Here is a 111729-nt window from a genome sequence, read left to right as displayed (position 1 = left end):
AGGCCGATAGACCCCGCCAAGCGCTCCAACGAGCATGCCAGCCACATTCTCGAAGCGCTGGAGACGAACCGCGTTTATCGCGGCCACTTCAACGTCAAGAACAACGGCATCGTCACCAACCTGCCGCAAGACGCCATCATCGAGTCGCCCGGCTTCGTCGATCGCTTCGGCATCAACATGGCTGCAGGCATCACGCTGCCGGAAGCCTGCGCCGCCACTTGCACTTCCTCGATCAACGTCCAGCGCATGTCGGTTCATGCGGCGATCTCCGGCGATATCGACCTGCTGAAGCTCGCCGTCCTGCACGATCCGCTGGTCGGCGCGGTTTCGACGCCGGAAGAGGTTTGGCAAATGGTGGACGAAATGGTCGTCGCCCAGGCCCGCTGGCTGCCTCAATATGCCGATGCGGTGCCGGCCGCGAAGGAGCGGCTTTCGAAATCCAGGATCAAGACCCGTGAATGGGCCGGGGCGGCACGGCGCGACGTCCGTTCGATCGATGAATTGCGTGCGGAAAAAACGGCTCTCAAGCAGGCCGTCTGAATTTCGCCAGGACGGATCGCGGCGAGCTTTCGGGAGGAATTTTCGGCACCGCACCCGTCTGTACATTCGTTCGAGGAGAAATGGAGCGGCGTCAACGCGCTCCTGAACAACAGGGAGGAGACGATGAGGAATTTCCGAAACATTGGCATTCTCGCCGGGCTGGCGCTTAGCGTCTCGGCCTCGGCGCTGAACGCGTATGCATCCGAGCCGACCGTGCCGCCGGTGCCCGCGCAATTTCCGGCCGAGGGAAAGATCAAGTACGTCGCGCGCGACTCCATCCTGGAGTTCAAGGCACTTCCGGAATACCACGAACCCGATTGGGTCACCGACAAATACGTCAAGGCAGGCAAGCTGCCGCCGGTCAAGGACCGGTTACCGAAGGAGCCGCTGGTCTTCAAGACCGGCAATATGCCGGACGGCGTCGGTGTCTACGGTGATACGATGCGTCATGTCATCGGCGGCCGGCCGGAGGGCTGGAACTATGGCGCCGGCCAGACGCAGGGCTGGGGCGGCATCGACATCGGCCTTTCCGAATGCCTGACGCGCACCGCGCCGCTGTTCCAGGTCGAGGCCAAGGACACGGAGCCGCTGCCGAACCTCGCCAGGAGCTGGGACTGGTCCAAGGACGGCCACACGCTGACGATGCATCTGGTCGAGGGCGCGAAATGGTCGGACGGCGTTCCGTTCAACGCCGACGATGTGATGTTCTACTGGGACGACGAGGTGATCGATCCTAATGTGTCGCCGCTGAACGGTGCCACGCAGGAGACCTTCGGCGTCGGCACGACGTTGAAGAAAATCGACGACTACACCGTCGAGTGGACCTTCAAGGACGCCTTTCCGAAACAATACCTTTACGCCATGGCTTACGGCACCTTCTGTCCGGGCCCGTCGCATATCCTCAAGCCGCAGCATCCGAAATATTCGAAGAACACCTACGAGCAGTTCAAGAACGCCTTCCCGCCGGAATATATGAACATGCCGGTGATGGGTGCCTGGGTGCCGGTGGCATACCGCCCCGACGACATCATCGTCATGCGTCGCAATCCGTACTATTGGAAGGTCGACGAGAAGGGCAACCAGCTGCCGTATCTCAATGAACTGCACTACAAATTGTCGACCTGGGCCGACCGCGACGTTCAGGCGGTATCGGGGGCGGGAGACTTCTCCAATCTGGAGCAGCCGGAGAACTTCGTCGCCTCGCTGAAGCGCGCAGCGCAAAAGGACGCGCCGGCACGGCTTGCCTTCGGTCCGCGGTTGATCGGCTATAATCTGCGCATGAATTTCTCAGCCAATGGCTGGGGCAACCCCGACGAGCGCGGACAGGCGATACGCGATCTGAACCGCAACGAGGATTTCCGCAAGGGCGTCACCATGGCGCTCGACCGCAAGGCGCTCGGCGACTCGCTGGTCAAGGGTCCGTTCACTGCCATCTATCCCGGCGGCTTCTCCTCGGGCACGAGCTTCTACGACCGGAAGTCGACGGTCTACTACCCCTTCGATCTCGAAGGCGCCAAGGCGGAACTCGCCAAGGCAGGCCTAAAGGACACGGACGGCGACGGCTTCGTCAATTTTCCTGCCGGCACCGCCGGCGGCAAGAATGTCGAGATCGTGATGCTCGTCAACAACGATTACACCACCGACAAGAGCCTCGCGGAGGGCGTCGTCGGTCAGATGGAGAAGTTAGGTATTCGCGTTGTCCTGAACGGGTTGAACGGTACCCAGCGCGATCAGGCCAATTACTCCGGTCGCTTCGACTGGCTGATAAGGCGCAACGAAACGGAACTCACCTCGGTCGTGCAGAACACCGAGCAACTGGCGCCGGTCGGCCCACGCACCAGCTGGAACCACCGCGCTCCGGAAAACGGCCAGGTAGATCTGATGCCGTTCGAGAAGGACCTTGTCGATATCGTCAACAAGTTCGTCTCGGCGCAGGACAATGACCAGCGCGCCAGCCTGATGAAGCAGTTCCAGAAGATCTCGACGGAACATGTCTATACCGTCGGGCTCACCGAATATCCCGGCGCGCTGATCATCAACAAACGTTTCTCCAATATCCCGCAGGGAACGCCAATCTTCATGTTCAACTGGGCCGAGGACTCGATCGTCCGCGAGCGAGTCTGGGTGGCCGCCGACAAGCAGCAGAAATATGAGCTGTTTCCCGAACAGCTTCCCGGAAAGCCCGGGGACAAGGGTCCGACGAACTGAGTTTCCTCCCCTGACTTGAAAATTCCCGGCCGCGCTGCTGGCGCGGCCGGGACAAAGCCAGCGGTGAGGGATAACTGAGAATCTGAGCGAGGAGCAAACGGTCGATGCTGCGATTTCTGCTTATGCGCATAGCATCCGCAATACCGGTTCTCGCCATTTTGAGCGTGGTTACCTTCGCGATCATCCAGGCACCGCCGGGTAACTATGCCGACTATATCCGCTTGCAGCTCATCAACCAGGGTGGAGCCTCCTTTGCCGAGGCCGATGCTCAGGCGAAGGCTTACAGCGTGGAGCACGGCCTCGATAAGCCGGTTCCGCTCCAATACCTGAACTGGATCGGCGGCATCATCACCCGCGGCGATTTCGGCCACAGCCTGTATTACAACAAGCCCGTCGCCGACGTGGTTGGCGAGCGGCTGCCGCGCACGCTGCTGCTTGCGCTTGTCTGCCACCTCTTGGCTTCGGTGCTGGGCATCGGCTTTGGTATCTGGGCGGCGACTAGGCAGTACAGCTGGATCGACAGTACGCTGTCAGCGATTTCCTTCCTCGGAATGACGGTACCGCGCTTCCTGATGGCGCTGATCATCGTCTATCTGCTGGTCTTCCAGTTTAACGTCTCCGAGATCGGCAGCTTCTTTTCGCCGCAATTTGGCGGGGCGCCGTGGTCCTGGGCGAAGTTCGTCGATCTCGTCCGGCATGTCTGGCCGGTTGTCGCCATCGCGACCTTCGGCGGGCTCGCCTACAACATGCGGGTGATGCGCGGCAATCTGCTCGACACGCTGAACGCGCAATATGTCGAGACCGCTCGCGCCAAGGGCCTCAGCGGCGGTGCGGTCGTCATGCGCCATGCGGTGCCCAATGCGCTGCATCCGCTGGTTATGTATCAGGGCGTGGTGCTGCCCTATATGCTGACCGGCGAGATCGAGACGGCGATCATCTTTGCCCTGCCGACCGTTGGCCCGGCGATCGTCGGCTCGATGGCGGTCGGCGACGTCTATGTCACGGCGACCTTCATGATGGTGCTGTCGGCGACGCTGATCGTTGGCAACATCATCGCCGACATGCTGCTCGTTATGCTCGACCCGCGTGTGCGCCAATATGCAGGGTCCTGAGATGCTTGCCTTCGAGCCCTCGCTGCCGCCGCTTGCCGAGGAATCGGCCAAGATCAAGCCGCGCGGCAATGAGAGCTACATCGCGCTCGTCTGGCGCCGCCTGAAACGGTCCTGGACCGGCATGGCCGGGCTCATCCTGGTCGCGTTTCTGGTGCTGCTGGCGGTGTTCGCCGACTTCTTCGCACCGATGGATCCCAAGGTGACCGATGTCGGCTTTGCCCCGCCGCAGATGATGAGCTTCCATGACAAGGATGGCAACTTCGTCTTCCAGCCACGCGTCTATGCCCTGGCGGATTCGGAAGACCTCGACCCGGTTACCTTCCAACCCGTCGTCGGGCCGGACTACGACCATCCGCGGCTGCTCGGCTTCTTCGTCAAGGGCGCGGAGTACAAACTGCTCGGCCTGCTTCCCGCGAACCGGCACTTCTTCGGCTCGACCGACGGCCAGCCGGTGCATTTCCTTGGCACCGACAAATTCGGCCGCGATGTGCTGGCTCGTGCAATCTATGGTTCGCGCATCTCGTTGATGATCGCATTGACCGTGGTCTTCATCGTCACCGTGATCGGCACGACGGTCGGCATGGTGTCGGGCTATTTCGGCGGCACATTCGATGTCTGGGTCCAGCGCTTCGTCGAACTGGTGCTCGCATTTCCGCAATTGCCGCTTTATCTGGCGCTGACGTCGCTTGTTCCGGTGACGGCGCCGACGAATGTCTTCCTGGCCTTCGTGATCGTCGTCATGTCGGCGCTCGGCTGGGCGCAGATGTCGCGCGAGGTGCGCGGCAAGACCCTGGCACTGGCGCGGATCGACTACGTCCGTGCGGCGATGGCGGTCGGCGCCACCGACGGCCGCATCATCATGCAGCACATTTTTCCAAACGTGATGAGCCACGTCATCGTTGCGGTCACGTTGGCAATCCCCAGCGTCGTCCTGCTCGAATCCTTCCTCGGTTTTCTCGGCTTCGCGGTGAAGCCGCCGCTGATCTCCTGGGGCCTGATGCTGCAGGACACCGCGACCTATTCGGTCATCGGCACCTATCCCTGGATCCTCTCGCCGGTCGGCTTCGTGCTTGTCACCGTCTTCGCGTTCAACGCGCTTGGCGATGGATTGCGCGATGCGGTCGATCCGTATTGAGCGTGACATGATGCAACACGCGCTCGTCAAATCCTTCGCCCCGCCTGTCCGGCTCGACCATGACGGCCGTTCGGAAAAACCGGTCATCGATGCCCGCAACATCGCCGTCGATTTCAAGGTCGAGCACGGCATGATCGAAGCCGTTAAGGACATCTCCTTCCAGCTCTATCGCGGCGAGACGATCGCCATTGTCGGCGAGTCGGGATCGGGCAAGTCGGTGACGGCGCGCACCGTCATGGGACTGTTGTCGAAACGCGCGGTCGTGTCGCCCAAATCGACCGTCGAATACAATGGGGCGAACATCCTGAAATATTCCGAGCGTGCGCGGCGCAAACTGCGGGGTGACCGCATCTCGATGATCTTTCAGGAGCCGATGAGTTCGCTCAACCCGATCTACACGATAGGCAGCCAGATCGTCGAGGCGATACGGGTGCATCGCAAGATGAGCCGCAGGCAGGCCGAAGCAAGAGCGCTCGAACTGCTGCAGCAGGTGCAGATTCCTGAGCCCCAGGCGCGGCTGAAACAATACCCGCACCAGCTTTCCGGCGGCCAGCGCCAGCGTGTGATGATTGCCATGGCGCTGGCCAACGATCCCGATGTGCTGATCGCCGATGAGCCGACGACGGCGCTCGACGTCACGGTTCAGGCGCAGATCCTCAATCTCATCCGAAACCTGCAGAAGAAACTGCGCATGGCGGTGATCCTGATCACGCACGACCTGACCGTGGTGCGGCAGTTCTCCGACTATGTCTACGTCATGCAGCATGGGGAGATGCGCGAGCACAATGTGACGGAGAGGCTGTTCGCCAATCCGCAGCATCCCTACACCTGTCACCTGCTTGCCTCCGAGCCGCGCGGCCAGGCAAATCCGTTGCCGGAAGGCGCCGACGTCATTCTTGAAGCCAAGGATGTGCGCGTCTCGTTCATGCTGCGGCATGGCACGTTCATGAGGCCGGACCTGCGCGAACTCGTCGCCGTCGACAGCCTCAGCCTGACCCTTCGGCGGCACGAGACGCTGGGTCTCGTGGGCGAATCCGGATCGGGCAAGACCACCTTCGGCGAGGCGTTGCTCAGGCTCAACACCACGGACAGCGGCGAGATCTATTTCGATGGCCAGCCGATCCATGGCTGTTCACGTTCGCAGATGCGGCCGTTGCGGTCGCGCATGCAGGTCGTCTTCCAGGATCCGTTCTCGTCGCTCAACCCACGCATGACGATCGGCCAGATCATCGAGGAAGGGCTGGTCGTCAACCGAATCGGCGCCACCAGGAACGATCGGATCGAGCGGGTGCGCGAGGCGCTGATCAGCGCCGGCATGCCCGGCGATATCCTGTCGCGCTTCCCTCACGAGTTTTCCGGCGGCCAGCGCCAGCGTATTGCGATTGCCCGTGCCGTCGCGCTCGAACCGGAATTCATCGTACTCGACGAGCCGACATCGGCGCTGGATCTCTCCGTCCAGGCGCAGATCATCGAATTGCTGCGCAAGCTGCAGCGCGAACGGGGCCTGAGCTACATCTTCATCTCGCACGACCTCAAGGTCGTTCGGGCGCTGTGCCACCGCGTCATCGTCATGCAGCACGGCAAGATCGTCGAAGAGGGGCCGGTCGACGAAGTCCTGTCCCATCCCAAAACCGCTTACACCGAACGGCTGGTCAAGGCCGCTTTCGAGGTAGCCTGATTGCTTATGCCGGAGGTTGTTGTGGCAAGAAATCCCAAGGTCGCTTTCATCGGAGCTGGCTCGACGGTGTTCATGAGGAACATCGTCGGCGACATATTGCAGCGTCCGGCTCTATCCGGCGCGACGATCGCACTGATGGACATCAATCCGCAACGGCTCGAGGAAAGCGCAATCGTGGTCGGCAAGCTGATCTCGACGCTCGGCGTGAGGGCCAAAGCCGAAACCTATTCGGACCAGCGCAAGGCGCTGGCGGGCGCCGATTTCGTCGTCGTCGCCTTCCAGATCGGCGGCTACGAGCCCTGCACCGTTACCGATTTCGAAGTTCCGAAGAAATACGGTCTGCGCCAGACCATCGCCGATACGCTCGGTGTCGGCGGCATCATGCGCGGCTTGAGAACCGTGCCGCATCTCTGGAAGATCTGCGAGGACATGCTCGCAATCTGCCCGCAGGCGATCATGCTGCAGTATGTCAACCCGATGGCGATCAACACCTGGGCGATCGCGGAGAAATATCCCGACATCAAGCAGGTCGGCCTCTGCCATTCGGTACAAGGCACGGCGATGGAACTGGCGCACGATCTCGACATTCCCTACGAGGAGATTCGCTACCGCTCGGCCGGCATCAATCACATGGCCTTCTACCTGAAATTCGAGCATCGCCAGCCGGACGGCTCCTACCGCAACCTCTATCCGGATCTGCTGCGCGCCTACAGCGAAGGGCGGGCGCCGAAGCCGGGATGGAACCCGCGCTGCCCGAACAGAGTGCGCTATGAGATGCTGAAACGCCTCGGCTACTTCGTCACCGAGAGCTCCGAACATTTCGCGGAATACACGCCCTATTTCATCAAGGACGGGCGCGACGACCTGATCGAGAAATTCGGTATCCCGCTCGACGAATACCCGAAGCGCTGCATCGAGCAGATCGAACGCTGGAAGGGACAAGCGGAAGCCTATCGCTCGGCTGACAAGATCGAAGTGGAGCAGTCGAAGGAATATGCGTCCTCGATCATGAACTCGGTCTGGACCGGCGAGCCGTCGGTGATCTACGGCAACGTCCGCAACAATGGCTGCATCACGTCATTGCCATATAATTGCGCGGCCGAGGTGCCATGCCTCGTCGACGCCTCCGGCATTCAACCCACGTTCATTGGTGACCTGCCGGTGCAGCTCACCGCGCTGATCCGCACCAATATCAACGTCCAGGAGCTGACGGTCCAGGCGCTGATGACCGAGAATCGCGAGCACATCTATCACGCGGCGATGATGGACCCGCATACGGCGGCCGAGCTCGACCTCGACCAGATATGGTCGCTGGTCGATGATTTGCTGGTTGCGCATGGCGATTGGCTGCCGGCCTGGGCGCGTGGAGCGCGCAGCGTTCGGGCGGCCTGAGTATCGGATACAGCTCGCGAGCAACCGTCGGCTGATAGGAAGTCATCGACGGCGCGCGGTTCTGGTGACGCGAGGCTAGTAGTCAGCGATACGCGTTCAGTTCATGCGAACTTCCGGTTCGGCAAGCAGTGGAATCTCCAGGCCACGCCGCAAGCCGGTCGCCACGACCGACACCCTAAATTTTCCGGCGAGTGCCTTGTCGAAGATGGCGCCGACGATGATGTCGGCATCGTTGTCGACCTCCTCGCGGATGCGGGTTGCGGCCTCGTCGACTTCGAACAGCGTCATGTCCATGCCGCCCGATATCGAGACAAGGACGCCTTTGGCGCCCATCATCGAAGCTTCGTCGAGCAGCGGGTTGGCGATTGCCGCTTCCGCCGCCTTCTTGGCGCGGCCTTCTCCGGCGGCCTCGCCGGTCCCCATCATGGCGCGGCCCATGTCGCGCATCACCGACTTTACATCGGCGAAGTCGAGATTGATCAGGCCTTCCTTGACGATCAGATCGGTAATACAGCCGACACCCGCATAAAGAACCCGGTCGGCCATGGCGAAGGCGTCGGCGAACGTGGTTCTGGCGTCGGCGATCCTGAACAGGTTCTGGTTGGGGATGACGATGACGGTATCGGCGCTTTCGCGCAGGCGCTCGATGCCCTCGTCGGCAGCGTACATGCGGCGCCTGCCTTCGAAGACAAATGGCTTGGTAACGACGGCGACGGTCAGTATTCCGGCTGCCCGTGCTGCCTGCGCTATGACAGGCGCGGCACCGGTGCCGGTTCCGCCTCCCATGCCGGCGGTCACGAAGCACATATGCGTTCCAGCAAGGTGATCCATGATCTCGTCGATGGATTCCACGGCCGCGGCACGGCCGACCTCGGGCAGGGAACCGGCGCCGAGACCTTCGGTGATATGAGCGCCCAACTGGATCAGCCTCGTTGCCTTCGACATCGCAAGGGCCTGGGCATCGGTGTTGGCGACGATGAATTCCGCGCCCTGCAGGCCTTCGGCGATCATGTTGTTGACGGCGTTGCCGCCGCCGCCGCCGACCCCGACGACGGTGATCTTGGGCCTCATCTCCGAGATTACCGGCCTCGTCGCGGTGTTCATTGCCGTTCTCCCTGGATACGCCGAGTGGTCGCTGGAAGCTTGTCCCGGGCGCACTGCGAAAACTTTGAACCGGGCAGTGCGAATCAGGACAGCCCAGAGTGCAGGGAATCAGAGCGCGGAGCGGGCTGCAAGTGCGCGATGTGCCTCATAGGCGACTTGCGCCTGAAAGTTCACGCAATGCGCCTTGATACAGTGCAGATCGTTGCGCGGGCGCCGCACGCTACAAGTTCGGCGCGAGGCGCTGCGCGACATGGTCGGCAATCGCCAGGCAGGAGGTCAGGCCGGGGCTTTCGATGCCGAACAGGTTGACCAGGCCATCCAGCCCGTGCACCGCCACGTCCTGAATGACGAAGTCGGCATTGGCCTCACCGGGACCGGACAGTTTTGGCCGGATGCCGCTGTAAGCGGGCTGCAGGCTGTCATCGGCCAGCTCCGGCCAGTATTTGCGGATCTCGCTGTAGAAGCGCTCGCCACGAGCTGGGTCGACGCGATAGTCGAGTTGATCGGTCCATTCGACGTCCGGCCCGAAGCGGGTGACGCCGTCGAGATCGAGCGTCAGATGAACACCGAGCCCGCCGGGTTCGGGTACCGGATAGACCAATCTTGAGAACGGCGCCCGGCCGATCACCGAAAAATAATTGCCCTTGGCATAATGGAGCTTTGGCACGAATTGCTGATTGAGCCCTTCTAGCGAACCTGCAAGTGCTGCCGCGCCAAGCCCGGCGGCATTGACGAAACGCGGAGTGGCGATTTCGAAGCGCTCGCCGCCGGCAGCGTCCACCGTCTCGAGCACGACGCGGCCCGCTTCGATGCGGCCGGCGGCGATGCGCGTGTTGAGACTAAGTGCCGCCCCGTGCGCTTCGGCATCAGCCAACAAGGCGAGCATCAGGGCATGGCTGTCGATGATCCCGGTGGCCGGCGACAGCAACGCTGCCGTACACCTAAGGCTGGGCTCCAGCACATGCGCCTCGGCTTCGCGCAACGGCACCAGGTCGCCGGCGCCGCAAGCGCGTGCATTGGCCCGGATTGAGGCGAGCACCGGCTCCTGTTCGGCATTTGTGGCAACGATGAGCTTGCCGCAGCGCGCGTGCGGGATCGCCCGCTCCTCGCAATAGCGATAGAGTCTTTCCCGGCCGGCCACGCAGAACCGGGCCTTCAGCGATCCAACCGGATAGTGGAGGCCGGCATGGATGACCTCGGAATTGCGCGAGCTTGTCCCGGTGCCGATGGCGTTCTCGGCTTCCAGGACCAGCGTATCGATGCCGCGCTGCGCCATCTCTCGCGCGATCGCCAGGCCTACAACACCGGCGCCGGCGACAATGCAGTCGACATGGTCCACGGTTAGGTCAAGCCGAAGTTCTGCATGCGTCCACCCATCCGCTGGCCCTGTCGAAAGCGCTTGACACTATATCGTTCGAGAAAGATGCATCAAAGGCATAACGCACGGGGAGCTTCTGAGCCGGACCGGCGGCAGGACTGTTTCGCGTGCAGCACAGGAGCCATCATGGACGCACGACCGAATTCACCCGAAGCCCGCGACATAAGCTTTCACATGCATGGCTATACGAATGCGCGCAAGCATCAGGAGTCAGGGCCGCTCGTCATCGAGAAGGGCGACGGCATCTATGTCGAGGACCTTGCCGGCAACCGCTATATCGAGGCGATGGCGGGGCTCTGGAGCGTCGCGGTCGGTTTTTCGGAGAAGCGGCTGGTCGATGCGGCAGTACGGCAAATGTCGAAGCTGCCTTACTATCACGATTTCGGCTCCAAATCGCATTCGCCGCTGATCGATCTCGCCGAGAGACTGGTGCAGATGGCGCCGGTGCCGATGAGCAAGGCGTATTTCACCAATTCCGGTTCCGAGGCCAACGATACGGCCATGAAGATGATCTGGTACCGGTCGAATGCGCTCGGCCAGCCGGCGCGCAAGAAGATCATCAGCCGCAAGAAGGGCTATCACGGCGTCACCATCGCCTCGGCAAGCCTGACCGGACTGCCCAACAACCACATTTCGTTCGATCTGCCGATCGCCAATGTGCTGCACACCTCGACGCCGCACCATTGGCGCGAGGCGCTGCCGGGTGAAAGCGAAGAGCTGTTTTCGACGCGGCTTGCCGACGAGCTGGAAACGCTGATCCTGGCCGAAGGACCGGAAACCATCGCCGCCTTTTTCGGCGAACCGATCATGGGCGCCGGCGGCGTCATCGTTCCGCCTTCCGGCTACTGGGAGAAGATACAGGCGGTGCTGTCGAGATACGACATCCTGCTGGTCGCCGACGAGGTGATCTGCGGCTTCGGCAGAACAGGTGAGATGTTCGGCTCGCAGACCTTCGGCATCAGGCCCGACATCATGGTGCTGTCGAAGCAGATCTCTTCGTCCTATCTGCCGATCTCAGCCCTGCTGATCAACGACAAGGTGTTCCAGCCGATTGCCGACGAAAGCAATCGTATCGGCACCTTCGGCCACGGCTTCACCGGCGGCGGCCATCCTGTTGCGGCAGCGGTCGCGCTCGAGAACCTGAAGCTGATCGAGGAGCGCGACCTTGTCGGCAATGCGCGTGCGGTCGGCGCGCATATGCAGAAGCGGCTGCGCACGCTCGCTTCGCACCCGCTTGTCGGCGAGGTGCGTGGCATCGGCCTGATCGCGGCGGTCGAACTGGTCGGCGACAAGGCGAACAAGGCGCCGTGGGGGAAGACCGGTGAACTGGGCGGGCTCGTCAACGGCTTCATGCAGCAGAACGGCGTCATCTCGCGCAATATGGGCGATGCGCTGGCTTTCTGCCCGCCGCTGATCATCACCGAGCCGCAGGTCGATCAGGTGATCGACGCGTTTGAACGGTCGCTCGAGGCCGCCGCCAAGCAGGTGCGACCACAAAGCTGATCAGGCTATTCAGCGGCCGATGGCATCCGGTACGACCACCAGCTTGCCGACGAAATCCTTGGCGATGAAATCGGCCTGGGCGCGATGGAAATCGGAGAGCTTGTAGACGCCGCCGACCAGCGGCCGGATCTTCTTCTCCTCGATGTAGCGCACGATGCGGCGGAAATCCGCCCGTGTGCCCTGGCTCGAGCCATGCAGTTGGAGCTGTTTCAGATACATGGTGCGCAGATCGAGCTGCACGACCGGGCCGGCAATCGCGCCCGCCGTCGTGTAGCGGCCTTCGGGCCTGAGGATGCGCAGCAGGTCGTTGAAGATCGCGCCGCCGACGAGGTCGGCCACCACGTCGATCGGCCGGCCGCCGGTCGCCTCGTTGACGGCGGCCGGCAGATCGGCAACGCCGCGGGTGATCACCGCCTCGGCCCCGATGTCACGCACGGCCTGTTCCTTGCCCTTGCCGGCAACGGCATAGGGAATGGCGCCGCGCGCCCGCGCCAGCTGCACGATGCCCGAGCCGACGCCGCCTGAGGCGCCGGTGACCAGCACCCGCTCGCCGGCTTTCAATGCGGCGCGTTCCAGCATCTGCTCGCCGGTGAGATAGGCGCAGCAGAAGGTGGCGAGTTCGACATCGCTCAGATCGGTGCTGACGACATGGGCGTTCTCGGCCGGCACTGTCTGGTATTCGGCATAGCCGCCGTCGCGGCCGTGGCCCATATAGTCGATGTCGGCGAGTGAATCGTCGTCGCGATTGTAGATGGAGAAATCGACCATCACCCGCTCGCCGATGCGGGCCGGCGACACGCCCTCGCCGACGGCAACGATGTTGCCGACCGTGTCGGTGCCCTGGATGCGTGGGAAGGTCAGCGTGTTGCCCTGCCGACGCCAGGTCGACACCGCGGCTGCATCCTCCTCAGTGCCATAGGCGCCCTGGCGCACCCAGACATCGGTGTTGTTCATGCCGCAAGCGGTGACCTTGACCAGCACCTCGCCCGGAGCGGGCAAGGGCACTTTGACGTCGGTGCGGTAGACGAGCTTTTCCGGTCCGCCGTGCCCGATCAGCTGCACGGCGGCCATGGTGGCGGGGAGGTTTTTGGTCATGGCATTCATGTAGCTTCTTCAGATGCTGGCAAACACGCTCTTCACCGCGTCGGCCGTCTTGGAGACGACGATGTCGGCCTCTTGCCGTGTCAGGCAGAGCGGCGGCGCGAAACCGAGAATGTCGCCCTGCGGCATGGCGCGGCCGATGACGCCGCTTGCCGCAAGGGTGGTCGCGACCTGCGGTCCGATCTTTTGCGAGGCGTCGAAGAACACGCGGTCGTCCCGGTCGGCGACGAATTCGATTGCCGCCAGCATGCCGTCGCCGCGCACCTCGCCGACGTTTTTGTGGCCACCGACGGCTTTCGTCAGCTCGGCGCGGAAATAGGCGCCGGTCTCGCCGGCGTTCCGCACTAGGTCCATCTCGTCGATCAGTTCCAGGTTGGCGACGCCGGCGGCAACGCAGATCGGATGCGCCGAGTAGGTCCAGCCATGGCCGAGCGAGCCGAGCTTGTCGGAGCCTTGGACGAGCACCTGCCACACCTTGTCGGAGACGATGACGCCGGAGAGCGGCGCATAGGCCGAGGTCAGGCCCTTGGCGATGGTGATCAGGTCGGGCTTGATGCCGTAATGGTCGGAGCCGAACATGGTGCCAAGCCGGCCGAAGCCGGTGACTACCTCATCGGCGATCAAAAGCACGTCGTATTTCTTCAGCACCGCCTGGATCTTTTCCCAATAGCCGGCTGGCGGCGGCACGATGCCGCCGGTGCCGAGGATCGGCTCGCCGATGAAGGCGGCGACCGTTTCCGGCCCTTCGGCGAGGATCATCTCCTCGAGCTTGTCGGCGCAGTATTGCGAAAACTGCTCCTCGCTCAGCGAGCGGTCGGCGCGGCGGAAATAGTAGGGCGCCTCGGTGTGCAGGACCGGCGCACGCGGCAGGTCGAAGGCGTTGTGGAACAGGTCGAGGCCGGTCAGCGATCCGGTCATGATGCCGGAGCCGTGATAACCGCGCCAGCGCGAGATGATCTTCTTCTTCTCGGACCGGCCGAGCACGTTGTTGTAGTACCAGATCAGCTTGATGTTGGTTTCATTGGCGTCTGAACCGGAGAGCCCGAAATAGACCCTCGACATGCCTTGCGGCGCGCGGTCGATGATCATCTTGGACAGCGTGATCGACGCTTCGGTGCCGTGCCCGACATAGGCATGGTAATAAGCGAGATTCTTGGCCTGCGCGGCGATGGCGTCGGCGATCTTCTGGCGGCCATAACCGACATTGACGCAGTAGAGCCCGGCGAAGGCATCGATGCTCTTGCGCCCGTTGTTGTCCCAGATGGTGACGCCTTCGCCGCCGGCGATCACACGGGTTGGGCTCTCGCCACGCGCGTGGGTGCCCATATGGGTCGAGGGATGGAAGAAGTGATCGCGGTCCCAGGCGGCGAGTTCGTTTGACCGGTCGAGCATTTTTCTACTCCTGAAGGAAATTGTCGGGGCGGCTCACGCCACGTCGAGGCAGAGATATTTGAGATCGGTAAAGGCTTCGAGCCCATGACGCGAGCCCTCGCGGCCGATGCCGGACTGCTTGACGCCGCCGAAAGGGATCGGCGCGCCGGTGATCTTGACGCGGTTGATGGCGACCATGCCATAGTCGAGCGCGCGGCCAATGCGCAATTGCCTACCGCCGTTTTCGGTGACGACATAGGCGACGAGGCCGTACTCGGTGGCATTGGCGCGGGCGACGACTTCCTCTTCGCTGTCGAAGGGCGACACGGCAGCAACCGGACCGAAGGTTTCCTCGCGCATGATCAGGGCGTCGTCTCTCACGTCGGCAAGCAGGGTCGGTTGGTAGAACAGCGGCCCGGCGGAATGGCGCTTGCCGCCGGTCAGGCAGCGCGCGCCTTTGGCGAGCGCATCGGCCACCTGCTCCTCGACTTTCTTGACGGCGCGTTCGTGCATCAAGGGTCCGATTTCGGTGTCGTCAGCCAGGCCATTGCCGGTCCGCAATGCCTCGACGCGTTTGGCGAAAGCAGCGCAGAACCGATCGTAGAGCGGACGCTGGACATAGATGCGGTTGGCGGCGAGGCAGTCCTGGCCGGAGGTCGCGAATTTGGCGTCGACCGCAATGGCGACAGCCTTGTCGAGATCGGCGTCGGCGAAGACGATCAGCGGCGCATGACCGCCGAGTTCCATCACCAGACGCTTCATCGTCGGCGCACTCTGTGCGGCGATCAGCCTGCCGATCTCGGTCGAGCCGGTGAAGCTCATGGCGCGAACGCGCCGGTCTTCGCACATCCGTCCAACGATAGTCGAAGCCCTGCCGGTGAGGACGTTGAACACGCCGGCCGGCAGGCCGGCGCGTTCGCCAAGCTCGGCCAGCGCCAGTGCCGACAGCGGCGTTTCCGAGGAGGGATGCGCGACGATGGTGCAACCGGCGGCAAGGGCGGCAGCCGCCTTGCGGGTCAGCATGGCCGCTGGAAAATTCCACGGCGTGACGACGCCGACGACGCCGAGTGGCTCGCGCCGCACCATCATCTCGGTATCAGGCAGATGGCTGGTGACGCTTTCGGCGTTGAGACGTTTGGCCTCCTCGGCATACCATTCGACAAAAGAGGCGGCATAGTCGATCTCGCCGAGCGATTCCTTCAGCGGCTTGCCTTGTTCGAGCGTCATCAGCACAGCCAGGTCATTCTTGGCGGCGACGATCAGATCGAACCATTTTCGCAAGATTTTCGACCTTTCCTGCGGCAGCAATGCGCGCCAAGCAGGAAAGGCGCGCGATGCCGCATCGATCGCCAATGTCGTCTGCCGGGCATCGAGCGCGGCAACAAAAGCGACGGTCGATCCGGTGGCCGGATCGGTCACCTCGAAACTCTCCGCGGTCTCGCTCGCCGTCCAGTGGCCAGCGACATAGGCGAGTTCGCGCAGCAGCCGTCGGTCGGCGAGGCGATCGAGTGCTTCATTGCGGTGCGAGCGGGCAAAATGTGCAGACATCATCGGGCTCCCGGTTCGGGTAATGCCGCAAGACTATCTCTGCTGCGCAAACAGAGAGGCTGTTTGCGTGCCTGCACGTAGAGAGATTGTCTCTATTGCCCTGCCCCGCCAGACGATCTCTCCGGCATCAGGAAGATGCCGGCAACAGATCCGCCACTGGCAGCACACTCTCCTCCTTCACCGTCTTGGTGACGATGTAGGTGAAATAGCGGTCGATGCCGATCTCGCGTTCGAGCAGGGCGTCGACCAGCCGCTGATAGGCGTCGATGTCGCGCGCCATCACCTTCAGCAGGTAATCGACGCCGCCGCCGACAGACCAGCAGGCGACGATCTCGGGGATGTCGCGGATGACGCGCTCGAAACGGTCGAAATCGGCCTGGCGGTGGCTTGCCAGCGTCACCTCCATCAGCACGGTAGCGACCGGCGAGATGGCGCGCATGGCGATCCTGGCATGGTAGCCCGAGACGATGCCGGCCTTTTCCAGCTTGCGCAGCCGCATCCAGCACGGCGTCGGCGACAGGCCGACTTTCTCGGCCAGCGCCAGCTTGGTGATGCGCCCGTCGCGCTGGATGGCGTCGAGGATTTTGAGATCGATCGGATCGAGTTTCGCTGCAGCCATGATCACCCACTTCCAGTGCCCGACACCATGACGGCGCATTATTTCGATTGTCAATTGCACTGATTTCGATCTCTAATAAGTCATGACATTTTGGCGACCAGATCCCGCTCTTATCCGGCGGCCGGCGTATCAATCGCTCGCCGACCAGTTCGCGCGGGCCATCCATGACGGGCGTCTGGCCACTGGCGCGCGCCTACCGACGCACCGGCAACTGGCCGACGATCTGAAACTTTCCGTGCAGACGGTCAGCCGCGCCTACGAGGAATTGATCCGCCGCGGGCTGGTTTCCGGCGAGGTCGGCCGCGGCAGCTTCGTGCAGACGCAGCGCCGCGAGCCGGAGCCGCCCTATCTGCCGGAGCGGCTGGGCGAGGTCATCGACCTCTCCATCCTGAAGCCGGTCTGCGAACCGATGCATCTGGAGCGGCTGAGGCAGGCACTGGGCTGGCTCGCCGAAAACCTGCCGTCGAGCTCGGCGCTGTCGTTCAGGCCGAACATGGTGTTCCCGCGCCACCGCGCGGTGGGTGTCGAGTGGCTGCGGCTCTGCGGCCTCGACGCGTCGCCGCAGAACATCAGCCTGACCAACGGCGCCACCGCCGGTATGACGGTAGCGCTGATGAGCGTGGCGCCGCCCGGTTCGACCGTCGCCACGGAAGCGATCGGCCATCACACGCTGATCCCGCTGGCGCGCTATCTCGGCTTCAATCTCGAGGGTCTGCCGATCGACGGCAATGGGCTGATCCCGGAAGCGCTCGACGAGGCCTGCCGGCTGTCCGACATCCGCGCCGTGTTCGTGCAGCCCTCGGTGATCAACCCGACGGCAACGCTGATGGATGCCGCCCGGCGCGAGCGGATCGCGGCGGTGGCGCGCAGGCACGACATCGCCATCATCGAGAACGATGTGCTCGGCCCGCTGGTCGAGGACCGGCCGCCGCCGGTCGCGGCGTTTGCCCCCGAGCGCACGCTCTATGTCACCTCCTTCACCAAGATCGTGGTGCCCGGCCTGCGCATCGGCTATCTCGCAGCACCCGATCGTTATGTCGCCGCGGTTGCCAACCGCCACCTGGTCTCGAACTGGATGGCGACTCCGATGGTGGCCGAGATCGCCAGCAAATGGGTGACCGACGGCACCGCGATGGAACTCGTTCGATGGCAGCGCCTGGCTTTGCGGCGGCGTCTGGACATCGCCGCCGAGGTGCTTGCCGGAGTGGATTATCGCGCTCATCGCGACGGGCTTCACGTCTGGCTGCGGCTGCCCGAGGATCGCGGCGAGGAAAGCTTTGTGTCCCAGGCGCGCCTGCAGGGCGTGGCGATTGCGCCCGGCACGTCGTTTCGCATTTCGCAGATGCCTTGGCATCCAGCCGTCCGGATTTCGCTGGGCTCGACCACGGAGGGGGAACTGCGTGCCGGTCTCGGCGTTGTCACAAAGCTTCTGCTCGGCGATCCCGAGCATCTCCTGCTTGCCATCTAGGCAACAAATGGCGGGGAATTGTGCGGAATTCGAAATATTGTCATGATATTATTTTCTTGATTGACATGATTTGCTGCGATCCGCATCGTTAAAGGCATAGCTTCTCCAGCACGGGAAATTCATTGTCGGCGCCCATCATCAAGATCGACGGCATTTCGAAAAGCTTCGGCACCTTCAAGGTGCTGGACGGCCTCTCGATGCAAGTCATGCCGGGCGAGAAGCTGGCGCTGATCGGCCCATCGGGCTCGGGCAAGACGACGATCCTGCGTATCCTGATGACGCTTGAGCGCATCGACAGCGGCCACATCCAGGTCGACGGCGAACAGCTGTACCACATGGAGCGTAACGGCCGGCTGCTAACGGCCGATGAACGGCATTTGGCAAAGATGCGCCAGAAGATCGGCATGGTCTTCCAACTGTTCAATCTGTTTCCGCACAAATGCGTCATCGACAATGTGACGCTGGCACCGATGCTGACCAAAGGCGTGCCGCGGGGCGCCGCCGAAAAGCGGGCGATGGAACTGCTCGACATGGTCGGCATGGTCGACAAGGCCAAAGCGATGCCGGCGCAGCTTTCCGGCGGACAGAAGCAGCGCGTCGCGATTGCGCGCGCGCTGGCGCTGTCGCCGAAGATCATGCTGTTCGACGAGGTCACCTCGGCGCTCGACCCGGAGCTCGTCGACGAGGTGCTCAACGTCATGCGCAAGCTCGCTGCCGAGACCGACATGACCATGCTGCTGGTCACGCACGAGATGGGTTTCGCCCATGACTTCGCCGACCGGGTGCTGTTCTTCGATCGCGGCAGAATAGTCGAGGAAGGCAAGCCCGACGAGATTTTCCGCCATCCCAAACAGGAGCGTACGCAAGGTTTCCTGAAGAAGATCATTGCGGCCGGACATCGGGTCTGACTGCCATGCGAGGCGGCGACGCCTCAAGCAAGCCAAGAAGACAGACAAACAAGGAGTTGGGAACAATGAAGAAATTTGCCATTTTGGCCGGCGTCGCCGGTATTGCGCTGGCGGCGGTGCTGGCCGCCTCGACGGCCGGCTCGGCCGATGACAGCAAGCTCGAAGAGCTCAAGGCGCAAGGCTTTGCCCGCGTCGCCATCGCCAACGAGCCGCCCTATACGGCGGTCGCTGCCGACGGCAAGGTTTCGGGTGCGGCGCCTGACGTTGCCCGTGAAATCTTCAAACGTCTTGGCGTGAACGATATCGTCGCCTCGATCTCGGAGTATGGCGCCATGATCCCCGGCTTGCAGGCCGGCCGTTTCGACGTCGTCACCGCCGGCCTGTTCATGAAGCCGGAACGTTGTGCTGCGGTCGCCTATTCGGAACCGGTGCTGTGCGACGCCGAGGCGATGTTGGTGAAGAAGGGCAACCCGAAGGGCTTCAAGAGCTACGAGGACGTCGCCAAGGACACCAGCGCGACGATCGGCGCACCGGGTGGCGGCACCGAGGAAAAGCTGGCGCTCACGGCAGGTGTGCCGCGCGAGCGCGTCATCGTCGTGCCGGACGGCCAGAGCGGCCTGAAGATGCTGCAGGACGGCCGTATCGATGCTTATTCACTGCCCGTGCTGTCGATCAACGACCTGGTCAAGAAAGCCAATGATCCGAACCTCGAAGTTATCGCGCCGGTGGTCGGTGCGCCGGTCTATTGCGACGGCGCGGCCTTCAAGAAGGGCGACGAAGCGCTGCGCGACGCCTATGATGTCGAGCTGGCGAAACTGAAGAAGTCCGGCGAGTTCGCCAAGATCATCGAGCCTTACGGCTTCTCGGCGGCGGCGGCAATGTCGACGAGCCGCGACAAGCTCTGCTCGGCGAAATAGGCGGGTCCTCCTTCTCCCCGTTCACGGAGAGAAGGAGGCCCGAAGGGCCGGATGAGGGGCAGCACAAAGTTCTGCCAAGCGGGCTCTGCCCCTCATCTGCCGCCCGGCATCTTTTTTCCCGTGAACGGGGAGAAGGAGGCTGAAGCCAACGTCTCGCTGGACATTCAACGCGGAAACTCTCGACCCAATGACCCAATGGTCCGGCTATTTCGGCCTGATATTGCAAGGAGCACTCGTCACCATCGAGTTGACGCTGATGGGGTCGGTGCTGGCCTTGGTCATGGCCTTTCTTGCCGGGCTGGGGCGGCTGTCGCGGTTCTTCGTGCTGCGCGCGCTGGCCACCGCCTATATCGAGTTCTTCCGCGGCACCTCGATCTTCGTGCAGCTGTTCTGGGCCTATTTCGTGCTGCCTTTCGCCGGCATTTCGCTGACGCCGCTGCAGGCCGGCGTGCTGGCGCTGGGCCTCAATGTCGGCGCTTATGCGGCGGAAGTCGTGCGCGGCGCCATCAAGTCGATCGGCCGCGAACAATATGAGGCCTGCACCGCGCTCAATCTCGGCCGCTGGCAAGCCATGCGCCATATCATCCTGCCGCAAGCGCTTCTGGTGATGCTGCCGACCTTCGGCAACAACGCCATCGAGCTGCTCAAGGCCACAGCCGTCGTTTCGCTGATCTCGCTTGCAGACCTGACCTTCCAGGCGCAGGTGGTGCGCTCGCAGACCGGCAATACACTGGTGCCGTTCAGCACCATCCTCGTCATCTATTTCGTCCTGGCGCTCCTCATCTCCTGGGGCGTGCGGTCGCTGGAACGCCGCATGGCTCGTGGCCTCGACGGGGTGCGCGTATGATCGATCGGGCCTGCTAATGGAATGGGATTGGGATTTTGTCCGGCAGATCCTGCCGACGCTGATCGAGGGGGTGAAGATCACCATCCTGGCGACGCTGCTCGGCTCGGTGCTGGCGGCCGTCGTCGGGCTGGGCATTGCGTTGGCGCGCCGTTCGCCGAACCGGGCCCTGTCGCGCACCGTCGGTTTCGTTGCCGAGTTCATCCGTGGCACGCCGCTGTTGGTGCAGCTCTATTTCATCTTCTACGTGCTGCCGGATTTCGGCGTCCTGTTGCCGCCATTGGTGGCGGGCGTCATCGGTCTCGGACTGCATTACGGCACTTACACGGCCGAGGTCTACCGCGCCGGCATCGACAATGTGCCGCGCGGCCAATGGGAAGCGGCCAAGGCCTGCAATCTGAATGCCACACAGACCTGGACGCACATTATCATTCCGCAGGCGATCCCGCCGATGATCCCGGCGCTTGCCAATTATTTCATCGCCATGTTCAAAGAGACGCCGCTGCTGTCGGCGATCACCGTGCTGGAACTGATGAACCAGGCCAAGAGCGTCGCCAACACCTATTATCGGTATATCGAACCGATCACCTTGGTCGGCGCCTTCTTCCTCGCCATCAGCCTGTTCTCGGTGGTGCTGCTGCGCTGGCTGGAACACCGTTATGGGCGGATCGAACGATGAACGCTGCACCCGATATCCGCCTGCGCTCGATCCGTCCGCCGCTCGAAGCACGTCCGCTGGAAAAGCGGGTCGGCCTGATCATCCTTGCCACCGACCATACCAGCGAACCGGATTTTCACCGCATGGTGGCAAGCGACCGCATCGGCGTCTATGTCGCGCGTATTCCCTACGCCAACCCGACGACGCCGGACAATTTGCGCAAGATGCAGCCGTCACTGACGGCGGCCGCGGCCCTGATCCTGCCTGACGAGCCGCTCGACGCGATCTGCTATTCCTGCACCTCAGCTTCCGTCGTGATCGGCGATGCCGAAATCGAGGCGGCGGTGCAGGCCGCCAAGCCCGGCGTGCCGGTGGTCACGCCGCCGATGGCCGGCGTGCGCGGCCTGAAGGCGCTGGGCGCCAGGACGGTCAGCATCCTCACCCCTTACACGGTCGAGACCAGCCGGCCGATGGCGACCTATTTCAGCGAGCATGGATTCGAAATCGCCAGCTTCACTTGCCTCGGCTTCGAGGATGATCGCGAGATGGCGCGGATTGCGCCGAAATCCTTGGTCGATCTGGCCCGTGATGCGATGGCCCCGCAGGCCGACGCGCTGTTCGTGTCCTGCACGGCGCTGCGGTCGGCGGCGGCAGTTGTCGGCATAGAAGAGGCGATCGGCCGCCCCGTCGTCACCAGCAACCAGGCGACGGCCTGGAATTGCCTGCGCCTTTGCGACGACGACGAGCCGTGCCCTGAATTCGGCCGTCTGATGACGCAGCCGCTGAACTGATTGATGAGCCATGACCCAGATAAGCCTCCCCGATATCCGCGCCGCGCGCGAGCGCATCGCAGACAAGATCGAGCGTACGCCGACCGTTCCTTCCCGGAGTCTTTCCCAGCACTTGGACGCTCCTGTTTATCTCAAGCTCGAACATCGGCAGACCACCGGCGCCTTCAAGCTGCGCGGTGCCTCGAACGCTATCGCTTCGCTGACAGAAGAGGAGAAGGCGCGCGGCGTCGTCGCCGCCTCGACCGGCAATCACGGCCGGGCGCTTGCCTATGCCGCACAACTGCAAGGCATCCATGCGACGATCTGCATGTCGCGGCTGGTGCCGCAGAACAAGCTCGACGAGATCCGCCGGCTCGGCGCCGAGATCCGCATCGTCGGCAACAGCCAGGACGATGCGCAGCGGGAGGTCGAACGGCTGGTCGCGGAAGACGGGCTGATCATGCTGCCGCCCTTCGACCATCCTGCCATCGCCGCCGGGCAAGGCACCCTCGGGCTGGAGATTATCGAACAGGTTCCTGATGCCGCCCTGGTGCTGGTGCCGCTGTCCGGCGGTGGACTGGCGGCGGGCGTTGCCGCTGCCGTTAAGGGCGTCAGCCCGGCAACGAAGGTCGTCGGCGTCTCGATGGCGCGCGGTGCGGCGATGAAGGCGAGCCTCGATGCCGGGCACCCGGTGCTGGTCGAGGAACTGCCGACGCTGGCGGACTCGCTCGGCGGCGGCATCGGCCTCGACAACCGACTGACCTTTTCCATGTGCCGCGACCTGCTCGACGATGTGATCCTGCTAAGCGAGGACGAGATCGCCACCGGCATCCGCCATGCCTATGAACAGGAGCGCGAGATCGTCGAAGGCGCCGGCGCAGTCGGCATCGCAGCCGTGCTTGCCGGCAAGGTCAGGGCGAGCGGCCCGACGGTGCTCGTGCTGTCCGGCCGCAACATCGATATGACACTGCACCGCGAGATCATCTGCGGCGAAGCAATTGCGGAGAGCGCAGCATGAGCCGGATGACGATCCTCACCGAAGCCGAATTGCGCAAGATCGTGAAGCTGGATCTTGATGCCGTCGCCTGCGTCGAGAACGCGTTTCGGGCGCTCGCTACCTTGCCGGTGGCGATGCCGCCAATCCTGCGCCTGGACATTCCAGAGCATCGCGGCGAGGTCGACGTCAAGACCGCCTATGTGCCGGGCATCGACGGTTTTGCGATCAAGATCAGCCCAGGTTTCTTCGACAATCCGAAGCTCGGCCTGCCCAGCGTCAACGGCATGATGGTGCTGCTGTCGTCCAAAACCGGATTGGTCGAGGCGCTGCTGCTCGACAATGGCTATCTCACCGACATCCGCACCGCCGCCGCCGGTGCGGTCGCCGCCAAACATCTGTCGCGGGCGGACTCCTCCGTCGCCGCGATCTTCGGCGCCGGTGTTCAGGCCGGACTGCAGCTCGAGGCGCTGATGCTGGTGCGGCCAATCACGGAAGCCCGCATCTGGGCAAGGGATGCCGCCAAGGCCGAAGCTGCGGCAGACGCATTGTCCGAAAGACTGGGCATCGCCGTTCACGCGGAGCCCGACGCGGCAAAGGCTGCGGCCGATGCCGACATCATCGTCACCACGACGCCGTCGACCGAGCCGCTGATCAAGGCCGGCTTCGTCTCCGCCGGCCAGCATATCACTGCCATGGGCTCGGATGCCGAGCACAAGAACGAGATCGCGCCGGCGATCCTGCGCATGGCCGATCTCTACGTCGCTGACAGCGCCAAGCAGACGCGGCGCCTGGGCGAACTGCACCATGCTATAGCGGCGGGCGTGATGGCGGCCGATGCCGAAATCACCGAGCTTGGCCACATCATCGCCGGCGAAAGGCATGGGCGGCGCTCGGGCAGCGACATCACCATTGCCGATCTGACGGGCACAGGCGTGCAGGACACGGCAATCGCCACGCTCGCCCGCGACCGGGCGCGTGCGGCCAAGACGGGTACGATTTTCGAAAGCTGATGCTGGCCGCAAGGCCCAACAAACGAGGACCAAGAACAATGCAGCCAAATTTGAAATTCTCGCGCGGCGAATATGCGGAGCGCCTCGCCAAGACGCGGAAGGCGATGGAGGCCAAGGGCGTCGATCTGCTGATTGTCAGCGATCCGTCCAACATAGCCTGGCTGACCGGCTATGACGGCTGGTCGTTCTATGTGCACCAGGCCGTCATCGTGCCGCCGTCGGGCGAGCCGGTGTGGTACGGGCGCGGCCAGGACGCCAACGGCGCCAAGCGCACCGCCTATCTCGCGCACGACAACATCGTCGGCTATGCCGACAACTACGTGCAGTCGACCGAGCGCCATCCGATGGATTTTCTGTCCGGCGTGCTCTCCGATCGCGGCTGGGGGAAGCTCAGCATCGGTGTCGAGATGGATAATTACTGGTTCTCCGCCGCTGCCTTCGCATCGCTGCAGAAGCACTTGCCCAATGCCCGCTTCGTCGATGCCACGGCGCTGGTCAACTGGCAGCGCGCGGTGAAGAGCCCGACCGAAATCGACTACATGCGCAAAGCCGCCCGCATCGTCGAAGCGATGCACCAGCGCATCGTCGACAAGATCGAAGTCGGCATGCGCAAATGCGACCTGGTCGCCGAGATCTACGATGCCGGCACGCGCGGCGTCGACGGCGTCGGCGGCGACTATCCGGCGATCGTGCCGCTGCTGCCGTCGGGCGCCGACGCATCGGCGCCGCACCTGACCTGGGACGACCGGCCGATGAAATCGGGCGAGGGTACCTTCTTCGAGATCGCCGGCTGCTACAACCGCTATCACTGCCCGCTGTCGCGCACCGTTTTCCTCGGCAAGCCGACGCAGGAGTTCCTCGACGCCGAAAAGGCGACGCTGGAAGGCATGGAGGCGGGACTTGCCGCCGCAAAGCCCGGCAACACATGTGAGGACATCGCCAACGCCTTCTTCGCGGTGCTGAAGAGATACGGCATCGTCAAGGACAACCGCACCGGCTACCCGATCGGGCTTAGCTATCCGCCGGACTGGGGCGAACGCACGATGAGCCTGCGCCCAGGCGACCGCACCGAGTTGAAGCCCGGCATGACCTTCCATTTTATGACCGGCCTGTGGCTTGAGACGATGGGCTTGGAAATCACCGAATCCATCCTGATCACCGAGACGGGCGTCGAGTGCCTGGCGAATGTGCCGCGCAAACTGGTGGTGAAGAATTGAGCCCGATGTCCAGCCTTCGCCCGTCACCGATCACGCCGACCGTCGATTTCGAACGCGACGGCGTGCAGCACGGTTTCTTGCGCCTGCCTTACAGCCGCGACGATTCAGCCTGGGGATCGGTGATGATCCCGATCTGCGTCATCCGCAACGGCAAGGGGCCGAGCGCATTGCTCACCGGCGGCAATCATGGCGACGAGTACGAGGGGCCGCTGGCGCTCTATGACCTCGCCCGTACGCTCGACCCGAAGCAAGTCAGCGGCACGGTCATCATCGTGCCGGCGATGAACTATCCGGCGTTCCGCGCCGGCACGCGCACCTCGCCGATCGACAAGGGCAATCTCAACCGCAGCTTTCCCGGCCGGCCCGACGGCACGGTGACCGAGAAGATCGCGGATTACTTCCAGCGCGAGCTTCTGCCTCGAACGGACATCGCACTCGACTTCCACTCCGGCGGCAAGACGCTCGACTTCGTGCCGTTCTGCGCCGCCCACATTCGGCCCGACAAAATATTGGAGGAGAAAGGATTCGCTGCGGTCGAAGCGTTCTCCGCACCCTGGTCGATGAAGATGCTGGAGATCGATGCGGTCGGCATGTTCGACACTGCCGCCGAGGAGATGGGCAAGCTGTTCATCACAACAGAGCTCGGCGGTGGCGGGACTTCGCGCGCCGAAACGGTGCGGATCGCGCGGCGCGGCGTGCTCAACGTGCTGCGCCATGCCGGCATCGTCGCCGGCGCGGTCGAGATGCGGCCAACCCGCTGGCTCGACATGCCGTCCGGCGATTGCTTCTCGTTCGCCGAGGACGACGGGATGATCGAAACGATGATCGATCTCGGCGAGCCGGTGGCAGAAAACCAGGTGATGGCACGCATCCATTCCATAGGCCGCACCGGCGGCGCGCCGCAGGAGATCCGGGGCAAAATGTCCGGTCTGTTGGCGGCGCGGCATTTTCCGGGGCTGGTCAAGGCCGGCGACTGCGCTGCCGTGGTCGCCGTGCTGGTCGATTGAGGGTTAGGAAGCCGATGTCGGAAACGGCTCGGCCTTGCCTTTGGGGCGATCGCCGATGGCAAAGACGGCGCTTGCCTCGCTGACGATCGAGACATGGTCCTTGGCGGCTGTTCCGGCGGCCGCACTGTCGCCGCGCATGATTGCGGTGACGATGGCGTCATGCTCCTGCCACGACTGGGCCAGCCGGCCGGGCAGCATGAATTGCGCGCGCCGGAACGGCGCCAGGCGGCCGCGGGTCATGACGGTCAGTTCATAAATGTGCTTGCTGTGGGCGCCGCGATAGAGCCGGGTGTGGAATTCGGTGTTGAAAAGCTCATACTCTTCTTCGGCTCCGAGCTGCACCAAGCGCGCCGAGGCCTGGTGCTCGGCCTCCAGCGTGTGGCGCTCGCCCGCCGTCATGCGCTCGGCCGAGAAGCGCGCGCAGATCGCTTCAAGCTCGGCCATGCTCTCGAACATCGAGGCGAGGTGCTCCTGCGTCACCACGGCGACGGTGGCGCCGCGGTTCGGCCGCCTTTCGACCAGTCCCATAGCACTGAGCCGGCTTAGCGCTTCCCTGATCGGCGTGCGTGAGACGTCGAAGCGGGCGGCGAGCGAGGCTTCGTCGAGTTTTTCGCCGGGACGCAGGAAACCGGTGACGATCCGGTCGCTGATCGCCCTCACCATCTGATCGACGGTCGTGCCCGACCTGATCAAATTGCGCTTTCCCGACACGTCTCCTCCGTCCAGTCTTTTCGCTAGAGCCGTAAGCCACTCACCGGCTTCGATTCCTCCGCAGCTCTGTATGCCTATGTTTTAGCCTTCATGTCAAATTGGCGATTTTGAAGGCAAAAAGTGTATGCAATTGCTCCGGCTTTGTGCAGTCCACATCGGCACGCTCATTGATATTGCTGGATAAATCCAATTTCTGAAACTGGCACGCTGATTGCATACACTTCTCTCATTGAGGTGTTAACCGGCCCCAAAGGCCCCATAGAGGGAGCATTCAATGTCCGAGAGATTCATGCTTAGCCGTCGCGAGCTGCTCAAGACCTCCGCCGTCGGAGCGGCGCTAAGTCTTGCGTCCGCGTCGTTTCCGATCAGCAGGGCCTTCGCCGCGACGGCCACGGTCGGCTTCATCTATGTCGGGCCAAAGGACGATTACGGCTACAACCAGGCGCATGCCGAAGGCGCTGCCACGCTGAAGGGGATCGCAGGCATTTCCGTGGTCGAAGAGGAGAACGTGCCGGAGACCGTCGACGTCCAGAAGACGATGGAATCGATGATCAATCTCGACGGCGCGTCGCTGATCTTCCCGACCTCGTTCGGCTATTTCGATCCGCACATGCTGGCCATGTGCGCGAAATTCCCCGACGTGCAGTTCCGCCATTGCGGTGGCATGTGGAACAAGGACAAGCATCCGATGAATGCTGGTTCCTATTTCGGCTATATCGGCATGGGCCAGTATCTGAACGGCGTCGTCGCCGGTCACACCAGCAAGACCAAGAAGCTCGGCTTCGTCGCGGCAAAGCCGATCCCGCAGGTGCTGCTCAACATCAATTCCTTCCTGCTCGGCGCGCGCTCGGTCGACCCGACCATCACCTGCCAGGTGATCTTCACCGGCGAGTGGTCGCTGGCGGTCAAGGAGGCAGAGGCCGCCAATGCGCTGGTCGACCAGGGTGCCGACGTCATCACCTGTCATGTCGACAGCCCCAAGGTGGTGGTCGAGACGGCGGCCGGGCGTGGCGCCTTCGTCTGCGGCTATCATGCCAACCAGAGCCCGCTGGCGCCGGAAAAATACCTGACCGGCGCGGAGTGGAACTGGGCCAAGGTCTACAAGATGTTCGTTGACGATCTGGTGGCCGGCACGCCGCTGCCCAATTTCACGCGCGGCGGCCTGGCCGACGGCTTCGTCAAGATGAGCCCGCTCGGTCCCGCCGTCGGCGACGCCGCCCGCAAGCAGTTCGACGGCACGCTGGCCGAAATGATGAAAGGCGGATTTTCCGTCATCAAGGGTCCGCTGAAGAGCAACAAGGGCGTCGTCGTCGCGACCGAGGGCCAAGCCTTCGTCGAGACCGCGCTCGAACTCGAAAGCATGGACTACCTGGTCGAGGGCGTCGTCGGTTCGACCGCCTGAACCGGATCGGAGACGGGGCCATGGCAGACACGGTCGGCACTGCGGGCGCACCGGCGCTGTTTGGCGCCAGGAATTATCCGGCGGCGCTCGAATGGGCGGCGCGGCGGGCGGAAGCCTTCGTCATACCGCTCGCGGCGCTGATCGTCGGCATGGCGCTGTTCAGCGTATTTATCGCTCTGGTCGGCAAATCGCCGGTGCAACTCTACGAGACGATGTGGCGCGGCGGCTTCGGCTCGTGGTTCTCGATCCAGAACTCGCTGTCGCGGGCAGCACCGCTTTTATTGGCAGCGCTCTGCGTGGCGCTGCCGGCCCGGCTCGGCCTTGTTGTCATCGGCGGCGAAGGCGCCATCGTGCTGGGCGGCGTTGTCGCCGCCGCCATCGGCGTGGCAGTGAATGGCGCGCCGGCTTTTCTGGTCATCCTGCTGATGGGGGTGGCGGGCGTGGTCGCCGGCGGCATCTGGATCGGTGCCGTCGGCGCACTCCGCCACTACCGCGCCGTCAACGAAACCATCTCCAGCCTGCTGATGGCCTATATCGCCATCGCGCTGATGAACCATCTGGTCGAAGGGCCGCTGCGCGATCCGGCCTCGCTCAACAAACCCTCGACCGAGCCGCTGGCGGATGCCTACCGCATCGGCAACATTCCAGGCATGGACGTGCACTGGGGCCTTGTCCTCGGTATCGTCGCCTGCGTCCTGTCCTGGCTGCTGATCGAAAAGACGCGCTGGGGGTTTGCCGCCCGCATTGCCGGCGGCAATGTCAGGGCGGCCCAGGTGCAGGGGCTTGCCGTCGGGCCGCTGATCGTCGGCTTCACCGGGCTCGCCGGCGGCTTTGCCGGGCTAGCCGGCATGCTGGAGGTCGGCGCCGTGCAAGGCAGCGCCAACGCCTCGCTCGCCGCCGGCTACGGCTATACCGGCATCCTCGTCGCCTTCCTCGCCCGCCACAATCCGCTCGCCATCATCCCAGTCGCTTTTCTGCTCGGCGGCATCGGCGCTTCCGGCGGGCTGATCCAGCGCCGCATGGACCTGCCCGACGCCACCGTGCTTGTGCTGCAAGGCATGCTCTTCGTCGTCATCCTGTTCAGCGAAACCTTTTACGGCCGCTTCAAGGTCTTCAATCCCGATCTGTGGAAGAGGGGCTCCTGATGGACGCGACCGAGATCGGCCTGTGGGGCGTGCCGCTCGCCATTCTCGGCGGCGCGATCCGCGTTTCGACGCCCTTCATCTTCGTCTCGCTTGGCGAAGCCATCACCGAGCGCTCCGGCCGCATCAATCTCGGCCTCGAAGGCACGCTGGTCTTTGGTGCAATGACCGCCTACGCCGTCGCAGTGACGACCGGCTCGCCATGGCTCGGCCTGCTGGCCGCCGCAGGTGCCGGTCTTTGCTTCGGGCTGTTCCACGGCTGGATCTGCAAATTCCGCGGGGTGAACGACATCGCCATCGGTATCGCGCTGATGCTGTTCGGCTCCGGTCTCGCCTTCTTTTTCGGCAAGCCGTTCATCCAGCCCTCGGCACCAGACCTGCCGGCCATCGCCTTCGGTGGCTGGTCGGATATTCCGCAGGTGCAGGCGGCGCTCAACGTCAACATCCTGTTCCTGATTGGTGCGGCACTTGCCGTGTTTCTGTGGTGGGCGTTCCGCAACACGCGTGCCGGCCTGATCGTGCGCGTCGTCGGCGACAGCTCCGATGCGGCGCGCGCCATGGGCCTCAATCCCAACACCGTGCGCCTGCTTGCGACAGGTGTCGGCGGTGCGCTCGCCGGCATCGGCGGCGCCTATCTGTCGCTCTACTATCCCGGCAGCTGGACCGAACGCATCTCGTCGGGGCAGGGGCTGATGGCGGTGGCGCTGGTCATCTTCGCGCGCTGGAATCCGCTCGGCTGCTTTGCCGCGGCACTATTGTTCGGCGGTGCGGGCGCGCTGGGCCCGGCGCTGCAATCGGTCGGGGTGACGCAGGGCTACTATCTCTTCTACGCCGCGCCTTACATCCTCACGCTCATCATCATGATCGCCACCTCGTCGCCGAGCCGCTCGCTTGCCGGCGCGCCGGGCGAATTGTCGATCACCAAATGACTGGAGTTTTTCCGATGAACGCCAGAGCCGAGATCACCCAGCGCTACATCGATGCCGATCCCTATCCATGGCCCTATAATGGCGAGCTGCGGCGAGACAATACGGCGCTGATCATCATCGACATGCAGACCGATTTCTGCGGGCCGGGCGGCTATGTCGATCATATGGGCTACGATCTTTCGCTGGTGCGGGCGCCGATCGAGCCGATCAAGTCGGTGCTCGCAGCCATGCGGGCCAAGGGCTACACCATCATCCACACGCGCGAGGGCCACCGGCCCGATCTCGCCGACCTACCGGCCAACAAGCGCTGGCGCTCGCGCCGCATCAATGCCGGCATCGGCGACCCCGGACCTTGCGGGCGCATCCTGGTGCGCGGCGAACCCGGCTGGGACATCATCCCCGACCTCTATCCGGCGGCGGGCGAACCGATCATCGACAAGCCGGGCAAGGGCTCGTTCTGCGCCACCGACCTCGAACTGATCCTGCACCAGCGCGGCATCGAAAACATGGTGCTGACCGGCATCACCACCGATGTCTGCGTCCACACGACGATGCGCGAGGCCAACGATCGCGGCTTCGAATGCGTGATGCTGGAGGATTGCTGCGGCGCGACCGATTACGGCAACCATCTTGCCGCGATCAAGATGATCAAGATGCAGGGCGGCGTGTTCGGCGCGGTGTCGAACTCGGCATCCTTCGTCGCGCAGCTGCCGTGAGGACACGATCTTGAGCGGAAGCATCGGCAAGAAAGCCGTCGGCGTCGAGACCATCGGCATGACCATGCGTTTCGGCGCCTTCACCGCGCTGGACGACGTCTCGATAAAGGTGCCGGCGGGATCGTTCCATGCGCTGCTCGGCGAAAACGGCGCCGGCAAGTCGACGCTGGTCAAATGCATGATGGGTTTTTATCACCCGACCGCCGGCGACATGCTGGTCGAAGGCCGCGAGGTCGCGATCGCCAGTCCCAAGGACGCTTCGGCGCTAGGGCTCGGCATGGTCTATCAGCATTTCACGCTCGTCCCGTCGCTGACCGGCGCGGAGAATTTGGTTATTTCGCGCGAGAAGGTGCCCGGAGTCATCGACTGGCGCAAGGAGCGCGCCGCACTTGCGCAATTCATGCAGCGTATGCCGTTCAAGCTGCCGCTCGACGTCAAGGTGGCGGAACTTGCGGCCGGCGAGAAGCAGAAGCTCGAAATCATCAAGCAGCTCTATCTCGGCCGCAGTTTCCTGGCGCTCGACGAGCCGACCTCGGTGCTCACTCCCGGCGAGGCGCAGGAGGTGCTTGGGCTGGTGCGCGACATGACAAGGAGCGGCGACCTTACGGTGCTGATGATCTCGCATAAATTCCACGAGGTGACGGCGTTTGCCGACGACATCACGGTGCTGCGCAAGGGCAGACTGACCGGAACCGGGAAGGTCTCCGACCTCTCCCACAAGCAGATGGCGGCGATGATGATCGGCGACCAGCCGATTTCAGCGCTCGACAGTCGTGCTCCGGTGCCGGCCGGAGCCCGGCAGGTGCTGACGGTGAAGTCGCTGAAGGCGCCCGACCGCACCGGCTTGAAAACCATCGACATCGGCGAGCTCGATGTGAAGTCCGGCGAGATCGTCGGCATTGCCGGCATTTCCGGCAACGGCCAGAAGGAGTTTCTCGAAGTCCTTGCCGGACAGCGGGCGCGCAATGCCGGCGACATTCTGGTGAAGGGCTCGCCCTATGGCGCCAGCCGCAGCGAGGCGCGCACGCTCAATGTCCGCTTCATTCCGGAGGAGCCGTTGCGCAATGCCTGCGCACCGAAGATGACGGTCGCGGAAAACATGGCCTTCCGGACCTTCGACCTCGACGAGGCCGGCAAGCCGGTCAGCTGGATCAGGATGAGCGCGATCAGGGACTACGCGGCCCGTCTGGTCGAACAGTTCAAGGTCAAGACTGCCTCGCTCGCTTCGCCGATTTCGTCGCTCTCGGGCGGCAATGTGCAGCGCGCGGTGCTGGCGCGGGAACTGACCGGCGAGGTCGATCTTCTGATCGTCTCCAACCCGTGCTTCGGCCTCGACTTCTCCGCCGTCGCCGAAATCCGCGCCCGTATCATGAAGGCGCGCAATGCCGGCGCCGCGGTGCTTCTGATGTCGGAGGACCTCGACGAACTGCTTGAACTTTCGGACCGCATCTTCGTCATGTCCGACGGTGCGCTGGTCTACGAGACGCCGATCGCGCAGGCGAGCGTGCAGACGATCGGCGAGCACATGGCGGGACATCATTGATGGCGGAGATCGAGGCGCTGCCGTTTCCGTTTGCCTTCAAGCCTGAGACGATGGCGCTGGTCGTCATCGACATGCAGCGCGATTTCGCCGAGCCGGGCGGCTTCGGCGCCAGCCTCGGCAACGACGTCAGCCGGGTCACGGCGATTGTGCCGACGGTGAAGAGGCTGATCGAGGGGTTCCGCACCGCTGGCCTGCCGGTGATCCACACGATGGAGTGCCACAAGGCAGACCTTTCGGATCTGCCGCCGGCCAAGCGCAACCGCGGCAACCCATCGATGCGGATCGGCGACGTCGGTCCAATGGGTCGCGTGCTGATCGTGGGCGAGCCGGGAACGGCGATCCTCGATGAACTTGCGCCACTGCCTGGCGAGATCGTCATCGAAAAACCCGGCAAGGGCGCATTCTATGCCACCAGCTTCGGCGACGACCTAAAGCGGCTCGGCGCACAGCAATTGGTCTTTGCCGGAGTGACGACGGAGGTCTGCGTGCAGACGACGATGCGCGAGGCCAACGACCGCGGCTATGAATGCCTGCTCGCCGAGGATGCGACGGAGAGCTATTTTCCGGAGTTCAAGGCGGCAGCGCTGGCCATGATCAGGGCGCAGGGCGCCATCGTCGGCTGGACCGCAACGACCGATCAGGTGCTCGAGGGAATTTCCAATGCCTAACATTGCATACCAGGCTCTTATTCAAGGGGGCTGGCGCGACCTGGCGTTCGAGCATTTCCGCGATGGTATTGCGGTGCATTGGCTGCTCAAGGGCGGACCGACGGAACCGTCGGTGGCGATCCTGAACTACCGGCCGGGCGCCGGCGTGCCGCGCCATCGCCATGCCGGGCTAGAAACGATCATCGTGCTGGAAGGCACACAGAGCGACGAGAACGGCGATTATGCCGCGGGCAGCGTGATCCTGAACCCGGTCGGAACCGAGCATTCGGTGTGGACAAAAGACGGCTGCGTCGTACTCATCCAGTGGAACCTGCCCGTAGTCATTCTGGACGAGGCCAAATGAGCGACATCCGCTTCGATATAGCGAGCTTGCACGCCGCCTATCAGGCAGGCGTCGGCATCGGCGAGGTGATCGATACGATCCATGCGCGGCTTGCGACAGCCGACGATCCGGGCATCTTCATTCATCTGGCGAGCAGGGCGGAGATGCTTGCCGAAGCAGAAAAGCTCGGCCCGTTCGACCCCGTGTCAAAGCCGCTGTGGGGCGTACCATTCGCGGTCAAGGACAACATCGATGTCGCCGGCATGCCGACGACGGCAGCATGTGCGGAATATGCCTACTTGCCGGTAAAAGACGCTAATGTCGTCGCACGCCTCAAGACCGCCGGCGCGCTGGTCGTCGGCAAGAGCAATCTCGACCAGTTCGCCACCGGCCTCGTCGGCGTGCGCACGCCCTATCCGATCCCGAGGAACGCGATCGATCCAAAACTGGTGCCGGGCGGCTCTTCGTGCGGCTCGGCCGTGGCAACGGCGCGCGGCATCGTCTCGTTCGCGCTCGGCACCGACACCGCCGGCTCGGGGCGCATACCCGCCGGCCTCAACAACATTGTCGGGCTGAAGCCGAGCGTCGGCGCGCTGTCGGCCGCCGGCGTGGTGCCGGCCTGCCGGACACTCGACTGCGTCTCGGTGTTCGCGCTCACCGTCGACGACGCCTACAGGGTGTTCGAGATCACGGCGGCAAAGGACAACGCCGACCCCTATTCGCGCGACTTCGCCATTCAGGCCCTTGCCGCGCGCCCGCCGGTGCTGACGGTCGGCGTGCCGGCCAGGGCCGACTGGACGTTCTTCGGCGACCAGGCGATGCAGGCGGGCTTCGAGGCCGCTCTTGCCGCGCTGGAAGAGCTGGGCTGCAGGCTGGTCGAAATCCCGTTCGGCGATTTCTACGCCACCGCCAATCTGCTTTACGAGGGCGCCTGGGTGGCGGAGCGTTACGCCGCGATCAAGGACTTCATGGAAGCCAACGAGGCGGCCATGCATCCGGTGACACGGCAGATCATCGGCGGTGCGCGAAAGCTTTCGGCGGCGGACGCTTTCAACGGGCTCTATGCCTTGCAAGGCTATAAGGCCAAGGTTGCGCCGGTCATCGCCTCGGTCGACTTATTCTGTGTGCCGACCGCGCCGACGCATTACACGGTTGAAGCGGTGTTGGCTGACCCCATCGTCACCAACAGCCGGCTCGGCACCTACACCAACTTCGTCAATCTGCTCGACATGTGCGGCATTTCGGTGCCGAGCGGAACTCGTAGCGACGGTTTGCCGATGAGCATCACCTTGCTTGCCGCGGCGGGCAAGGACCATCTGACGGCGTCGCTTGCGCGCGACGTGCATGCGGCAAGCGGCCTTTCGCTGGGCGCTACCAGCTGGCCGCTGCCGCCGCGTGGCAATGCTCGCGCGGACGTGGATGAAGGCACGATCGAGCTGGCCGTGGTCGGCGCGCATCTGTCGGGGATGGCGTTGAACGGCCAGCTGCAGCAGCTCGGCGCAATGTTCGCGCGGGCTGCGAGAACGGCGCCGCTCTACCGGCTTTACGCGCTTGCCGGCCAGTCGGTGCCGCGACCGGGGCTCGAGCGGACCTGCAATGGCAAGGGGACAGCGATCGAGGTCGAAGTCTGGCGGCTCTCGCCGCAAGCCTTCGGGCGCTTCGTCGCCGCGATCCCGCCGCCGCTCGGCATCGGGACGCTTCTGCTCGACGATGGAACGTCGCCAAAAGGTTTCCTCGTCGAAAGTGCCGGCCTCACCGATGCAAAGGAGATCTCGCATTTCGGCGGCTGGCGCAGTTTCATGGCGGATCAGCAGCTGCGGAGCTGACGCTATCACTCGACCTTTTGCCGGAACTTCGAATGGACTGCTGAGTAATCCAGAGCGGAACGTATAAAGTCGCGCTGGTTGAAAACTTCGATGCCTTCGCAGCATATGGGCGGATGACAATTCGACGTGGAATCTTTCCCTTTATAATTGGAACTGGCGTCGGTTCGCTTGGTGGACTGATTGGGCTTGGCGGGGCAGAGTTCCGCCTTCCGTTCCTGATTGGCCTGTTTCGCTTTGCAGCCCTCGAAGCTGTGATCCTGAACAAGGCGACGAGTTTGGTCGTCGTCGCCACGGCATTGCCGTTCCGAGCGGCGGCGGTGCCGCTGCCTTCCGTCGCGGCGCAATGGCCGATCATACTCAATCTGTTGACCGGCAGCCTTCTAGGCGCTTGGTTCGGAGCAGGATGGGCAACGAAATTGAAGTCGCAAACGCTCTACAAGGTGATTGCCGGTTTGCTGGTGTTGATCGCTATCGTTCTGGTCTTTGGTCACGATCCGAGCGCGACAGGCAAGCCGCTGTTCAGTGGTGCGGCACTGATCGTCGCCGGCATCATTGCCGGCTTTGCAATCGGCATCGTGGCATCTCTGCTAGGCGTGGCAGGAGGCGAGCTTCTTATCCCGACACTGGTTCTCCTGTTCGGCGCCAATATTAAGCTGGCGGGCTCTCTGTCGCTTGCGGTGAGCTTGCCAACCATGCTCGTGGGCTTCACCCGCTACAGCCGGGATCAAAGCTTTTCAGTGATCGGCAGGAACAAGACGTTCTTGCTTGTCATGGCAGCGGGTTCAATTGTCGGAACGTTCATCGGGGGCTTGCTGCTCGGCATTGTGCCGGAGCAAGTTCTCTTGCCAATCTTGGCCGCAATCCTGGTCATTTCGGCATACAAGATCTGGCGGCACAACTAGGCACAGAAACTGACCCAGGACCGATGGTCGAATCTTGCCGGCTGGCGTCCAGCCGGCCATCACTCGACCCTTTGCCGGAACTTCGAGTGACAGCTCGAGCAATCCTGCAGGATGAGGTGCAGAAGGTGCTCGGCGGGAATGCTGGCGGGATCGGCTTCCGCCGGTCCCGGCCGCTTGCCAAGCAGGCTGCCACCGCCCATCGCAAGGCCGGAACCCATTCTCATGTCATCGGTGATGCGCGGCGGCGCCTGCTCGGCGTCGGAGGCCAGAGCGCGGGCCAGCGTCTCGATATGACGAGCCAGTGCTTCGAACTCCGCGCGGGCGGGGTCGATATCCGGCTTGGCGCCTGAAGGCGCACCCAACGTCGCGCTGGGGAATCCGGCAATCAAGGCAGAGCCGGTGCGGGCGCGGATGGTCTCGGCCGCCGCCTTGAAGGCTGCGGCGTCGTATGCCCGCTTGCCGTCGAACATCCCGGCGATCGTCTTTGCCGCCTCGGCCATTTCCTTCATCGAGGTCTGGCGAGCCTCGATGACCGCATCACGGTCCGAATGGGCGGCGGCGAGCACGACAGAGACGCAGGCAAGCGACAACACCGTTACAATGGCTGCGTGCCTCACTGGGCGACGCCTTGTCCTGCCAGCTCGTCGATGATCGGGCAATCCGGCCGCTCGTCGCCGTGGCAGTGACTGACCAGATGGTGGAGCAAGCCGCGCAATCCGACCAGTTCAGCGATCTTCCTGTCGATCTCCACCAGTTTGGCTTTCGCAATCGCCTTCACGTCGGCGCTGTCACGTTCCCTGTCCTGGTACAGCGAGAGCAACTGGCGGCATTCGTCGACCGAAAACCCCAGGCTTCGCGAGCGCTGCAGGAAGCGCAGCCGGTGAATATCGGCCGTCGAGTAATCGCGATAGCCATTGTCTGTCCGGGCCGGGTGCAAGAGCCCGATATCCTCGTAGTAGCGGATCGTCTTGGCGGGCAGGCCGGATTTTTCAGATGCGACGCCGATGTTCATGGCGGAAATCTCCTTTGTCGGAGGAAATAGACCTTCCAGTAGATGGAAGGTCAACATGATGTGGCGATTTTGGATGCCCGACGCAACCGCCCGCCGGCTCCAACCGTTTGCCTGCCAACAGCACGTGCTGAACCTTCGGGAAGAAATCAGTTTTCGGAAACGTTTATCGAACAGCTCAATCCGGTGTTCGACATCGGTGTCAATAACCAAAGACCCTCCGGCGGCACACCGTGCATACGCCGAGGAGACAGAATATGTCCGTCAAAGCCTATATCAACCGGATCGCGACAGCGGTGCCGGAGCACGAGGTTCATCAATTCTACCTGCGTTTTGCGGCCTCGATGCTCGCGGCCGATCGCCGGAGGATCTTCGAACGCATGGCCGATCTTGCCGGCATCGAGCACCGCTATTCCTGCTTTGCGCCGGCGTCCGACCCCGAGGGACCGTCCGCCGACCTGGCGGGGACCTTCATCCGCGGTGCGTTTCCCGGAACGGCGATGAGAATGGCAATGTTCGACGATGCAGCACCTGTTCTGGCGCAAAAGGGCATCGACGGATTGCAGCTTGGCGACGAGGCTTCCCGCATCACCCATTTGATCGTCACCACCTGCACCGGTTTTTCGGCGCCGGGCATCGATCTCGAACTGGTTGCCCGTTGTGGGCTGCCGGATAGTGTCGAACGCACGATGATCGGGTTCATGGGTTGCTACGCGGCAATCAACGGCCTCAAGCTGGCCCACCACATCGTCCGCTCCGACCCACAGGCCAAGGTCCTGCTGGTCAATATCGAGCTCTGCACGATGCATCTGCGCGAAACCACTGAACTCGAAAAACTGCTGTCGTTCTGCCTTTGGGGTGACGGCTGCGCGGCCGCGCTCGTGACCGCCGAGCCGGCCGGCATCGAGCTCGATAGCTTTCACTGTCTGGTGGCGAGGGAGCGACGGGACCTTATGCGCTGGAACATTCGCGACCACGGCTTCGAAATGGTTCTTTCCGGCCAGGTTCCGGCAGCCATTCATGAAGCGTTGCGGAGCAACCAGGCCGCCATCCTCGGCGGTCGATCGGCGGAAGACATCGACCTTTGGGCCGTGCACCCGGGTGGACGTTCGGTTCTCGACGCCGTCGAAAGGGCCCTGAAACTGGTGTCCACCGCGCTGGACCCATCGCGCGAGGTGTTGCGCCGGTATGGGAACATGTCGTCCGCGACCGTCATGTTCGTGATGAAGGAGATGTTGAAGGCGCCACCCGGCCTGCTCGGTTGCGGCATGTCGTTCGGACCAGGATTGACGGCGGAAACCATGCTCTTTCGAACGGTGTCATGAGCGGCCTGGAGCGTCGGCAGCTTGCGCCGGAAATCCTCGACGGACTTGCGGCCGACGATCCGCGAGCGCTTGTCGCGCGCCGCGACCTTCGTCGCATCAACATGCTGATGTTTCAGGCGCCGATCATGACGTCGTTGCTCAGGAGGTTCGTGCCAACGCCGCCACGCCGCATCCTGGAGATCGGCGCCGGTGATGGCTCCTTCATGCTGGCGGTGGCGCGGCGCATGGCCAGGCATTGGCCCGGGGTCGAACTGGTGATGCTCGACCGCGTCGACCTCGTCACCGCGCAATTGCGCGGTGATTTCGACAGCCTGGGATGGAAGGCCGAAGGCGTTACCGCCGATATCTTCGATTGGGCAGGAAAGATCGAGGGCGTGCGGTTCGACGCCATCACCGTCAATCTGTTTCTGCATCATCTCGACGATGCGCAGCTCGTGCGTCTGTTTTCGCTCATCAGGCCGAAAGCCCCGTTGCTCATCGCGACAGAGCCGCTGCGGGCGAAACTGGCGCTGGCCGCGACCCGTCTTCTCCCGGCAATCGGCGCCAACGACGTAACACGAAACGACGCGGCTCAGAGCGTGCGTGCCGGCTTTCGCGGCAGCGAGCTTTCCGGCCTCTGGCTTGCGGCCAACGGCAAACCGGTCGAGGAACGGCGCGCTGGCCCGTTTTCCCACATCTTCGTCGGCGCCAGCGCCAGCAACGAGCGATGACGCGATTGTCGACCCATGATGCGATCATCATAGGCGCCGGCCCGGCGGGCACATCTGTCGCGCTCACGCTGGCCCGGCGCGGATGGGCCGTGGCCATTGTGGAGAAGACCGCATTTCCGCGCCGCAAGGTCTGCGGCGAATACATCTCGGCAAGCAATCTTGCGCTTCTCGACCAGCTGGAGATCGGCGATGCCTGGCGTGCCAATGCCGGCCCCGAAATCCGCCGCGTCGGTTTGTTTTCCGGCGAGACCTGCGTCGAGGCGGCTATGCCATGTCCGGGAGCTGGGTCTCGTGCGAAAGACGGCTTCGGCCGGGCGCTCGGCCGGGACATTCTCGACTCTCTGCTTCTGCAAGCGGCGCGATCGGCGGGCGTCGAAATCTTCCAGCCCTGCCGCGCCGTCGCCATCGACCGGGATGGTGAGATGCAACGAGTTCAGGCCGGGGATGAAGCGGTGATGTTGCGTGCGCCGGTGATTGTCGCCGCACACGGCTCCTGGGAGCCGGGACCATTACCCAGCCAGCTCGCAAAGACCAATCGGCCGTCGGACCTGCTCGGCTTCAAGGCGCATTTCACCGGGTCGTCGCTCGCACCGGATTTGATGCCTCTGCTGGCTTTTCCCGGCGGCTATGGCGGCATGGTCTCGGCGGATCATGGACGGTTGTCGATCTCGTGCTGCATTCGCCGCGATGTGCTCGCGCGGCTGCGTAAACAACATGACCCCGAACACCGGAGCCATGTGTCAGCCGCCGATGCGGTCTCGCGCCATCTCATGGACTCATGCCGGGGCGTGCGAGGCGCCCTGGAACCGGCGCACCTCGACGGTCCGTGGCTTGCCGCGGGTCCGATCCGGCCGGGAATTCGCTCCTGCTACGAACAGGACATCTTCCGGGTCGGCAATGCAGCCGGAGAGTCTCATCCTGTTATCGCCGAGGGCATCTCGATGGCGCTTCAGTCCGGCTGGCTGCTGGCTAGCGAACTCGCATCCGCGCCAAGTGGACAAGCGGGGCGTGAAGCCGCCGCCAGACGCTACGAGGCGGCCTGGAGAAGACTGTTTTCGACCCGGGTCTACGCTGCCGCTGCTATTGCCGGAATTGCCCTTCGCCCCGGCAGCGCCACCGCGATGGCGGCGATCGTCCGGAATTTCCCGCAGGCGCTGACATTGGGCGCGCAACTGAGCGGCAAGACCAAGCCGGTTCCCGGCTTTGCCTGACGAGCGGCGCGCATTAGTGCACGCCCAAAACAGGGTGACCATTCTGTTTTGGCTCGCAGGTGTTTTGGTGACAGGCGTGCCATGTTCGGCCTAGGCTGGCCTCAAAGCCTGGGAGATCGAGACCGTCGAGGAACGGGACGGCCAGCAACAACATTAACGGCGTCACATCGGGACAGACTATGCAGCAAGCCATTACGTCGGACGGCCTTCGCCGGGTGGTGCTCGTCGTCGCGCTGCTGAACCTCGGTTACTTCGGCATCGAATTCGCCGTGGCGCTGGCGATCGGCTCGGTGTCGCTGTTCGCCGACAGCGTCGATTTTCTGGAAGATGCCTCGGTCAATCTCCTGATACTGCTCGCCATGGGCTGGTCGCTGCGAGCCCGCTCGCGGGTAGGCATGGCGCTGGCGCTTATCCTTTTGGTGCCCGGCCTGGCGACGCTGTGGACCGCGTGGGAAAAGTTCAACATGCCGGTGCCGCCGCAACCGGCAGCGCTGACGCTGGCGGGGTTGGGCGCCTTGGCGGTCAACCTGTCGTGCGCCTACATGCTGGCGCGCTACCGCCGTCACAGCGGCAGTCTTACTAGGGCGGCATTCCTTTCGGCCCGCAACGACGCCGTCGCCAACATCGCGATCATACTGGCCGGGTTGATAACTGCCTTCCTATGGCGCTCGGCATGGCCGGATTTGATCGTCGGCCTCGGAATTGCGGCGCTGAACGCAGACGCGGCGCGCGAGGTCTGGGAGGCAGCTCGGGAGGAGCACCGAGCCGGTTCGTGAAGCCAAACGCCCAGCGCGGTGCCGGCTTGCGAATGCGGCGATGCAGGGGCGCCAATGTAGGGGCGCCAATGCAGGCCCGCAGACCGGCGTGCAGTCATCCAGAAACTTGCGTGATTTCTAATATAGCGCACATTTGCAAAGCGGGCGGAGGCAGAAACGTGCTCATAAGCACGCACCTCATCAAAAGGCCCGCGTCCGGACGAGGACGCGGGCCGGTTTTCGCTGGCATGCGCTAGGCAGGTATCAAGACGGCGATGCGATGAATGCCGACCACCTTGCTGGTGTTCGTTGCCGCGTCGGTCTTACCCTTGGCGCAGGTGTACATGTCACCTTCCCTAAGCTTGAATTGCTTGTCGGCTTTCTTGATCGTGAATTCACCGGCGGCAATGGTGCACACCATGTCGTTGTCCATCACCATTTGAGGGGCGGCTGCTCCGGGCTGAAAGACTATGTCGACAATTGAGATGCTCTTGTAAGCGGGGATATCGGAATTGCCGGTGCCGACCTCGACCAATCTGACGCCGGGGGCTATTTCCTTGCCTTCCTTCGGGCCGTATTTCTTGACCTTTGCAGCAGCCGCCAGCGTGAACAAAGGCGGCACCGCTGCCGCCGTCACGCCAAGCGCGATTGCAGACCTGCGACTTATGGTTTTCATCGCATCCTCCCATTTTATGTTTGGCCACGCACCAATGCGCATGACCATAAGATATTAACACATATGCAGATAATTGCAGCACGGCGTTTCGGAGCTTCCGGGAGCGAACCGCCTCCCGGTCGAATGCGACCGAATAGCAAACAATTCCATGCTATGCTGACGAGCCATCAAACGGACGGCGGGGGATAGCAATGTTGGAAACGGACAAGGTATTCGCCGGCTCAATTCCGGAAAACTACGACCGCTATATGGTGCCGTTGATTTTCGAGCCGTTCGCCGCAGATCTTGCACGGCGAGCAGCGTCCTTGTCGCCAAGCGCCGTTCTGGAAACCGCCGCGGGCACCGGGGTTGTCACCCGCGCATTGGCGCCAAAACTGTCGCCCGGTGCAAGCTATGTCGTAACCGACCTCAACCAGCCGATGCTCGACTACGCCGCTTCGCGGCAAGCTCCCGACGATCGCATCAAATGGCGTCAGGCGGATGCTCTGGCGCTACCGTTTGAAAATGCGGCCTTCGATCTCGTTTGTTGTCAGTTCGGCGCGATGTTCTTTCCCAACCGCTCATCTGCCTACCGCGAAGCCCGGCGAGTCCTGAAGCCCGGAGGACATTTTCTATTCAGCGTATGGGATCGCATCGAGGAGAACGTGTTTGCCGACGATGTGACGAATGCTCTGGCGAGGATTTTTCCGAACGATCCGCCGCGCTTTCTGGCACGCACGCCGCATGGCTACCACGATACGGCACTGATCCGTGGCGAGCTGGAGGACGCAGGTTTTTCCGGTGTGGTGATCGAGACGAGAGCCGAACAAAGCCGTGCCTCCTCGCCGCGCCTTCCGGCCGTTGCTTATTGCCAGGGCACTCTCCTTCGCAACGAAATCGAGGCCAGAGAGGCGGGGAAGCTGGACTCTGCAACCGACTATGCCGCAGCCGCCATTGCAGACAGGCATGGCAGCGGCAAGGTTACTGCCAAAATTCAGGCTCACATAGTGGTGGCTGTGGTCTAGGTGTTGGATATCCCGCTCCGGCACTTGGCGACATTCAGCTGCTGCGCGGCAAACATCTTGCCGCTGTCCCGAATTCTCAGACGTTAATCGTTCATTCGCCCGAGTGGCAGGTCGACAAGTGCCGGGTCGATAATCGCCGTTCTGATCGAACGCCGGGGCTTGATGACGGTGGCTGCCGGCCGCAAGATTCTGGTCGGCCCGGCTTCACTTTCGCAGCCATGCCGACTCCGCCCAGCAAGGTCTAGTCATTTCGCTTTCTTGACTCGGCCGACAAAAACGGGCAGCAAAGTCATCATTGGAGGGCAGTTTTGCCAACTATGCAGGTTTTGGAGGGCGTTTTTCGGTGTGACCGTCGCCCAATCGGCGGTCGGTAGAGGGATTAGTTAACCAACTTTGTCCATCTTTTGAATCAATCGGCAACAGACGCGAAGCGTGCTGGGGGCACCAGGCGAACTGTGAATGTCACGGCTGCGAAATCCGCTAGCCGGCATCGGCCGATTGAGAGTGGTTGAATGGCGTTTGTAAGTGCGAAAACCCGGGGTGACAGTCCTGCAACTGGATTGACTTCGATGAGGCCCGGCCTGCGCTGGGTCGCGGTTCCGGCCGTCGGCGCAGCCATTGCTTTATGGTCGGTGGCGACCTTGGCCGGCCTTTATTCGATGGGAACCTCGCTCACCGCCGCTTCCAACGGTCTCCCGCAAAGCCTGCTCGCGCCGCGCACGATCGCGCTCGCCGATCCTCGCCGCAGCCTTGCAAAGGCGCAGGCCCCGACATGGGCCGCGACAAACGCAGCGCTGTCGGCCAAGCTGCTGCAGCACGGGTGCGATGCCAACTGCCTGCGGTCGGCGTCGAATTTCGTTCACCAGGGAAAATCGGCGCGTCTCAAGCGCAATACGGTGCCGCTCGTCGCCGATGCATCGCGGCAATCGAGCTTCGACGACGTGGTGGCCAAAGCAGGGCTGTCGCCGCAAAAGCTTGCCGCCGCCTTTGCCCGTGCCGGCTCACCCGTCATGCTCGCAAGCCTGCCGGCCGCCGCCCGGTTCGCCGAGCCGGTACGCATTCCCGACCCGAACGGCCCGGCATCGGTGCGCTTCGGGCCGGAGGTGGCGGAGATCGAACGCTCGTCGCGCCTGGCTCTGGCGCTGGCGAATACTTTGCCGGAGCAGATGATCGACGTGCTCCCGGCAGCCGTCGTGGCAAGCGAGCCGGCAGCTTCGCAAGAGCCGCAAGAGCCTGAGGTCCAACTGGCCTCGCTGCCGCCGCAGGACGACATGCCCGACAGCGTTCCGCTGCCGACGCTGCGTCCGCAGGCGGACATCGATGAGCCGGCGCCCCAGGCTCAAGCCTCGAAAGACCGGGCGCCAAAGGATCAGGCATCAAAGGCCCAGGCAGCAAAAACGGAGCCGCCCCAGAAATCCAGGGCCCAGGCATCCAGGGCGAGCAAGGTCCAGACGGCCGACGCTCCGCCGGTCGAGACGCTACCCGGCAGCCTGTCGCCGCGCAATTCGTCACAAGCGGCAGTGCCGGCGGTGTCGGGCAAGCCGGGCAAACGGTCGAAGACGCAGGGCGGCGACATGCTGGCCTATGCCAAGCCCGACATGCCTTCCGGCGGACTCGGCGGAGCCTTCAGGAACCTGTTCACCACGCCCAACATGGGCAGCGGCGTCGCCGTCTACGACATCTCGGCCAAGACCGTCTATATGCCCGACGGCTCACGGCTGGAGGCACATTCGGGACTGGGCGCGATGGTCGACCAGCCGCGCTACGTTCACAAGAAGAATGTCGGTCCGACGCCGCCCGACACCTACAATCTGACGCTGCGGGAATCGCGCTTCCATGGCGTCGAGGCCCTGCGTCTCACCCCTGCCAGCGGCAGCAACAAATATGGCCGCGACGGCCTGCTCGCCCACACCTACATGCTGCGCGGCGGGCGCGCCGAATCCAATGGCTGCGTCGTCTTCAAGGACTATGCCCGCTTTCTCGCCGCCTACAAGAAGGGCAAGATCAAGCGGCTCGTCGTGGTGCCGCGCCTGTCAAAGCCGCTGACACGCGTCGCCCAAGAGGGCCGCGGCGCTTAGGGCGTTCGCGGTCCTTTACGGCTTCGTCATCCCAGGGCGGAGCGGACGCGAAGCGGAAGCGCAGACCCTGGGATCCATGCCGTTGCATCAGCCGAAGAATGCAACGATGCAGATTTGACGCCGTTCTGTCGCAATCCCTTTCACCTCTTATCCCTCTTGCATCGAGGTTCTGCACCGTCGCAGCGCATAGAAGTCACGGCATGGATCCCAGGGTCTTCGCGACGTCGCTTCGCTCCTGCTTCGCCCTGGGATGACGACGCTGGGGGACGTTTGGGCCAATCTCGAGGTTTTCATTCCCGGCCGAGGATATTATGACTGACCCGCAGGGGCGGCTCCAGCTTCAAACAATCACGAGGACATCATGACAATACGCGCTGTCGTCTGGGGCGAGAATATTCATGAGCGGACCAACGAGGTGGTCGCCGGCATCTATCCCGAGGGCATGCATGCGACGATCGCCAATGCGCTGAAGCTCGACCCGGAGATTTCGGTATCGTGGGCGACGCTGGAGCAGAAGGAGCATGGGCTGCCGGCCGACCGTCTCGCCGAGACCGACGTCTTACTGTGGTGGGGACACAAGGACCATGGCGCCGTCGCCGACGAAGTGGTCGAGCGCGTGGCGCGCCGCGTCTGGGAAGGCATGGGGCTGATCGTTCTCCATTCCGGCCATTTCTCGAAGATCTTCAAGAAGCTGATGGGCACTCCCTGCACGCTGAAATGGCGCGAGGCGGGCGAGCGCGAACGGCTCTGGGTGACCAGCGCAAGCCACCCGATCGCTGCCGGGATCGGCGAGTATTTCGAGCTCGAAAACGAGGAGATGTATGGCGAGCAGTTCGCCGTGCCGGAGCCGCTCGAGACCGTGTTCATCTCCTGGTTCCAGGGCGGCGAAGTGTTCCGGTCGGGGCTGACCTATCGCCGCGGCGCCGGCAACATCTTCTATTTCAGGCCCGGCCACGAGACGTATCCGACCTATCATGACGCCAACGTCCACAAGGTGCTGCGCAATGCGGTGAGATGGGCGCACAACCCCCAAGGCTCCAATCCGGCTATCCTCGATGCGCCGAACGTACCGGTGGAAAAGGCGCTCGAGCCGATCGTCGAGCGTGGCGGAAAACTTCATTCCGCCGGCGAAACCGGCTTCCGCTAGACGACAAATCCATTATCGAACAAGAAGATAAAGCCCTGTCCTAAGGATAAGAATCATGCGTCTGTTGATACTCGGTACGGGCTGGATGGCGGAGGAGCATGCCAGGCAGTTCGGCAAGATCGAGGGCGTCGAACTGATCGGCGCCGTCGATCTCGACCGTACGCGTGTCGACAAGTTTTCGGACATCTATGGCATCCCCAACCGCTTCGCGTCGCTGGACGAGGCGCTGGCATGGGGCAAGTTCGACGCGGTGGCGAACGTGACGCCCGATCGCATCCACCATCCGACCACCATGATGCTGATCGCGGCGGGCAAGCCGGTGCTTTGCGAAAAGCCGCTGGCCGAAAACTTCGAGAAGGCCAGTGAGATGGCCGATGCCGCCGAGCGAGCCGGCATCATCAACATGGTCAATCTGACCTATCGCAATGTCGCGCCGCTGCAGAGAGCGCGCGCCATGGTGCTGGCTGGCGAGATCGGCACGGTCAGGCATGTCGAGGCCTCCTATCTGCAGAGCTGGCTGGTATCCAAGTTCTGGGGCGACTGGCGCACCGATCCGAAATGGTTGTGGCGGCTGTCGCGCGGCCACGGCTCCAATGGCGTGCTGGGCGACGTCGGCATCCACATCCTCGATTTCGCCAGCTATGGCGCCGCACTCGACATCGACCATGTGTTCTGCCGCCTGCGGTCCTTCGACAAGGCGCCCGAAAACCGGATCGGCGAGTACGAGCTCGATGCCAACGACAGTTTCACCATGGCGCTGGATTTCAGCAATGGCGCTTTCGGTGTCGTTCATGCCAGCCGCTGGGCGACGGGCCATCTCAACGAACTCCGCCTGCGCATCTACGGCGACAAGGGTGGCATCGAAGTCGTGCACAATCTGACCAGCTCGGAGCTGAAAGCCTGCATCGGCGAAGATGTCGAGAACGCCAAATGGCAAGTTCTGGACGCCGGAACGGTGGCGACCAACTACCAGCGCTTTGTCGATGCGGTGCGCAACGGCGTTCAGGCCGAGCCGTCGTTCCGCCATGCGGCCGAATTGCAGAAGGTGCTCGACCTCGCCGTTGTCTCGGATGAGAAGAGGGCCGAATTGAGCACGCACGCGGATGCGCAATAGGCTTGGGTTCCTGCGCCGCAGGGCGAGGGAGAGGTGGCCGCAAAGCGGCCGGAGAGGGGTCTTTGGCAGCGAGGGCCTTCGCAAGAATGAAATGTCTTTGATGGCGGGACAAGGTCGCACGCAATGACATGGTCAGCGCAATTCCCCCTCTCCGTCTCGGCGACCCGAGTGGTTTGTGAAACTCGCTAGCCGCGAGCGAGACTGAACTAACTCGGAAGGTCAGTTGACTCTTCGCCGCAACGGCCCATCGTTGATTGTTGGCCTACCTTTCCGACCAACTTTTGAACAGGGAGGAAACCATGGAAGCCGTCAATCGTAGATCCACAATTGCACTCGGTCTTACACTGGCCGCAACGCCTCTGATCGCTTGGGGGACACCAGCAGCTGCCCAGACTTACGGCCCCGATGAGGGCAAGGAGGTCTCACCCGGCGTCAGAGTTGTAGCGCTTGGTGAGCGCAAGTCGGTCATACCAGCCTATGCAACGGTGAAGCTGCGCGATGTTGTCATTCAGCCTGGAGCGAAGACGACTGACAACATGATGAAGAACGACATGCTCTGCCACATGACTGAGGGAGAACTTTCGGTCGTTCACAACAAACAAAAGTTCACAGTCAAGAAGGGCGATGTTTGGGCCTGCGCTAATGGCGCTACGACAGAAGGCACCCAGAACACGAGCAGTGCGGTCGCGATCATGCGGGTCATCGATTTGATGCCAGCATAAGGGAAGCGGCTGGTGGAAGTGCGGCAATGGCCGCCCTAAGAGGAAGCCCGGCGCGCATCTGTCGTATTAGGGAACGTCCAGCGAAGGGCCGCTTTCCATCCATCTCCGCCATCGACGACAGCCAGCTGAGTTGAGTTCGAACCCTAATGCCGCAGGATCTTGCTCAGGAAGGCGCGGCTGCGGTCCGTCTTCGGGTGCGAGAAGAACTCGTCCGGGGTGCCGCTCTCGACAATGGCGCCGGCGTCCATGAACACGACGCGCTGGGCGACCTTGCGGGCAAAGCCCATCTCGTGCGTCACCACCATCATGGTCATGCCTTCCTCGGCCACGGCGACCATGACGTCGAGCACTTCCGAGATCATCTCGGGGTCGAGCGCCGAGGTCGGCTCGTCGAACAGCATGATCTTGGGCCGCATGCCGAGGCAGCGCGCGATCGCCACGCGCTGCTGCTGGCCGCCTGAGAGTTGCGCCGGATAGGCATCGACCTTGTCGGCGAGGCCCACCTTGGCGAGCAGCTCGCGCCCGGCCTTTTCGGCCTCGGTGCGCGGGATCTTGCGGACATGGATCGGCGCCAGCGTCACGTTCTCGAGCGCCGTCTTGTGCGGATAGAGGTTGAACGACTGGAAGACGAAGCCGATCTCGGTGCGCAGCCGCGTCATGTTGGTGGCGGCGTCGCCGAGACGCTGGCCGTCGACCGTCAGGTCGCCGTCGCGGATCGTCTCCAGCCCGTTGATGCAGCGGATCAAGGTGCTCTTGCCCGAGCCGCTCGGGCCGCAGACGACGACCACTTCGCGCGGCTCGACGCTCAGCGTGATATCCCTGAGCACGTTGAGCTGGCCGAACCATTTGTTGACGCCGCGAAATTCGATCATGCCAGTGCCATTTTTGCTAAGGTTCGACATCACAACTGCACCTCGCCATGCGCCGCGCCCATGCGTTGCTCCAGCCGGCGGGCCAGCATGATCAGGGGGTAGCAGACGATGAAGTAACCGAGCCCGACGAGGAAGAAGACGAGCAGGCCGTTCGGCACACGCTGCACCACCAGCCAGCCGACGCGGGTGAGGTCGGTGAGGCCGATGGCCGAGACAACCGAGGAATCCTTGATCAGCAGCACATATTGCCCGACCAGCGGCGGCAGCACGATGCGCATCGCCTGCGGCAGCACCACCTGGCGCATGCGCTGCCAGCGCGACAGGCCGGACGCCAGCGCCGCCTCGACCTGGCCGGTCGGCACCGAGCGGATGCCGGCGACGACGATCTCGCAGATGAAGCAGGCGGCCAGATTGGTCAGCGCGATGATGCCGGCGATGAAGGCGTCGAGCTCGATGCCGAGTTCCGGCAGGATGAAGAAGATCAGGAAGATCTGCACCAGGAACGGTGTGCCGCGGATCAGGTCGACCCAGGCGCCGATCGCGCCGCTGATCAGCCGGTTGCCGCCGGTGCGCAGGATGCCGAGGCAGAAGCCGAGCAGCGTGCCCAGCACCAGGCTGATCAGCGACAGCACCACGGTCATGCCGAGGCCGCGCAAGGCGAGGGGGTAGCTGCCGGCGATGCTTTGCAGCTGCTGCCAGATCATGTCCGTGCCCCCGCGAGGCCGAGCCAGCGCCCGGAGAGCGCCGCCAGCCCCTTCAGCCCGTAATAGAGCAGGAGGTAGAAGGCGGCGATGGTGATAAAACCTTCCGCCGGCATGAAGCGGTCGGAAGCGAGCAATTGTCCGGCGCGCGTCAGTTCGGCGACGGAGATCAGCGACAACAGCGCGGAATCCTTGACCAGCACGATTGCCTGGCCGAGCAGCGGCGGGATCGTCACCTTGAACGCCTGCGGCAGGATGACGAGGCGCATGCGCTGGACATAGGTCATGCCCGAGGCGACGCCGGCCTCGACCTGGCCGCGCGGGATCGACAGGATGCCGGCGCGGATGATCTCGGCGACATAGGCGCCGCTGTTCAGCGACAGGGCCAGGATGCCGACGACGAGCTCGGGCAGGACGAAGCCGAGCCGCGGCAGGCCGAAATAGAGGAAATAAAGCTGCGCCAGTAAGGGCGTGGCGCGCACGGCGTCGATATAGGCCTTGGCCGGGACGCGGAACAGCCGGCCGCGCTGCAAATTCATTGCGGCGAGCACGATGCCGACGGCGAGCGCGCCGGCAAAGGAGAGCGCAGACAGCCACACGGTCGTGACGAGGCCCTGCCCGAACAGGGGCAGATATTCGACGATGGTGCGGAAGCTGAAGTTTTCGAGCATGGTGAGTGGGCAGTAGTGAGTAGGCAGTAGTGAGTAGTGAAGGTGTCCGGAATGGCCATCAGCCACTCCATGCTCCCTATTTCTACTTCCTGCTCCCTACTCCCTACTCCCTATCCGTTAGTGGTCTTTTTTCCAGGCGTCGGAATTCACCCAGTAATCGAGGTTCTTTTGCAGGCGGCCGTCGAGGCTGACCTGGTCGAGGAACAGGTTCATCCAGACCAGCAGGTCCTGCTCGTCATAGCGCGTGGCGAAGGCCAGCGGCTCCTTCGACAGCATATCCGGCATGATGGTGAAGCTGCCGGCTGGGTAAGCGGTCGACTGCCCCTTGACCGCCGAGACGTCGTTGACGCCGCAATCGGCCTGGCCGTTATTGACGGCGTCGAGCAGCAGCGGGCCGCCGCCCTTGTAGCTCTTGATGTCGGCATCGGGGAAGGCGGCCTTGGCTTCCTTCTCGCCGGTGGCGCCGAGCAGCACCGCGATCTTGGTGCCTTTGGCCTTGCAGTCCTCGGTGGACTTGAAGGCGGTCCCAGCCTTGGTGAAGACGGTGCTGCCCGTGTACATGTAAGGCTTGGTAAAGGCGACCTTCATGCCGCGCGCCAGCGTCGGCGTCATGTCGGCGACCAGAAGATCGGCCTTGCCCGACAGCAGCGCCGGGATCAGGCCGTCCCAGTCGAAGTCGAGGAAGGTGATCTTGACGCCCATTTCCTTGGCCATCAGTTCAGCGAGTTCGACCGAACTGCCGGTGCGTTCGCCGGCGGCGCCCACCAGCGAAAAGGGCGGGCCTTGCGTCTGCACCGCAACGCGCAACTCACCGCGCTTGGTGATCTCGTCGAGGGTTCCGGCACTGGCGGCAGCGGTGAGGCCGGCGAGCGCAAGTCCGGCGATGAAAAGCTTGGCAATCTTCATTTGGGCATTCCTCCTTGTTGTCGTTTGTTGTTCCACTTGTTGTTTCACCCCATCGGGTGCTTTTTGAGCGGCAGCGCCGTTGCCGGCGGCAACCACCGTTCGAAAATCCTTCAGTCCCAGCTCACTATTTCGGCAACCTTGATGCCGCGCCTGGCCAGCGCGTCGAGGAAGCGGCCATCGGGCACATGCAGCAGCGGGTTGAGCAGGCCGGGCGTGGCGATCTCGCGCCGTGCCAGCATCTGCGCCACGATGCTGGCGGGATAGCCGACGCCAAGGCTCATGCCGAACAGGCCGGAGGCGAGATCGCGTTCGATGACCAGCTCCGAGGTCACCGTCTTGCGGCGGCCGCCTTCGCTGCCGACAAAGACGTTGCGCATCACGCAAAGGTCTTTTTCGTCGGCGCCATATTGCAGTTGCGGACCGAGCAGCCGGCCGAGGAATTCGCGTGGGCTGGCACCGGTGCCGGATACCTTTTCCTCGGACAGGAAGCCGAGCTGCTTCAGCGGCGCCCAGAACGCCGACCAGCCAGGCCAGCGCAGCGAATATCGGCCGGAGCGCTGCAGCCCCTTTGCGGCGGCAAGCATGCCGGCATAATGCGGCGCGTCGCCATTGGGGAAGGCTTCCAGCCTGCCCAGCCCCGCCACCTCGATCTCGTGGATGAAGCGATTGTCGTGCTGGCGGGCGGCCGGCACATCGACCCGTTCGCCATTCTCGACCAGCACACTGTCGCGGTTCTGGCTGACCAGAACCATGTCGAAATTCCAGCTCACCTTGTAGCGCAGCGGCTCGACCACCGCTTTCGGCTCGGGAATGCCGCCGCAGTAGGAGTCGATCGCGGTGATGGTGTCGAACTGGCTTGCGGCGCGCGCGTAGAGCACAAGGTCGATGCCGGGGTCGAGCCCGCATTCGGTGACGATCGAGACGCCGGCCTTTTCGGCCTCCGGCGCGAGATCGGCGATGGCCTTGCCGTAATTGGTGGTGACCAGCGGCGTGCGCGTCGCGATCGCCGCCTGCACCGCCTCGCGCATCAGCGGTTGCGGCAACAGGTCGATGACCGCGTCGACATCCTTCATCACATCGGCCAGCACCGGACCGATCGCGCCCTCCGGCACGACGAAACGCACCCGGGCAAGGTCGGTCAGGCCGCCAAGCCGCGCAGCGCCGTCGGTTGCGGTGTCGACACAGACCACTTGCTCGACGCCGTCGCTGGCAACGAGATCGGCGATCGCCGCCCGGCCTTGCAGGCCGAGGCCGCCGAGAACCGCGATCTTCATGCCATTTCCTTCCGCGTCTCGTCCGACCAGCAGCCTTCCGGCAGGCTGACCCATTTGTTGCACGACGCCATGACGACGAAGGTCTCGCTGCGCACGACTTCGCCCGGCTCACCGGCGCCGGGGATCAGCTCGCTGGTGACGCGGTAGAGATCGGCGACATCGCCGGCCACGGTCACGTCGACGATGATGTCGAAGCGTCCGGTGACGACGGCGGCCGAGTTCACGAAAGGCAGTTCGGAGATGCGCTGCGCCAGTTCCCGGGCGCGACCGCGTCCCTGCGCATTGATGCCGACGATCGCCGAGATCAGCTCGGGGCGTTCGGTGAGGTTGAGCAGCCCGACGATCTTGAGCAGGTTGCGGTCGAGCAGGTTGCGCAGCCGCATGCGCACCGTCGGCACCGAGATCGCCATCTTCTCGGCGAGGCGGTTGACGCCAAGCTGCGCATCCTGCGACAGCAGCTTGACCAGTCGCCGGTCGGTCTGATCGAGATGTTCCCGCAAACGCTCAGGCTTTCATAAAGGGAAATAAACGGCCGAATTTTCTTTCGGATATGAAAATACCTTATGAGAGATTTTTAACAATGGCAAGAGCCACGTCGTCCGCGGTCCCCTATGCCTGTCGGCAGTTTCGTCGAGGACGTCACATTTTGTTCTTGCTTTGTGCCGGCAGCTATGCTACTAATCTGGGTATGGTGCTAATTGGCTCCAAAGACCCGCCTCCCCGAGGCGGGTTTTTTGTTTTCCCATACCTTTGAAGGTTCAGCGCCGCCGGCTTGAGGTTGGCGGGACAGCGCCGTTCGGGACGCGCTGTGTTCAAGGGTGAAAGAAGCAAATGGCGCAAGAGGTGCCTGGAATCTCATGTTTAGAAAGGAACGGTAAATCGACATGAAGAAGATTTTTCATCTGTTGGTGCTCACGGCAATCTGCACCATTACCGCCGCCATGGCGCCAGTTGGCGCCGCATATGCCCAGAATGCGCCCTACTGGCGAGCGGACTGGGAGGAGGGGCCTTGCACCGGCGCCTCGTGCTACACCGACTGGTCTTTCGTTCAGGCGGAGGATTCCGCGCAAGCCGATCCCAGCCTGAACGCAATTGTCAGCGGCCTTGTCTCGACCGGCGCAGGGAATGTATCCTCGCACGGCGGCAACAGCTTCGGAAAGTTCGAAACGACGCTGGCCGCCATCAATGCCGGGAAGCCCCACTCCAAAGTCTACAAGGAGTGGCTCTTTGCAGGCGGCCTGGCCAAGAACGACGCTTTCGGACGTCCACTCCAGGCGGTGCCGCCGTCAGGGATCGATGGAACCTATGTCGCGTGGTTTTTCATTCCCTCCGATTACCAATACGCGGGAAACGGCTGGGCGAATATCTTCCAGTTCAAGGTGACCGAGCAATCGCCTTTCAAGCAGGACCCAACGTGGTGGGTCAACCTGACCGACAATTCGACTGACGATGTGGTGATGCTGCATGTGGAGAATGCAGCGGCCGGAGTGCATAATCCGGCTAACGATGTTCCCGCACCGAAAGGCCGCTGGTTTCAGCTGCGCGCGGATCTCTATGAAGGGGTATGCATCGATTGGTATCTGGACGGGGTGTTTTGGCAATCATCGTCAAACGCAACCTGGCCGGTCGGGCGGGATTCCGACGGATCAGGTACACCTCAGTCATTCGTGTTTGGCGTGGGTCACTATGGTGGAGTTGGCAAACTCTACACTGACGATGCCTACATGATTGCAAAGTAGCCACTGGCAAATTGCCGAAGTGCATAAAACAATAAGCTGCTTCGGGTCCAACCGGGCAGCTTTTTTTGCACTTTGAGCGCGTCGCGTTTGAACGGACCCTGGGACGCCCTTTAAGTCTTTGTTCTGTGCATGTCGTGTCGCAAAATCGTTGCGAGGCGCAGCCGCAACTTATTGTGCCTTCACCTGATAGGCGGAGAGGCTCATCCGCGAAATGGCCAAAAGCGGCTTTTCAATAAAACTATAGCTGGCCAGGGAGACGGCAATGCAGGCGGCGACAAGAACCATGCCTGCAAGCCATGGTGATACATTGGCGCTTGCAACGACAGGAGCGGTCGCAAGCAGCACGATAGGATGCGTCAGATAGAGAGAGTAGGAAGCGTCACCCAACCTTGCCAGCACGCGAGGAGCAAAAAGCCGGAAGTAGCTTTCCAGGCTGATGCAAGCCGCGACAAGGATCAACGCGGGGAGTCCCTGAGCAAGGCTTCGCGGCAAGTTGAAGCCGAGTACCATCACCAGCATGGACATGATGGCGAACACGATTGCCGAGGCACCCAGGAAAGCAGGCAAACGCGCCAGCCTGCCGACCAGGTGGCCGAGCGCCATGCCCGCGAGGAACTCAAACAGGATTGGCGTGGTGTAGAAAAACAGCACAGTGTCGGCGGCGGGTTTGAAGATGATGCGCGCCGCTACGGCGATTGCAAAGACAACGCCGACCGCGGCCATTTGCGTCCACCTGCCAAAACCCATGGTCGCCGCGAACAGAATATAAAACAGGATTTCCAGATTGAGCGTCCAACCCACGCCAAGCACTGGTTGGACATAGCCTGTGACCGTATCGAGATAGGGTATGAAAAGCAGGCTATTGGTGATCTGCTCAAGAGACACTGCACGACCGGCAAACAACCAAAGTGCGGCGACCATGAGGAAGGTCATAACCCAATAGAACGGAACGACGCGCGTGAACCGCTGCATCAAAAAAGCACGGTGGTCTGAGCGTCTGTTCTCCGTCGAGAGAACCATGACAAAACCACTGATGACGAAAAACAAGTCGACGCCACTGTTCAGAACGGGAATACGCAGGTCGAGCATGCCCAGTGCGCCCGGAAGATGATAGGTAACAACCATGAGGGCTGCCAGCCCCCGCAGGATCTGTATCGATGTATACTGTTGAATCCGGCGCGGCGTGGCGTGATCATTCTGCGGAATGATTTTCATAAAAATGGTCCCCAGTGCGGGAGAGCACTAACATACGGGGTCGTTGATGTGCTGATTAATTGCTGGTTTAATTAATATGCAAGGTTTTATATAAATTTTACTGACATTAGCGTGCTGCCACGCTTGAGTTCGCCGACTTAGACCTGCCTATTTGCCAAAACTTGCTATCTCCCCCCTGAAGAGGGGGATCGGCGGCCATCGACGCTTTCCCCGTGCTAACGACTGGTCTCGAAGATAGCGACGGCTGCCGCTGTCAGCGCAGCGTTACCGGGTGCTACTGTTCCATCAGGAAGCTCCTTGCCGTCTTCCAGTCCGACGCGCGTCGACCAACGGCGTTCCGCCGCCCGGTGCACGAAAGGCCAGACCGTGGCGTCGGCGCCGTGCAGCAGGATTGCCCGGCGCATTCCGGCGCCGTCGAGCACGGCGGCGATATCGTCGCTGATCTCAAGCGCAGCGTCCGGCTCCTGCTCGGAGATTTCGATCAGGATGCGCAGCACGCGGTTGCCATGGTCGAGGCTCACCAGGCGTTCGGCGTCGGCTACGGAGGCAAGCCCCGCCTCGATGCCAATGCCGCGCTGGCGCAGACGGCCCATGACTGCCGGTGCTGCATTCTCGCTGAGATTGACCGAGGCATAGTCGGGCAGCTCGCTCCAGCGGGCGATCGCGGCAAGCGTGCGCTCGTCGTCGCTCTCGATCCAGGCGCCGGTGGAGACGCCGATCAGCGTTCCCGGGCAGGCGCGGCGCAGCGCCAGCACGGTCGGGTCCATTGCGTCAGGGGCAAGGCTTTCGCGGCCATCGAGCCCGCGTGCATGGACATGCAACTCGGCCGCACCTGCGGCCACGCAGGCCGTGCCGTCTCGCGCAATGGCTTCGGGATCAAGCGGCAGTCGGGGGTGGAAATCGGCGCTGCGCGCGCCATTGATGCAGGTCTGGACGATCATGAGGTGGTGGTCCCGTTGAGTGGAACAAGTTTAGCCCATGACCACGAAATCGGAAATTGAATGAAGTCCCATCCCGCGAACCTCACCCGGCAAGAAACGGGTGGTCCGCGCGCGCCGTTTCACCCATCTCAATGACAGAGAAGCCACAGGAGGCGAAGCGATGACCATCCATTCAATAGGCGCGAAAGCGGCGGTGAAATCGGCGGAGGTGCGCGTTGCCGGATATGATTGGCGGACGCTGGCCGATGAGCTGAGCGGCTATGGCTGCGCGGTGATGGAAAAGCTGCTGACGCCGCAGGAGTGCGGACAGATAGCCAGCCTCTATCCGGACGAGAGCCATTTCCGCAGCCATGTCCACATGGCGCGGCACGGCTTCGGCAAGGGCGAGTACCGCTATTTCCGCTATCCCTTGCCCGACTTGATCGGCGGCTTGCGCACAGCGCTTTATCCGCGCCTGGCCGCGGTCGCCAACGGCTGGAACGCGCGCATGGGTATCGCGCAGCGCTATCCCGACGAACACGCCGCGTTCCTCGAGCAATGCCACCAGCAGGGCCAGACGCGGCCGACGCCGCTCCTGCTGCAATATGTCCCCGGCGACTTCAACTGCCTGCACCAGGATCTCTACGGCGATCTGGCGTTCCCGTTGCAGGTGGCGATCCTGTTGTCGGAACCAGGCAAGGATTTCACCGGCGGCGAGTTCGTGCTGACCGAGCAGCGTCCGCGCATGCAGAGCCGCGTCGAGGTGGTGCCGCTGCGCCAGGGCGATGCGGTCGCCTTCGCGGTCCACAATCGTCCGGTCCAGGGCAGCAAGGGCAATTACCGCGTCAACCTCAGGCACGGCGTCAGCCGGCTACGCTCCGGCATGCGCCACACTGTCGGCATCATCTTCCACGACGCCAAGTAACCGAGCCGCCGGTCGAGGCCGGCGGCGATTACCGGGAAAAATCGCTGCGCACGATGCCGTGGCGCTGGAGCTTGTCGTAGAAGGTCTTGCGCGGAATCCCCAGCGCCTCGATCGTGCGCCTGACATCGCCGTCGTTGCGGCCAAGCGTCTCGCGAATGATGTCGGCCTCGTAGCGCTCCAGCCGCTCCGGCAGCTTCATGGCGGCGTTCGATTGGGTCGGGGCAGGGGCTTCGGCGCCTTCCTCCAATCCAAGCACGAACCGCTCGGCGAAATGCGCCAGTTCGCGCACATTGCCCGGCCAGTCATGGTCGCTCAGATGGCGATGCACCGTCGCCGGAACTGCCGGCACAGGGCGGTGGAAGCGGGCGGCGGCGCGCTCGGCGAAATAGAAGAACAGCAGGGCGACATCGTCGCGGCGCTCGCGCAGCGGCGGGATCGAGATCGTTACCACGTTGAGCCGGTAATAGAGATCCTCGCGGAAAGCGCCGCGCTGGCGCGGATCGCCGAGGTCGACCTTGGCGGCGGCGACGACGCGCAGATCTACTGGCCGCACCTCGTTGGTGCCGAGCGGCGTGACCTCGCGCATCTCCAGCACGCGCAGCATCTGCACCTGTGTCGAGACCGGCATGCTTTCGATCTCGTCGAGGAACAGCGTGCCGCCGCTGGCGTGCTCGATGCGGCCGATCCGCTTCTTCTGCGCGCCGGTGAAAGCGCCGGCCTCATGGCCGAACAACTCGCTCTCGATGACGGTCTCCGGCAGCGTGCCGCAATTCAGCGCGACGAAATTGCCCCTGGCGCGGCGGCTCCAGCGATGCAGAAGACTTGCCACCACCTCCTTGCCGGAGCCGGTCTCGCCGGTCACCAGCACGTCGACGTCGGTGTCGGCGATCTGGCGCAGCGTGCGGCGCAGCCTGTCCATCGCCGGCGTCTGGCCGATCAGCGGCAGGCTGTCCTGCGCCTCTCCGGCCGCCTCGCGCAAGGCCCGGTTCTCCATTACCAGGCGGCGCTTTTCCGCTGCGCGGCGCACGCTCTGCACCAGCCGGTCGGCGGCGAAGGGCTTTGTGATGAAGTCGTAGGCGCCGTCCTTGATCGCCTTGACGGCCATGGCGATGTCGCCATGGCCGGTGACGAGGATGACGGGAATGTCGGCATCCAGCCGCAGGATGCGATTGAAAAGCTGCAAGCCGTCGATCTCCGGCATGCGGATATCGGACACCACGACGCCGGCAAAACCGGCGTCGAGCGTGGCCAGCGCCTCGGCCGCCACCGCAAAGGCCGAGACCGAGAAGCCGGCAAGCTCCAGCGTTTGCGCGGTGGCCTTGAGGAGATCGCGATCGTCGTCGATCAGGACCACCGGTGCGGAATTGTCGTTCGTCATGATGGCTTACGCTGCTGTCTGGAGATGAATGGTGAAGCGAGTGCCGCTGTCGCCGCTCGAAACCTCGATGCGTCCGCCATAGTCTGCGACGATGTCCTTGGAGATGACGAGGCCGAGGCCCAAGCCTTTTTCCTTGGAGGTGTTGAACGGCGTGAACAGCGATTTGAGGATCGCTGGCGGAATGCCGGGTCCGTTGTCGGATACGCTGATGGTCACGCCATCCGCGGTCTCTTCGACCGAAACCCGCACATGAGCGTCGTCGCGGCCGTCGAGCGCCTCCAGCGCGTTCTGGAAGAGATTGATCAGCACCTGTTCGAGCCGCACTCGATTGCCCATGACCTTGAGGCTCGGCAGCGGCAGGTCGACGACCAATGCGTCGAGCCGGCCGGCAAAGCGGCTTCTCAACAGCATGACGGCGCCCTCGATGACGCCGCGCAATTCGACAGGCTCGGCGGCGGTGCGGCCCTTGCGGGCAAATGCCTTCAACTCCTCGGTGATTGAGCCGATGCGTTCGGTAAGGGCTGCAATGGCGCCGAGGTTTTCCTCAGCCGGCGCGGTCTGCTTGCGGTCGAGGAAGGTGCGGGCGTTGTCGGCATAGGCACGGATGGTGGCGACCGGCTGGTTGATCTCGTGGGCGACGCCGGCGGCGACCTGGCCGAGGATGGCGAGGCGGTTGGCCTGGACCAGGTCCTGCTGCACCACCTGGAGCTTTGCCTCCGTGTTGCGGTGGCCGGTGATCTCGGCCTGCAACCGGTCGCGGGCTCGGCTCAGATCCTCGGTGCGTTCGACAACGCGGCGTTCGAGTTCGGTGCGCGCCGCCTGTTCGGCGGCAATCCGCATCTGCGCCGACTGCCGGCGCCACAACAGATACGCGGCCAGGCCGAGCAGCGGCACGACGACACCCAGTGCCAGAAGCCGCATTTCGCGGACGGCAGCGGCGATCGGCGTCTCGGCCGGGACGAGATAGTCGAGCCGCCAGGGGGTCGAAGGAACCGGCGTCGAAAGGCTGAGATACTGCGCGTCGCTGCCGCCGGGCGTCACCGCGTGGACGATCGACACATCCGGGCTGAGCGCCTGCGCGTGCATGATCGGCAACGGCACAAGCGGCGCGTCGCCGAACTGTTGGCTGTCGCGAATTGCGGCTTGCTTGGGTGCGGCCAGCGGCGCGGTTGTCATGAAGCGCCAGGACGGCACGCTGGTGATCAGCACGACGCCATTCTCGTCGCTGACATAGGCCGGGCGGTTGGCCTCGCGCCAGTCGGCTTCGAGCTGGTCGAACTCCATCTTGACGACGACGACGCCGAGCGGTGCGGCGGCATCGCCGACGCGCCGCGAAATGTAGAGGCCGGGACGCTTGCTGACATTGCCGAGCGCAAAATATTCGGCGGTTCCGGCCTGCATCGCGCCGGAGAAATAATCGCGAAAACGGTAGTCGTTGCCGACGAAGCTGATCGGCTCGCGCCAGTTGCTAGAGGCGATCGCCAGTCCGTCGGCGCCGATCACATAGAGCACCGACGCCTTGGTGCCGGAGACCAGCCCCTCGAGCTTGCGGTTCAGCACATCGATTGCCGCGGCGTTTTTCTGCGACAGCGCGTCACGCACCTGCTGGTCTGCGGACAAAAGCAGGGGCAGGGCGCGCGGGCTTTCGAGCACGGCGCGCAGCAGCGCGACCTTCAGATTGGCGTCGGTACGCCCCTGCGCCGCCAGGGCCCCGATCTCGGCGGTACGGCCGTAAAGGCCGGCGCCGTAGAGCGCTGCCGTGACGATCAAAAGCGCGACGGCCGCAAACAGCAGCCAGGCTCGGCGCGCCCGCCTGGCGAGTTGCTCGGGCGTCGAAGACAAGGCACCGGCGGGGCGTTGCAGCATCGCCCATTTGTGCATGAACTCGCACAAAACACAATTCAACCTATGTGGAGAGTCGCACTTGACCATACGTCCGGCAGTGCGGACGTTTGTGAATGCTCAACAAAATCAATGATGAATAACTCTTCTGCGTATCTGGCATGGCTGTTGCAAACACGAATTCAGCAGTCGCGAGGCTGCTGGTCAAAACAACTGCCCCGGGGAGTCGAGCTTTCGATCGGGGCGCCATGGAGGACGTCATGCAGACAGCAATCGCTGCCGCCGAGCCGCGCGGCAAACTTCCCTTATACCGGCATCTTTATGTGCAGGTGCTCGCGGCGATCGCCGCCGGTGTGCTGCTCGGCCATTTCTATCCTGAAACCGGCGAGGCGATGAAGCCGTTCGGCGATGCCTTCATCAAGCTGGTGAAGATGGTGATCGCGCCGGTGATCTTCCTGACCGTGGCGACCGGTATCGCCGGTGTTTCCGACCTGCAGAAGGTCGGCCGCGTCGCCGGCAAGGCGATGATCTATTTCCTGGTGTTCTCGACGCTGGCGCTGGTCGTCGGCCTGGTCGTCTCCAATGTCGTCCAGCCCGGCGCCGGCATGCACATCAACCCGGCCACGCTCGATACCGCCAAGGTGACCGCCTATGCCGAGAAGGTGCACGACACGACCATCGTCGGCTTCCTGATGAACATCATCCCCGACACCATCACCGGCGCCTTCGCGCAAGGCGACATTTTGCAGGTGCTGTTCTTCTCGGTGCTGTTCGGTGTCGCCCTGGCGCTGGTCGGCGATCGCGGCCGTCCGGTCGTCGATTTCCTGCAGGCGCTGACCACGCCGATCTTCCGCCTCGTCGCCATCCTGATGAAGGCCGCGCCGATCGGCGCGTTTGGCGCCATGGCCTTCACCATCGGCAAATACGGCATCGGCTCGATCGCCAATCTGGCCATGCTGATCGGCACGTTCTACCTGACTGCGTTGCTGTTCGTGCTGGTGGTGCTCGGCGCCGTCGCCCGCTACAATGGCTTCTCGATCCTGGCGCTGATCCGCTACATCAAGGAGGAGCTGCTGCTGGTGCTCGGCACCTCGTCCTCGGAAGCGGCATTGCCGGGCCTCATGGCCAAGATGGAGCGCGCCGGCTGCAACCGCTCGGTGGTCGGCTTGGTCATCCCGACCGGCTATTCCTTCAATCTGGACGGCACCAACATCTATATGACGCTGGCCGCGCTGTTCATCGCGCAGGCGACCGACACGCCACTCACCTATGGCGACCAGATCCTGCTGCTTGCGGTCGCCATGCTGAGCTCCAAGGGTGCCGCCGGCATCACCGGCGCCGGCTTCATCACCCTGGCGGCGACGCTTTCGGTCGTCCCCACCGTGCCGGTCGCCGGCATGGCGCTGATCCTCGGCGTCGACCGCTTCATGTCGGAATGCCGGGCGCTGACCAACTTCATCGGCAATGCGGTAGCGACGGTCGTGGTGGCACGCTGGGAAGGAGAACTCGACCAGACGAAGTTCGCCGCCGCTATGGCCGGCGACTTGCCGGAGGAAGTCGACCTGTCGCTGCCGGGTTTGCAGGCCGCCTGACTGTTTAGACCACATGACCATAAGCCCCGGAGGCGGTTCGCCGGCTCCGGGGCAAAAGCGCCGGCGGTCGCGGCATGCCGCCTGAAACGCAACCTGAAGTGGCCCTGTTTTCGACGCGGGGCTTGTTCCAGCCGCATTTGCAGGCCACTATCCGCCATGCCTTCAGGGCACCGTCCGCTTCGCTCCCGACCTGATCGCGAGGCGAGACATTTCCGTCGGGCTCGGTTGCGACATCACCTTGGCCGAAGGTCGGAGCTTTTGCTGCCGCCGATCGTGACATGGCAGCAGCCCTCGAAGGCAATGGCGGCCTCAGTACGAAGTCGCAATGCGAAACGTGACCCGTCTCCTGTTGGAAGGCGCAAGCTTTTCCCAGGGAACTCGTTGCGCGCCAAGAGGGGCGCTTGAAGAGGGGGCAGGCCCATGAGCGGGCCTTTGCCGAACCAAAGCAAGATGCGAGGTCAAACGCGATGCAGTCTGTCCAAAACCGGCTTCCGGTATCCATCATCATCCCGAACTACAACTATGCGCGGTTCCTCAAACGCAGCATCGACAGCGCCCTCGAGCAGGACTACGCGGATGTCGAGGTCATTGTCGTCGACGATGCATCGCAGGACAATTCCACCACAATCATGGAATCGTATCACGACGAGATCCTCGCCTGCCCGCGAGCGCAAAATGGCGGACACGCGGCGGCCTTCAACACCGGCTTCGCTGCGAGCTCGGGCAAGATCGTCCTGTTCCTCGACGCCGACGATTATCTCTATCCGACCGCCGTCTCCACCATCGTCGAGACCTGGGACGAGGCAACCGCTCAGGTCCAGTCCAGACTGCACATCGTCGACGAGGGGCAACGCATCAAGGATGTCTTTCCGCCGCCCGAACTGGCTTTCGACAGCGGCGACGTCATGCCGAAACTCCTGCACAAGGGCCGCTATCAGACGACCGTGACCAGCGGGCTCGCCTTTGACCGCGCAACACTCGAATCGATCATGCCGATACCGGAGCCGGAGTTCCGCCAGGGCGCCGACGGCTATCTGGCAACGCTGGCGCCGATGTATGGGCACGTCCAGTCCATCGACGAATGCCTCGGCGCCTATCGGATCCACGGCGCCAATCATTCGGTCTTCGGTGAAAAGCTCGCCGAGCGGGCACGCTGGCGGGTGACCCACGATTTCCGCCGCATGCAGGCGCTGTCGGACCAGGCCTCCGGGATCGGCCTGACCATCGTGCCGTCGGATGCCGTCCGCCACGATCCGGTCCATCTGGAAGAGCGGCTGGCATCGCTTTGCGCGGACAGAGACCGACACCCCGTGGCCGACGATTCCCGGCTGGCGCTCGGGGCGGCCGGCGCCGTCGCCAGCCTCGAAATGACCGCATCCTTGCGGCGGCGTGCGATCCTTGCCGCCTGGTTCCTGTCGGTCGGGGTGTTGCCGCGGAAAATGGCGACGGCGGTGCTGTCGTGGAAGCTTGACGCATCGTCGAGGCCGGCATTTTTGAGCCGCCTGTCCAAGAGAATCCGTCATGCGATGGGTTAAGCACAAGGCGCTGGCGGACCTCTTTCAAACCGGAAAGACCGGAAAGATCGACGCCAAGATGCATAAGCGCATCCTTGTCCGGCTTGACCGTTTGGAAGTCTCGGAAAGGCCTGACGACATGGACCTGCCCGGCTTCGACTTCCACGCTTTGAAGGGCTTTAACCCGACCCGCTACACGGTGCATGTCAACGGGCCGTGGTGCATCCATTTGAATTCGACGCCAATGATGCTGTCCGCGTCGATCTCGAACAGTACCATTGAGACGGCTTAGATTGGAGAAATCGATTATGAGCGTGTATGAGCCGATGCGTCCGATGGAGCGCTGCCCATCCCACCCCGGGGCGTTGCTCGACGACATTATCCCGGCAACCGGCAAGACCAAGGTGGAAATCGCCAATCTGCTCGGAATCTCGCGCCAGCAGCTTTACGACATCATCCGCGAAAAGAAGCCGGTGTCGCCGGCTGTTGCGGCGCGCCTTGGAAAGATGTTCGGCGACGGCGCCGCGATCTGGCTCAGGATGCAGGCCGCTTACGATGCGTGGCACGCGGAGCGCGAGGTCGACGTCAGCGCCATTCCAAGGCTCCATGCTGCCTGAGATGCGATAGATCGGCCGAACCACCGAGGCTCTCATAATCGATCACGGTCCCGCCTGCCTGGACCGGTCCTGCGGTTCGACGGCTCGCTCGACCAGGACGTGCGCCTCCCGCGCGGCCTCGATGAACGCGTCCCTGGCGGCTTCGGTCCAGCGATCGTCGCTCATGGCGCGGCGGCATGTGCGCAGTGCCAAGCCGTGTTTGGCGCTGCCGGCGTCACGCCAGTGGGCTTCCAGCAACTCGACAGCCTGACGTGCGTTGGAAATGTTGCGGATATCTCCCACGATGCCGACCGCAACCGCAACCGGCTTGGAAAACCATCCTTGGTTCATGGCGAAGCCTTCGACGTGTTGAACTACCTATAACGAAAATCGTAGCGCAAGGTTTCATTTGCGCCAGTCACCACGGCGTGAGGCGCGTCTACTGCGCCGCGCGCAGCCTGACCACGACGCTGCGCGCCACAAGCACCAGCACGGTGATGACGATCAGGATCACCGAGAGCGCTGCGATCGCCGGGTCGATGTTGTCGCGCAGGCCCATCCACATTAGCCGCGGCAGCGTGATGGCGTTGACCGAGGTGATGAACAGGGTGACGCCGATCTCTTCCCAGGACAGCACGAAGGAGAGCAGTGCTGCGGTGACGATGCCGAACTTGATGTTGGGCATGATGATGCGGGTGGCGCGCTCCCATACGGTCGCGCCGAGGCCGCGGGCGGCGAGGTCGATGCGGCGGTCGAGCTGGCTGAGCGACACCAGGATCAGCACCGTGGCGAAGGGCACCGTCATCACCGCATGCGCCATGGCGACACCCAGCCAGGTGTCGTAGCCGAAGAACGAGCTGACGCCGGAGATCGAGGTCAGCAGGAAATAGAGCGTGATTGCCGAGACCACCGGCGGCACCACCATCGGCAGCAGCACGAAGCCGACGAGAGCGGCGGTGAAGCGCGGCTGGAACATCCAGACGCCGAGGCTGAAGCACAGTGCCAGCACCGTGGAAAAGGCGCTGCTGACTATGCCGATCCTGATCGAGAGCAGGATCGAATTGATCCAGCGCGGATCCTCGATCAGCGCCCGGTAATGACGCAGCGACAGTTCGCCCGACGGCATCGCCAGCATGCGGCTCGGCGTCAGCGACACCGGGATGACGGCGAGCAGCGGCAGCAGCAGGAAGAGCGCGACCAGGGCGGCGAGGATCAGCGAGACGGGACCGGGGCGGTAGGTCGGCATCGCACTACACCAATTGCTTCGGTCTGATATAGCGGAAAAGCAGCGCCATCAGCGCGCCGACGAACAGCACCAGCACCACGCTGATCGCCGCGCCCAGGCCCCAGTCCGGGCTCTGGAAGATGCGGAGATAGATCAGCTCGGCGATCATCACGCTGCGGCCGCCGCCGAGGATCGCCGGCGTCACGAAGAAGCCGAGCGAAAAGACGAAGACGATGAGCGCCGAGCCGATGATGCCGGAGCGGGTCATCGGCACGAACACCGACCAGAAGGTGCGCATGCGGCTGGAGCCGAGGCCGCGCGCCGCCAGCAGCACACGGTCGTCTAGGCTTCGCATCGAAGAGGCCAGTGGAAACACCGCGAAGGGGATGAGGAAATGTGTCATGCCGACGATAACGCCGAACTCGTTGCGCACCAGAGCCAGCGGCTCCGAGATGAAGCCGACCGCCTGCAGCCAGGTGTTGATCAGGCCGCGATTGGACAAAAGCGCCACCCAGCCGAAGGCGCGCGTCAGAACTGAGATCCAGAACGGCACCAGGATGCAGAACTCGGCCACGACGCGCTGCACCGGCTTGCCGCGCACCCAGACAACGGTGATGGCGTAGGCGGCGGCAACCGAAACGATCGTCACGATCGCGGCGATGCGCAGCGTGCGGATGAAGACCGACTGCACCAACTGATCCGTGAGCAGCGCATTGTACTGCCCCAGCCCCGGCGTGGGCAGCGTAAAACTCCATTTGACCACGCCGAGGAATGGCCAGGCGTAAGCCAGCACAAGAAAGAGGAGCAGCGGCGCCATCAACAGCGCCGCGCCTATCCTGTCGGAGAGGTGTGCTCTCATCTCGCCCCCGATCATCCCGGCTTGTCAGGCGGAGATGATCTTCGTGTATTCGTCGAGTGCCGCACCGTAGTTCTTGGCGTACCAATCCATGTCGAGCGGGATCTGCTTCTTCATGTTCTCGGGATCGACGGGGTTGATGCGCTTCTTGTCGGCGGGGATCAGCGCGTCGGCGGCCGGATTGGCCGGACCCTGGCCGAGCTTGTCGAACATGATGAGTTCCTTCTCCGGGTCCTGGGTGCTGGCGATGAACTTCATCGCCGCGTCCTTGCCGCCGGGATTGCCCTTTAGCACGGCGAGCGCGCCGGGCGAGATCAGGCCCTGGTCCCAGATGAACTTGATCTTGCCGCCGGAATCCTGCTCGATGAGCGAAGCCCGGGTCGACCAGACGATCGCCATCGAGGCCTCGCCATTGAGCAGCACGCTCTGGCTTTCGGCGCCGCCACCCCAATAGGCAACGACGTTCTCCTTGAAGGCTGCGATCTTGTCATGCGCGCGCTTGAGGTCGAGCGGATAGAGCGAGGCCGGAGCGATGCCGTCGGCAAGCAGTGCCGCTTCCCAGCTCGACACGCCCCATTTGTAGAGCGAGCGCTTGCCGGGGAATTTTGCCACGTCGAAGAAGTCGGCCATGCCGGTCGGTGCCTGACTGCCGTATTTCTCGGCATCGTAGGCGATGACATAGGAGAAGAAATAGGTCGAGGCCGCGTATTCCCAGCCGAATCCCGGCCGCATCTTCTTCTTGTCGACGATCGAATAATCGATCGGCTCGAGCATGCCTTGCGCGCCGAGCGTGATGGCCGAGAACGGATCGACGTCGACCAGGTCCCAGGTCGGCGCGCCGCTCTTGAACTGCGCCGCGATCGCGCCTTCGGTCGGGCCGGAGCCGTCCATCTTGACGGTGATGCCGGTCTCCTTGGTGAAGGCCTGGCCATAAGCCGCGTCATAGGCGGTGATGGCGTCGCCGCCCCAGTTGACCAGCACCAGTTCCTTCGCCGCGGCAAAGGCGCCGGTCGAGCGCAGCAGCATCGGCGTGCCGGCCAGCACCAGCCCTGCCAGCTGCGTGAACTGCCGGCGCGAGATCTCCCCGCGCACTGCCCTGGCGGACAGCGCCTCGATGGAATTTTTCTTGGTTTGATTTGTCATGTCAGTTCCCCTTTTTTGTTGTTGGTATTTCCTGAAAGTCAGCTTGGCGAATTCGCCACGCCGATCGTCATTGTCCTCCGTCCGGAAGGAGAAAGCCTTTCTCCGCCGGCCAAGTCAGCCACACGGAATTGCCCTTGCTGAGCGCGGAAGCGGCAACCTCGTTCGGCACCGAGACCGTCACCTTGGCGCCTTGGCGCGTCGTCAGATCGAGCCGCGTCGCAGCGCCGAGATAGGTCGAGGCGACGGCAGTCGCGGCAATACCGTTCTCGCCCGCTGCCGCCTCGCGTGCGATCGACATGTATTCGGGCCGGATCGCCAGGATGGCGTCGCCACGGACCTTCTCGGCCTTGCAGCGCATGCTGATCGCGCGGTCTTCGCAAAGGCCGGTCGAGCCATTGTCGGCCGGGCGCACGCCCTTCAGCGGCAGCATGTTGATCTCACCCAGGAACTCGGCGACGAAGCGGTTGTCGGGCCGGTCGTAGACCTCGTCGGGCGCGCCGACCTGCAGCAATTTGCCATGGTTGAAAATGGCGACCCGAGACGACAACGCCAACGCCTCGCTCTGGTCATGGGTAACGAAGACGAAGGTGGTGCCGGTCTCCTGGTGCAGCCGCTTCATCTCGGCCTGCATCTGGCCGCGCAGGCCCTTGTCGAGTGCCGAAAACGGCTCGTCAAGCAAAAGCACGCCCGGCTCGAAGACCAGTGCGCGCGCCAGCGCCACCCGCTGCTGCTGCCCGCCGGACAATTGCGACGGCAGTTTCTTTTCGTGGCCCTTGAGCCCGACGCGCTCGATCATTTCGCCGACGCGGCGCTTGATCTCGGCCGCCGATTTCTTTCGCACCTTGAGCGGGAAGGCGATATTGGCCTCGACGCTCATATGCGGGAACAGTGCGTAGCCTTGGAAAACCATGCCGGCGGCGCGCTGCTCGGCCGGCCGCTCGGTGATATCGACGCCGTCGCTGTAAAGGCGACCGTCGGTCGGCTGAATGAAGCCGGCAAGGATCATCAGGAAGGTGGTCTTGCCGGAACCGGAGGGGCCGAGCAAGGTAAGGAACTCGCCACGGCCGATATCGAGCGTCAGATCGTCCAGCGCACGGAACGAGCCGAAGCTCTTGCCGATCCCGATTGCCTTGATCTCTGCGGCCCGGCCGGGTTGCTGCATCCTGCCCTTTCCTTAGCGTAGGCGAAATCGTAGGCAGGGCGGCGGCTTACCGCAACCGAATAGTTTTCGCCTGATCGGCAAATTTGATTCATCTATGCGCCAATCTCCCCTCGAGGAGATGTCGCCGAAGGCGACAGAGGGGGTCCGTCTCGCGTGAAGCGCCAACTTCCTCTTTCTTCGAAAGTCAGACCGGGCCGACTCTTACTTCGAAAATCAGACCGGGCCGAGCCCAGCCAAGCGACCCCCTCTGGCCGCTTCGCGGCCATCTCCCCCTCAAGGGGGGAGATTAACGCTGGTTCTCCGACAGCTTCGACCTCAGCCACCGCCCAAACGCCTCCAGCACCGGATGCGCCGCCTTGGCATGTTCCGAGACCAGAAAATATGAGCGCGGGGAATTGATCGCTATGTCGAAGGGGCGCACCAGCCGGCCTTCGCTCAGTGCCCGGCCGCTGGTCAGTTCGTCGCCCATGGCGATGCCCTGGCCGGCGATCGCCGCCGAAAAGACCAGGTTCATGTCGGAAAAGAAGATGCCGCCTTCCGGGTCGGGGTTCTCGACCTTGGACAGCGCCAGCCAACGCGCCCAGTCCTCGGTGTCACCGAGATGCAGGAGATTGGCGCGCAGCACGTCTGCCGGCTTGGAGAAGCCGCCGATCTTGTTGAGCAGCGTCGGGCTGCACAGCGGCGTGAACGAGATTTCGCACAACAGCTCGACCGCGCGGTTCGGCCAGTTGCCGACGCCAAAGGCGATGAAGGCGTCGGCCTCGGCATTGCTGACGTCATCGAGGCGGCGCGGCGTCAGGATGCGGAGCGCGACATCGGGATACATCTGCCGGAATTCGCCAATGTGAGTGCACAGGAAAAGCGAGGCGAAGCCGGGGGTGCAACTGACGCTGAACGAACCGCCGACGCCGGTGCCGGCATGGCGCGTCACCGCGTCACCCAACACCGTCAGCGCCTTGCGCACGTCGCTGGCATAGCGCTGGCCGCGCGGCGTGAGCGCCACGCCCTTGCCGATGCGTTCGAGCAGATCGAAGCCGAGATCGCGTTCGAGCAGGCGCAATTGATGGCTCACCGCACTGCGGGTCAGATGCAGTTCGTCGGCGGCGCGCCAGACGCTGCCGTGGCGGGCAAAACTGTCGAGGGCGCGCAGCGCCTGCGTCGAGGGAATTCTCAAGAGGTGAACCGAATTTGCATGAGCCGGTAAAACATATCACTTTTTGGCGGGGCGCTTCACTGCTTTCTTTCCGCCATGGAGAAACCGATGACCTCGGCACAAGCGACCGCGCTTGCCTGTCTGGACGACATCCAGCCTTCCCTGTCGGCGTGGACGCGGACCATCTTCGACTTCGGCGAGACCGCCTGGCGCGAATACCAGTCGGCCGCCTGGTATGTAGAGCAGTTGAAGCACGAAGGCTTTTCGGTCGAGGAAGGCTCCGGCGGTATGCCAACGGCCTTCTGCGCCCATTGGATCAACGGGACCGGCCCGACGATCGGCATGTATGCCGAATACGACGCGGTGCCGGGCAATTGCCAGGATGCGGCGACGGTGAAGCGACCGCGTTCGGGCCTCGGCGAACAGGCGGGCGGCCACACCGATCCACATTCCGGCCTCGGCATTGCCAGCCTCGGCGGGCTGCTGGCGACCAAGGCTGCGATGCAGCGCCACGGCATATCAGGCACGCTGCGCTTCACCGGCGAGCCGGCGGAGAAGGTGCGCGGGTCAAAGCCGATCCATGCCGCGAAGGGCTATTACGATGGGCTGGCGGGCATGATCTCCTTCCATCCTTTTTACATGCTGCCGCTCTGCAACACGGCGCGCTGGGACACGCATTGCGGTGCGGCCTATGCGATGATCCACCGCTTCATCTGTGACGAGCCGGAACATTGGGCGAGGGCGGCAGGCACCGCAGCACCCATCCCGCAGGCGCATTCGGCGGTCAGGGCGCCCGGCGCCAACGACGCGCTCATGATGATGTACATGGCGTCCAAGGCGCTGCGCGATTCCATGCTGCCGCATCAGGGCGGCTGGTCGATCAGCGAGGCGATCCTGACGGCGGGCCAGGCGACCGCCGACAATCTGCCGGCCGGGCTGGCCGAGATCCAGTACATGATCCGCGCGCCGACGCTTGCTATGGCCGAGCAGGTCACCGCCATGCTCGACCGCAATGCTGAAGCCGCAGCCAGGATGAGCGGCTGCCGCCATGAGCGGCACTGGGTGTCGAAGTCGCGGCCGGGGCTGGCCAATCACGTCATGGCCGGCATTGCCTTCAACGCGCTGGCGGCGGTCGGGCCGCCGCGCTGGGGCGAGACGGCCAAGGCGATCGCCCGCGAGATCCAGGTCAATGCCGGCGGCGAGGCGAGCGACGAACCGTTCATCGCCGAGCTGGAGCGGCTGATTGCGCCGCAGGATGCAGAGGCGCTGCTGCGTCGCGACCTGCCGCCATCGCAGCTCAATTCGACTTCCGACGACTATACGGATATGTCGTGGCATGCGCCGACGGCGCGGTTCTATGTCGCCCGCCCGGCCCTGCGCTCGGAGAATGGTCACGCCTATCCGGGCTGGGCGATGAATGCGCTGGGCGGCATTTCTGCCACCATCGACCCGATGGTCATCTGCGCCGCAAAGACCATTGCGCTCGCGGCACTTCGCTTGTTGGAAGACGAGGCTGCGCGCGACGCGGCGATGGACGAATTCGTCGCCCGAACCGGCGGTGGCATCGGCGGCTCGAACTGGATCGCCCCACTCTGCGACTACGATCCGCCGATCGGATTTCGCTGGCCGGAATACATCACCACCCCGCGCGGACGGGATTGGTGGATACCAAGCAACCAAGCCGCATGATCAACCAGCCGCCCCCATCACGAGGAGAGACCCATGACCGTCCATGACCGCATCGTCGCCGAGCCGTTTTCGCTGCAGCGCCGCAACCCGGCGGGCGGCACCAAGCCGTTGACCGCCTGGGGTTTCGCCAACGAGACCGACGTGCTGACCGACGTGCTGCTCGGCTCGCCGAATTTCCTGCGCCATCTCTCGACCAGCTCGCTGTCGCGAAAACATCTGCGCGAGGCGCCTTGCAACCTCCAGATCGCGCAGGCACAGCACAAGGACCTGGTCGCCGCCTATGAGCATTTCGGCGTCAACATCCACTGGCACGAGCCGACGCCGGAGCTGCCGATGCAGGTCTATTCGCGCGATTCGAGCGTCATGACGCCGTACGGCGCCATTATCACCGCGATGGCCCAGTGGTGGCGGCGCGGCGAGAACTACGCAGCGATCCGCACCTATGAGAAGCTCGGCATCCCGATCTACGACATGGTCACCGCCGGCACCTTCGAAGGCGGCGACTTCAATGTCATCGAGGATGGCGTGGTGCTGATCGGCTGCGGCGGCGCCCGCACGCAGGAGGAGGGCGCCCGTCAGGTGCAGGCCTGGTTCGACAAGGAGGGCTGGGAGACACGCATCGCCTTCATCGACGAATATTACGTCCATATCGACCTGATGGTGGTGCCGATCGCTGAGAAACTGACCGCCGTCTGCCTTGCCTGTACGGAGCCCGGCATCGTCGACTGGCTGAAGGGCAAGGGCCACGAGATCATCGACGTGCCGTTCCAGGACACGATGGCGCTCGGCTGCAACTTCATGTCGCTGGGCAAGGACAGGGTGATCGCGCCGACTGCGAGCCAGACGCTGATCGGCCAGCTCAAAGCGCGCGGCTTCGAGGTGGCGGCCATCGACATGAGCGAAATCTCGAAGACCGGCGGCGGCATCCACTGCATGGCACAGGCATTGAAGCGCGAGCCTGCGTGAGGCGGCACGCGCCTACAGCACGACGAGCTTTCCCTTGCGCAGACGCCGGGCGCAGCGATAGGCGAGGTTGGCGGCGACCATGTCTTCCATCGCAATGCCCATCGCCTTGTAGGTGGTGATCTGCTGATCCGAAACGCGGCCCGGCGCGCGGTCGAGCAGCATGGCGCCAAGCTCGGTGCCGAAATCCGGGTCGAAGCCGGCAAGCTCGCAGGAACCGACCGGGGTCGGTTTGAATGCATCCTTGGTTTCGACAAAAAGACTGGATTTGGCGATGAGCTCGATCGGCATTTCACCGCGGGGCGGCGCCACCCCGACCGACGAGACATGCGTGCCCGGCTGGACCCAGCCTGCGTCGATCACCGGCTGATAGGAGTGGGTCGCCAGGCACACCACGTCGGAACTGCGCACTGCCGCCTCGAGGTCGGCGACCGCCACCACCGACGGGTGCAGCCGGGCAAGCGCTGCCGCATCGTCGAAGCTCTTCGAAGCGACGCGGATTTCGGTAAAGTCCCGCACCAGCGGCAACAAATGCAGATGCTGGTTGGCCTGCACGCCGGCGCCGACCACTGTCGCTATCCTGGCATCCCGGCGGGCAAGCGCGCGCACCGACAGCACGGCGGAGCCGGAGGTTCGCACCGCGGTTATGAAGGTGCCGTCCATGATGCAGACCGGCAGGCCGGACAGCGGATCGAACAGGCTGATGGTGGCGAGGTGGCTGGGCAGGTTCTTGGCCAAGTTGCCTTCGAAGACATTGACGATCTTGACGGTCAGGTTCATGCCTTCCATCCAGGCCGGCATGGCGAGGCTGTAGCCGGCTGCGGGGATGTCGAGCTGTGGCCGGGGTGGATTGACGACCTTACCTTGTGACAGCGCCTTGAAGCCGTCTTCCAGACCATCGAGAAGCTGGCTGAGGTCGATGCACGCCATCACGTCGGCTTCGCTCAGCACCAGGATCTCGGTCGCTCCCTTGCTGATTTCCGCCGCACTCTTGCCGGCTGGACTGAACGCTTCCTTGGTCATCCCGCACTCCCTTTGTTCGTCGAAATCGGCTCACCACGTTTGCTTCGCGTGGGTGAGGGAAGTGCAAGCTATTGCGAGGTTTCATGTAATGAAATACGTTGATTTTGGCATCTCTGCGTGAAATCAACACATAAATCCCTGAGATAGAGTGGATTGTGAAATGGACGACCTCGACCAGATAGACCGCAGCTTGCTCCGGCTGCTGCAGGAGGACGGGCGCCGGACGACGCTTGATCTGGCCGGGCGTATCGGGCTGTCGCCGACCGGAACCAGCCAGCGGGTGAAGCGCCTGTTCCGCGACGGGTTCATCACCGCGGTCAGAGCCGTACTCGATCCGCGCAAGGTCGGCCGGGGAACGCTGGTGTTCATCGAGGTCCGGCTTGACCACACGGCGCCGCATGTCTTTGACCGTTTTGCCGAAGCCGTGGCGAAAGCCCCGGAGGTTCTGGAGTGCCATATGGTGATTGGCGGCTTCGACTATCTGGTCAAGGCACGGATCGCCGATATGGCGGTGTTCCAGGATTTCCTGCAGCGGATCATCCTGCCGCTGCCGGGTGTGCGCGAAACGCACACTTTCGCTTCCATCGCCGATGTCAAGCCGAACGCCCTCTTGCCCGTGTGATCAGGTAGAGGAGGAACACTGTTCAGGGCCGCTTGCATCGCATCCTCGCCATCTTATCGGTCCCCCTTGGCCGCTCTCCCTTTGCCCGCCTTCCGGTGCACGATGCCGGAGACCGGCGCTAGCCTTGCGCAGTCAGCAGGTTCGCGTCGCGCGCGAGCCGCCACTCACCGTCTGGCTCCTTACGCAGGAGCGTCAGTGCATATCCCGATCGATGGACCGGCTCGCCATTCGGCGGGGTCGCCGTCATGTCGATGCGGCTGCGGATGAAGGCCCAATTGCCGAGAAGCTGTAATTCCACGATATCGCTGGTGCCGTCGATATGAACGCCGGCCGTCTCCCGCGCGGCTGCCGCGAAGATCTCCTTATCGAAGGGTTCCCGGCCGGGAACCATGAAGATCGCGTCGTCCGTCATCAAGCTGAGGACGGTCGCGATGTCCCCACGCTTGCTCGCATCCATCCACGTCCCGACCAGCTTTCGGATTGCTTTTTCGTCGCCCGTCATACGTTACCTCCCTGGCATCTCGCGGTCATCGATAGTGCACGGCGCTCCGCCTCGCCGAAACATAGGGCTTGGATTACTGTCGTCACCGATTGCGGTGTTCCTCGATGTCGCGCGGCGTGGGGCATGGTCCATGAAACGGCGTGGTCCGCGCTCGATGCCTACCGCCAGCCCCCCGAGGCGGTAATGCGTTCGCCGGTCAGCCAGGACGCCTCGTCAGAGGCGAGGAACACCGCGACGCGAGCGACGTCGTCGGGCCGACCGAAACGGCCGAGCGGGGTCATGGCGACGATCTGTTTTTCGAAGTCGCTGCCGACGATGCCGATACGCTCGAGGCCTTCGGTGTCGACGCCGCCGGGCGCAATGGCGTTGACGCGGATATTGCGGGCGCCGAGTTCCCGCGACATCGACAGCGTTATCGTGTCCACCGCGCCCTTGGTGGCGGCATAGACGAGCGAGTTCGGCTGCGGATTGCGGCTGGCGACCGAGCTTATGTTGATGATGCTGCCGCCGCTCGGGCCAAAATGGCTCACTGCTGCTTGCGTGGTCAGAATGATGCCTAGCACATTGGTGTCGAACTCACGGTGGAACTCGGCCTCCGTCACCGCTTCCAGCGGCTCGAATGCGAAGACACCGGCATTGTTGACCAATATGTCGAGCCCGCCGAACTCCGACTTCGCCGCCTCGAACAGGCGGCGCACGTCGGCCGATTGCGATACGTCGCCCTGGACGGCGACGGCGCGGCCGCCACGGTCCTCGATCTCCGCGACGACACGGTCGGCGCCTTCCCGTGACGAGGCGTAGTTGACGACCACCGCGGCACCGGCCGTGGCAAGGCCCTTGGCAATGGCGGCGCCGATACCCTTGGACGCGCCGGTGACGATGGCGACCTTGCCGTTCAGCTTGCTCATCAATCTCTCCTTTGTCGACGATGAGCGGTATTTAATGATGATCAAAAAGCGTATTAGGATCATCGTGATCCATTCTTTCGTGCCTGGAATTCCGGAATGACCACCATCCTCGAAAAGACCGCCGGTCTCGTCGCCTTCGTCCGAACCGTCGATGCCGGCTCATTCCATGCCGCCAGCCGGCTGGTCGGCTCGAGCCCATCGGCGGTGTCGAAAAGCGTGGCACGGCTCGAGCGGCGGCTCGGGGTCAGGCTGATCCAGCGCTCGACGCGTCGGCTCGGGCTCACCAGCGAAGGCCTCGCCTACTACGAGCGGGTGGCGCCGCTGCTCAGGGCCCTGGACGATGCCGAAGACATCGTTCAGGTGGCCGATACGGCGCGCGGCCTGCTGCGCGTTACAGCGCCGGTCGAGCTCGGGCGCGGCCTCATCGCGACATGGGCGCAGGCGTTCCTTGCGCAGCATGGCGAAGTGAAGGTCGAGCTCAGCGTCACCGACCGTCACGCCGATCTGATCCGCGAAGGCTATGACGTTGCCGTGCGCATGGGGGCGCTGTCGGACACTGGGCTGGTTGCCCGCAAGATCGCCAATCTGCCGATCGTGCTGGTGGCCTCGCCGGCGTATGTCGAGCGGCGCGGCCGTCCGGCATCGGTCGAGGATCTGGCGAACCATGACTTCATCCGCTACCAGATGGCCGGCCGGCCCTATCCGGTCACCTTTGCCGACAGTACGATGATCGTCCCGGATGGGCGGCTCGATACCGATGATGGCGGCGCCATCCGCAATGCAGCACTTGCCAGTGCGGGAATAGCGCATCTGATGCGGTTTGCGGTGCAGGGCGATCTCGACGCGGGCCGCTTGGTCCGCATCCTGCCCGAGGTGGCGATGCCGACCATGCCGGTGCACATCGTCCATGCCTACGGGCGGCAGCTACCGGTCCGGGCGCGGCTGTTCGTAGACTTTCTGGTGGGCCAAATGGCGGCGCTGACGCGATAGGGCAGACGCGGTCTGACGCAAGCACCCAGGTTTGGCAGAGACCAACCGTGCCGGCCGGTGCGAACCACCTTTACCGGAAGCTAGAAGGTGATCTTCACTGAATCGGCGCTGCGTTTGGCCGGGCCGTGGTGGACGGCCTCGATATTGTTGCCGTCGGGATCGAGCAGGAAGGCGGCGTAATAGCCGGGATGGTAGGATCGCTCGCCCGGCGCACCATTGTCGGTGCCGCCGGCCTCAAGCCCGGCCTTGTAGAAGGCTTCGACCATCGCACGGTCCTTTGCCTGGAAGGCAAGGTGATGGCGCCCGGTCAGCTTTCCCAGGGCCGCCGGGCTGTCGGGGCTGGAAATGAACAGTTCGTCGGCCCAGAAATAATCATCGCCGGCGCCACCGATCGGTATGTCGAGCACGTTGAGAACAGCCTCGTAGAAGCGGCGGCTGGCCTTGAGATCCCTGACCACCAGGTGGAGGTGGTCGATGAGACGGCCGCGATGAAGTTCCATACCCGATAGCTCCTGATGGCCAGGCTGGAAATCTAGCTCGGGACGATGCACGGTCAATGCATTGGAGCAGTTGAGCGGCGCAATTTTCTGACTGGATAAAAAATGCAACCGGATTGTCGGATTCAAAACATCTCCAACGTCCTTCGGACGCAAGCGGCTCGGCGAAGCTCGAAAAGGTCGTGCCGTATCAACGCCAGCCGCACCGGTTCGCTGCTCGTTTTCCAGTTGGCCTACGGCGTGCTCGTCGGCCTCGCGGCAAGCGCCTTCTTCGCGCCGATGATCGCGCTGACCTCCGCCTGGTTCGACACGAACCGCAGCCTCGCCGTCTCGCTGGTCTCGGCCGGCATGGGCGTGGCGCCAATGACCATCTCGCCCTTCGCGCGCTGGCTGATTTCGGCCTACGACTGGCGCACCGCGATGTTCGACATCGGCATAACCGCGTGGGTGCTGCTTCTGCCGGCCGCGTTTCTGGTGCGCCAGCCGCCCAAGCCCGCGGCCGAAGGCGCTGCCCCAAGCGTTGCCGCCGAGGGTGCCGGCATGACGGTTCCGCAGGCGCTGCGCTCGCCGCAATTCATCGTGTTGGGACTGACCTTCTTTGCCTGCTGCGCGGCCCATTCCGGGCCGATCTTCCACATGGTGAGCTATGCGATGCTGTGCGGCATCGCGCCGATGGCAGCGGTCAGCATCTACAGCATCGAGGGCCTGGCAGGGCTGGGTGGCCGGCTGCTTTACGGCGTGCTTGCCGATCGGCTGGGCGTCAAGCCGGTGCTGATCACCGGGCTGGCTATACAGGCCGTGGTCATCGCAGCCTATCTTGCGGTCAGCGAGCTTGGTCAATTCTACACGCTGGCCGTCATCTTCGGCGCGACCTATGGCGGCGTCATGCCGCTCTATGCGGTGCTGGCGCGCGAATATTTCGGCCAGCGCATCCTCGGCACGGTATTCGGTGCCGTAACCATGCTGTCCAGCCTCGGCATGGCTTTCGGCCCGCTCGCCGGCGGCATGGTGTTCGATGCCTATGCCAGCTATTCCTGGCTGTTCATCGGCTCGGCCCTTGTCGGGCTTGGCGCGATGGCGATTGCGATCGCCTTCCCGCCGCTGCCGCGCAGGGAGTTGCAACCGGCTTAAAGCAGGATCGACGAAAGGGCGGCCGCTTGGACGGCAAGCGGCCGCGATGCTGGCAGTGGTTGTTCGGCATTATGAAACACGAATTGCTATGCCCGCAGAGGCACTACTTCGGCGCCATCAAGCGTGTAGCGCGCATAGCGGAAATCGCGAATTCTCGCCAATCTGTCGCCCGCCCACTCCAGCAGGATAAAGTATTTTGCCCCTCCGGCCGGGTCATCCGGATCGATCACCAGAATGGCTGGGTGCCGATCGACCAGGCCTGGAAGCAGTTGCCAATCGTGGATACCCGCGTAATTGTGGAAGTATCGGCCCACTTTCGCGCGGCCGCTCGCCCGGAGCCGGTTGACGAGGTCAAGCCGCACGTCTTCGGCCAGCATGTCGCGGATCGCATCGAAGTCGCGGCCGTTGAACCGATCTACGTAGGCTGCCAGACGCGCCCGCTCGGGCTCTGCCAACACCGGCACAGGCCGATCGTCAGGCTCGCCGGCGACCTCGCGCAGGCGCAGACGGCCGCGATGAAGCGCGGCTTTCACCGCCGGAACGCTGCTGTCGATAATGTTGCCGATTTCTTCGATCGTATAGCCGAGCACATCCATGAGGATGACGCTGCTACGCTGCGCCGCGGGCAGCCGCATGAAGGTCTGCAGGCTTGCGGCTGCAGTGTGTCGGCCCTCGGCCGACATGCCGGGGTCAGGTATCATGTCGATATCCTCGACGGCATGCGTGGCATCCGCCCTGGCGCGACGGCGCAGGTGGTCGAGCGCGGCATTGTGCGCGATGCGGAATAGCCAGCCCTCGACATTGGCTATCGGCCCGGTCCCGGGGAACGCCTCGAGCGCCTTGACCGTAGCTTCCTGAACGACATCCTCGGCATCGATCACCGAACCGGTCATGCGGGCGCAATAACGGTGCAGTTTCGGGCGCAATTCGCCGAGCAGCCGGTCAAATGGCTCCCGTCCTTCTGGCGTGCCGATTGCGGATCCGGTCATCGCACAAGCGTCGATTTCATGCGTATCTCCCAGGCAGAGGCGCCCGCCATCGGGCGCAGCGTCCTATAGACGCTCGACGATGGCAAAAGGATTCGGTCGGAAAAACTTTCTTTAGCTGGAATCCTTTGGTGGTGCCTCCGCGTCTCTGCACCGTGGGCCTGCGAACCTTGTGGGCCCTCTGTTCAAGCAGGAGGCGCCACAGGTCATGAGCAAGCAAAGTGCGGCATCAACGAAGGTCTGGGTTCTCGCCCTCACGTCGATAGGCTCCTTGATGGTCGTTCTCGATGCGATGGTCGTGGCGACCGCATTGAGTACGATGCGGGTCGAACTCGATGCCTCGCTGGAGACGCTGCAATGGACGATGAACGCCTACAATTTGAGTTTTGCCGTCCTGCTTATGACCGGGGCGGCGCTCGGTGACAGGTTCGGCCGACGCCGTATCTTCATTGCCGGATTGGCGCTGTTCGTCGCAGCGTCGGTTGCCTGCGCGCTCGCTGGAAATGCCGGATTGCTGATTGCGGCTCGCGCGGTTCAGGGCGCGGGCGCCGCAATGGTCATGCCGCTGGCCATGGCGCTGCTGAGCGTCGCTTTTCCTCCGGAGGAACGAGGCAAGGCGCTGGGTATCTTCAGCAGCATCACCGGCCTGGCCCTGATTATCGGCCCGATGGCGGGCGGTGCGATCTCCGAAGGCCTCTCCTGGCACTGGATCTTCTGGCTCAATGTCCCGGTCGGCATCGTCCTCATCCCGCTGGTGCTGCGTCGGATTCCGGAGAGTCACGGGCCGGGCACGGCTATCGATGTCCTCGGCGTCGTGCTGGTAACTGCGGCGGCATTTGGAGTTGTCTGGGGTCTGATGCGCGGCAACATCGTGGGCTGGAGCAACTCTGAAGTGCTGTCGGCGCTGACGGCCGGGCTGGTTCTCGCCATCGCCTTCGTCCTTTGGCAGTTGCGTACCCGTGAGCCCATGCTGCCTTTGCGGTTTTTCCGGGCGCGCGCATTCTCCTCGGGCGTAGGGGCGAACTTCCTGCTCTGCGCCGCCATGTACGGCCTCGTATTCCTGTTGCCGCAGTTTCTGCAGTTTTCCCAGAGCCGGGGGCCGCTCGGCGCCGGCAGGGGATTGCTGCCCTGGACCGCAACGCTTTTTGTGGTCGCACCGATCGCCGGCAGCCTGATCAACCGCGTCGGCGAGCGGTGGCTTGTGGTGGCCGGATTGATCCTGCAAGCGGCTGGAATGGCCTGGCTGGCGCAGATCGCAGCACCTGATCTGCCCTACATCCAGCTCGTCGCGCCGCTGATCATTACCGGCGCAGGCGTATCGATGGCCATGCCTGCCGCGCAGAATGCGGTCCTCAATGCGGTCGCCCGGCCGGAGGTCGGCAAGGCTGCCGGCACGTTCAACACATTCCGCTTCCTCGGTGGCGTATCTGGGATCGCGATCGCCGGTGCGGTGTTCGCCGGGACCGGAAGCTTCGCGTCCACCGACGCGTTCAGTGATGGCTTCACCTCGGCAATCGACGTCTCCGCTCTGCTCTCACTCGCAGGTGCGCTCGTCGGAATGGGGCTGCCGGAGCGTCGCGCAGTGGTGGTCGCGAATGCCAGCAAGGAGGCGTAACCCGGAGGCGGGAAGCTTGCGCGTGAGTGGGTGCCGCGAAGCAGCCCCCTCCTTCAACACGCCCTCCTATTGCCCGGCGGATGCGAGGGTGCCGCTCGCCATGAGACCCCACAGCTGGTCGGCGCTCAGGTGCCTGGCGGATCCATCATAGGCCACGCGTCCGAGGCTGAGGACCACGATCCTGTCGGCCAGCGCCCGCACCGTGGAGAGATCATGCGTGACGAGGATGACGCCGGTGCTGCCGGCGGCGATCGAGCGGACGAGCTTCGCGGCGGCGGCGAGCATGCTGCATCGCAGCACCCCTGCCGCCGAAATTGGTCGGCCAAGGCAGCGTGTGAAAATCGTCAAAAATGGACAATTCGGGCTGGTTCCCGCTGTTTTTTGTGCTTTATTAGTCGCGCCTCACGTTCCTGTTTCAAATGTGTCAACTTTTTGTGTTGCGTTGCACAATGGTGGCCCTATTCTGGGTGAGGGGGGCGCTTCCGATTGGAAATGCGCCGTGAACGACGCCGCCATGTTGACCGATTGGCAGTTTCGCCGTCCCGCCGGCGTACGCCGCTAATGGGAAATGCGCGCGACACCCAATTGGACGCGCTGAGGGCCATCGCCGTGACGATGGTGCTGTACGCCCACTTCTTCGCGGCCGGCGGGGCCTCGTTCTGGGGCCATATTGGCGTGCGTCTGTTCTTCGTGCTGAGCGGCTTTCTGATCACGCGACTGCTGCTGGAAGCCAGAGCGGCCGCCGAATTCGAAACCGGACCGGCGCTGAGATCCTTCTATATCAGGCGGGCGCTGCGGATATTCCCGCCCTATTTTGCGGTGTTGGGTTTCGTCTGGCTGGTGGACCTGGAGCAGTCCAGGGGGTCGCTGGCCTGGCATGCGCTCTATCTGTCGAATTTCTGGTACGCATCGCAGAATGAGTGGACGCCCTGGCTGCTCTGCCATTTCTGGAGCCTGAGCATCGAGGAGCAGTTCTATATCGCTTGGCCGCTGATCGTCCTGCTGGCGCCGCGCTGGCGCCTGGAATCGATCTGCATCGGCGTTATCGCGCTGTCGCTGGCCTATCGCTTTTATTGGCCGATCGCGGGAACGCCCAGCCTGGCGCGCGACCTGCTGCCGCCGGCGTCGATGGATGCACTGGCGTCAGGCGCGCTGCTCGCCGCCTACCGGTCAAGAGCTGCTGGCTTGCCGCAATGGCTTCGAGTTGGCTGGCCGGGGCTCGCTGCGGCGTTTTTCGTTCTGCAGTGGTTTGCGCCGACGCCTGCAAATCCGGTGCAGGAATGGGGCCTCTGGCTGCTGTTGCAGATCCTGCCTGTCGCGCCGCTGGTGGTCATCGTTGCAAGCTGTTCAACGGGCATTGGCGGGCGCGCCGGAAAACTTCTCGAACTGCCGCCGCTGCTCGGTTTTGGCCGCATCAGCTACGGCGTCTATCTCTACCATCCCATAGTGCTGGCGCTGGTCGTCAAATCGCAGCCGTGGATCCCGCTCAACGTCTCGGAGCAAGGGCCGGGGCGGTTTCTGGTGGCGGGAACGGCAACGCTCATGCTGGCTTCGGTTTCGTGGCTGCTTTTCGAGAAGCCACTCAACAGCCTCAAACGCCACTTCCCCTATGTTGCTCGAAAACGCCGCGCCACCATCCCGGCAGGGATCGACACGACCAATACCGGATGGCTCGCGGCGGGAGCATATCTGGGCAGGCCGCTTGATGGTGGCACTTCACCGTTGCCACGCAAGCTGCAACGAACCGATCGGGGCTGATCATGGCTGCTCCCTTAGTCTCCGTTCTGCTGCCGATCTACAATGCGGGACCTTATCTGGCAGCTGCGCTGGGCAGCATCCTGCGCCAGGATTACAAGCATGTTGAGGTCATCGCCATCGATGACGGCTCGACCGACAACTCGCTGCAGATCCTGCGGAAATATCGCCAGGCCGACAGCCGCGTCTCGATCGTCTCACGCGAAAACCGCGGCCTGATCGCAACGCTCAATGAAGGCCTAGCCGTTGCCCGGGGCGATCTGGTCGCCAGGATGGATGCCGACGACATCGCCTATCCCCAGCGCCTGTCGCGACAGGTAGCACTGTTCGACCAGCAGCCTGACCTCGCTCTATGCGGTGCAAGCTTCGACACGTTGCTCGGCAACCGCATCGTCAGGGGGTCGCCCGATCCGATATTCCAGGACAATAGCCTGCGCATATTGTCGATGTTCTTCACGATCTTCATGCATTCAACGGTCGTTTATAACCGGAAGGTGATCGAAGACGGCGTTCTACATTATGACGAGAGCTACAAGCACGCCGAGGATTTCGACCTGTTCAGGCGGCTGACCGATCGCTACCCGGCAGCAATGATCCCCGAAAGCCTCATCGCCTATCGTATCCATGACGACAGCGTGACCAACAGGCACAAGCGCGAAATGCGCAGGACGCATTTGAAGATCGTCGCCGAGAACCTAGAGCGCGAAGGGCTCGTACAAGAGACGCAAGACCTCCGCGCCATCGGTGAGGTCCTGTCGATGGAGACGATTCGCCGTGCCGCCGAATGGATCCTCGCGCTGGAAGAAAGGATAGCCGCGCTTCCGGTCGAGACGAGGCCGAGCTACCAGGCCGGCACGCTGAACCTGTTCTATTTCCTCTATCAGCTGATATCGGGAGAAAGACAGCCGCTGCTGATGCACGAATTCCTGACACGGACGGCGAAATGGAAACTCATCCGGCGCCGCGAGCAGTACGTGTTTCGCACCGGTGCTTTCGCGCCGCGCTTCAGTCTCGCCTCGATGTCGGTCACCAGGCAGGTGGATGCCCTGTCGCGGTATCTGCAGTCCGTGCCGGCCGCGGCGGTTTTGCCTTCGAACCAGTTGAGCTAGCAACCCATGTTCGTCAAATCGCACCAGCTCCAGCAACGCGGCCGCTCGATGATGCCGGCGGCCATGTCGCCGCGGCCGCAGCAAGGACCGGTGCCGGCGGTCAGCTTCATTGTCTGCACCCGCGACCGTGTCGCCGTACTCGAGCCCTGCATCAGCTCGATCCAGGCCGCGTGTCGTGCCCATGCCGACTTTGCCGCCGAGCTGGTGGTTGTCGACAACGGCTCGACCGACAGCACGGCCAAACGGCTGGCCAGCATCGCCGAACTGTCGGACATCCCGTTCACTGCCATTTGCGAGCCGCGACCCGGATTGGCGGCCGCGCGCAACGCCGGGCTGGAGCGGGCGCGGGGCCGCGTGCTGGTCTTCGTCGATGATGATTGCGCGGTTCACAAGGATTATCTGCGCGATCTGCAGCGGCACTATGCGGCCGGCGAACGGGTCATCCGCGGCGGTCGCGTCGAGCTTGGCGATCCCCGCGACCTGCCGTTCACCATCAAGCGGTCGCCGGTGCGCGCGCGGCTTACGCCGGATGTCCATCCCGGCGGCTTCGTGCTTGGCTGCAACATGACGATGCACCGCGATGTTGCCGCCCGAATCGGGCGTTTCGACGAACGCTTCGGCGCCGGCGGCCCGCTGCGCTCGGCGGAAGATACGGACTATCTCGTCCGGGCGGTGCTGCTCGGCATTCCGGTCGAATACGTGCCCGACATGACCATCTATCACCATCACGGCCGGCGCGACCGCAAGGCCATCGAAAAGCTGCATCGCGATTACAGCATGGGCAATGGCGGGCTTTGCCTGAAGCATATCCGCCACGCGCCGTGGCTGCTTCGGCATTTCTACTGGTCGATGAGGGCAGCCTTGCGCGAACTGAGGAAAGGCCCGCTGTTCGATCGTGAACTCAAGCTGTCGCACTGGCCGATCATCGGCATGAATCTGCTCGGCGCGGCCAAGTTCGCGGTGCTTTTGCTGGCGAAATCGCCAAAGACAACGGAGATGCGACAGGAGCAACAGGCAAATGCCGAGGCGAGGTGATCCGCTATCATGCGACTGATGCCGCCCAGCCTGCCGATGCTGCGTCGCGCGCTCGGGCAAAAGCAGTTGCGCCTGCTTCCGGCCGTGGTGGTGCTCGGGCTGCTCAGCGCGGCACTTGAAGGCTTCGGTATCGGCCTGATCATCCCGTTGCTGAACATAATCATGGGGCAACAGGGGCAGACCGGCATGGCCGGCTTTTCCGCCGTCTTCCAGCATGTCGGAGCGAGCCTGAGCGAGCGCGACCGGCTGATCGTCATATCGGTCGCCATCCTCGGCTCGATCGTGCTGAAAAATCTGTTCGCCTACGCCAACACGCTGCTGACCACCTTCATCTACGGCAAGGCCAGCCATTCGATCCGCAGCGCGCTGTCGGAGCAACTGCTTAGGGTAGGCTACCCGTTCTTCCTGCAGCAAAGTCCTGGGCGGCTGCTCAACATCATCTCCAACGAATCCTGGCGGGCCTCGGATGCCATCCAGATCACGCTGGGGGCAATCGTCAACGCATCGGCCGCGATCATCCTGCTGACCTTCCTGCTGCTCCTGTCGTGGCAGATGACGTTGCTGGTCACGCTGGGCCTGGCGCTGGTGCAGGTCGCGCACGCCATGCTGTCCGCCAATCTGAAGGCGCCGAGCCGCAGCGTCGCCTCCCGTAACAGCCAGCTCGCCTCACAGATGCTGCATCTGGTGCATGCCGGGCGGCTGATCCGCATCTTCGGCCAGGAGCAACGCGAGAAGGCGGCATTCGACCAGGCGTCGGATGCGGTGCGCCGCGCCGCCTTCGTGCTTTTGACCCGTCAGGGAGCGTTGCCGCCGCTGACCGAAATCCTGCATGCCATGCTGTTCCTGGCGGTGGTGATCGGCGCCTGGTTCGCCAATGTTTCCTTCCCGCTGATCGTTGCCTTCGTCATCCTGCTCTACAGGCTGCAGCCCTACATGCGGTCGCTGCAAATGGCCTGGAGCCAGCTGCAGGGCCTGAGCGGATCGCTGGAAGAGGTGACGTGGATGCTGGACCCATCCGACAAGCCCGCGCCGCCGCAAGGTGACGCGGCGTTCCCCGGGCTCAGCCAAGGCATCAAGTTCGAGGACGTCACCTTTACCTATTCCGGCTCGGAGCAGCGCGCGGTGGTGCTGCATGCGGCGAGTTTCGATATCCGCAGCGGCCGCTCGACCGCGCTGATCGGCCGGTCGGGCGCCGGCAAGACGACGGTCGTCAACCTTTTGTGCCGCTTCGTCGAACCGGATAGCGGCAGGATCCTCGTCGATGGATCGCCGCTGGACCGCATCGACCCCAGCCAGTGGCGAAAGCACATTGCACTTGCCAGCCAGGAGCTGGAACTGGTCGACGGCACGATTTTCGAAAACATTGTCTACGGCCAGGACGCGGCCTCGGCCGACGATGCCGAGCGCGCGGCAAAACTGGCCGAAGCGCATGGCTTCATCGAGCAACTGCCGCAAGGCTACAGGACCGTAGTCGGCTACCGCGGCGTCAATCTCTCGGCGGGACAGCGGCAGCGGATCGCATTGGCCAGGGCCCTGGTGCGCGATCCCGATATCCTGATCCTCGACGAAGCCACCAATGCGGTGGACGGACTGTCGGAGGCGGCGATCGTCGAGACGCTGAAGTCGCGCGCCGGCCGCCGCACCACCATCGTCATCAGCCATCATCGCAGCACCATCTCGTTCTGCGACGACGTGGTGATCCTGAGCCACGGCCGCGTGAAGAAGCAGGCACCCTTCGCCGCGCTAGCGACGCTCAGTATGGACGAGCTTTACCAGCACGAGGCGCTGGAGGGCTGAGGGCGACCCGCTGCGCGCGCTGTGAGGTCGTCTCGAATGTCAAGCCAGGTCAAGCATCTCAGGGGTGAGGAAGACCTCCGCCATGCTTCTCGGGAGGATTTCCGGGGTGATGAGTCCCGAGCTTACCTGCTTTCGATCTGGAGCGTACAGAACCAAGGGTCCGCCTGCCAAATCCAGCAATGGCAGGCGGACCCCAATCAGCGCATGAAGGGACTGATTCTGCGCCGATGTCTCCTCGAGGAGGTGACGCCATCAACTGAAGACGGGCGCAGTTGTTCCCGAAGCTGCCTGTGCACGGGACCATTGCGCAGGCAGGTCAGACTTAGGTCCCTGCGAACGGGCATCGCTGGCTGTGAGTGAAGATCGGATCGGCTCGGTGGTAGCGAAACTTCGTCCGGAGATAGGTGCAGCCATCGGGTTCCGGGCATGCGGCTCGGCGCTGATCATGGGCGTCGACCGATCCCCGCACGGCTGATGCGGAGGGCGCTTGCATTCCTGCGGAATGCGCATCCAATCCGGCGCCAACTGAAGTTGTCCAGGCGGTACAGGGCTCAGCGGTCGTCAAGCTGTTGCTAATATGCAGCACAGGCAGCGCTCTATGAACAGCGTCGCTTGGAACCGCTACCTCCGGCCAACCGTTGGTGCCACAATGACAAAACCAAAAAGTGAGGCTGACGATGGACCCGCGGCAAAACAACACGTTGGAGATCTGGTGTCTTGCAGCCGTTCCGCTGTCACTACTCCTTACGGTGTTATTAGCCGGATTTATTCTTTAGCCGAACCCAACGAGGCCGGCTTTGCGGACCGGGCCAGGAAGATGAAAATGACGGCCATTAGGCACGGTAGGCGTGGCGGACACCCCCGCAGCACCAGGCCGTGGCAGCCTTTTCCGACGTTGCCATCATAATCGGCTTTTTCGACCGTTCCGGTCCGCGGCGATTGCTCGCGGCCCGGTTGCGAGGGGCGAGCATCCGAGCCCGTACATTTTTTACACAATCTCTGATTGGTAGACTCGCCCGACGCCATCGACGTTAATTTTGCGTTAGCGACAGGAGGGGGGAGATCGCTAAAGGGAGGAAGAAAATGAAAGAAAACTACGATCTGACGATCGACTACGACGACGACGAGCCTTACGACAACAAACCCTACGATCTGGTCACATTCGCGAGAAAGCACGGGCTCAACATGCGAGCCGCCGAGCTTCTCCTTTTCGCCAAGGGTCCGTCCCGAGCGGCCTGCGATGCCGCGGCAAGGGCTTTTCTCGCGGCAGTCGCCGCACAAGCTATGAGACAATCGGCGCGGTAGGTCTCACAAAACCATTGCTGACACGGCCTGCCGTGTCAGCAACCCGACGGACAGCGCTGGAAATTCCGGGCCGTTTCCAACAAGATGCCTGAGCATCCGGGAACGGCCTGAAATGTGCAATCTTTACAATATCACGACCAGCCAGGAGGCCATTCGCCAGTGGACCCGCGCCTTGCGCGATATCCTCGGCAATCTCGAACCCTCCATCGACATCTATCCCAACCAGCCAAGCCCGGTGGTGCGCAATGCGCCGGACGGCGAACGCGAATTAGCCAATCTGCTGTGGGGCATGCCGACGCCACTGGAGCGGGTCAAGGGCAAGGCCGACTACGGCACCACCAATATCCGCAATCCGCAATACGGCCACTGGCAGCAATATCTCGGCATCGAGAACCGCTGCGTGGTGCCCGTCACCAGCTTCGCCGAGCCCAGCCCGACGCCCGGCGACAAGGACCCCGAGACCGGCATTCAGCGCAACTTCTGGTTTGCGCTCGGCGAGGACCGCCCGCTGTTCTTCTTTGCCGGCCTGTGGACGCGCTGGCAGGGCATTCGCAAGGTCAAGGACGGCCCCGCCGAGCACCAGGTCTATGGCTTCATGACGACCAGGCCCAACGCGCTGATCGCGCCGATCCACGACAAGGCAATGCCGGTGATCCTGACCACGCCGGAAGAAACCGAGGCTTGGCTCAGCGCGCCATGGTCGGAGGCAAGACACCTGCAGCGCACGGCGCCCGATGACGCGCTGGCGATCGTCGACAAGCCGGCGACGCAGATCAAGTTTCCGCAGCAGGCGCCGGCGCAAGGCTCATTGTTTTAGCGCTTGAATTTCTGCAGCACCCAGATGTAGCCTTTGGGCGGATGATCCTGGTCGATGAACTGCGTCTTCACCGTCGTGTCCTTGCGGCTGCATCGCTTGCACCTGAACCTGATCGCTTCCAGCGGTTTGTTCCAGCCCACCACCTGGGCCACGTCATTCGCCCTGAAGCGCCCGACGTGGTAGCAGTGGCCGCACTCCACGATAAGCAGCATGTTGGCCTTGGCGGCACGCCCAACGCTGTCCATCGGCCCGGCCATGGCTCATTTCCGGGTCGAGTAATCCTCGGGGAGGGGAAGCAGGCCAAGCTCCGCCATCCGATAATCGGGCTCCTTCTCCGCGACGCTGGCCAGCACCCCGTGCAATTTTTCGACAAGCCCGCAAAGCTGCCAGAACAGCTCGCCATGCGCCTTCAGATGCAGCTGCGACGACAGCACCGTCCTGCGCAGGCTCAGAGCGTCCCTGATGATCGCCTCCGCATCCCTCGCCGACAGCCTGTCGAACCGGCTTTTTCGTCTGCCCATCGCGGCTCTCCTCGATTTGTGAGCAACCGCCCCGCCTACTGACAAATAGGAAGGCATTCCTCGCAGAGTCAATTCGCTCTTGACATTTTTGTTCCCGTTTTGTTCAATTTGAACAGAAACTATCGGAGGCATCGCCATGGATTACATCGTGACGCTGGACAGCCGCCAGGAGGCTGCGCTGCAGGCCATCGCCGACAGGTTCCTTGCATCACATAAGGGGGATGCGGTGAAGGCGCTGAAGGAGATGATTGTGCTGAATGGGCATTTGCAGGAGCGGTTGGATGCAGTGGAGAGCCGGCGTCGGGCGAGAGGCTAAGAGTTGCCGAAATGCGCATCTCAGCCGAGCACCGATCCATCTGCATTCTCAGGCCGCTGCTACAGACTTTGTGCTGATTCTGAACAAATCAAGCTCATTTAATAACGTAACCATGTCGGCTGGGATATCATCCTTATTCATCGCATCAATGATACGAGAGTCTGTCAGGGTAATACCATATTGATCTTTCACCCGCTGTCGATATTGACGCAGGACCTCCTTGCCCGAAACCAGAGTCATCCTTGAACCAATACTAGCCCAGCGAGCCTCGAACGAAGAGATTACGGGCTTATAGATGCTCGACGCGTCGTCGCCTCTTTTGCGAAAGAACTCAAGACGCCGCGCCATCAACTGAGAAAACACGTCGTCCCTCATCGGCCGAGTTATCGCGTCTAAAATGGCTTCTGAGGTCACCTCTTCCGAACTGCGTAATTCCGACGTATCTCGACGCACGCCGAGAGTCCGGTACACAGCTCGATCAAGAGCCGATGGGACAAGAAGATAATTTTCTATCTCCTTTCGTTCAAGCACTCTCGCCAGTAGAAGGCCGGCATCGAGAGTTTCTACCACATCAGCGATTTGTTCCTCGCAGAAGTAATCACGATCGTAGATCGCCCCTATCATAAGCGGAGCACCAAGTGCTTCGGCGATGCCCGATGCAAGGATTGTGATCTTTTGCCAAGAGCCAAAGCCTCCCGACGCCAAAGGGATAATTCCAGTGCCTGAACTCAACTCCTGCATCCCGATCTTACGTGCGAGACGCCGAAGTAGCCGGAAATCATTGAGGCCCTCAACAAAGAGGATTCTACGGCTCTTCGCAAGCGCGGTGAGAGTTATGTTGTGAGAGGAGCCAACAGCATCAAGCGCACGCTGAATACCGGATATGTTTCGTATGCGCTCTCCAGATTGGCGGTGCTTGTCGATCATTACGATCTCACTCGGATCGGCCTCGGCAATTATTTCACTCGAGTGAGTGGCGATCATTACGTCTGCCCCGGCGTCCCGCATAATGCCTAGCAGTTGGCGTTGGACATCGGGATGTAGGTACACTTCGGGCTCATCCACCACGATGAGAGAATTTTCGGTCGCGCGAGATAGGTGTGTTAGGAGTTGGCACCATATCTGGAAGCCAAAACCGACCCAATATATCTCTCTGGTTATCCGGTCCTCCAAGCAGAACATGCTCAGTTCTCCGGAAGCATAGTCATACTCCGGGGCACTGATTTGCATTCCTGGCCACGTTCTTGCGACAAGCTCCGAGAACGCATCAAATCCGTCTGGAAAAAAATGCCAGTAGCTTCGAAAATGTCTCGATGCCCGGTGGGTAGACAAGCCGGAGACGACAGTGCTGCGCTCCCGTTTCTTTTCTCTATGTTCAACCGGCCCAAGGACGGGCACAATTATCAAAGAAATTGGGAACTCTCGCTTGAACTCTGATGCGCTTTTGACCACGCCACCATCGACAAAAGGGAGAAAGACACAGCCGCCATCTTCAGGAAAGACCAATGCAAGCGAGTTCCCATTGCTCAGTGAAAAGGTTACGCGCGCTTCAGCCCCGTTGTAGTCAGTCTGTACGTTCTCCAGAGAAATCGGAACGCTCTCTTCGGGGAGGCGGTAGCCGATATAGGAATTGTCGCCGACATACACGCGACTGGGCGGTCGAGACCAGGCGAAACGTATTGCTGCATCGAGTGTCCGAAGAGCTCCGATCAAGGTGGACTTGCCCGAGTTGTTAGGCCCAACAAGAATATTGATCTCGTTTATCGTCAGCGTGAACCGGGATAGGGCCTTGAAATTGGAGAACTCAATCCGCCTTATACGCGCGCGTTTCTGCAAGAATGCCCCCTGATTTGCGCCGGTAGCTTATATGACGAGCTTAATAAGCCAGAATCCTTTTCTGCCACTGCGGCATGGCAGAATCGACGATTCTGTCAATTTGCGTCTCTCCTAGTATCCTCTTACGAACGCGGTGGTAAGACAGGGCTCTCTACTCGAACGGTCTCCGTGTACGCCCTCACCTCCCCATCATGACCGTGAGGCGCAGGTCTGGCCTCCCGCGTACTACAAAACGAACTGAGCGGCACTTTCCTCCGCTTTGCGGAAGGTCCGGCACATAGACAGGACCTCAAATCCCTCGACAGGCGCGCACTGGATGCTGCCCAGCGCGTGCTACTCGCACTGCCGGCGCGGCCCCCCTGAATAGGGCTGATAGCTGTTGTCTTCCGGCCGATAGGAGCGGTAGCGGCTGAAGCAGTATTGCACGTGGTCGGATCAGAACTCCGCGGCGCCGGGTTCATCTGATGGCGGGTAACCCTCCACCGACGACGTATCGCTCGCCTCGACGTAGCTGCCGTCATCGGTGATGTCGAGTTAGGGCGAGATGCAGGGGCGCTGCTCTCCGCTGTGGGACGTGTAGTGTCGTCCCTTAGCCTGTAGCAGCGGTAATGGGTTCGCGGCGGCTCGTGAGGGCTGGAATTCAGGTTCCCCCGGGCATGCCGCGCGACTGGCTGGCGGGCACCGGCCACCAACGCCCCTCAATGCCTCTTGAAATACTGCACCTCCCGTTCGTGCTTCTCGGCGGCCTCGCGGGTATCGAAGGTGCCGAGATTGCGGCGCTTGCCGGTCTTTTCGTCCTTCTTGCGCGAATAGAGGCGGTATTTTCCGTCTCTGAGTTTTCTGATCATCTGTCACTCCCCGAGCCGCTGCTTCCCCTGGAGGTTGCGCGCGGCTTGTTCGATCACCGCCCTGTCGTTTCCCAGCCTGTCGATCAGCTCCTGCGCCTGTTCGCCCGATATGCCGGTGCGCACCGCCAGGGCCTCCACCGTCAAGACGTCGGAGCTTGCGACCTCGCGGGTTTCCGGCAGGGCATCGCCTGCCGTCAGTGGCAGGGCTGCTTCCCTGTCGATCTCGGCCTCGGCCCGGTGCCAGTGCCGCTCGGGATCGCCATGGATCCCGCCTTCGCGTTCCCAGATCTGGTATGCGCGCTCACGAATCTTGTCGTCCCGGTCGTCGCCCATGTTGATTTCTCCTTTGGGTATCGGATGAACGCCGAGCCAACCCGAACGATCCAGGAAATCTGCGTGATGGTTGGTCGCACAAGGCGCCATGCACTGCGGCCGCCAGCCCGCCCGCGCTACTCGCACTGCCGACGCGGCCCCCCGGAATACGGCTGATAGCTATTGTCTTCCGGTCGGTACGAGCGGTAGCGACTGAAGCAGTATTGCACGTGGTCGGATGAGAGCTCGGCGTCGCCGGTTTCGTCCGGCCGCGGGTAGCCCTCCACCGACGATGTATCGCTCGCCTCGACGTAGCTGCCGTCATCGGTGATGTCGAGATAGGGCGAGATGCAGGGGCGCTGTTGGCCGCTGTAGGAGGTGTAGCGGTTGTCGTCCGGCCGGTAGGAGCGGTAGCGGCTGGCGCACCATTCGACATGAGCGGCGGGCAGCGCTTGCTGCTGCTCTTCCGCTGGTGGCTTGATGGAGCCGGTGGCGGTGGCGTCGGCTGTCGAAGCTGCGGCCGTATCGGCGGGTCTCGCGGTGCGATCAACTTCCGAGGTGCGAACGGGAACCGGGCGGGCCGGGAGGCGCTCGAGGCGCTGCGAGGCCGGGTTTACCGCGCGCGGATCCTTGGCCCACAGTTCGGCGACGCTGGAGGCCGGGGCTGCCGGCCGCACCGGCTTGGCTATCAGAAGCCAGGTGGCGAAGGCCAGGCCGCTGGCGAATACGGCGAGCGTCAGCACGAAGCCGCCAAAGATTGCGAACAAAGCTTTCATGCCGCGCTCCTTTGCCTCCCGGTTAAGGAAATGCCGAGGCGGGGAATCCGGTTCCAGGAAAGAGCGTAGTGCAGGGCACTCGAAGGAAGGCCCATCTCCGTCTCGGCTTCGCCGAGACACCTCTCCCCGCTTCGCGGGACGCGGAATCCAAGCCCTCTTAGGCGGCTTTCAGTGCAGCCCGAATTCGCGCAGCAGTTCTTCGCGGTAGCGTACGAAGCGGCTTTCGCTGCGCTCGCGCGGGCGGGGCAGGTCGATGTCGATCAGCCGCGCCGCGCCGCCTTTCTCCTTGGGCAGGATCAGCACCCTGTCGGCGAGGTAGATCGCTTCCTCGAGGTCGTGCGTCACCATCACCATGGTGACGTTCTCCTCGCTCCAGATGCGCGCCAGTTCCTCCTGCATGCCGATCTTGGTCATCGCGTCGAGCGCGCCTAGCGGCTCGTCAAGCAGCAGGATTTCGGGCTGCACGGTTAGGGCGCGGGCGATACCGACGCGCTGCGCCATGCCGCCCGACAGCTGCCTTGGAAACGCATCGCCGAATTCGGCGAGGCCGACGAGCGCGATATAGAAGCGCGCCCGTTCCTCGGCCTCGGCCTTCGGCACGCCGCGCACTTCGAGGCCGAAGGCGACGTTGCCGAGCACCGTCAGCCAGGGCAGCAGGCGCGGCTCCTGGAAAATCACCGCGCGCTCGGCGCCGACGCCGTGCACCGGCTTGCCGTCGATGGCGACGCCGCCGCTGTCGGCCGCCTCCAGTCCGGCCAGGATGCGCAGCAGCGTGGTCTTGCCCGATCCGCTGGCGCCGACGATGACCAGGCATTCACCCGAGCGGATGTCGAGATTGAGGGTCCTCAGCACGGCAAGCGAACGCCCGCCGATGCTGAACGATTTGGACAGGTCGCGTATGCTGACCTCACCGCCGCTTGTGCCGCTCATCGCGCTCATCTCCCAGCTGATTGTCTTGCCGGTTGGCCTTCTCAGTTGGTCTTGGTTTCGCCGGGCCGGTAGAGGATGTCCGCTGCCTTCAGCTTACCCTTTGGCAGGCGGCCGTCGCGTTCGAGCACGCTGACCCAGAAGTCGATGTCGCGGTCCGTCGCCTTGGCCCCCTGGCGCAGCCCGAAGCCGGTCCAGTAGCGCGCCAGCTCGCCGTTCTCGCCGCGCTTGTCGAGGATGTTTGCCAGTACCTTGCGCGCTTCGTCGGGGTTCTGCAGCGACCAGTCGGAGGCGCGCGCCGACTGCTCGACGAAATTGCGGGCAGCGTCCGGATGCGCGGCGATGAAGTCGCGCCTGAGCACGACGAAGCCGCCGGCCAGCTCGCCCAGCACGTCGGTGTCGTTGAACACGCCGCGAACGCCGCCATTGTCGACCAGCGCCCCGGCAAACGTCGCCTGCCAGTATCCGAGCGCCGCGATGTCGACCTGGCGGGAGCGCAAGGTCTGCTCGAGCTGCGGTCCGGGTACGACAACGAGATTGGCGGCGTCCGGAGACAGGCCGACGCTGTGCAGCGCCTCGCGCACGGTGTAGTCGAGATGGGCGCCGAGCGTGTTGACGGCGATGGTCTTGCCGGCAATGTCGGCGATCGATTTGATCGGGCTGTCGTCGAGCACGTAGAAGACGCTGCGCACCTTGCTGTTGATGCCGTTGCTCGGATAGACGGCGACGAAGTCGTTGCCGCCGGAGATCGAATTGATCACGGCGGCGGTTGCGGCCGAGCCAATATCGACGCTGCCGGAGGCGAGCGCAAACAACGATTCCGGGCCGCCGCCGGAATAGCCGACATTCTCCACCTCGATACCGAGGCCTTTGAAATAGCCGAGCTCGCCGGCCAGCTCATGCGGAGAGATGCTGCCACGGCTGGCGAGGGAGCGGAACTTCACTGGTGCGGCTTCGGCAAAGGCGAAGCGCGGCAGGCCGGCGGCGAGAAGGCCGGCGGCGAAGGGCGCGCCGGCAAGCAGGGAACGGCGGGAGATTTTCATGGTCCGGGTCTTTCCTGATTTGAGTTCTGGCCTGGTTGAGATTCATAAAGGCGGTGGTCAGTCGACGGCATTGCTCCAGCGGCAGAGCCGCCGCTGCAGGCTGACCAGTGCCTGGTTGGCGATCAGGCCGAGGCCGGCGAGGATGACGATTGCCGCAAACATCAGCGGTATCTGGAAGTTGTACTGCGCGTTCATCACCTGGAAGCCGATGCCCTTGTTGGCGCCGATCATCTCGGACGCGATCAACAGCAGCAGCGCCGTGGTGGCGCTGAGCCTCAGCCCAACGAAGATCGAGGGCACGGCGCCGGGCAGCACGACGCGACGGAAGACGGTGAGCTGCCTGGCGCCATAGACGCGCGCCATCTCCAGCAGTTTCGGATCGACCTGCTTGACGCCGCCGATGGTGTTGAGCAGCAGCGGAAACAGCGTCGCCCAGAAGATGACGAACACCTTGGAGGCTTCGCCGAGCCCGAGCAGCAGGATGAACACCGGATAGAGCGCCAGCGCCGAGGTCTGGCGGAAGACCTGCAGGATGGGATCGAGCGCGGTCTCGACCGCGCGCACCTGGCCCATGAACAGGCCAAGCGGGATGGCGACCAGCACGGCGGCCGCGAAGGCGAGACCGGCGCGCTGCAGGCTGATGGCGATGTCGCCGAGCAGAGTGCCGCCGGCCAGTCCCTTCCAAAGTGCCGCGACAATCATGTCGATCGGCGGCAGCACGGCCGCGTTGACCCAGCCGGCGCTGCTCGACGCTTGCCACATTGCGAGGAAAGCGATGAGGACGCCGTAGCGCGACAGGAAGCGAATTCCCGCCCGGCCGCCTAGGCGCAGGAAATCCGAGCCGAGGCTTGTCGTGCTGTCACGCGTGCCGAGGCTGGCGGCCTGTTCGATGTGCTGCAAGGTCATCGTCGTGCCTCTCGCTTCGAGGGTAGTGGGCTTCGTGGAATTATTCGGCGGCCAGCACGGCCGAGCGGGCGGCGGTCCACGGGTTTTCCGGCCGCCTCAGGCCGAGGTTCTCGCGCAGCGTCCTGCCTTCATAGGCGGTGCGGAACAGGCCGCGGCGCTGCAGTTCGGGGATCACCAGCTCGACGAAGTCGTCGAGCCCGCCGGGCAGCCAGGGCGGCAGGATGTTGAAGCCGTCGGCGGCTTCGTTGCCGAACCATTCCTCCAGCTGGTCGGCGACCTGCGTGGCGCTGCCGATGACGGTGTAATGGCCGCGGGCCGTCGCCACCCATTGATAGAGCTGGCGGATGGTGAAGTTGTGCTCGTCGGCAATCTGGCGGATCAGCGCCTGGCGGCTCTTCATGCCTTCGGTTTCCTTGCTTGGCGGCAGCGGGCCGTCGAGCGGATAGCCCCTGATGTCGAGCGTCTGGCCGGCCAGCCCATTGAGCAGGGCCACGCCGTCCTCAGGCAAGATGAGGTCGTTCAGCTGCTGGTATTTGGCGCGCGCTTCTTCTTCTGTGCGCCCGACGAAGGGTGCCACGCCCGGCATGATCAGCACCTGCTCGGGATCGCGGCCAACCGCTGTCACGCGGGCTTTGATGTCGCGATAGAATTCCTGCGCCGACGCCAGGTTCTGATGGGCGGTGAAGATGACTTCCGCCGAGGCGGCGGCGAGCTTGCGACCGTCTTCGGATTGTCCCGCCTGCACCACGACCGGGTGCCCCTGCACCGGGCGCGGCACATTGAGCGGACCCTTGACGCTGAAATGCGCGCCCTTGTGGTCGATGTCGTGGAGCTTGTCCTTGTCGTAGAAGCGCCCCGATTTCTTGTCGCGGATGAAGGCGTCGTCCTCCCAGCTGTCCCACAGCACCTTGACCGTTTCGACATGCTCATGCGCGCGGGCATAGCGCTCGGCGTGGGCAGGCTGCGTATCGCGATTGAAGTTGCGCGCGGTTTCGTCGCCGGCCGAAGTGACGACGTTCCAGCCGGCGCGGCCATTCGACAGATGATCGAGCGAGGCGAATTTGCGGGCGAGCGTGTAGGGCTCCTCATAGGTGGTCGAGGCGGTGGCGATGAAGCCGAGATGCGTGGTGAGCGGCGCCAGCGCTGCAAACAGCGTCACCGGCTCGAAGCCGGCGATCTTGGCGTTGCCGCCTTCGCGGGCGCCGAGGCCGACCGTCAGATTGTCGGCGAGGAAATAGGCATCGAACAGGCCGCGCTCGGCGGTCAGGGCGAGCTGCTTGTGGAACTCGAAACTGGTGGCGCCATCGGCCGGCGCCTCGGGGTGACGCCAGGCGGCGATATGCTGTCCGCCGCCGGGCAGGAAAGCGCCAAGTTTGATTTGCCTGGATTTGGTGGATCTGGTCATCGCGGCGTGCTCCTGGGTGGATCGGGGGGCGAATCTCGGGTCAGTGGTGCGTTCAGGCGGCAAGGCCGACGCCGTAGGGCACCCCGGTCACCCGGCATGCCTCGGCAACCGCTTGCCGGGCGCGGGCGTGGATGGCTTCCGACACCAGCACGCCATTGGCAAAATCCTTCTCGGAGGCGTAGATCGCGGTCGGCACGGTCAGCGCCTCGAAGAAGCCGAACAATGGCCGCAACTGGTGCTCGACGATCAGCGAATGGCGTTCGCCGCCGCCGGTCGCGGCAAGGATGACCGGCTTGCCCCTCAGCGATGACGGGTCGAGCAGGTCGAAGAAGTGCTTGAAAAGCCCGGTATAGCTCCCTTTGAAGGTCGGCGAGCCGGCCACCAGGATGTCGGCGCCCAGCAGCCGTTCGACGATGTTGCGCGCCGCCGGGTCGAGGTCGCCGAGGCGCCTTGCCTGCGGCAGGGACGCGCCGAGATCCTCGATGTCGAAGACGGCGGAGGCCGCACTGATGCTTTCTGCGGCCTGCCCGACAATGTGGCTGATGAACGCCTTGGTCTTCGACGGCCGGGTCAAATTGCCCGACAGCCCTACCACGAGCTTTTTCGACATTCCTGGCTCCCTGTCCAAATGATCTATGTTAAGTCTAGAGAGTTTATAGAATTAAAAGAGCGAGAAAATTTCAAAGGTAGCGCATTGAGCGAACGGAGTTTGCGGAACACCGCCCGTAGTTGGTTCATTCAATGCGGCGTACTGCGCCGGCGCAGCGCATCAACCAGAGGCGCACAGGCCTGCCAGCACCTTGTCCTTCGGGCTGCGGTGAATCAGGTCAATTTGATTCAAATCCGGCTGTGGATATTTGCTTTTGGGTAAATCGAGGCGGTCATCTTGCCGGCCGGCGGGCAACAGGGAGAAGCCGATGACAAGCGACTTTGCCGCCGCACACCTCCATCTTGAACGAGCCAGCCATTATTTGAGCGGCGAGGACGAGACGAGCCGCACGGCTCGTGCGGCTGTGGATCATCTGATCGATGCGATTGTCGCAGTGCAATACAAACGGCCGATGGGCGACGTAGTGGAATTTCCAGGACCGGCAAAGCTGGGACAATCCGCAAGCGGGACGGGTTAACTCAACCGGCGGCGTCCTTTTGTCCTGCCTGATCACATGAACCAGGTTGCCACCAGGCCGATCGTCGCCGAGAAGATGGCGGCGGTCGTTGCCCAACCGAGTATGTTGGTGCTGCGGCTGTTCACCTGGTTGCCCATGATCCTGCGGCTGTTCGTCATCAGCATGATGAGCAGCAGCAAGGGCGGCGTCGAGAAGCCCTGAACTATGCCGGACCAGACCAGCGCCTTCATCGGATTGAAGCCGAGGAAGTTGAGGCCGGCGGCGATCACCGTAAAAAATCCGATGGCGAGATAAAATTTGGGCGCCTCTCGAGCCCGGGCGTGCAGGCTGTTTTTCCAGCCGATGGCTTGTGCCACGTCATAGGCAGCGCCGGTAGTCATGACAGGAACCGCTAGGAAACCGACGCCGATCACGCCTGCGGCGAACAGGACGCTTGCGGCCTGCCCGGCTAGCGGGCGCAGCGCCTCCGCCGCTTGCGCAGCCGTGTCGATATCGTGGTGGCCCGTCTTGTAGAGCGTAGCACCCGTCGACAGAATGATGAAATACATGATGAGATTTGAAAACATCATGCCGATGAGGATGTCCCGGCGAGAGCGACGGAGTTCGGTGTCGGTAGCGCCCTTCCTTTGCCCGAGCGTCGTTCGCCCCTGGGCAATCTCCTCCTCGACCTCCTCATTGGACTGCCACGTGTAGAGATAGGCGGACAGCGTCGTGCCGATAATGGCGACCAGGATCGACAGGAACTCACGGTTGAATTCGATCCGCGGAAGCAGCGTTCCGCGCAGTACGGCCGCGGCGTCCGGCTTGGCCAGAATGGCGGCACCGACATAGGCGAGCAGTGCCAACGCCAGCCACCGAAAGATGTTGCGGATCAAAGTATAGGAGCCGAAGACCTGGAGGGCGAAGATGATGGCGGCGACGAACAGCACGATCAGCGGGATGGGAAGTGGCACGAACATGTTGATTGCGGCCGCCATTCCACCAAGATCCGCCGCTGCCTCGATGGTGTTGCCGACGAGAACACCCAACAGCACCGACCAGAGCAGCCACCGCGGATAGAAGTCCTTGATGACGTGGAACAATCCGCGCCCGGATACCTGGCCAAGCTTCGATGACAGGTAGACGACCACATACATCATCGGCAACGTCACCGGAGCCGTCCAAAGCAGGTCGGGTCCGAAGCGGGCGCCGGCGCTCGCATAGGTGCCTATCGCAGAACAATCGTCGTCGGCTGCCCCGGTTATCAGGCCGAGGCCGAGCGCTCGTCCTATGCCGCCTTTGCCCTCCTTGGGTGGGTGGGAATGGTCAGAACCGGCCTGCCTCATTGCGACCGGACCGGGTTGCGAACGAAAGACGCGGCCTGCCATGCACCAATGGTAAGGATCGGTCGGGGCGCTGGTCTCATTTTTGCTTCCTTCAACAACTTGCCCAAACCCGGCGTGCCATGACTTGTTCCGCGACGACGGGGCAGGGTTTTGCCTCAGGCAAAAAAGTTCGGGTTGACCGCTTCCGAGCTCGAAGCGACTATCCGTTCGAGGCGAAGATCGCAGGAGGAATGCAATGGACGAGCCCGGTCAGTGGCGCCACATGTCGAGCGCGCCAAGGGACGGCAGCAGAATCCTTGTCACGGTTCGGCCGTCCGAACAGGGTCCGGCCGAGGTCGACATGGCTTACTGGGCCCGCGCCGACCAGTTCGGCAGCGAAGGCTGGCGCGCTTCCGATTCGTCGCCAGGACGCATCGTCGAATATGCCGAACCCGAACTGAAGTGCTGGATGCCGCTGCCGTCGGCCAATCTGAGCAAGGGATCGATGCCTAGCCCCTGGGAAGGGGAAGATGTGCCGTTGGTGGATGGCTCGGGGATATGAGGCTAGCGGGAAGGGTGGTCTTGATCGCTGGCGGGACAGCACCCCTCTGGCCTGCCGGCCATCTCCCCCTCAAGGGGCCCTCAGGGGGAGATTGGCCCTCATCGCGGCCTTCGTTAATCTCCGACGCTGTAAGAAGGGCGCGGCCTATTGAAGCTGCCGATCTCCCTCCCGGTTGGCCCGCCTCCTCAGAACAGGAATGCGGCCGTAGCGGGGTTCGGGCCGGTGCGGCCGTCGGGCGAATCCATGCCCCGAATTAGCTCGAGGTCCTTCGCTTCCAGCTCGAAATCGAAGACATCGAAATTGGCGGCGATGCGGTCCTGGTGGATCGACTTTGGAATGACGATCAGCCCTTCCTGAAGATGCCACCTGACGATCGTCTGCGCCACCGACTTGCCGTGTTTCCTGGCGATGCTTTCAAGCGTCGGATCGCTCAACAGCCGGCCGCTGCCCAGCGGGCTCCAACTCTCGATGCGGATGTTGTGCCTGTCGTGGAATTCACGTTTGTCACGCTGCTGGAAGCGGGGGTGGAGCTCGATCTGGTTGACGGTCGGCGTGACGCCGGTCTCGCTGATGATTCGTTCGAGATGGTCCTGGTTGAAGTTCGAAACGCCGATCGACTTGATGCGGCCTGATTGCCTGAGTTCGATCAGCGTCTTCCAGGCCTCGACATATCTGTCCTGGCTGGGTACCGGCCAATGGATCAGGAACAGGTCGATGTGCCCGATGCCGAGCTTGCTCATCGTCCCATCGAAGGCGCGCAAGGCGGCGTCGCGCTGATGCGCGCCGTTGCGCAGTTTCGAGGTGATGAACAACTCGCTTCTCGGCACGCCGGCCGAGCGGATTGCCTGCCCGACACCTTCCTCGTTCTGATAGCCTTCGGCGGTGTCGATCAGCCTGTAGCCGGCCTCGATTCCCCAGCGCACCACCTTGGCGGTGATGGCTGGATCGACCTGCCACACGCCGAGGCCGATTTGCGGAATGGCGGAGCAGTCGTTCAATCTGATTTGTTCAGGTCTATCCAGGGTAATCTGTTCAGGCATGTTCAGGTCCTTCTGCATCGTTCCGCCCGGCGCACGCTCTATCTAGTCTGGATGGCCGCCAAAGCCAGTCGATATCATGAGAATGTGAGGAGACGGACGTGAAGCGCTGATCTTCCGCTTCGGGCCGACAGCTCTCTGTGACCCACGGAGTCCAGGGAACTCCATTCAGGACGATCCCGCTGTCGCGGATTCTGTGGTATTCTGTGGACTATCCGAGGAGGCGACTGCGTTGACCAACAGCTTGGAAGGCGAAGGAGCAAGAGACTGGTCGCCCCTGCTGGTCGCGGCAGAACAAGGCGATGCGGATGCGGTTCGATCGGAATTGGCGGCTGGCGCCGACATCAATCAGTCGGACGACGGCGGCTGGTCTGCACTTCACCTTTCAGCCCTCAATGACCGCACAGCGGTGGTCGAGGTGCTGATCGAAGACCCGGAAATCGATGTGAATGCCAGAAACAAGTGGAAGAGTACGCCCTTGAGCCTTGCGTCGGCCAAGGGACATTACGCGTGTATCTCAGGCCTCGTGAGACACCCCCAAATAGAGATCAACGCGCGAGCTGACTACTACGGCAGAACGGCTCTTATCGAGGCGGCGAAGAACGGGCATCTCGAAGTCGTCAAGTTGCTCGTGGAGAATGGCGCGGAAGTAAATCTGACCGACAAGACGGGGAGAAACAACGCGCTCATCGAGGCTATCAAAGGGCGGCACTACGAGATCGCGGAATACCTGCTGGATTCTGGGAAAGTGAGCTTTATCAACAAAGAAATAAGGCTAAACGCCCTGATCTGGGCTGGCAGCTGCCACAACCCTCAGCTTATCGAAAAGCTGGAAGCCGCGATCCACAGTTTCTTCAACGGCAAATAAGGGCCTCGCCCTTACTGTCGCGGGCCGTCCGTATCTCCCGTCACGTCGATGCGCTCGATGGCGCAAACCGCCCTGCGGCGCTTCACATAATTTATTCAACCAAACGGTTGACTATCTCAAAGCGTGCGTCTATATTCAACTACATGGTTGAATTACAAACACCTCAGATGGATGCGGTCTTTCACGCCCTTGGCGACGCCACGCGCCGGCACATGCTTCGCGATCTCGCCGATGGCGAGAAAACGGTAAGCCAGCTGGCGGAACCCTTCGCGATGTCGCTCGCGGCGGCCTCCAAGCACATCAAGGCGCTGGAGAACGCAGGGCTTATTCGTCGAGAGGTGAGGGGCCGCACGCATCTGTGCCGACTAGCCCCCGGACCGCTGGCCAGCGCCCATCAGTGGCTCAGCTTCTACGAGCGCTTCTGGACAGGTCGTCTCGATGTTCTCGAACGCCTTCTTCGCGAAGAGGACGCACGCAAAGCCCAGGATGAGCCCAGGAAATCGCCCACCAATCCGAAAGAAGGAGACGAGCAATGAACCAGATGAGAAGCATCGACGCCTATGGCGCGCTGAGCGAGCCCGCCACGTTCACCATCCAGCGCCTTTTGCCCGGACCCATCGAGCGCGTCTGGGCTTATCTCACCGAGAGTGACCTGCGCCGGCAGTGGATGGCAGCGGGGCAGATGGAAATGAAGGCGGGCAGTTCGTTCGAATTGGTCTGGCGTAACGACGAGCTGACGGACCCGCCTGGCCAGCGCCCCGCGGGCTTTCCCGAAGAGCATCGGATGGAGGGCCGGATCACCGACCTCGATCCGCCGCGCAAGCTTTCCATCACCTGGGGAAATACCGGCGGCGTCTCCTTCTTGCTGGAGGCGAAGGGTAGCGATGTGCTGCTCACCGTCGTCCATCGCCGCCTGCCGGAACGTGCAATCCAGCTCAACATCACGGCCGGCTGGCACATACACCTCGACCTCCTGGCCGCCCGCCTCGCGGGCAAGACGCCGAGCTCGTTCTGGGACGGCTGGAGCCGCCTGCGGGAAGAATACGACCGCCGCCTGCCGGCCTGATGTAGCTCGCGGCGGCCATCCCTGAGGTCGCCGCCAACAACACGAAGCAACGATGAAACGATGAAACGTGCTTGCATCCGGCAAGCCTGATGGAGGAAGTCATGCGTAAATTGATCGCTGGAATGAAAATTTCCGTCGACGGCAAGATGGAGGGCCCCGAGGGTTATGCCGATTGGGTCGACGCGTGGTCGGACGAATATGGCCTGACGCCGCAAATCGACGCCTGCCTGCTTGGCAGCGTCATGTATGCCGGCTACGAGCGCTACTGGAGCGCCATCCAGAACGAGCCCGACAAGCCGCTGCCGATGACCGGCAAATTGCCGAAGCCGACCGAGCTCGAATGGGCCCGCTTCGCCGCGCAGACCCCGCATTATGTGCTGTCGAACACAATGACTTCGGCGGCCTGGCCAAAGACGCGCTTCGTGCGGAATTTCGAGGATATCGCTGCGCTGAAACAGCAGCCCGGCAAAGACATCTACCTTATGGGCGGCGCCCAAATTACGGCGAGCCTTATCGATGCCGGGCTGGTCGATGAGCTCAGGCTGATCGTCTATCCGCTGCTCGCCGGTGAAGGAAAGGCGCTGTTTGGGACGGCGAAAAATCGTCGTGGGCTCGAACTGCGCAAAGTGGAGCAGCTTTCGGACGGCCGCGTCAGGCTGGTCTACGGGATCGGCTAACGTAGCCACCCTTGGCGGATCCAGCGGGGCCGAAGCGGAGGCCGTCCCCTCAACAGCGGGACAAGCCGGCGCGAGGAGAGCGATGCTTCCTATGCGATGAATGCATCCCGGCTGCCGGCCGGTCAGGCAACGATACCGCGGCAGGCCCATGCGACATTCGCAAAGGATCTCGGGCCGTCGGGCCGGCCGGCCTCGTAGGCGTCGCGTATGGCGGCGTCGACGCGCGCCCGCTCTTCTGGATCGAGCGTGACCACATACTTGCCGAGCGGCCCTTCGCCGGCGGCAATCGGCGCCCAGTAATCGCCGAAGTTTTGATAGTCCATGCGGATCATCAGCTCGGTCTCTGTAACGTCGCGGAGACCCTGCTCGACAAAGGTCCGTTTCATTTCACCGGGCTGCATCATCGGCTGCGTGCAATAGCGGGCGCGCAGCTGACGTCCGCCTTCGCTGAGCACCGCCACCGTGTCGATCATCATGCGCATCCCCGGCATGCCGCCGAGATGGTCCCATACCGTCGCCGCGACCACGCCGCCCGGCCGCACGACGCGGCGCATCTCGGCGACTGCCTTGCCGGCTTCGGGCACGAAATGGAGCACGAGCAGGGCCAGGGCACGGTCGAACGCGCCGTCCTCAAAGGGCAGGGCGCAGGCATCCGCCTGACGGATTTTTATCCGCGGATCGGAGTTGCGCCGGATTGCCTCCTCGACAAAAACGGCTGAAAAGTCGATCGCGGCGACCTCACGGAGGTCAGCGGCCTTGACGAGCGCGAAGGTCAGGCTGCCGGTGCCGCAACCGACGTCGAGGATATTTTCGCCGTCTTTAAGGCCCGCAAAGTCGATGAACAGCGGCGCGAGCCTTTGGCTCCAGCGGCCCATGAGCTGCTCATAGCCGGCAGCATGGTGAACATTGAAACTTGAAGTCATCGAACCCTCCCTTAGGATAAGCTAAACCTCGAAACAGCGATTGCCAAGGCGGGCGAGCATTCGTCCCACGTTGAGGCGGCTGCTGGCGAAAGCACCTCGACGCGTGCCGGGGCGCGAAGACTTCGCCGGCGTCGTGGATTTGATGCGGCCGGCGAGCCGACCTCGATCAGTCTGGGCCACCTATTTGGCGGGCAGTCCGCGGCGCTGGCACTGGATCTCCGACACGGAAGGCGAAGGACACGACTTTCGTTGCGTCCGGATCGACCTCGCAACGAAAGCTCAGGGCGTACCACTGCCCGCTGGCACGGAACTCGGTCCTGGAAACTTGCATGACATTGCCGTCCCTCAACCTGTAGGTACGCAAGACGTCGGGAAAATACGGGGGCGAGGCGTGGCGCAACTGTTCGCCCAGTTCCCAGAAGCAGAGCTGACCGACCCGCTCGGGGCGCGGCACGTTTCTCATGGCGGTTGTCGCGATTGGATCATCGGTTGCTGCTTGCGAGAACAATCTTTTCGCTTTTTCAAGCTTCAACGGCTTTTGCACTTTGGCGACATCCGCAGACTTGGGCTTTGGCGGCTGTGATGCGCCAGGCGGCGGAGCCTGGTCTTTCCCCTCGACCGCTGCCACGGCAGGTGGCTGTGCAAGATCCTGGTTATTGGGATCTTGCGGCGCCGGCGGTTGTTGCGAACCATCCTCCGCACTGTTGCCGTCCAGAGACTTGCGCGGACCGGCGTCCTTCTCACCGAATTGGAAGACAGGTCTCTGCGCGGCGACCTCACGGCTCGCCGGCGGCTCGACCTTTGCTTCCGGCAGCTTTTCCGGCTTGGGCGGTTCAGCGGGAGACGGAGGTTTGGTTTTTTCCGGCGGTTTAGGCGGCGGCAGGATATCCACCGCAATGGCCTGCTCCTTCCCTGGCTGCGAGAGCGTTGCCGGCAGTCCGAACAACAAAAACGCGACGATGAGCAGATGCAGGGCAATCGAAGTGGGCAAGGCCCACCCGAATACCCGGCGCTGATCCCGTATGTCGTTTCTCATCGTGGCCGGTGTGTGGAATGAAATATTGGCGGCATCAAGCATCGATGCCGCCAGACGTCGAAATAACCCGTTGCGAATCGAAAGTCGGCGGCTGCAATACGGCGCGCCATCCAATCGTGTGGCGTCTGCGTCCGCGCAGGGGACCGGGCCAGCAGCGCATGCAGCAAGTCGTCATTTCAGGCGGCTAGCAGGCACGCCCTGTCGGCACGGTGTCGCCGGTTGAAATCACAGGGAAACCGATAGCCCGCCGTCAACGGCCAGCACGTGCCCGTTGACGTAAGCGGCAGCGTCGGAGGCGAGAAACACCACCGCTCCGCCGAGTTCCTCAGGCTGGGCCCAGCGGCCCGCGGGGGTTCGTGCCTCGACCCATTTGGTGAAGGCCTCGTCGTGCATAAGTGCGGTGTTGAGCTCGGTGGCGAAATAGCCTGGGGCGATCGCGTTGACGGTGATGCCGTGGCGGCCCAGCTCAGCGGCAGTGGAGCGTGTCAGCCCGTGCAGCCCCGCCTTTGCCGCCACATAGGCGTGAATGGTGGGACGGCCAAGGATCGCTGCGACCGATCCGGTGTTTATTATGCGCCCGAACTTGTTTGGCAGCATCAGGCGCACCGCGTCGCGCATCATGCGGAAGCAAGCCGACAGATTGACGGCAACCACGTGGTTGAAATCCTCGTCCTGCCATTCGACCAGCGGTTTACGATGCTGGATACCGGCGTTGTTGACCAGAATGTCGAGGCGGCCGTGGCGTTCGACGATTCCTTCGAGCGACGCCCTTGAGATCGCCGCGTCGGTGACATCGAACGGCAGGGCTTCTGCACCGATCCTGTCCGCCGCAGCCGAAAGGGCGGCCACGTCGCGGGCATTGACGACCACCGTCGCGCCGTTTTCCGCAAGTGCCTTGGCCATGGCAAAACCAAGACCACGCGAGGCACCCGTGACCAATGCGACACGGCCCTTGAGCGAGAACAATTCCGGCATTGAGATCCCCTATGAAAAAGGGCGGGAGTTTCCTCCCGCCCAAAAGCACTATTTGGCGACGCAGGTGTCGGCTGTCTCCGGAGTGCAGACATCGAGGCCCGTGTAGGTCGGGTCGGCCGGCGGAGCCTTGCCGTCCTTCATGTCCTTCAGCGCCATCATCGTCTTGTAGCCCATCTCGAACGGCCGCTGGCCGACCTGGCCAAGCGAGAACCCTTCCTTCATCTGGTCGATCTGTACCGGAAGCGTGTCGGCGACGACAAGGGCCAGGGCCTTCGAGGCGATCTTGTCCTTGTACGGTGCGACGGCGGCGCGGTTGGCATCAGGGATGAACTGCGGGAAGCCACCGGTTGGGACAAACGCGTCGAGGTTCGGGTTTTTCGCCATGATATCCTCGAACTGTTGCACCGAAAGCGGGAAATCATCGTTGGTGTAGAGCGGACAGCCTTCGATTTCGGTCCAGCCGTTCTGGCCGGTCAGCCGATCTCCGGGCGAGGCCGCCGATTTGGTGCCCGAAAGCGTATCGCGAATGCCCTGCATGCGCTCGTTGTGGTTGGCCGCCGCGGCGCCGCCGGACTGGATGCAGATCGTGCCGCCTTTGGGCTTGATCTGCATGACAAGCTTGGCGAGGTTCACGCCGATCTCGTAATTGTGGGTGCCGATGTAGGCAACGCGCAGATCCTTGTTTTCGGGCAGGAGATCGGAGTCCCAGGTGAGTACCGGGATGCCGGCCTCCTTGGCGGCCTGCAGCGCAACCGCCATCGCCGCGGCGTTCGATGGCGACACGGCGATGCCGTCCACCTTCTTGGCCACGAGGTCCTGCACGATCTGCACCTGCTCGTCGCCGCCGCCATGTTCGCCGGGACCGATATACATGCACTCCACAGCGCCATTGGATTCGGTCTCGGCCTTCTTGCAGCCGTCGCGTGCCTGGTCGAAGAAAGGATTGTTCATGTTCTTCGGCACCAGGGCGAAGGTGTATTTCGCCTGGGCGCCGGAAACGGCGAGCACCATTGCGCCAAGCGCGACGGCGGCCGTGAGCAGATGTTTTTTCATGTGACGTTCTCCTCCTTGGTGTGATGTCCCGCAAGCCTCCCGCCGGCGGGTTTCTAGCGGCGTTTTTTGGGCATCAAGACTGCCAGCGACGCGGCGAGAATCGATTTGCCGCCGGTTTGCATGCCCAAGAGAACCGCAAGAACGATGAAGGCGCCGACGAAGGCACCCTGCCAGTTTGAATCGATGCCGGCCATCAGCAGCGCGTTCCTGATCACCTCGAGGAAGGCGGAACCGATGATCGCACCGAAGGCCGTGCCGGCGCCGCCCATGAGGCTGGCGCCGCCAATGACTGTCGCGGCGATAACGCGCAGCTCATAGCCTTGGCCCATGGCATTGATAGCCGAGCCGTTATAGCCGAGGAGCAGGAGCGAGGCGAGCGCGGCGGTGAAAGCCGAGAAGACATAGGCCTGGAATTTGATCCAGTTGACCGGAACGCCGGTGAGCCGTGCCGCCTCCTCATTGCCGCCGATGGCGAAGAGATGCCGGGCCCAGGCAGTGAAGTTAAACACGAAGCCGACAATCAGGGCCAGGATCACCATGGTCCAGAATTGTGACGACAGTTCTGGTATCCAATGCGGTGCCCAGTCGTCCAGACCATGCCGCGGCCATTTCCACTGACCGATTGCCTTTACGATCGGGGCATCGGGCCCGAACTGGTAGAGCATCTGGTTGGCCGAGAATACGACCGCCAGCGAGCGCGCGACGGACAGCATGCCGAGGGTGACCACAAAGGACGGCATCCCGAGATAGGCGACAAAGAATCCATTGACCGCGCCACAGGCCAGACCGGAGAAAAGGCCCATGGCGAAGGCGACGTACCAGGGATAGTGCCAGGTGAGGAACAGGCCGGCGACGATGACCACGAGACCCATAACGGAGCCGACCGACAGATCTATACCGCCGGTGATGATGACGATCGTCATGCCAAGTGCCATGATGCCGAAAGGTGCGAAATTGCGCGTCACGTTGGCGACGTTTTCAGAGGTGCCGAAGCTCGGCTCCATCGCAGTCATCAACATGACGAGCGCGATGAGCGCGATCGTCACCCAGAAGGGCTGACTTGAAATCACACGTTGGAGAACTGTTTTTTCCTTGGTCGGAACGAAATCCGACATGACCGGCCGGCCATGTTCTTCGACTGAGCCCTGAACGCCAACTGACTCCTGAACACTATTCGCCACGGATGGCCCCCGTTATCAGTCCAGTGATTTCCTCGGGCGATGTTTTGTCGGCTGGCTTGTCGGCAACTTTCGAGCCCCGCCTGAGGACGATAATACGATCTGCCACGGCGAACACATCAGGCATTCGGTGACTGATCAGCATGACGCCGACTCCTTGTGCTTTGAGGCGTCGGATCAGTTCGAGTACTTCCGCCACCTGGCGCACTGAGATGGCGGCCGTTGGTTCGTCCATCAGCACCAGCTTGGCATTTGAAAGCCGGGTCCGCGCGATGGCGACCGCCTGGCGCTGCCCACCCGACATCTTTCTGACGAGGTCGCGCGGCCGGGTTTCCGATTTGAGTTCCTTGAACAGCGCAGCCGAGCGATCGATCATCGCCTGCTTGTCAAGAATCCTGATCGGCCAGAAGCCTTTCTTGATCTCGCGCCCCAGAAAGACGTTCTGCGCGGCCGTCAAGTTATCGGCGAGCGCCAGGTCCTGATAAACAACTTCGATCCCTTTGGCGCGGGCCTGCACAGGCTGGTGAAAGTGGCACACCTCGCCCTCGACTACAATTTCGCCGTCGCTCGGAGGAAAATTCCCGGCCACCGTCTTGACTATCGTCGACTTGCCGGCGCCGTTATCCCCCATGAGACCAACGACTTCGCCTCGCTCCACCTGGAAGCTGACGTCGGTCAGGGCCTGGATAGCCCCGAAATTCTTGGAGACGTGGCGAACCTCAAGCACCGGCATCGCGGTCCTCCGGGACAACATTTTGTCGGTCTTGTCCCCGGTCTATTCACAACAGCTAATCAGCGAAACGTATTCAACACAATCATTTATTAGGTCAGGCCTCTCGGCAGTGACACGCGTCGTCTTAGGCCGTGACCTTGTAGCTGCTGCAGAACACCGAGGCGCTCGGCCGGTCCTTAAGACAATCACCAGGCGATTCTCAGGCTTGCGCCGCTTCATATCCGTCTCGGGTGAAATGAGTGGCATTTTGCGAGCGGTGCCAACGCCTCGGGTATGGAGCGCCGCAGAACACGGCTTTGCGTCATTCAAACACACGAGGACAGTGGCCAAGCCTGTCCCTAGCCTGCGTCGGCCAGAGCGCACGTCAGGAGATGAACCCCGTATTCGGGGAGGCGAGGTCAAGTGTTGAAAGTCCGCTCCTTAACGGCGCTGCACGAGAGGGATATTCGGTCATGAATTTCAAAGGTTTGATCAAGCGTGCCGAGACTGTGGAGAGAGCCTTCAAGGAGCTCGAAACCGATTTGGCGGATGCGTTTAGCGAATGTCTCAACGTGGACGATCAGCCGCCGTTGAACGACGTCACTGTGCCGGATGAGACGGTATCGGATGAGAATCTCGCGGCAACGGATGACAGCTCGCAGATCGAGGCCAATGCGGACGCCTTCGAGACCGCACGACGGCTGTCCCCCCATACGCAAACCCGGCTGGCTGCCTTAAGCGCGGTCGATGGGCTCTTTCACGACGCGCAGGAGTATCTGGGGGAGATCAATGCGAAACTGTCGGAGATCGCGACCTCGCATCATCTGACGGGCGAATTTCTAAAACTGCTCCACGGCGACATTCTTCGCGCCAACGAATTGGAGCTGGCAAATACCGGCCTGACCGCGCAGCAAAGGGTGCTGTCCGAACAGCTCCACGATGCAACCAGAAAGCAGCGCGAGCGCGACAGCGCTATCGAGGCCCTGCAGCAGCACGAGGCGAGCCTGGTCGAGGACAAGGAAGCACTTCGCGGCGCGCTGGCTGCGGCAAGGCTGGAACTTGTCGTGGCAGGCAATGCGAGCGCAAAACGCGAGGCCGAGTTCGGCGAGCTTGTCAAAACACTCTCAGCCAGAGCCGTCGAGGCCAACAGACGCTCGCGCGAGAACGAAATGCTGCGGGAGAAACATGTCAGCCTGTCGATCGACCTCGACAAGGCGCTGAAACGGGAGGCCGAGGCCCGGCACAGGCTGGACGAACTCTCGACTGTCCATGCCAATGATGCCGCGCAGCTTTCGGAACTGCTGGCCGCGCTTGGCAAGAGCGAGAAAGAGGAGATGCGGCTGCAGAAATCGCTCGATATGGCGCAGGCGAAGCTATCGGAAATAACGGAAGCAGCCCGCCTCAGGGACGGTGACAGGGAAGCCGAGCTTGCACGCAGTGTCGCGGAGATGACCGGCCTGCGTTCTGAAATCGAGGACCTTCGATCGCGGCTGGAG

112 protein-coding genes and 2 pseudogenes (2 of these 114 only partly in view) are annotated in these 111729 nt (G+C 62.9%); 62 read left to right on the top strand and 52 right to left on the bottom strand.

Annotated elements, in window-relative coordinates:
* From NKH83_RS09610 to NKH83_RS09585, 6 genes are all read left to right on the top strand, one after another.
* Window positions 1–540, top strand: partial view of an alpha-glucosidase/alpha-galactosidase gene (locus NKH83_RS09610; protein WP_352803603.1) — the 3' portion only. Its footprint begins 927 nt before the window's first position; only the last 540 of its 1467 coding nucleotides appear in the window; its start codon lies beyond the left edge, outside the window; its stop codon occupies window positions 538–540.
* Between the two features lie 123 nt (window positions 541–663).
* Window positions 664–2748, top strand: coding sequence for an ABC transporter substrate-binding protein (locus NKH83_RS09605; RefSeq protein ID WP_352803601.1), 2085 nt, complete (start codon window positions 664–666; stop codon window positions 2746–2748).
* A 104-nt stretch (window positions 2749–2852) separates the two neighbouring features.
* Window positions 2853–3860 carry an ABC transporter permease gene (locus NKH83_RS09600; protein ID WP_352650414.1) on the top strand — a complete coding sequence of 336 codons (1008 nt, stop codon included), beginning with the start codon at window positions 2853–2855 and terminating at the stop codon, window positions 3858–3860.
* Between the two features lies 1 nt (window position 3861).
* A complete protein-coding gene (locus NKH83_RS09595; RefSeq protein ID WP_352803598.1) occupies window positions 3862–4995 on the top strand; it encodes an ABC transporter permease in 1134 nt (377 codons plus the stop codon).
* Between the two features lie 10 nt (window positions 4996–5005).
* Window positions 5006–6673, top strand: a complete 1668-nt coding sequence (locus tag NKH83_RS09590; RefSeq protein ID WP_352704855.1) for an ABC transporter ATP-binding protein — start codon at window positions 5006–5008, stop codon at window positions 6671–6673.
* 21 nt (window positions 6674–6694) lie between these two features.
* Window positions 6695–8065 (top strand): alpha-glucosidase/alpha-galactosidase, encoded by a 1371-nt coding sequence (locus NKH83_RS09585; RefSeq protein WP_352803597.1) that lies wholly within the window; start codon window positions 6695–6697, stop codon window positions 8063–8065.
* A gap of 96 nt (window positions 8066–8161) precedes the next feature.
* Here NKH83_RS09585 and ftsZ read toward each other — a convergent pair whose 3' ends face one another.
* Both ftsZ and NKH83_RS09575 read right to left on the bottom strand, forming a co-directional pair.
* The gene (gene ftsZ / locus NKH83_RS09580) at window positions 8162–9169 is read right to left on the bottom strand and encodes a cell division protein FtsZ (protein ID WP_023677189.1); all 1008 of its coding nucleotides are present in this window, start codon (window positions 9167–9169) and stop codon (window positions 8162–8164) included.
* Between the two features lie 220 nt (window positions 9170–9389).
* Entirely contained in the window at window positions 9390–10508 is a 1119-nt protein-coding gene (locus tag NKH83_RS09575; protein WP_352803594.1) for an NAD(P)/FAD-dependent oxidoreductase, read from the bottom strand.
* A 165-nt stretch (window positions 10509–10673) separates the two neighbouring features.
* On the opposite strand from NKH83_RS09575, the gene NKH83_RS09570 reads away from it, so the two are divergent.
* On the top strand, window positions 10674–12050 hold the full coding sequence (locus NKH83_RS09570; protein ID WP_352803592.1) for an aspartate aminotransferase family protein: 1377 nt from the start codon (window positions 10674–10676) through the stop codon (window positions 12048–12050).
* A gap of 9 nt (window positions 12051–12059) precedes the next feature.
* Here NKH83_RS09570 and NKH83_RS09565 read toward each other — a convergent pair whose 3' ends face one another.
* From NKH83_RS09565 to NKH83_RS09550, 4 genes are all read right to left on the bottom strand, one after another.
* Window positions 12060–13154 (bottom strand): alcohol dehydrogenase family protein, encoded by a 1095-nt coding sequence (locus NKH83_RS09565; RefSeq protein WP_352803589.1) that lies wholly within the window; start codon window positions 13152–13154, stop codon window positions 12060–12062.
* A gap of 9 nt (window positions 13155–13163) precedes the next feature.
* The gene (locus tag NKH83_RS09560) at window positions 13164–14543 is read right to left on the bottom strand and encodes an aspartate aminotransferase family protein (protein ID WP_352803586.1); all 1380 of its coding nucleotides are present in this window, start codon (window positions 14541–14543) and stop codon (window positions 13164–13166) included.
* Between the two features lie 33 nt (window positions 14544–14576).
* The gene (locus tag NKH83_RS09555) at window positions 14577–16070 is read right to left on the bottom strand and encodes an NAD-dependent succinate-semialdehyde dehydrogenase (RefSeq protein WP_352803583.1); all 1494 of its coding nucleotides are present in this window, start codon (window positions 16068–16070) and stop codon (window positions 14577–14579) included.
* A gap of 127 nt (window positions 16071–16197) precedes the next feature.
* Window positions 16198–16689 carry an Lrp/AsnC family transcriptional regulator gene (locus NKH83_RS09550; RefSeq protein WP_352475676.1) on the bottom strand — a complete coding sequence of 164 codons (492 nt, stop codon included), beginning with the start codon at window positions 16687–16689 and terminating at the stop codon, window positions 16198–16200.
* Window positions 16690–16771: 82 nt separating this feature from the next.
* Here NKH83_RS09550 and ehuR point away from each other — a divergent pair, with 82 nt between their 5' ends.
* The 10 genes from ehuR to doeB all read left to right on the top strand — a co-directional run bounded on the left by ehuR (window position 16772) and on the right by doeB (window position 26485).
* Window positions 16772–18157 (top strand): MocR-like ectoine utilization transcription factor EhuR, encoded by a 1386-nt coding sequence (gene ehuR / locus NKH83_RS09545; protein WP_352803102.1) that lies wholly within the window; start codon window positions 16772–16774, stop codon window positions 18155–18157.
* Window positions 18158–18279: 122 nt separating this feature from the next.
* Window positions 18280–19065 (top strand): ectoine/hydroxyectoine ABC transporter ATP-binding protein EhuA, encoded by a 786-nt coding sequence (gene ehuA, locus NKH83_RS09540; RefSeq protein WP_352475674.1) that lies wholly within the window; start codon window positions 18280–18282, stop codon window positions 19063–19065.
* 65 nt (window positions 19066–19130) lie between these two features.
* The gene (ehuB, locus tag NKH83_RS09535) at window positions 19131–19982 is read left to right on the top strand and encodes an ectoine/hydroxyectoine ABC transporter substrate-binding protein EhuB (RefSeq protein WP_254819482.1); all 852 of its coding nucleotides are present in this window, start codon (window positions 19131–19133) and stop codon (window positions 19980–19982) included.
* Window positions 19983–20169: 187 nt separating this feature from the next.
* Window positions 20170–20829: an ectoine/hydroxyectoine ABC transporter permease subunit EhuC gene (ehuC, locus tag NKH83_RS09530; RefSeq protein ID WP_254819481.1), complete on the top strand. Its 660-nt coding sequence runs from the start codon at window positions 20170–20172 to the stop codon at window positions 20827–20829.
* Window positions 20830–20845: 16 nt separating this feature from the next.
* Entirely contained in the window at window positions 20846–21505 is a 660-nt protein-coding gene (gene ehuD, locus NKH83_RS09525) for an ectoine/hydroxyectoine ABC transporter permease subunit EhuD (RefSeq protein ID WP_254819480.1), read from the top strand.
* On the top strand, window positions 21502–22275 hold the full coding sequence (gene eutA, locus NKH83_RS09520) for an ectoine utilization protein EutA (RefSeq protein ID WP_352475673.1): 774 nt from the start codon (window positions 21502–21504) through the stop codon (window positions 22273–22275). Before ehuD ends, eutA begins: the two co-directional genes overlap by 4 nt.
* 10 nt (window positions 22276–22285) lie before the next feature.
* Window positions 22286–23272 carry a hydroxyectoine utilization dehydratase EutB gene (eutB, locus tag NKH83_RS09515; RefSeq protein ID WP_352803576.1) on the top strand — a complete coding sequence of 329 codons (987 nt, stop codon included), beginning with the start codon at window positions 22286–22288 and terminating at the stop codon, window positions 23270–23272.
* On the top strand, window positions 23269–24261 hold the full coding sequence (locus NKH83_RS09510; RefSeq protein WP_352475671.1) for a cyclodeaminase: 993 nt from the start codon (window positions 23269–23271) through the stop codon (window positions 24259–24261). Before eutB ends, NKH83_RS09510 begins: the two co-directional genes overlap by 4 nt.
* A 38-nt stretch (window positions 24262–24299) precedes the next feature.
* Entirely contained in the window at window positions 24300–25478 is a 1179-nt protein-coding gene (gene doeA / locus NKH83_RS09505) for an ectoine hydrolase DoeA (RefSeq protein WP_352475670.1), read from the top strand.
* Between the two features lie 5 nt (window positions 25479–25483).
* A complete protein-coding gene (doeB, locus tag NKH83_RS09500; RefSeq protein WP_352803571.1) occupies window positions 25484–26485 on the top strand; it encodes a N(2)-acetyl-L-2,4-diaminobutanoate deacetylase DoeB in 1002 nt (333 codons plus the stop codon).
* A 3-nt stretch (window positions 26486–26488) separates the two neighbouring features.
* On the opposite strand, the gene NKH83_RS09495 is transcribed toward doeB, so the two are convergent.
* Window positions 26489–27148: a GntR family transcriptional regulator gene (locus NKH83_RS09495; protein ID WP_352803930.1), complete on the bottom strand. Its 660-nt coding sequence runs from the start codon at window positions 27146–27148 to the stop codon at window positions 26489–26491.
* Window positions 27149–27470: 322 nt separating this feature from the next.
* Between NKH83_RS09495 and NKH83_RS09490 the strand changes: the two genes are divergently transcribed.
* The 9 genes from NKH83_RS09490 (at window position 27471) to NKH83_RS09450 (ending at window position 36646) form a co-directional block, all read left to right on the top strand.
* Entirely contained in the window at window positions 27471–28598 is a 1128-nt protein-coding gene (locus NKH83_RS09490) for a BMP family ABC transporter substrate-binding protein (RefSeq protein ID WP_254819474.1), read from the top strand.
* Between the two features lie 20 nt (window positions 28599–28618).
* Complete coding sequence (locus NKH83_RS09485; RefSeq protein ID WP_352803568.1) at window positions 28619–29743, top strand: ABC transporter permease; 1125 nt, start codon at window positions 28619–28621, stop codon at window positions 29741–29743.
* Window positions 29743–30669 (top strand): ABC transporter permease, encoded by a 927-nt coding sequence (locus NKH83_RS09480; RefSeq protein WP_352803565.1) that lies wholly within the window; start codon window positions 29743–29745, stop codon window positions 30667–30669. Before NKH83_RS09485 ends, NKH83_RS09480 begins: the two co-directional genes overlap by 1 nt.
* A 14-nt stretch (window positions 30670–30683) precedes the next feature.
* Complete coding sequence (gene biuH, locus NKH83_RS09475) at window positions 30684–31385, top strand: biuret amidohydrolase (protein ID WP_352704827.1); 702 nt, start codon at window positions 30684–30686, stop codon at window positions 31383–31385.
* 10 nt (window positions 31386–31395) lie between these two features.
* A complete protein-coding gene (locus NKH83_RS09470) occupies window positions 31396–32928 on the top strand; it encodes an ABC transporter ATP-binding protein (protein WP_352803561.1) in 1533 nt (510 codons plus the stop codon).
* Window positions 32928–33596, top strand: coding sequence for a cysteine hydrolase family protein (locus NKH83_RS09465; RefSeq protein WP_352803558.1), 669 nt, complete (start codon window positions 32928–32930; stop codon window positions 33594–33596). Before NKH83_RS09470 ends, NKH83_RS09465 begins: the two co-directional genes overlap by 1 nt.
* A complete protein-coding gene (locus NKH83_RS09460) occupies window positions 33589–33939 on the top strand; it encodes a cupin domain-containing protein (RefSeq protein ID WP_352803555.1) in 351 nt (116 codons plus the stop codon). Before NKH83_RS09465 ends, NKH83_RS09460 begins: the two co-directional genes overlap by 8 nt.
* Window positions 33936–35744 (top strand): allophanate hydrolase, encoded by a 1809-nt coding sequence (gene atzF / locus NKH83_RS09455; RefSeq protein ID WP_352803553.1) that lies wholly within the window; start codon window positions 33936–33938, stop codon window positions 35742–35744. Before NKH83_RS09460 ends, atzF begins: the two co-directional genes overlap by 4 nt.
* Before the next feature lie 113 nt (window positions 35745–35857).
* Entirely contained in the window at window positions 35858–36646 is a 789-nt protein-coding gene (locus tag NKH83_RS09450; protein WP_352803550.1) for a sulfite exporter TauE/SafE family protein, read from the top strand.
* Between the two features lie 59 nt (window positions 36647–36705).
* Here NKH83_RS09450 and NKH83_RS09445 read toward each other — a convergent pair whose 3' ends face one another.
* Both NKH83_RS09445 and cueR read right to left on the bottom strand, forming a co-directional pair.
* The gene (locus NKH83_RS09445; protein ID WP_352803548.1) at window positions 36706–37263 is read right to left on the bottom strand and encodes a cytochrome c; all 558 of its coding nucleotides are present in this window, start codon (window positions 37261–37263) and stop codon (window positions 36706–36708) included.
* Window positions 37260–37658 carry a Cu(I)-responsive transcriptional regulator gene (gene cueR, locus NKH83_RS09440; RefSeq protein WP_254819466.1) on the bottom strand — a complete coding sequence of 133 codons (399 nt, stop codon included), beginning with the start codon at window positions 37656–37658 and terminating at the stop codon, window positions 37260–37262. Before cueR ends, NKH83_RS09445 begins: the two co-directional genes overlap by 4 nt.
* 254 nt (window positions 37659–37912) lie before the next feature.
* Between cueR and NKH83_RS09435 the strand changes: the two genes are divergently transcribed.
* From NKH83_RS09435 to NKH83_RS09420, 4 genes are all read left to right on the top strand, one after another.
* Window positions 37913–38980 (top strand): type III polyketide synthase, encoded by a 1068-nt coding sequence (locus NKH83_RS09435; protein ID WP_352803545.1) that lies wholly within the window; start codon window positions 37913–37915, stop codon window positions 38978–38980.
* Window positions 38977–39690, top strand: a complete 714-nt coding sequence (locus tag NKH83_RS09430; protein WP_352803542.1) for a methyltransferase domain-containing protein — start codon at window positions 38977–38979, stop codon at window positions 39688–39690. The genes NKH83_RS09435 and NKH83_RS09430 overlap by 4 nt, the downstream gene beginning before the upstream one ends.
* Window positions 39687–40901, top strand: a complete 1215-nt coding sequence (locus NKH83_RS09425; RefSeq protein WP_352803539.1) for an NAD(P)/FAD-dependent oxidoreductase — start codon at window positions 39687–39689, stop codon at window positions 40899–40901. Before NKH83_RS09430 ends, NKH83_RS09425 begins: the two co-directional genes overlap by 4 nt.
* 179 nt (window positions 40902–41080) lie before the next feature.
* The gene (locus NKH83_RS09420; protein WP_352507109.1) at window positions 41081–41677 is read left to right on the top strand and encodes a cation efflux transmembrane domain-containing protein; all 597 of its coding nucleotides are present in this window, start codon (window positions 41081–41083) and stop codon (window positions 41675–41677) included.
* Window positions 41678–41909: 232 nt separating this feature from the next.
* On the opposite strand, the gene NKH83_RS09415 is transcribed toward NKH83_RS09420, so the two are convergent.
* Window positions 41910–42332 (bottom strand): hypothetical protein, encoded by a 423-nt coding sequence (locus NKH83_RS09415; RefSeq protein WP_352803536.1) that lies wholly within the window; start codon window positions 42330–42332, stop codon window positions 41910–41912.
* Between the two features lie 191 nt (window positions 42333–42523).
* On the opposite strand from NKH83_RS09415, the gene NKH83_RS09410 reads away from it, so the two are divergent.
* The 5 genes from NKH83_RS09410 (at window position 42524) to NKH83_RS09390 (ending at window position 48397) form a co-directional block, all read left to right on the top strand.
* On the top strand, window positions 42524–43336 hold the full coding sequence (locus NKH83_RS09410) for a class I SAM-dependent methyltransferase (RefSeq protein WP_352475658.1): 813 nt from the start codon (window positions 42524–42526) through the stop codon (window positions 43334–43336).
* Window positions 43337–43905: 569 nt separating this feature from the next.
* A complete protein-coding gene (locus NKH83_RS09405; protein WP_352475657.1) occupies window positions 43906–45414 on the top strand; it encodes a tlde1 domain-containing protein in 1509 nt (502 codons plus the stop codon).
* Between the two features lie 361 nt (window positions 45415–45775).
* Window positions 45776–46561 carry a ThuA domain-containing protein gene (locus NKH83_RS09400; protein ID WP_352475656.1) on the top strand — a complete coding sequence of 262 codons (786 nt, stop codon included), beginning with the start codon at window positions 45776–45778 and terminating at the stop codon, window positions 46559–46561.
* A gap of 55 nt (window positions 46562–46616) precedes the next feature.
* The gene (locus NKH83_RS09395; protein WP_352649654.1) at window positions 46617–47675 is read left to right on the top strand and encodes a Gfo/Idh/MocA family protein; all 1059 of its coding nucleotides are present in this window, start codon (window positions 46617–46619) and stop codon (window positions 47673–47675) included.
* A gap of 299 nt (window positions 47676–47974) precedes the next feature.
* Window positions 47975–48397 carry a hypothetical protein gene (locus NKH83_RS09390; RefSeq protein ID WP_352475654.1) on the top strand — a complete coding sequence of 141 codons (423 nt, stop codon included), beginning with the start codon at window positions 47975–47977 and terminating at the stop codon, window positions 48395–48397.
* Window positions 48398–48540: 143 nt separating this feature from the next.
* On the opposite strand, the gene NKH83_RS09385 is transcribed toward NKH83_RS09390, so the two are convergent.
* From NKH83_RS09385 to NKH83_RS09360, 6 genes are all read right to left on the bottom strand, one after another.
* Entirely contained in the window at window positions 48541–49269 is a 729-nt protein-coding gene (locus NKH83_RS09385) for an amino acid ABC transporter ATP-binding protein (RefSeq protein WP_352475653.1), read from the bottom strand.
* A gap of 29 nt (window positions 49270–49298) precedes the next feature.
* Window positions 49299–49973, bottom strand: a complete 675-nt coding sequence (locus tag NKH83_RS09380) for an amino acid ABC transporter permease (protein ID WP_352475652.1) — start codon at window positions 49971–49973, stop codon at window positions 49299–49301.
* Entirely contained in the window at window positions 49970–50641 is a 672-nt protein-coding gene (locus NKH83_RS09375) for an amino acid ABC transporter permease (RefSeq protein ID WP_352475651.1), read from the bottom strand. The genes NKH83_RS09380 and NKH83_RS09375 overlap by 4 nt, the downstream gene beginning before the upstream one ends.
* A 117-nt stretch (window positions 50642–50758) precedes the next feature.
* Window positions 50759–51547, bottom strand: coding sequence for an ABC transporter substrate-binding protein (locus tag NKH83_RS09370; protein WP_023677252.1), 789 nt, complete (start codon window positions 51545–51547; stop codon window positions 50759–50761).
* Between the two features lie 110 nt (window positions 51548–51657).
* Window positions 51658–52821 carry a saccharopine dehydrogenase family protein gene (locus NKH83_RS09365; protein ID WP_352649652.1) on the bottom strand — a complete coding sequence of 388 codons (1164 nt, stop codon included), beginning with the start codon at window positions 52819–52821 and terminating at the stop codon, window positions 51658–51660.
* Entirely contained in the window at window positions 52818–53321 is a 504-nt protein-coding gene (locus NKH83_RS09360) for an Lrp/AsnC family transcriptional regulator (RefSeq protein ID WP_023677254.1), read from the bottom strand. The genes NKH83_RS09365 and NKH83_RS09360 overlap by 4 nt, the downstream gene beginning before the upstream one ends.
* A 384-nt stretch (window positions 53322–53705) precedes the next feature.
* On the opposite strand from NKH83_RS09360, the gene NKH83_RS09355 reads away from it, so the two are divergent.
* Window positions 53706–54560: a hypothetical protein gene (locus NKH83_RS09355; RefSeq protein ID WP_352475648.1), complete on the top strand. Its 855-nt coding sequence runs from the start codon at window positions 53706–53708 to the stop codon at window positions 54558–54560.
* Window positions 54561–54728: 168 nt separating this feature from the next.
* Here NKH83_RS09355 and NKH83_RS09350 read toward each other — a convergent pair whose 3' ends face one another.
* Together NKH83_RS09350 and NKH83_RS09345 are read right to left on the bottom strand one after the other, a co-directional pair.
* Window positions 54729–55775, bottom strand: a complete 1047-nt coding sequence (locus tag NKH83_RS09350) for an acyltransferase family protein (protein WP_352803525.1) — start codon at window positions 55773–55775, stop codon at window positions 54729–54731.
* A 215-nt stretch (window positions 55776–55990) separates the two neighbouring features.
* Window positions 55991–56716, bottom strand: coding sequence for a 3-keto-5-aminohexanoate cleavage protein (locus tag NKH83_RS09345; protein ID WP_352507121.1), 726 nt, complete (start codon window positions 56714–56716; stop codon window positions 55991–55993).
* Between the two features lie 160 nt (window positions 56717–56876).
* Here NKH83_RS09345 and NKH83_RS09340 point away from each other — a divergent pair, with 160 nt between their 5' ends.
* Entirely contained in the window at window positions 56877–57620 is a 744-nt protein-coding gene (locus NKH83_RS09340; protein ID WP_352475644.1) for a 2OG-Fe(II) oxygenase, read from the top strand.
* Window positions 57621–57648: 28 nt separating this feature from the next.
* On the opposite strand, the gene NKH83_RS09335 is transcribed toward NKH83_RS09340, so the two are convergent.
* Together NKH83_RS09335 and NKH83_RS09330 are read right to left on the bottom strand one after the other, a co-directional pair.
* Window positions 57649–58998, bottom strand: a complete 1350-nt coding sequence (locus tag NKH83_RS09335; protein ID WP_352803521.1) for a sigma-54-dependent transcriptional regulator — start codon at window positions 58996–58998, stop codon at window positions 57649–57651.
* 6 nt (window positions 58999–59004) lie between these two features.
* Window positions 59005–60864, bottom strand: coding sequence for a sensor histidine kinase (locus NKH83_RS09330; protein ID WP_352803519.1), 1860 nt, complete (start codon window positions 60862–60864; stop codon window positions 59005–59007).
* A 236-nt stretch (window positions 60865–61100) separates the two neighbouring features.
* On the opposite strand from NKH83_RS09330, the gene NKH83_RS09325 reads away from it, so the two are divergent.
* The 4 genes and pseudogenes from NKH83_RS09325 to NKH83_RS09310 all read left to right on the top strand — a co-directional run bounded on the left by NKH83_RS09325 (window position 61101) and on the right by NKH83_RS09310 (window position 64563).
* Window positions 61101–62432: a dicarboxylate/amino acid:cation symporter gene (locus tag NKH83_RS09325; protein WP_352803517.1), complete on the top strand. Its 1332-nt coding sequence runs from the start codon at window positions 61101–61103 to the stop codon at window positions 62430–62432.
* A gap of 467 nt (window positions 62433–62899) precedes the next feature.
* Window positions 62900–63967 (top strand): glycosyltransferase family 2 protein, encoded by a 1068-nt coding sequence (locus tag NKH83_RS09320; RefSeq protein ID WP_352803513.1) that lies wholly within the window; start codon window positions 62900–62902, stop codon window positions 63965–63967.
* Window positions 63954–64228: pseudogene (locus NKH83_RS09315) on the top strand (type II toxin-antitoxin system RelE/ParE family toxin). The gene NKH83_RS09320 and the pseudogene NKH83_RS09315 overlap by 14 nt, the downstream one beginning before the upstream one ends.
* Window positions 64229–64254: 26 nt before the next feature.
* Window positions 64255–64563 carry a HigA family addiction module antitoxin gene (locus NKH83_RS09310; protein WP_352455430.1) on the top strand — a complete coding sequence of 103 codons (309 nt, stop codon included), beginning with the start codon at window positions 64255–64257 and terminating at the stop codon, window positions 64561–64563.
* 42 nt (window positions 64564–64605) lie between these two features.
* Here the strand turns inward: NKH83_RS09310 and NKH83_RS09305 are convergent, their stop codons facing one another.
* From NKH83_RS09305 to NKH83_RS09280, 6 genes are all read right to left on the bottom strand, one after another.
* Complete coding sequence (locus tag NKH83_RS09305; protein WP_352475640.1) at window positions 64606–64893, bottom strand: DUF982 domain-containing protein; 288 nt, start codon at window positions 64891–64893, stop codon at window positions 64606–64608.
* Window positions 64894–64981: 88 nt separating this feature from the next.
* A complete protein-coding gene (locus NKH83_RS09300; RefSeq protein WP_352803510.1) occupies window positions 64982–65788 on the bottom strand; it encodes an ABC transporter permease in 807 nt (268 codons plus the stop codon).
* 4 nt (window positions 65789–65792) lie between these two features.
* On the bottom strand, window positions 65793–66626 hold the full coding sequence (locus NKH83_RS09295) for an ABC transporter permease (RefSeq protein ID WP_352803506.1): 834 nt from the start codon (window positions 66624–66626) through the stop codon (window positions 65793–65795).
* Window positions 66627–66650: 24 nt separating this feature from the next.
* Window positions 66651–67766, bottom strand: coding sequence for an ABC transporter substrate-binding protein (locus NKH83_RS09290; RefSeq protein ID WP_352475638.1), 1116 nt, complete (start codon window positions 67764–67766; stop codon window positions 66651–66653).
* 67 nt (window positions 67767–67833) lie between these two features.
* Window positions 67834–68928, bottom strand: a complete 1095-nt coding sequence (locus NKH83_RS09285; protein ID WP_254819438.1) for an ABC transporter ATP-binding protein — start codon at window positions 68926–68928, stop codon at window positions 67834–67836.
* Between the two features lie 286 nt (window positions 68929–69214).
* Window positions 69215–70102, bottom strand: a complete 888-nt coding sequence (locus tag NKH83_RS09280; RefSeq protein ID WP_254819437.1) for a LysR substrate-binding domain-containing protein — start codon at window positions 70100–70102, stop codon at window positions 69215–69217.
* A 75-nt stretch (window positions 70103–70177) separates the two neighbouring features.
* On the opposite strand from NKH83_RS09280, the gene NKH83_RS09275 reads away from it, so the two are divergent.
* Window positions 70178–71770: a zinc-binding metallopeptidase family protein gene (locus NKH83_RS09275; protein WP_502895559.1), complete on the top strand. Its 1593-nt coding sequence runs from the start codon at window positions 70178–70180 to the stop codon at window positions 71768–71770.
* A 33-nt stretch (window positions 71771–71803) separates the two neighbouring features.
* Complete coding sequence (locus NKH83_RS09270) at window positions 71804–72736, top strand: dimethylarginine dimethylaminohydrolase family protein (RefSeq protein WP_352475635.1); 933 nt, start codon at window positions 71804–71806, stop codon at window positions 72734–72736.
* A gap of 12 nt (window positions 72737–72748) precedes the next feature.
* On the opposite strand, the gene NKH83_RS09265 is transcribed toward NKH83_RS09270, so the two are convergent.
* Window positions 72749–73756 carry an ornithine cyclodeaminase family protein gene (locus tag NKH83_RS09265; protein WP_352803501.1) on the bottom strand — a complete coding sequence of 336 codons (1008 nt, stop codon included), beginning with the start codon at window positions 73754–73756 and terminating at the stop codon, window positions 72749–72751.
* 160 nt (window positions 73757–73916) lie between these two features.
* Here NKH83_RS09265 and NKH83_RS09260 point away from each other — a divergent pair, with 160 nt between their 5' ends.
* The gene (locus NKH83_RS09260) at window positions 73917–74378 is read left to right on the top strand and encodes an Lrp/AsnC family transcriptional regulator (RefSeq protein WP_352475633.1); all 462 of its coding nucleotides are present in this window, start codon (window positions 73917–73919) and stop codon (window positions 74376–74378) included.
* 118 nt (window positions 74379–74496) lie between these two features.
* Here the strand turns inward: NKH83_RS09260 and NKH83_RS09255 are convergent, their stop codons facing one another.
* Together NKH83_RS09255 and NKH83_RS09250 are read right to left on the bottom strand one after the other, a co-directional pair.
* On the bottom strand, window positions 74497–74880 hold the full coding sequence (locus tag NKH83_RS09255; protein WP_352475632.1) for a YybH family protein: 384 nt from the start codon (window positions 74878–74880) through the stop codon (window positions 74497–74499).
* A gap of 158 nt (window positions 74881–75038) precedes the next feature.
* Window positions 75039–75788, bottom strand: a complete 750-nt coding sequence (locus NKH83_RS09250) for an SDR family NAD(P)-dependent oxidoreductase (protein ID WP_352475631.1) — start codon at window positions 75786–75788, stop codon at window positions 75039–75041.
* 96 nt (window positions 75789–75884) lie between these two features.
* Between NKH83_RS09250 and NKH83_RS09245 the strand changes: the two genes are divergently transcribed.
* Window positions 75885–76778: a LysR family transcriptional regulator gene (locus NKH83_RS09245; RefSeq protein WP_352475630.1), complete on the top strand. Its 894-nt coding sequence runs from the start codon at window positions 75885–75887 to the stop codon at window positions 76776–76778.
* Window positions 76779–76858: 80 nt separating this feature from the next.
* Here NKH83_RS09245 and NKH83_RS09240 read toward each other — a convergent pair whose 3' ends face one another.
* Entirely contained in the window at window positions 76859–77278 is a 420-nt protein-coding gene (locus tag NKH83_RS09240) for a VOC family protein (RefSeq protein ID WP_254819430.1), read from the bottom strand.
* A gap of 102 nt (window positions 77279–77380) precedes the next feature.
* Between NKH83_RS09240 and NKH83_RS09235 the strand changes: the two genes are divergently transcribed.
* Entirely contained in the window at window positions 77381–78406 is a 1026-nt protein-coding gene (locus tag NKH83_RS09235; RefSeq protein WP_352803496.1) for an MFS transporter, read from the top strand.
* 86 nt (window positions 78407–78492) lie between these two features.
* Here NKH83_RS09235 and NKH83_RS09230 read toward each other — a convergent pair whose 3' ends face one another.
* Window positions 78493–79395 carry a sigma-70 family RNA polymerase sigma factor gene (locus tag NKH83_RS09230; RefSeq protein ID WP_352803493.1) on the bottom strand — a complete coding sequence of 301 codons (903 nt, stop codon included), beginning with the start codon at window positions 79393–79395 and terminating at the stop codon, window positions 78493–78495.
* 205 nt (window positions 79396–79600) lie between these two features.
* Here NKH83_RS09230 and NKH83_RS09225 point away from each other — a divergent pair, with 205 nt between their 5' ends.
* Window positions 79601–81007 carry a DHA2 family efflux MFS transporter permease subunit gene (locus NKH83_RS09225; RefSeq protein ID WP_352475628.1) on the top strand — a complete coding sequence of 469 codons (1407 nt, stop codon included), beginning with the start codon at window positions 79601–79603 and terminating at the stop codon, window positions 81005–81007.
* A gap of 66 nt (window positions 81008–81073) precedes the next feature.
* Here NKH83_RS09225 and NKH83_RS09220 read toward each other — a convergent pair whose 3' ends face one another.
* A complete protein-coding gene (locus tag NKH83_RS09220; protein ID WP_352475627.1) occupies window positions 81074–81292 on the bottom strand; it encodes an ATP-binding cassette domain-containing protein in 219 nt (72 codons plus the stop codon).
* Between NKH83_RS09220 and NKH83_RS09215 the strand changes: the two genes are divergently transcribed.
* From NKH83_RS09215 to NKH83_RS09185, 7 genes are all read left to right on the top strand, one after another.
* On the top strand, window positions 81291–81569 hold the full coding sequence (locus NKH83_RS09215) for a hypothetical protein (protein ID WP_352475626.1): 279 nt from the start codon (window positions 81291–81293) through the stop codon (window positions 81567–81569). The two genes, NKH83_RS09220 and NKH83_RS09215, sit on opposite strands and share 2 nt — an antisense overlap.
* Window positions 81569–82765: an acyltransferase family protein gene (locus NKH83_RS09210; protein ID WP_352475625.1), complete on the top strand. Its 1197-nt coding sequence runs from the start codon at window positions 81569–81571 to the stop codon at window positions 82763–82765. Before NKH83_RS09215 ends, NKH83_RS09210 begins: the two co-directional genes overlap by 1 nt.
* Window positions 82766–82767: 2 nt before the next feature.
* The gene (locus tag NKH83_RS09205) at window positions 82768–83871 is read left to right on the top strand and encodes a glycosyltransferase family 2 protein (RefSeq protein WP_254819424.1); all 1104 of its coding nucleotides are present in this window, start codon (window positions 82768–82770) and stop codon (window positions 83869–83871) included.
* Window positions 83872–83919: 48 nt separating this feature from the next.
* Window positions 83920–84906, top strand: a complete 987-nt coding sequence (locus NKH83_RS09200) for a glycosyltransferase family 2 protein (protein ID WP_352475738.1) — start codon at window positions 83920–83922, stop codon at window positions 84904–84906.
* 9 nt (window positions 84907–84915) lie between these two features.
* Window positions 84916–86703 (top strand): ABC transporter ATP-binding protein, encoded by a 1788-nt coding sequence (locus NKH83_RS09195; protein WP_502895558.1) that lies wholly within the window; start codon window positions 84916–84918, stop codon window positions 86701–86703.
* Window positions 86704–87786: 1083 nt separating this feature from the next.
* Complete coding sequence (locus NKH83_RS09190) at window positions 87787–88008, top strand: hypothetical protein (protein WP_254819423.1); 222 nt, start codon at window positions 87787–87789, stop codon at window positions 88006–88008.
* A gap of 112 nt (window positions 88009–88120) precedes the next feature.
* Window positions 88121–88825: an SOS response-associated peptidase gene (locus NKH83_RS09185; protein ID WP_352475624.1), complete on the top strand. Its 705-nt coding sequence runs from the start codon at window positions 88121–88123 to the stop codon at window positions 88823–88825.
* Here the strand turns inward: NKH83_RS09185 and NKH83_RS09180 are convergent.
* Both NKH83_RS09180 and NKH83_RS09175 read right to left on the bottom strand, forming a co-directional pair.
* Complete coding sequence (locus NKH83_RS09180; RefSeq protein WP_023677293.1) at window positions 88822–89082, bottom strand: hypothetical protein; 261 nt, start codon at window positions 89080–89082, stop codon at window positions 88822–88824. The two genes, NKH83_RS09185 and NKH83_RS09180, sit on opposite strands and share 4 nt — an antisense overlap.
* A 3-nt stretch (window positions 89083–89085) precedes the next feature.
* Complete coding sequence (locus tag NKH83_RS09175; RefSeq protein ID WP_352475623.1) at window positions 89086–89346, bottom strand: hypothetical protein; 261 nt, start codon at window positions 89344–89346, stop codon at window positions 89086–89088.
* Window positions 89347–89482: 136 nt separating this feature from the next.
* Here NKH83_RS09175 and NKH83_RS09170 point away from each other — a divergent pair, with 136 nt between their 5' ends.
* Window positions 89483–89662, top strand: a complete 180-nt coding sequence (locus NKH83_RS09170; RefSeq protein WP_352803484.1) for a hypothetical protein — start codon at window positions 89483–89485, stop codon at window positions 89660–89662.
* Window positions 89663–89710: 48 nt separating this feature from the next.
* Here the strand turns inward: NKH83_RS09170 and NKH83_RS09165 are convergent, their stop codons facing one another.
* The 10 genes and pseudogenes from NKH83_RS09165 to msuE form a co-directional block, all read right to left on the bottom strand.
* On the bottom strand, window positions 89711–91498 hold the full coding sequence (locus tag NKH83_RS09165; protein WP_352475621.1) for an ATP-dependent nuclease: 1788 nt from the start codon (window positions 91496–91498) through the stop codon (window positions 89711–89713).
* A 333-nt stretch (window positions 91499–91831) separates the two neighbouring features.
* Window positions 91832–91933: pseudogene (locus tag NKH83_RS09160) on the bottom strand (BA14K family protein); the annotation flags it as partial.
* A 263-nt stretch (window positions 91934–92196) separates the two neighbouring features.
* Window positions 92197–92346 (bottom strand): hypothetical protein, encoded by a 150-nt coding sequence (locus tag NKH83_RS09155; protein WP_352803226.1) that lies wholly within the window; start codon window positions 92344–92346, stop codon window positions 92197–92199.
* Window positions 92347–92349: 3 nt separating this feature from the next.
* On the bottom strand, window positions 92350–92679 hold the full coding sequence (locus tag NKH83_RS09150; RefSeq protein ID WP_352803480.1) for a DUF2934 domain-containing protein: 330 nt from the start codon (window positions 92677–92679) through the stop codon (window positions 92350–92352).
* A 116-nt stretch (window positions 92680–92795) separates the two neighbouring features.
* Window positions 92796–93434, bottom strand: a complete 639-nt coding sequence (locus NKH83_RS09145) for a BA14K family protein (RefSeq protein ID WP_352803229.1) — start codon at window positions 93432–93434, stop codon at window positions 92796–92798.
* 168 nt (window positions 93435–93602) lie between these two features.
* On the bottom strand, window positions 93603–94373 hold the full coding sequence (locus NKH83_RS09140; RefSeq protein ID WP_502895557.1) for an ABC transporter ATP-binding protein: 771 nt from the start codon (window positions 94371–94373) through the stop codon (window positions 93603–93605).
* Between the two features lie 32 nt (window positions 94374–94405).
* Window positions 94406–95404 carry an ABC transporter substrate-binding protein gene (locus tag NKH83_RS09135; protein ID WP_352799221.1) on the bottom strand — a complete coding sequence of 333 codons (999 nt, stop codon included), beginning with the start codon at window positions 95402–95404 and terminating at the stop codon, window positions 94406–94408.
* A 57-nt stretch (window positions 95405–95461) separates the two neighbouring features.
* Window positions 95462–96310, bottom strand: a complete 849-nt coding sequence (locus tag NKH83_RS09130; RefSeq protein WP_352507152.1) for an ABC transporter permease — start codon at window positions 96308–96310, stop codon at window positions 95462–95464.
* Between the two features lie 40 nt (window positions 96311–96350).
* Window positions 96351–97715, bottom strand: coding sequence for an LLM class flavin-dependent oxidoreductase (locus NKH83_RS09125; protein WP_352803477.1), 1365 nt, complete (start codon window positions 97713–97715; stop codon window positions 96351–96353).
* Between the two features lie 52 nt (window positions 97716–97767).
* Entirely contained in the window at window positions 97768–98325 is a 558-nt protein-coding gene (gene msuE, locus NKH83_RS09120) for an FMN reductase (RefSeq protein WP_352799224.1), read from the bottom strand.
* Between the two features lie 307 nt (window positions 98326–98632).
* Here msuE and NKH83_RS09115 point away from each other — a divergent pair, with 307 nt between their 5' ends.
* A complete protein-coding gene (locus tag NKH83_RS09115) occupies window positions 98633–98842 on the top strand; it encodes a hypothetical protein (RefSeq protein WP_254819408.1) in 210 nt (69 codons plus the stop codon).
* 32 nt (window positions 98843–98874) lie between these two features.
* Here the strand turns inward: NKH83_RS09115 and NKH83_RS09110 are convergent, their stop codons facing one another.
* Window positions 98875–100167: an Nramp family divalent metal transporter gene (locus NKH83_RS09110; protein WP_352803473.1), complete on the bottom strand. Its 1293-nt coding sequence runs from the start codon at window positions 100165–100167 to the stop codon at window positions 98875–98877.
* 235 nt (window positions 100168–100402) lie between these two features.
* On the opposite strand from NKH83_RS09110, the gene NKH83_RS09105 reads away from it, so the two are divergent.
* Complete coding sequence (locus NKH83_RS09105) at window positions 100403–100708, top strand: hypothetical protein (RefSeq protein ID WP_023677305.1); 306 nt, start codon at window positions 100403–100405, stop codon at window positions 100706–100708.
* A gap of 185 nt (window positions 100709–100893) precedes the next feature.
* Here NKH83_RS09105 and NKH83_RS09100 read toward each other — a convergent pair whose 3' ends face one another.
* Window positions 100894–101748 carry an aldo/keto reductase gene (locus tag NKH83_RS09100; protein ID WP_352799226.1) on the bottom strand — a complete coding sequence of 285 codons (855 nt, stop codon included), beginning with the start codon at window positions 101746–101748 and terminating at the stop codon, window positions 100894–100896.
* A gap of 229 nt (window positions 101749–101977) precedes the next feature.
* Here NKH83_RS09100 and NKH83_RS09095 point away from each other — a divergent pair, with 229 nt between their 5' ends.
* From NKH83_RS09095 to NKH83_RS09080, 4 genes are all read left to right on the top strand, one after another.
* Window positions 101978–102613: an ankyrin repeat domain-containing protein gene (locus NKH83_RS09095; RefSeq protein WP_352690320.1), complete on the top strand. Its 636-nt coding sequence runs from the start codon at window positions 101978–101980 to the stop codon at window positions 102611–102613.
* 143 nt (window positions 102614–102756) lie between these two features.
* A complete protein-coding gene (locus NKH83_RS09090) occupies window positions 102757–103149 on the top strand; it encodes an ArsR/SmtB family transcription factor (protein WP_352799230.1) in 393 nt (130 codons plus the stop codon).
* Window positions 103146–103679 carry an SRPBCC family protein gene (locus tag NKH83_RS09085; protein WP_352803468.1) on the top strand — a complete coding sequence of 178 codons (534 nt, stop codon included), beginning with the start codon at window positions 103146–103148 and terminating at the stop codon, window positions 103677–103679. The genes NKH83_RS09090 and NKH83_RS09085 overlap by 4 nt, the downstream gene beginning before the upstream one ends.
* A 101-nt stretch (window positions 103680–103780) precedes the next feature.
* Entirely contained in the window at window positions 103781–104356 is a 576-nt protein-coding gene (locus NKH83_RS09080) for a dihydrofolate reductase family protein (RefSeq protein WP_352803465.1), read from the top strand.
* Between the two features lie 122 nt (window positions 104357–104478).
* Here NKH83_RS09080 and NKH83_RS09075 read toward each other — a convergent pair whose 3' ends face one another.
* The 6 genes from NKH83_RS09075 to NKH83_RS09050 all read right to left on the bottom strand — a co-directional run bounded on the left by NKH83_RS09075 (window position 104479) and on the right by NKH83_RS09050 (window position 110254).
* Complete coding sequence (locus NKH83_RS09075; RefSeq protein ID WP_352803462.1) at window positions 104479–105279, bottom strand: class I SAM-dependent methyltransferase; 801 nt, start codon at window positions 105277–105279, stop codon at window positions 104479–104481.
* Between the two features lie 166 nt (window positions 105280–105445).
* Window positions 105446–106357 (bottom strand): DUF930 domain-containing protein, encoded by a 912-nt coding sequence (locus NKH83_RS09070; RefSeq protein ID WP_352803458.1) that lies wholly within the window; start codon window positions 106355–106357, stop codon window positions 105446–105448.
* 183 nt (window positions 106358–106540) lie between these two features.
* A complete protein-coding gene (locus NKH83_RS09065; RefSeq protein ID WP_254819721.1) occupies window positions 106541–107290 on the bottom strand; it encodes a glucose 1-dehydrogenase in 750 nt (249 codons plus the stop codon).
* A 48-nt stretch (window positions 107291–107338) separates the two neighbouring features.
* Complete coding sequence (locus tag NKH83_RS09060; RefSeq protein ID WP_352803454.1) at window positions 107339–108343, bottom strand: sugar-binding protein; 1005 nt, start codon at window positions 108341–108343, stop codon at window positions 107339–107341.
* Between the two features lie 53 nt (window positions 108344–108396).
* Window positions 108397–109458 (bottom strand): ABC transporter permease, encoded by a 1062-nt coding sequence (locus tag NKH83_RS09055; RefSeq protein ID WP_352803451.1) that lies wholly within the window; start codon window positions 109456–109458, stop codon window positions 108397–108399.
* 55 nt (window positions 109459–109513) lie between these two features.
* Entirely contained in the window at window positions 109514–110254 is a 741-nt protein-coding gene (locus NKH83_RS09050; RefSeq protein ID WP_254819718.1) for an ATP-binding cassette domain-containing protein, read from the bottom strand.
* A gap of 452 nt (window positions 110255–110706) precedes the next feature.
* Between NKH83_RS09050 and NKH83_RS09045 the strand changes: the two genes are divergently transcribed.
* Window positions 110707–111729: the 5' portion of a coiled-coil domain-containing protein gene (locus NKH83_RS09045; protein ID WP_352803448.1), read on the top strand. It continues 411 nt past the right edge of the window; the window shows 1023 of its 1434 coding nt (coding positions 1–1023); it begins with the start codon at window positions 110707–110709; the stop codon falls past the right edge of the window.

Origin of the sequence: Mesorhizobium sp. M0909 (assembly GCF_040319515.1) — a bacterium.
Classification (GTDB): domain Bacteria; phylum Pseudomonadota; class Alphaproteobacteria; order Rhizobiales; family Rhizobiaceae; genus Mesorhizobium.
Note: the sequence above shows the minus strand (reverse complement) of the source record. Positions and strands in the feature narration are given on the sequence as shown.

Coding starts and splice junctions, on each gene's coding strand:
- NKH83_RS09605 (WP_352803601.1), top strand. CDS start 664: ATGAGGAATTTCCGAAACATTGGCATTCTCGCCGGGCTGGCGCTTAGC.
- NKH83_RS09600 (WP_352650414.1), top strand. CDS start 2,853: ATGCTGCGATTTCTGCTTATGCGCATAGCATCCGCAATACCGGTTCTC.
- NKH83_RS09595 (WP_352803598.1), top strand. CDS start 3,862: ATGCTTGCCTTCGAGCCCTCGCTGCCGCCGCTTGCCGAGGAATCGGCC.
- NKH83_RS09590 (WP_352704855.1), top strand. CDS start 5,006: ATGCAACACGCGCTCGTCAAATCCTTCGCCCCGCCTGTCCGGCTCGAC.
- ftsZ (WP_023677189.1), bottom strand. CDS start 9,169: ATGAACACCGCGACGAGGCCGGTAATCTCGGAGATGAGGCCCAAGATC.
- NKH83_RS09570 (WP_352803592.1), top strand. CDS start 10,674: ATGGACGCACGACCGAATTCACCCGAAGCCCGCGACATAAGCTTTCAC.
- NKH83_RS09565 (WP_352803589.1), bottom strand. CDS start 13,154: ATGAATGCCATGACCAAAAACCTCCCCGCCACCATGGCCGCCGTGCAG.
- NKH83_RS09560 (WP_352803586.1), bottom strand. CDS start 14,543: ATGCTCGACCGGTCAAACGAACTCGCCGCCTGGGACCGCGATCACTTC.
- NKH83_RS09555 (WP_352803583.1), bottom strand. CDS start 16,070: ATGTCTGCACATTTTGCCCGCTCGCACCGCAATGAAGCACTCGATCGC.
- NKH83_RS09550 (WP_352475676.1), bottom strand. CDS start 16,689: ATGGCTGCAGCGAAACTCGATCCGATCGATCTCAAAATCCTCGACGCC.
- ehuR (WP_352803102.1), top strand. CDS start 16,772: ATGACATTTTGGCGACCAGATCCCGCTCTTATCCGGCGGCCGGCGTAT.
- ehuB (WP_254819482.1), top strand. CDS start 19,131: ATGAAGAAATTTGCCATTTTGGCCGGCGTCGCCGGTATTGCGCTGGCG.
- ehuC (WP_254819481.1), top strand. CDS start 20,170: ATGACCCAATGGTCCGGCTATTTCGGCCTGATATTGCAAGGAGCACTC.
- ehuD (WP_254819480.1), top strand. CDS start 20,846: ATGGAATGGGATTGGGATTTTGTCCGGCAGATCCTGCCGACGCTGATC.
- eutA (WP_352475673.1), top strand. CDS start 21,502: ATGAACGCTGCACCCGATATCCGCCTGCGCTCGATCCGTCCGCCGCTC.
- eutB (WP_352803576.1), top strand. CDS start 22,286: ATGACCCAGATAAGCCTCCCCGATATCCGCGCCGCGCGCGAGCGCATC.
- NKH83_RS09510 (WP_352475671.1), top strand. CDS start 23,269: ATGAGCCGGATGACGATCCTCACCGAAGCCGAATTGCGCAAGATCGTG.
- doeA (WP_352475670.1), top strand. CDS start 24,300: ATGCAGCCAAATTTGAAATTCTCGCGCGGCGAATATGCGGAGCGCCTC.
- doeB (WP_352803571.1), top strand. CDS start 25,484: ATGTCCAGCCTTCGCCCGTCACCGATCACGCCGACCGTCGATTTCGAA.
- NKH83_RS09495 (WP_352803930.1), bottom strand. CDS start 27,148: ATGGTGAGGGCGATCAGCGACCGGATCGTCACCGGTTTCCTGCGTCCC.
- NKH83_RS09490 (WP_254819474.1), top strand. CDS start 27,471: ATGTCCGAGAGATTCATGCTTAGCCGTCGCGAGCTGCTCAAGACCTCC.
- NKH83_RS09485 (WP_352803568.1), top strand. CDS start 28,619: ATGGCAGACACGGTCGGCACTGCGGGCGCACCGGCGCTGTTTGGCGCC.
- NKH83_RS09480 (WP_352803565.1), top strand. CDS start 29,743: ATGGACGCGACCGAGATCGGCCTGTGGGGCGTGCCGCTCGCCATTCTC.
- biuH (WP_352704827.1), top strand. CDS start 30,684: ATGAACGCCAGAGCCGAGATCACCCAGCGCTACATCGATGCCGATCCC.
- NKH83_RS09465 (WP_352803558.1), top strand. CDS start 32,928: ATGGCGGAGATCGAGGCGCTGCCGTTTCCGTTTGCCTTCAAGCCTGAG.
- NKH83_RS09460 (WP_352803555.1), top strand. CDS start 33,589: ATGCCTAACATTGCATACCAGGCTCTTATTCAAGGGGGCTGGCGCGAC.
- atzF (WP_352803553.1), top strand. CDS start 33,936: ATGAGCGACATCCGCTTCGATATAGCGAGCTTGCACGCCGCCTATCAG.
- NKH83_RS09450 (WP_352803550.1), top strand. CDS start 35,858: ATGACAATTCGACGTGGAATCTTTCCCTTTATAATTGGAACTGGCGTC.
- cueR (WP_254819466.1), bottom strand. CDS start 37,658: ATGAACATCGGCGTCGCATCTGAAAAATCCGGCCTGCCCGCCAAGACG.
- NKH83_RS09435 (WP_352803545.1), top strand. CDS start 37,913: ATGTCCGTCAAAGCCTATATCAACCGGATCGCGACAGCGGTGCCGGAG.
- NKH83_RS09430 (WP_352803542.1), top strand. CDS start 38,977: ATGAGCGGCCTGGAGCGTCGGCAGCTTGCGCCGGAAATCCTCGACGGA.
- NKH83_RS09425 (WP_352803539.1), top strand. CDS start 39,687: ATGACGCGATTGTCGACCCATGATGCGATCATCATAGGCGCCGGCCCG.
- NKH83_RS09420 (WP_352507109.1), top strand. CDS start 41,081: ATGCAGCAAGCCATTACGTCGGACGGCCTTCGCCGGGTGGTGCTCGTC.
- NKH83_RS09415 (WP_352803536.1), bottom strand. CDS start 42,332: ATGAAAACCATAAGTCGCAGGTCTGCAATCGCGCTTGGCGTGACGGCG.
- NKH83_RS09410 (WP_352475658.1), top strand. CDS start 42,524: ATGTTGGAAACGGACAAGGTATTCGCCGGCTCAATTCCGGAAAACTAC.
- NKH83_RS09405 (WP_352475657.1), top strand. CDS start 43,906: ATGAGGCCCGGCCTGCGCTGGGTCGCGGTTCCGGCCGTCGGCGCAGCC.
- NKH83_RS09400 (WP_352475656.1), top strand. CDS start 45,776: ATGACAATACGCGCTGTCGTCTGGGGCGAGAATATTCATGAGCGGACC.
- NKH83_RS09395 (WP_352649654.1), top strand. CDS start 46,617: ATGCGTCTGTTGATACTCGGTACGGGCTGGATGGCGGAGGAGCATGCC.
- NKH83_RS09390 (WP_352475654.1), top strand. CDS start 47,975: ATGGAAGCCGTCAATCGTAGATCCACAATTGCACTCGGTCTTACACTG.
- NKH83_RS09385 (WP_352475653.1), bottom strand. CDS start 49,269: ATGATCGAATTTCGCGGCGTCAACAAATGGTTCGGCCAGCTCAACGTG.
- NKH83_RS09380 (WP_352475652.1), bottom strand. CDS start 49,973: ATGATCTGGCAGCAGCTGCAAAGCATCGCCGGCAGCTACCCCCTCGCC.
- NKH83_RS09375 (WP_352475651.1), bottom strand. CDS start 50,641: ATGCTCGAAAACTTCAGCTTCCGCACCATCGTCGAATATCTGCCCCTG.
- NKH83_RS09370 (WP_023677252.1), bottom strand. CDS start 51,547: ATGAAGATTGCCAAGCTTTTCATCGCCGGACTTGCGCTCGCCGGCCTC.
- NKH83_RS09365 (WP_352649652.1), bottom strand. CDS start 52,821: ATGAAGATCGCGGTTCTCGGCGGCCTCGGCCTGCAAGGCCGGGCGGCG.
- NKH83_RS09355 (WP_352475648.1), top strand. CDS start 53,706: ATGAAGAAGATTTTTCATCTGTTGGTGCTCACGGCAATCTGCACCATT.
- NKH83_RS09350 (WP_352803525.1), bottom strand. CDS start 55,775: ATGAAAATCATTCCGCAGAATGATCACGCCACGCCGCGCCGGATTCAA.
- NKH83_RS09345 (WP_352507121.1), bottom strand. CDS start 56,716: ATGATCGTCCAGACCTGCATCAATGGCGCGCGCAGCGCCGATTTCCAC.
- NKH83_RS09340 (WP_352475644.1), top strand. CDS start 56,877: ATGACCATCCATTCAATAGGCGCGAAAGCGGCGGTGAAATCGGCGGAG.
- NKH83_RS09335 (WP_352803521.1), bottom strand. CDS start 58,998: ATGACGAACGACAATTCCGCACCGGTGGTCCTGATCGACGACGATCGC.
- NKH83_RS09330 (WP_352803519.1), bottom strand. CDS start 60,864: ATGCTGCAACGCCCCGCCGGTGCCTTGTCTTCGACGCCCGAGCAACTC.
- NKH83_RS09325 (WP_352803517.1), top strand. CDS start 61,101: ATGCAGACAGCAATCGCTGCCGCCGAGCCGCGCGGCAAACTTCCCTTA.
- NKH83_RS09320 (WP_352803513.1), top strand. CDS start 62,900: ATGCAGTCTGTCCAAAACCGGCTTCCGGTATCCATCATCATCCCGAAC.
- NKH83_RS09310 (WP_352455430.1), top strand. CDS start 64,255: ATGAGCGTGTATGAGCCGATGCGTCCGATGGAGCGCTGCCCATCCCAC.
- NKH83_RS09305 (WP_352475640.1), bottom strand. CDS start 64,893: ATGAACCAAGGATGGTTTTCCAAGCCGGTTGCGGTTGCGGTCGGCATC.
- NKH83_RS09300 (WP_352803510.1), bottom strand. CDS start 65,788: ATGCCGACCTACCGCCCCGGTCCCGTCTCGCTGATCCTCGCCGCCCTG.
- NKH83_RS09295 (WP_352803506.1), bottom strand. CDS start 66,626: ATGAGAGCACACCTCTCCGACAGGATAGGCGCGGCGCTGTTGATGGCG.
- NKH83_RS09290 (WP_352475638.1), bottom strand. CDS start 67,766: ATGACAAATCAAACCAAGAAAAATTCCATCGAGGCGCTGTCCGCCAGG.
- NKH83_RS09285 (WP_254819438.1), bottom strand. CDS start 68,928: ATGCAGCAACCCGGCCGGGCCGCAGAGATCAAGGCAATCGGGATCGGC.
- NKH83_RS09275 (WP_502895559.1), top strand. CDS start 70,178: ATGGAGAAACCGATGACCTCGGCACAAGCGACCGCGCTTGCCTGTCTG.
- NKH83_RS09270 (WP_352475635.1), top strand. CDS start 71,804: ATGACCGTCCATGACCGCATCGTCGCCGAGCCGTTTTCGCTGCAGCGC.
- NKH83_RS09265 (WP_352803501.1), bottom strand. CDS start 73,756: ATGACCAAGGAAGCGTTCAGTCCAGCCGGCAAGAGTGCGGCGGAAATC.
- NKH83_RS09260 (WP_352475633.1), top strand. CDS start 73,917: ATGGACGACCTCGACCAGATAGACCGCAGCTTGCTCCGGCTGCTGCAG.
- NKH83_RS09255 (WP_352475632.1), bottom strand. CDS start 74,880: ATGACGGGCGACGAAAAAGCAATCCGAAAGCTGGTCGGGACGTGGATG.
- NKH83_RS09250 (WP_352475631.1), bottom strand. CDS start 75,788: ATGAGCAAGCTGAACGGCAAGGTCGCCATCGTCACCGGCGCGTCCAAG.
- NKH83_RS09245 (WP_352475630.1), top strand. CDS start 75,885: ATGACCACCATCCTCGAAAAGACCGCCGGTCTCGTCGCCTTCGTCCGA.
- NKH83_RS09240 (WP_254819430.1), bottom strand. CDS start 77,278: ATGGAACTTCATCGCGGCCGTCTCATCGACCACCTCCACCTGGTGGTC.
- NKH83_RS09235 (WP_352803496.1), top strand. CDS start 77,381: ATGCAACCGGATTGTCGGATTCAAAACATCTCCAACGTCCTTCGGACG.
- NKH83_RS09230 (WP_352803493.1), bottom strand. CDS start 79,395: ATGACCGGATCCGCAATCGGCACGCCAGAAGGACGGGAGCCATTTGAC.
- NKH83_RS09225 (WP_352475628.1), top strand. CDS start 79,601: ATGAGCAAGCAAAGTGCGGCATCAACGAAGGTCTGGGTTCTCGCCCTC.
- NKH83_RS09215 (WP_352475626.1), top strand. CDS start 81,291: ATGCTGCATCGCAGCACCCCTGCCGCCGAAATTGGTCGGCCAAGGCAG.
- NKH83_RS09220 (WP_352475627.1), bottom strand. CDS start 81,292: ATGCTCGCCGCCGCCGCGAAGCTCGTCCGCTCGATCGCCGCCGGCAGC.
- NKH83_RS09210 (WP_352475625.1), top strand. CDS start 81,569: ATGGGAAATGCGCGCGACACCCAATTGGACGCGCTGAGGGCCATCGCC.
- NKH83_RS09205 (WP_254819424.1), top strand. CDS start 82,768: ATGGCTGCTCCCTTAGTCTCCGTTCTGCTGCCGATCTACAATGCGGGA.
- NKH83_RS09200 (WP_352475738.1), top strand. CDS start 83,920: ATGATGCCGGCGGCCATGTCGCCGCGGCCGCAGCAAGGACCGGTGCCG.
- NKH83_RS09195 (WP_502895558.1), top strand. CDS start 84,916: ATGCGACTGATGCCGCCCAGCCTGCCGATGCTGCGTCGCGCGCTCGGG.
- NKH83_RS09190 (WP_254819423.1), top strand. CDS start 87,787: ATGAAAGAAAACTACGATCTGACGATCGACTACGACGACGACGAGCCT.
- NKH83_RS09185 (WP_352475624.1), top strand. CDS start 88,121: ATGTGCAATCTTTACAATATCACGACCAGCCAGGAGGCCATTCGCCAG.
- NKH83_RS09180 (WP_023677293.1), bottom strand. CDS start 89,082: ATGGCCGGGCCGATGGACAGCGTTGGGCGTGCCGCCAAGGCCAACATG.
- NKH83_RS09175 (WP_352475623.1), bottom strand. CDS start 89,346: ATGGGCAGACGAAAAAGCCGGTTCGACAGGCTGTCGGCGAGGGATGCG.
- NKH83_RS09170 (WP_352803484.1), top strand. CDS start 89,483: ATGGATTACATCGTGACGCTGGACAGCCGCCAGGAGGCTGCGCTGCAG.
- NKH83_RS09155 (WP_352803226.1), bottom strand. CDS start 92,346: ATGATCAGAAAACTCAGAGACGGAAAATACCGCCTCTATTCGCGCAAG.
- NKH83_RS09150 (WP_352803480.1), bottom strand. CDS start 92,679: ATGGGCGACGACCGGGACGACAAGATTCGTGAGCGCGCATACCAGATC.
- NKH83_RS09145 (WP_352803229.1), bottom strand. CDS start 93,434: ATGAAAGCTTTGTTCGCAATCTTTGGCGGCTTCGTGCTGACGCTCGCC.
- NKH83_RS09140 (WP_502895557.1), bottom strand. CDS start 94,373: ATGAGCGCGATGAGCGGCACAAGCGGCGGTGAGGTCAGCATACGCGAC.
- NKH83_RS09135 (WP_352799221.1), bottom strand. CDS start 95,404: ATGAAAATCTCCCGCCGTTCCCTGCTTGCCGGCGCGCCCTTCGCCGCC.
- NKH83_RS09130 (WP_352507152.1), bottom strand. CDS start 96,310: ATGACCTTGCAGCACATCGAACAGGCCGCCAGCCTCGGCACGCGTGAC.
- NKH83_RS09125 (WP_352803477.1), bottom strand. CDS start 97,715: ATGACCAGATCCACCAAATCCAGGCAAATCAAACTTGGCGCTTTCCTG.
- msuE (WP_352799224.1), bottom strand. CDS start 98,325: ATGTCGAAAAAGCTCGTGGTAGGGCTGTCGGGCAATTTGACCCGGCCG.
- NKH83_RS09115 (WP_254819408.1), top strand. CDS start 98,633: ATGACAAGCGACTTTGCCGCCGCACACCTCCATCTTGAACGAGCCAGC.
- NKH83_RS09110 (WP_352803473.1), bottom strand. CDS start 100,167: ATGAGGCAGGCCGGTTCTGACCATTCCCACCCACCCAAGGAGGGCAAA.
- NKH83_RS09105 (WP_023677305.1), top strand. CDS start 100,403: ATGGACGAGCCCGGTCAGTGGCGCCACATGTCGAGCGCGCCAAGGGAC.
- NKH83_RS09100 (WP_352799226.1), bottom strand. CDS start 101,748: ATGCCTGAACAGATTACCCTGGATAGACCTGAACAAATCAGATTGAAC.
- NKH83_RS09090 (WP_352799230.1), top strand. CDS start 102,757: ATGGTTGAATTACAAACACCTCAGATGGATGCGGTCTTTCACGCCCTT.
- NKH83_RS09085 (WP_352803468.1), top strand. CDS start 103,146: ATGAACCAGATGAGAAGCATCGACGCCTATGGCGCGCTGAGCGAGCCC.
- NKH83_RS09080 (WP_352803465.1), top strand. CDS start 103,781: ATGCGTAAATTGATCGCTGGAATGAAAATTTCCGTCGACGGCAAGATG.
- NKH83_RS09075 (WP_352803462.1), bottom strand. CDS start 105,279: ATGACTTCAAGTTTCAATGTTCACCATGCTGCCGGCTATGAGCAGCTC.
- NKH83_RS09070 (WP_352803458.1), bottom strand. CDS start 106,357: ATGCTTGATGCCGCCAATATTTCATTCCACACACCGGCCACGATGAGA.
- NKH83_RS09065 (WP_254819721.1), bottom strand. CDS start 107,290: ATGCCGGAATTGTTCTCGCTCAAGGGCCGTGTCGCATTGGTCACGGGT.
- NKH83_RS09060 (WP_352803454.1), bottom strand. CDS start 108,343: ATGAAAAAACATCTGCTCACGGCCGCCGTCGCGCTTGGCGCAATGGTG.
- NKH83_RS09055 (WP_352803451.1), bottom strand. CDS start 109,458: ATGTCGGATTTCGTTCCGACCAAGGAAAAAACAGTTCTCCAACGTGTG.
- NKH83_RS09050 (WP_254819718.1), bottom strand. CDS start 110,254: ATGCCGGTGCTTGAGGTTCGCCACGTCTCCAAGAATTTCGGGGCTATC.